The sequence below is a fragment of the Salmonella sp. 741265073_HBA genome, assembly GCF_046569105.1.
In the GTDB taxonomy this organism is placed as follows: domain Bacteria; phylum Pseudomonadota; class Gammaproteobacteria; order Enterobacterales; family Enterobacteriaceae; genus Salmonella; species Salmonella enterica.
Genome location: NZ_JBKFRY010000003.1, coordinates 344,756 through 457,325, shown reverse-complemented (window position 1 = coordinate 457,325; position 112,570 = coordinate 344,756). Strand labels below are relative to the sequence as shown.

Annotated in this window: 116 protein-coding genes, 10 pseudogenes and 1 riboswitch (2 of these 127 cut by a window edge); of the genes and pseudogenes, 72 read left to right on the top strand and 54 right to left on the bottom strand. The window is 51.3% G+C overall.

All coding sequences use genetic code 11. The features are described from left to right. The 11 genes from cheA to ACLD3P_RS07110 form a co-directional block, all read left to right on the top strand. Nucleotides 1–1,208 carry the 3' portion of a chemotaxis protein CheA gene (gene cheA, locus ACLD3P_RS07160; protein ID WP_023137485.1) on the top strand. The gene continues 808 nt to the left of window position 1, outside the view, so only the last 1,208 of its 2,016 coding nucleotides appear in the window; the start codon falls outside the window, past its left edge; its stop codon occupies nt 1,206–1,208. Between the two features lie 20 nt (nt 1,209–1,228). Then, on the top strand, nt 1,229–1,732 hold the full coding sequence (cheW, locus tag ACLD3P_RS07155; protein ID WP_000147295.1) for a chemotaxis protein CheW: 504 nt from the start codon (nt 1,229–1,231) through the stop codon (nt 1,730–1,732). Between the two features lie 236 nt (nt 1,733–1,968). Continuing rightward, nucleotides 1,969–3,630, top strand: a complete 1,662-nt coding sequence (gene tar / locus ACLD3P_RS07150; RefSeq protein ID WP_131046109.1) for a methyl-accepting chemotaxis protein II — start codon at nt 1,969–1,971, stop codon at nt 3,628–3,630. A gap of 153 nt (nt 3,631–3,783) precedes the next feature. Next, nucleotides 3,784–4,650: a protein-glutamate O-methyltransferase CheR gene (gene cheR, locus ACLD3P_RS07145; protein WP_000204370.1), complete on the top strand. Its 867-nt coding sequence runs from the start codon at nt 3,784–3,786 to the stop codon at nt 4,648–4,650. Further along, nucleotides 4,647–5,696, top strand: coding sequence for a protein-glutamate methylesterase/protein glutamine deamidase (gene cheB, locus ACLD3P_RS07140; RefSeq protein ID WP_000036389.1), 1,050 nt, complete (start codon nt 4,647–4,649; stop codon nt 5,694–5,696). The genes cheR and cheB overlap by 4 nt, the downstream gene beginning before the upstream one ends. A gap of 17 nt (nt 5,697–5,713) precedes the next feature. Beyond that, nucleotides 5,714–6,103, top strand: coding sequence for a chemotaxis response regulator CheY (cheY, locus tag ACLD3P_RS07135; protein WP_000763861.1), 390 nt, complete (start codon nt 5,714–5,716; stop codon nt 6,101–6,103). A 10-nt stretch (nt 6,104–6,113) separates the two neighbouring features. Then, complete coding sequence (gene cheZ, locus ACLD3P_RS07130) at nt 6,114–6,758, top strand: protein phosphatase CheZ (RefSeq protein WP_000983585.1); 645 nt, start codon at nt 6,114–6,116, stop codon at nt 6,756–6,758. A 193-nt stretch (nt 6,759–6,951) separates the two neighbouring features. Beyond that, entirely contained in the window at nt 6,952–8,103 is a 1,152-nt protein-coding gene (gene flhB / locus ACLD3P_RS07125; protein WP_131046107.1) for a flagellar biosynthesis protein FlhB, read from the top strand. Continuing rightward, nucleotides 8,096–10,174, top strand: coding sequence for a flagellar biosynthesis protein FlhA (gene flhA / locus ACLD3P_RS07120; RefSeq protein WP_000002386.1), 2,079 nt, complete (start codon nt 8,096–8,098; stop codon nt 10,172–10,174). The genes flhB and flhA overlap by 8 nt, the downstream gene beginning before the upstream one ends. Beyond that, nucleotides 10,174–10,566, top strand: coding sequence for a flagellar protein FlhE (flhe, locus tag ACLD3P_RS07115; RefSeq protein ID WP_001233619.1), 393 nt, complete (start codon nt 10,174–10,176; stop codon nt 10,564–10,566). The genes flhA and flhe overlap by 1 nt, the downstream gene beginning before the upstream one ends. A gap of 236 nt (nt 10,567–10,802) precedes the next feature. Beyond that, complete coding sequence (locus ACLD3P_RS07110) at nt 10,803–11,942, top strand: glycoside hydrolase family 105 protein (RefSeq protein ID WP_024798340.1); 1,140 nt, start codon at nt 10,803–10,805, stop codon at nt 11,940–11,942. Nucleotides 11,943–11,995: 53 nt separating this feature from the next. Here ACLD3P_RS07110 and mrdA read toward each other — a convergent pair whose 3' ends face one another. Together mrdA and argS are read right to left on the bottom strand one after the other, a co-directional pair. Further along, nucleotides 11,996–13,867: a penicillin-binding protein 2 gene (gene mrdA / locus ACLD3P_RS07105; RefSeq protein ID WP_052944134.1), complete on the bottom strand. Its 1,872-nt coding sequence runs from the start codon at nt 13,865–13,867 to the stop codon at nt 11,996–11,998. A gap of 188 nt (nt 13,868–14,055) precedes the next feature. Then, nucleotides 14,056–15,789, bottom strand: coding sequence for an arginine--tRNA ligase (gene argS / locus ACLD3P_RS07100; protein WP_411006455.1), 1,734 nt, complete (start codon nt 15,787–15,789; stop codon nt 14,056–14,058). A 236-nt stretch (nt 15,790–16,025) separates the two neighbouring features. On the opposite strand from argS, the gene ACLD3P_RS07095 reads away from it, so the two are divergent. Both ACLD3P_RS07095 and cutC read left to right on the top strand, forming a co-directional pair. After that, nucleotides 16,026–16,595 (top strand): VOC family protein, encoded by a 570-nt coding sequence (locus tag ACLD3P_RS07095; RefSeq protein ID WP_000024796.1) that lies wholly within the window; start codon nt 16,026–16,028, stop codon nt 16,593–16,595. A gap of 19 nt (nt 16,596–16,614) precedes the next feature. Next, complete coding sequence (gene cutC / locus ACLD3P_RS07090; protein WP_131046104.1) at nt 16,615–17,361, top strand: copper homeostasis protein CutC; 747 nt, start codon at nt 16,615–16,617, stop codon at nt 17,359–17,361. A 235-nt stretch (nt 17,362–17,596) separates the two neighbouring features. Here the strand turns inward: cutC and cmoB are convergent, their stop codons facing one another. The 5 genes from cmoB to ACLD3P_RS07065 are packed head-to-tail and all read right to left on the bottom strand — an operon-like array spanning nt 17,597 to nt 21,178. Then, the gene (gene cmoB, locus ACLD3P_RS07085; protein ID WP_000569026.1) at nt 17,597–18,568 is read right to left on the bottom strand and encodes a tRNA 5-methoxyuridine(34)/uridine 5-oxyacetic acid(34) synthase CmoB; all 972 of its coding nucleotides are present in this window, start codon (nt 18,566–18,568) and stop codon (nt 17,597–17,599) included. Next, the gene (gene cmoA, locus ACLD3P_RS07080; RefSeq protein WP_000019612.1) at nt 18,565–19,308 is read right to left on the bottom strand and encodes a carboxy-S-adenosyl-L-methionine synthase CmoA; all 744 of its coding nucleotides are present in this window, start codon (nt 19,306–19,308) and stop codon (nt 18,565–18,567) included. The genes cmoB and cmoA overlap by 4 nt, the downstream gene beginning before the upstream one ends. A 40-nt stretch (nt 19,309–19,348) precedes the next feature. Continuing rightward, the gene (locus ACLD3P_RS07075) at nt 19,349–19,744 is read right to left on the bottom strand and encodes an MAPEG family protein (RefSeq protein WP_131046102.1); all 396 of its coding nucleotides are present in this window, start codon (nt 19,742–19,744) and stop codon (nt 19,349–19,351) included. Nucleotides 19,745–19,796: 52 nt separating this feature from the next. Further along, on the bottom strand, nt 19,797–20,615 hold the full coding sequence (locus ACLD3P_RS07070; RefSeq protein ID WP_000639226.1) for a DUF72 domain-containing protein: 819 nt from the start codon (nt 20,613–20,615) through the stop codon (nt 19,797–19,799). Continuing rightward, nucleotides 20,612–21,178, bottom strand: coding sequence for a hydrolase (locus ACLD3P_RS07065; RefSeq protein ID WP_000916144.1), 567 nt, complete (start codon nt 21,176–21,178; stop codon nt 20,612–20,614). Before ACLD3P_RS07065 ends, ACLD3P_RS07070 begins: the two co-directional genes overlap by 4 nt. Nucleotides 21,179–21,502: 324 nt before the next feature. Here ACLD3P_RS07065 and aspS point away from each other — a divergent pair, with 324 nt between their 5' ends. From aspS to ruvC, 4 genes are all read left to right on the top strand, one after another. After that, complete coding sequence (aspS, locus tag ACLD3P_RS07060) at nt 21,503–23,275, top strand: aspartate--tRNA ligase (RefSeq protein WP_001258629.1); 1,773 nt, start codon at nt 21,503–21,505, stop codon at nt 23,273–23,275. 93 nt (nt 23,276–23,368) lie between these two features. Continuing rightward, nucleotides 23,369–23,821: a dihydroneopterin triphosphate diphosphatase gene (nudB, locus tag ACLD3P_RS07055; protein WP_023181459.1), complete on the top strand. Its 453-nt coding sequence runs from the start codon at nt 23,369–23,371 to the stop codon at nt 23,819–23,821. 29 nt (nt 23,822–23,850) lie between these two features. After that, nucleotides 23,851–24,591 (top strand): YebC/PmpR family DNA-binding transcriptional regulator, encoded by a 741-nt coding sequence (locus ACLD3P_RS07050; RefSeq protein ID WP_000907242.1) that lies wholly within the window; start codon nt 23,851–23,853, stop codon nt 24,589–24,591. A gap of 36 nt (nt 24,592–24,627) precedes the next feature. Next, on the top strand, nt 24,628–25,149 hold the full coding sequence (gene ruvC, locus ACLD3P_RS07045; RefSeq protein WP_000022509.1) for a crossover junction endodeoxyribonuclease RuvC: 522 nt from the start codon (nt 24,628–24,630) through the stop codon (nt 25,147–25,149). A gap of 1 nt (nt 25,150) precedes the next feature. Here the strand turns inward: ruvC and ACLD3P_RS07040 are convergent, their stop codons facing one another. Beyond that, nucleotides 25,151–25,750, bottom strand: coding sequence for a YebB family permuted papain-like enzyme (locus ACLD3P_RS07040; protein ID WP_131046101.1), 600 nt, complete (start codon nt 25,748–25,750; stop codon nt 25,151–25,153). Nucleotides 25,751–25,958: 208 nt separating this feature from the next. Here ACLD3P_RS07040 and ACLD3P_RS07035 point away from each other — a divergent pair, with 208 nt between their 5' ends. From ACLD3P_RS07035 to ruvB, 3 genes are all read left to right on the top strand, one after another. Further along, nucleotides 25,959–26,651 carry a hypothetical protein gene (locus ACLD3P_RS07035; RefSeq protein ID WP_172957600.1) on the top strand — a complete coding sequence of 231 codons (693 nt, stop codon included), beginning with the start codon at nt 25,959–25,961 and terminating at the stop codon, nt 26,649–26,651. A gap of 360 nt (nt 26,652–27,011) precedes the next feature. Beyond that, nucleotides 27,012–27,623 (top strand): Holliday junction branch migration protein RuvA, encoded by a 612-nt coding sequence (ruvA, locus tag ACLD3P_RS07030; protein ID WP_000580335.1) that lies wholly within the window; start codon nt 27,012–27,014, stop codon nt 27,621–27,623. 8 nt (nt 27,624–27,631) lie between these two features. Then, nucleotides 27,632–28,642, top strand: a complete 1,011-nt coding sequence (ruvB, locus tag ACLD3P_RS07025; RefSeq protein ID WP_000568508.1) for a Holliday junction branch migration DNA helicase RuvB — start codon at nt 27,632–27,634, stop codon at nt 28,640–28,642. 78 nt (nt 28,643–28,720) lie between these two features. Here ruvB and znuB read toward each other — a convergent pair whose 3' ends face one another. Further along, a complete protein-coding gene (gene znuB / locus ACLD3P_RS07020) occupies nt 28,721–29,506 on the bottom strand; it encodes a zinc ABC transporter permease subunit ZnuB (protein WP_000571508.1) in 786 nt (261 codons plus the stop codon). After that, entirely contained in the window at nt 29,503–30,258 is a 756-nt protein-coding gene (gene znuC, locus ACLD3P_RS07015; RefSeq protein WP_000203023.1) for a zinc ABC transporter ATP-binding protein ZnuC, read from the bottom strand. The genes znuB and znuC overlap by 4 nt, the downstream gene beginning before the upstream one ends. A gap of 78 nt (nt 30,259–30,336) precedes the next feature. Here znuC and znuA point away from each other — a divergent pair, with 78 nt between their 5' ends. From znuA to lpxM, 3 genes are all read left to right on the top strand, one after another. Next, the gene (znuA, locus tag ACLD3P_RS07010) at nt 30,337–31,281 is read left to right on the top strand and encodes a zinc ABC transporter substrate-binding protein ZnuA (protein ID WP_000939597.1); all 945 of its coding nucleotides are present in this window, start codon (nt 30,337–30,339) and stop codon (nt 31,279–31,281) included. Between the two features lie 15 nt (nt 31,282–31,296). Beyond that, the gene (mepM, locus tag ACLD3P_RS07005) at nt 31,297–32,616 is read left to right on the top strand and encodes a murein DD-endopeptidase MepM (protein ID WP_001184030.1); all 1,320 of its coding nucleotides are present in this window, start codon (nt 31,297–31,299) and stop codon (nt 32,614–32,616) included. 116 nt (nt 32,617–32,732) lie between these two features. Next, a complete protein-coding gene (gene lpxM / locus ACLD3P_RS07000; protein WP_411006456.1) occupies nt 32,733–33,704 on the top strand; it encodes a lauroyl-Kdo(2)-lipid IV(A) myristoyltransferase in 972 nt (323 codons plus the stop codon). Nucleotides 33,705–33,776: 72 nt separating this feature from the next. Here the strand turns inward: lpxM and pyk are convergent, their stop codons facing one another. Together pyk and ACLD3P_RS06990 are read right to left on the bottom strand one after the other, a co-directional pair. Then, entirely contained in the window at nt 33,777–35,219 is a 1,443-nt protein-coding gene (gene pyk, locus ACLD3P_RS06995; protein ID WP_000091156.1) for a pyruvate kinase, read from the bottom strand. Nucleotides 35,220–35,342: 123 nt separating this feature from the next. Continuing rightward, on the bottom strand, nt 35,343–36,212 hold the full coding sequence (locus tag ACLD3P_RS06990) for a MurR/RpiR family transcriptional regulator (protein ID WP_001056719.1): 870 nt from the start codon (nt 36,210–36,212) through the stop codon (nt 35,343–35,345). A 341-nt stretch (nt 36,213–36,553) separates the two neighbouring features. Here ACLD3P_RS06990 and zwf point away from each other — a divergent pair, with 341 nt between their 5' ends. From zwf to kdgA, 3 genes are all read left to right on the top strand, one after another. Then, on the top strand, nt 36,554–38,029 hold the full coding sequence (zwf, locus tag ACLD3P_RS06985; RefSeq protein WP_000301711.1) for a glucose-6-phosphate dehydrogenase: 1,476 nt from the start codon (nt 36,554–36,556) through the stop codon (nt 38,027–38,029). A 234-nt stretch (nt 38,030–38,263) separates the two neighbouring features. Further along, nucleotides 38,264–40,075, top strand: a complete 1,812-nt coding sequence (gene edd / locus ACLD3P_RS06980) for a phosphogluconate dehydratase (protein WP_023196805.1) — start codon at nt 38,264–38,266, stop codon at nt 40,073–40,075. Between the two features lie 37 nt (nt 40,076–40,112). Further along, nucleotides 40,113–40,754 (top strand): bifunctional 4-hydroxy-2-oxoglutarate aldolase/2-dehydro-3-deoxy-phosphogluconate aldolase, encoded by a 642-nt coding sequence (gene kdgA / locus ACLD3P_RS06975; RefSeq protein WP_000800494.1) that lies wholly within the window; start codon nt 40,113–40,115, stop codon nt 40,752–40,754. A 99-nt stretch (nt 40,755–40,853) separates the two neighbouring features. Here kdgA and purT read toward each other — a convergent pair whose 3' ends face one another. Next, nucleotides 40,854–42,032, bottom strand: coding sequence for a formate-dependent phosphoribosylglycinamide formyltransferase (purT, locus tag ACLD3P_RS06970; RefSeq protein WP_131046100.1), 1,179 nt, complete (start codon nt 42,030–42,032; stop codon nt 40,854–40,856). 130 nt (nt 42,033–42,162) lie between these two features. Between purT and yebG the strand changes: the two genes are divergently transcribed. The 4 genes from yebG to ptrB all read left to right on the top strand — a co-directional run bounded on the left by yebG (nt 42,163) and on the right by ptrB (nt 45,891). Beyond that, nucleotides 42,163–42,453 (top strand): DNA damage-inducible protein YebG, encoded by a 291-nt coding sequence (gene yebG / locus ACLD3P_RS06965; RefSeq protein ID WP_131046098.1) that lies wholly within the window; start codon nt 42,163–42,165, stop codon nt 42,451–42,453. Between the two features lie 67 nt (nt 42,454–42,520). Continuing rightward, the gene (gene yebF / locus ACLD3P_RS06960; RefSeq protein WP_411006457.1) at nt 42,521–42,874 is read left to right on the top strand and encodes a protein YebF; all 354 of its coding nucleotides are present in this window, start codon (nt 42,521–42,523) and stop codon (nt 42,872–42,874) included. A gap of 93 nt (nt 42,875–42,967) precedes the next feature. Beyond that, complete coding sequence (locus tag ACLD3P_RS06955; RefSeq protein ID WP_000024703.1) at nt 42,968–43,627, top strand: tellurite resistance TerB family protein; 660 nt, start codon at nt 42,968–42,970, stop codon at nt 43,625–43,627. Nucleotides 43,628–43,839: 212 nt separating this feature from the next. Further along, complete coding sequence (gene ptrB / locus ACLD3P_RS06950; RefSeq protein ID WP_001604737.1) at nt 43,840–45,891, top strand: oligopeptidase B; 2,052 nt, start codon at nt 43,840–43,842, stop codon at nt 45,889–45,891. Nucleotides 45,892–45,925: 34 nt separating this feature from the next. Here the strand turns inward: ptrB and exoX are convergent, their stop codons facing one another. The 3 genes from exoX to ACLD3P_RS06935 all read right to left on the bottom strand — a co-directional run bounded on the left by exoX (nt 45,926) and on the right by ACLD3P_RS06935 (nt 47,642). Next, entirely contained in the window at nt 45,926–46,624 is a 699-nt protein-coding gene (exoX, locus tag ACLD3P_RS06945; protein WP_411006458.1) for an exodeoxyribonuclease X, read from the bottom strand. 23 nt (nt 46,625–46,647) lie between these two features. Then, the gene (locus ACLD3P_RS06940; RefSeq protein WP_000100257.1) at nt 46,648–47,304 is read right to left on the bottom strand and encodes a carbon-nitrogen hydrolase family protein; all 657 of its coding nucleotides are present in this window, start codon (nt 47,302–47,304) and stop codon (nt 46,648–46,650) included. Nucleotides 47,305–47,411: 107 nt separating this feature from the next. Beyond that, on the bottom strand, nt 47,412–47,642 hold the full coding sequence (locus tag ACLD3P_RS06935) for a DNA polymerase III subunit theta (protein WP_000856225.1): 231 nt from the start codon (nt 47,640–47,642) through the stop codon (nt 47,412–47,414). Nucleotides 47,643–47,779: 137 nt separating this feature from the next. Here ACLD3P_RS06935 and yobA point away from each other — a divergent pair, with 137 nt between their 5' ends. Genes yobA through ACLD3P_RS06920 form a run of 3 tightly spaced genes read left to right on the top strand, consistent with a single transcriptional unit; the run spans nt 47,780 to nt 49,400 of the window. After that, nucleotides 47,780–48,154, top strand: a complete 375-nt coding sequence (gene yobA, locus ACLD3P_RS06930; RefSeq protein ID WP_131046096.1) for a CopC domain-containing protein YobA — start codon at nt 47,780–47,782, stop codon at nt 48,152–48,154. Further along, the gene (gene copD / locus ACLD3P_RS06925) at nt 48,155–49,030 is read left to right on the top strand and encodes a copper homeostasis membrane protein CopD (protein WP_000979696.1); all 876 of its coding nucleotides are present in this window, start codon (nt 48,155–48,157) and stop codon (nt 49,028–49,030) included. 16 nt (nt 49,031–49,046) lie between these two features. Beyond that, nucleotides 49,047–49,400: a YebY family protein gene (locus ACLD3P_RS06920; protein WP_131046095.1), complete on the top strand. Its 354-nt coding sequence runs from the start codon at nt 49,047–49,049 to the stop codon at nt 49,398–49,400. Nucleotides 49,401–49,782: 382 nt separating this feature from the next. On the opposite strand, the pseudogene ACLD3P_RS06915 reads toward ACLD3P_RS06920, so the two are convergent. Beyond that, nucleotides 49,783–50,412 (bottom strand): annotated as a pseudogene (locus tag ACLD3P_RS06915) (tyrosine-type recombinase/integrase); the annotation flags it as partial. A gap of 1 nt (nt 50,413) precedes the next feature. Between ACLD3P_RS06915 and ACLD3P_RS06910 the strand changes: the two are divergent. From ACLD3P_RS06910 to ACLD3P_RS06895, 4 genes and pseudogenes are all read left to right on the top strand, one after another. Next, nucleotides 50,414–50,701: pseudogene (locus ACLD3P_RS06910) on the top strand (hypothetical protein); the annotation flags it as partial. Beyond that, nucleotides 50,673–51,332: a DUF4376 domain-containing protein gene (locus ACLD3P_RS06905; RefSeq protein ID WP_253777006.1), complete on the top strand. Its 660-nt coding sequence runs from the start codon at nt 50,673–50,675 to the stop codon at nt 51,330–51,332. The pseudogene ACLD3P_RS06910 and the gene ACLD3P_RS06905, both read left to right, overlap by 29 nt. Nucleotides 51,333–51,342: 10 nt before the next feature. Further along, nucleotides 51,343–51,675: a DUF1353 domain-containing protein gene (locus tag ACLD3P_RS06900; RefSeq protein WP_220569834.1), complete on the top strand. Its 333-nt coding sequence runs from the start codon at nt 51,343–51,345 to the stop codon at nt 51,673–51,675. A gap of 48 nt (nt 51,676–51,723) precedes the next feature. After that, nucleotides 51,724–51,833: pseudogene (locus ACLD3P_RS06895) on the top strand (tail fiber assembly protein); the annotation flags it as partial. Between the two features lie 90 nt (nt 51,834–51,923). On the opposite strand, the gene ACLD3P_RS06890 reads toward ACLD3P_RS06895, so the two are convergent. The 3 genes and pseudogenes from ACLD3P_RS06890 to ACLD3P_RS06880 all read right to left on the bottom strand — a co-directional run bounded on the left by ACLD3P_RS06890 (nt 51,924) and on the right by ACLD3P_RS06880 (nt 53,316). After that, nucleotides 51,924–52,109 carry a PagK family vesicle-borne virulence factor gene (locus ACLD3P_RS06890; protein ID WP_411006459.1) on the bottom strand — a complete coding sequence of 62 codons (186 nt, stop codon included), beginning with the start codon at nt 52,107–52,109 and terminating at the stop codon, nt 51,924–51,926. A 243-nt stretch (nt 52,110–52,352) separates the two neighbouring features. Then, a pseudogene (locus ACLD3P_RS06885) lies at nt 52,353–52,529 on the bottom strand (tail fiber assembly protein); the annotation flags it as partial. A gap of 16 nt (nt 52,530–52,545) precedes the next feature. Beyond that, the gene (locus tag ACLD3P_RS06880) at nt 52,546–53,316 is read right to left on the bottom strand and encodes a transporter substrate-binding domain-containing protein (protein WP_411006460.1); all 771 of its coding nucleotides are present in this window, start codon (nt 53,314–53,316) and stop codon (nt 52,546–52,548) included. A 476-nt stretch (nt 53,317–53,792) separates the two neighbouring features. On the opposite strand from ACLD3P_RS06880, the pseudogene ACLD3P_RS06875 reads away from it, so the two are divergent. Beyond that, nucleotides 53,793–53,935, top strand: a pseudogene (locus ACLD3P_RS06875) (helix-turn-helix domain-containing protein); the annotation flags it as partial. Between the two features lie 28 nt (nt 53,936–53,963). Here ACLD3P_RS06875 and ACLD3P_RS06870 read toward each other — a convergent pair. Then, nucleotides 53,964–54,764 carry a hypothetical protein gene (locus ACLD3P_RS06870; RefSeq protein WP_001536069.1) on the bottom strand — a complete coding sequence of 267 codons (801 nt, stop codon included), beginning with the start codon at nt 54,762–54,764 and terminating at the stop codon, nt 53,964–53,966. Nucleotides 54,765–55,051: 287 nt separating this feature from the next. Next, nucleotides 55,052–55,237: pseudogene (locus tag ACLD3P_RS06865) on the bottom strand (recombinase RecT); the annotation flags it as partial. Here ACLD3P_RS06865 and ACLD3P_RS06860 point away from each other — a divergent pair. Further along, nucleotides 55,234–55,344, top strand: a pseudogene (locus tag ACLD3P_RS06860) (replication protein); the annotation flags it as partial. The pseudogenes ACLD3P_RS06865 and ACLD3P_RS06860 sit on opposite strands and share 4 nt — an antisense overlap. A gap of 13 nt (nt 55,345–55,357) precedes the next feature. Then, nucleotides 55,358–55,753 carry a DUF977 family protein gene (locus tag ACLD3P_RS06855; protein ID WP_023258701.1) on the top strand — a complete coding sequence of 132 codons (396 nt, stop codon included), beginning with the start codon at nt 55,358–55,360 and terminating at the stop codon, nt 55,751–55,753. Between the two features lie 286 nt (nt 55,754–56,039). On the opposite strand, the gene ACLD3P_RS06850 is transcribed toward ACLD3P_RS06855, so the two are convergent. Beyond that, the gene (locus ACLD3P_RS06850) at nt 56,040–57,170 is read right to left on the bottom strand and encodes a GGDEF domain-containing protein (protein WP_131046093.1); all 1,131 of its coding nucleotides are present in this window, start codon (nt 57,168–57,170) and stop codon (nt 56,040–56,042) included. A 395-nt stretch (nt 57,171–57,565) separates the two neighbouring features. On the opposite strand from ACLD3P_RS06850, the gene ACLD3P_RS06845 reads away from it, so the two are divergent. Further along, the gene (locus ACLD3P_RS06845) at nt 57,566–59,545 is read left to right on the top strand and encodes an alkyl/aryl-sulfatase (RefSeq protein ID WP_115285945.1); all 1,980 of its coding nucleotides are present in this window, start codon (nt 57,566–57,568) and stop codon (nt 59,543–59,545) included. A 408-nt stretch (nt 59,546–59,953) separates the two neighbouring features. Here ACLD3P_RS06845 and ACLD3P_RS06840 read toward each other — a convergent pair whose 3' ends face one another. The 4 genes and pseudogenes from ACLD3P_RS06840 to ACLD3P_RS06825 form a co-directional block, all read right to left on the bottom strand. Beyond that, entirely contained in the window at nt 59,954–60,568 is a 615-nt protein-coding gene (locus tag ACLD3P_RS06840) for a disulfide bond formation protein B (protein ID WP_076935331.1), read from the bottom strand. A gap of 9 nt (nt 60,569–60,577) precedes the next feature. Further along, the gene (locus ACLD3P_RS06835; RefSeq protein WP_000480735.1) at nt 60,578–60,736 is read right to left on the bottom strand and encodes a DUF5993 family protein; all 159 of its coding nucleotides are present in this window, start codon (nt 60,734–60,736) and stop codon (nt 60,578–60,580) included. Nucleotides 60,737–60,868: 132 nt separating this feature from the next. Then, nucleotides 60,869–61,783 carry a DMT family transporter gene (locus tag ACLD3P_RS06830; protein WP_131046091.1) on the bottom strand — a complete coding sequence of 305 codons (915 nt, stop codon included), beginning with the start codon at nt 61,781–61,783 and terminating at the stop codon, nt 60,869–60,871. A 791-nt stretch (nt 61,784–62,574) separates the two neighbouring features. Continuing rightward, a pseudogene (locus ACLD3P_RS06825) lies at nt 62,575–63,141 on the bottom strand (fimbrial protein); the annotation flags it as partial. On the opposite strand from ACLD3P_RS06825, the pseudogene ACLD3P_RS06820 reads away from it, so the two are divergent. After that, nucleotides 63,128–63,199: pseudogene (locus ACLD3P_RS06820) on the top strand (DNA polymerase V); the annotation flags it as partial. The pseudogenes ACLD3P_RS06825 and ACLD3P_RS06820 sit on opposite strands and share 14 nt — an antisense overlap. A gap of 90 nt (nt 63,200–63,289) precedes the next feature. Further along, nucleotides 63,290–63,649 (top strand): annotated as a pseudogene (locus tag ACLD3P_RS06815) (transposase); the annotation flags it as partial. 145 nt (nt 63,650–63,794) lie between these two features. Here the strand turns inward: ACLD3P_RS06815 and ACLD3P_RS06810 are convergent. Together ACLD3P_RS06810 and ACLD3P_RS06805 are read right to left on the bottom strand one after the other, a co-directional pair. Further along, complete coding sequence (locus ACLD3P_RS06810; RefSeq protein ID WP_031607419.1) at nt 63,795–63,935, bottom strand: hypothetical protein; 141 nt, start codon at nt 63,933–63,935, stop codon at nt 63,795–63,797. Nucleotides 63,936–64,103: 168 nt separating this feature from the next. Next, a complete protein-coding gene (locus ACLD3P_RS06805) occupies nt 64,104–64,370 on the bottom strand; it encodes a hypothetical protein (RefSeq protein ID WP_131046089.1) in 267 nt (88 codons plus the stop codon). Nucleotides 64,371–64,739: 369 nt separating this feature from the next. Here ACLD3P_RS06805 and ACLD3P_RS06800 point away from each other — a divergent pair, with 369 nt between their 5' ends. Then, the gene (locus ACLD3P_RS06800) at nt 64,740–65,159 is read left to right on the top strand and encodes a GNAT family N-acetyltransferase (RefSeq protein WP_000354410.1); all 420 of its coding nucleotides are present in this window, start codon (nt 64,740–64,742) and stop codon (nt 65,157–65,159) included. A 128-nt stretch (nt 65,160–65,287) separates the two neighbouring features. On the opposite strand, the gene ACLD3P_RS06795 is transcribed toward ACLD3P_RS06800, so the two are convergent. Continuing rightward, on the bottom strand, nt 65,288–65,764 hold the full coding sequence (locus ACLD3P_RS06795; RefSeq protein WP_000030946.1) for a hypothetical protein: 477 nt from the start codon (nt 65,762–65,764) through the stop codon (nt 65,288–65,290). Between the two features lie 328 nt (nt 65,765–66,092). Further along, the gene (locus ACLD3P_RS06790) at nt 66,093–66,488 is read right to left on the bottom strand and encodes a DUF1398 domain-containing protein (protein WP_079898341.1); all 396 of its coding nucleotides are present in this window, start codon (nt 66,486–66,488) and stop codon (nt 66,093–66,095) included. 683 nt (nt 66,489–67,171) lie between these two features. On the opposite strand from ACLD3P_RS06790, the gene sopE2 reads away from it, so the two are divergent. The 4 genes from sopE2 to pphA all read left to right on the top strand — a co-directional run bounded on the left by sopE2 (nt 67,172) and on the right by pphA (nt 69,216). After that, nucleotides 67,172–67,894 carry an SPI-1 type III secretion system guanine nucleotide exchange factor SopE2 gene (gene sopE2 / locus ACLD3P_RS06785; protein ID WP_020839289.1) on the top strand — a complete coding sequence of 241 codons (723 nt, stop codon included), beginning with the start codon at nt 67,172–67,174 and terminating at the stop codon, nt 67,892–67,894. A 283-nt stretch (nt 67,895–68,177) separates the two neighbouring features. Continuing rightward, entirely contained in the window at nt 68,178–68,342 is a 165-nt protein-coding gene (locus ACLD3P_RS06780) for a hypothetical protein (RefSeq protein ID WP_001134853.1), read from the top strand. Further along, entirely contained in the window at nt 68,333–68,548 is a 216-nt protein-coding gene (locus ACLD3P_RS06775) for a serine/threonine protein phosphatase (RefSeq protein ID WP_313905068.1), read from the top strand. The genes ACLD3P_RS06780 and ACLD3P_RS06775 overlap by 10 nt, the downstream gene beginning before the upstream one ends. A 17-nt stretch (nt 68,549–68,565) precedes the next feature. Continuing rightward, entirely contained in the window at nt 68,566–69,216 is a 651-nt protein-coding gene (pphA, locus tag ACLD3P_RS06770; protein ID WP_079828484.1) for a protein-serine/threonine phosphatase, read from the top strand. Between the two features lie 18 nt (nt 69,217–69,234). Here pphA and ACLD3P_RS06765 read toward each other — a convergent pair whose 3' ends face one another. From ACLD3P_RS06765 to yebS, 5 genes are all read right to left on the bottom strand, one after another. Next, entirely contained in the window at nt 69,235–69,426 is a 192-nt protein-coding gene (locus ACLD3P_RS06765; RefSeq protein ID WP_000457838.1) for a YebW family protein, read from the bottom strand. Between the two features lie 110 nt (nt 69,427–69,536). Then, on the bottom strand, nt 69,537–69,773 hold the full coding sequence (locus tag ACLD3P_RS06760; RefSeq protein ID WP_024131167.1) for a YebV family protein: 237 nt from the start codon (nt 69,771–69,773) through the stop codon (nt 69,537–69,539). Nucleotides 69,774–69,890: 117 nt separating this feature from the next. Further along, nucleotides 69,891–71,330: a 16S rRNA (cytosine(1407)-C(5))-methyltransferase RsmF gene (gene rsmF / locus ACLD3P_RS06755; RefSeq protein WP_411006461.1), complete on the bottom strand. Its 1,440-nt coding sequence runs from the start codon at nt 71,328–71,330 to the stop codon at nt 69,891–69,893. Between the two features lie 77 nt (nt 71,331–71,407). After that, a complete protein-coding gene (locus ACLD3P_RS06750) occupies nt 71,408–74,041 on the bottom strand; it encodes a PqiB family protein (RefSeq protein ID WP_001529852.1) in 2,634 nt (877 codons plus the stop codon). Beyond that, the gene (gene yebS / locus ACLD3P_RS06745; protein ID WP_001207293.1) at nt 74,010–75,293 is read right to left on the bottom strand and encodes a membrane integrity lipid transport subunit YebS; all 1,284 of its coding nucleotides are present in this window, start codon (nt 75,291–75,293) and stop codon (nt 74,010–74,012) included. Before yebS ends, ACLD3P_RS06750 begins: the two co-directional genes overlap by 32 nt. A 128-nt stretch (nt 75,294–75,421) precedes the next feature. Between yebS and ACLD3P_RS06740 the strand changes: the two genes are divergently transcribed. From ACLD3P_RS06740 to htpX, 4 genes are all read left to right on the top strand, one after another. Then, nucleotides 75,422–75,919 carry a GAF domain-containing protein gene (locus ACLD3P_RS06740; protein WP_001518229.1) on the top strand — a complete coding sequence of 166 codons (498 nt, stop codon included), beginning with the start codon at nt 75,422–75,424 and terminating at the stop codon, nt 75,917–75,919. A 97-nt stretch (nt 75,920–76,016) separates the two neighbouring features. Beyond that, nucleotides 76,017–76,703, top strand: a complete 687-nt coding sequence (gene proQ / locus ACLD3P_RS06735) for an RNA chaperone ProQ (protein ID WP_000431401.1) — start codon at nt 76,017–76,019, stop codon at nt 76,701–76,703. A gap of 19 nt (nt 76,704–76,722) precedes the next feature. Then, nucleotides 76,723–78,771, top strand: a complete 2,049-nt coding sequence (gene prc / locus ACLD3P_RS06730; protein WP_001091241.1) for a carboxy terminal-processing peptidase — start codon at nt 76,723–76,725, stop codon at nt 78,769–78,771. A 192-nt stretch (nt 78,772–78,963) separates the two neighbouring features. After that, nucleotides 78,964–79,845 carry a protease HtpX gene (gene htpX / locus ACLD3P_RS06725; protein WP_000984498.1) on the top strand — a complete coding sequence of 294 codons (882 nt, stop codon included), beginning with the start codon at nt 78,964–78,966 and terminating at the stop codon, nt 79,843–79,845. Nucleotides 79,846–79,892: 47 nt separating this feature from the next. Here the strand turns inward: htpX and ACLD3P_RS06720 are convergent, their stop codons facing one another. Then, nucleotides 79,893–81,266 carry an MFS transporter gene (locus ACLD3P_RS06720; RefSeq protein WP_411006462.1) on the bottom strand — a complete coding sequence of 458 codons (1,374 nt, stop codon included), beginning with the start codon at nt 81,264–81,266 and terminating at the stop codon, nt 79,893–79,895. Between the two features lie 175 nt (nt 81,267–81,441). On the opposite strand from ACLD3P_RS06720, the gene kdgR reads away from it, so the two are divergent. Continuing rightward, complete coding sequence (gene kdgR, locus ACLD3P_RS06715) at nt 81,442–82,233, top strand: DNA-binding transcriptional regulator KdgR (RefSeq protein ID WP_001262195.1); 792 nt, start codon at nt 81,442–81,444, stop codon at nt 82,231–82,233. A gap of 211 nt (nt 82,234–82,444) precedes the next feature. On the opposite strand, the gene yobH is transcribed toward kdgR, so the two are convergent. Beyond that, nucleotides 82,445–82,684, bottom strand: a complete 240-nt coding sequence (gene yobH / locus ACLD3P_RS06710; RefSeq protein ID WP_001236780.1) for an invasion protein YobH — start codon at nt 82,682–82,684, stop codon at nt 82,445–82,447. 157 nt (nt 82,685–82,841) lie between these two features. Between yobH and mgrB the strand changes: the two genes are divergently transcribed. The 6 genes from mgrB to rlmA all read left to right on the top strand — a co-directional run bounded on the left by mgrB (nt 82,842) and on the right by rlmA (nt 87,197). Then, nucleotides 82,842–82,985 carry a PhoP/PhoQ regulator MgrB gene (mgrB, locus tag ACLD3P_RS06705; protein WP_000714547.1) on the top strand — a complete coding sequence of 48 codons (144 nt, stop codon included), beginning with the start codon at nt 82,842–82,844 and terminating at the stop codon, nt 82,983–82,985. 70 nt (nt 82,986–83,055) lie between these two features. Then, complete coding sequence (locus ACLD3P_RS06700) at nt 83,056–83,343, top strand: YebO family protein (RefSeq protein ID WP_001667129.1); 288 nt, start codon at nt 83,056–83,058, stop codon at nt 83,341–83,343. Nucleotides 83,344–83,991: 648 nt separating this feature from the next. Further along, nucleotides 83,992–84,135 (top strand): DUF2627 domain-containing protein, encoded by a 144-nt coding sequence (locus tag ACLD3P_RS06695; RefSeq protein ID WP_001537930.1) that lies wholly within the window; start codon nt 83,992–83,994, stop codon nt 84,133–84,135. A 12-nt stretch (nt 84,136–84,147) separates the two neighbouring features. Beyond that, nucleotides 84,148–84,357: a transcription antiterminator/RNA stability regulator CspE gene (cspE, locus tag ACLD3P_RS06690; RefSeq protein ID WP_001062678.1), complete on the top strand. Its 210-nt coding sequence runs from the start codon at nt 84,148–84,150 to the stop codon at nt 84,355–84,357. Between the two features lie 219 nt (nt 84,358–84,576). Beyond that, nucleotides 84,577–86,322, top strand: coding sequence for a peptidoglycan glycosyltransferase FtsI (gene ftsI / locus ACLD3P_RS06685; protein WP_000730322.1), 1,746 nt, complete (start codon nt 84,577–84,579; stop codon nt 86,320–86,322). A gap of 65 nt (nt 86,323–86,387) precedes the next feature. Continuing rightward, nucleotides 86,388–87,197 (top strand): 23S rRNA (guanine(745)-N(1))-methyltransferase, encoded by an 810-nt coding sequence (gene rlmA, locus ACLD3P_RS06680; RefSeq protein ID WP_000010925.1) that lies wholly within the window; start codon nt 86,388–86,390, stop codon nt 87,195–87,197. Here rlmA and mntP read toward each other — a convergent pair. From mntP to manX, 5 genes are all read right to left on the bottom strand, one after another. Next, nucleotides 87,194–87,760, bottom strand: coding sequence for a manganese efflux pump MntP (gene mntP, locus ACLD3P_RS06675; protein WP_001518359.1), 567 nt, complete (start codon nt 87,758–87,760; stop codon nt 87,194–87,196). The two genes, rlmA and mntP, sit on opposite strands and share 4 nt — an antisense overlap. A 111-nt stretch (nt 87,761–87,871) precedes the next feature. After that, nucleotides 87,872–87,973, bottom strand: a riboswitch (yybP-ykoY riboswitch). A 196-nt stretch (nt 87,974–88,169) separates the two neighbouring features. Further along, the gene (locus ACLD3P_RS06670) at nt 88,170–88,628 is read right to left on the bottom strand and encodes a DUF986 family protein (RefSeq protein ID WP_000156280.1); all 459 of its coding nucleotides are present in this window, start codon (nt 88,626–88,628) and stop codon (nt 88,170–88,172) included. Between the two features lie 58 nt (nt 88,629–88,686). Continuing rightward, nucleotides 88,687–89,538, bottom strand: a complete 852-nt coding sequence (locus ACLD3P_RS06665) for a PTS mannose transporter subunit IID (protein WP_001518647.1) — start codon at nt 89,536–89,538, stop codon at nt 88,687–88,689. A 12-nt stretch (nt 89,539–89,550) separates the two neighbouring features. After that, nucleotides 89,551–90,351 carry a PTS mannose transporter subunit IIC gene (manY, locus tag ACLD3P_RS06660; protein WP_000406918.1) on the bottom strand — a complete coding sequence of 267 codons (801 nt, stop codon included), beginning with the start codon at nt 90,349–90,351 and terminating at the stop codon, nt 89,551–89,553. Nucleotides 90,352–90,403: 52 nt separating this feature from the next. Further along, nucleotides 90,404–91,372, bottom strand: coding sequence for a PTS mannose transporter subunit IIAB (gene manX, locus ACLD3P_RS06655; RefSeq protein WP_000150523.1), 969 nt, complete (start codon nt 91,370–91,372; stop codon nt 90,404–90,406). Nucleotides 91,373–91,524: 152 nt separating this feature from the next. Here manX and ACLD3P_RS06650 point away from each other — a divergent pair, with 152 nt between their 5' ends. Together ACLD3P_RS06650 and yoaE are read left to right on the top strand one after the other, a co-directional pair. Beyond that, nucleotides 91,525–91,857, top strand: coding sequence for a protein YoaL (locus ACLD3P_RS06650; RefSeq protein WP_011233029.1), 333 nt, complete (start codon nt 91,525–91,527; stop codon nt 91,855–91,857). Then, the gene (gene yoaE / locus ACLD3P_RS06645; RefSeq protein ID WP_000421815.1) at nt 91,845–93,404 is read left to right on the top strand and encodes a CNNM family cation transport protein YoaE; all 1,560 of its coding nucleotides are present in this window, start codon (nt 91,845–91,847) and stop codon (nt 93,402–93,404) included. The genes ACLD3P_RS06650 and yoaE overlap by 13 nt, the downstream gene beginning before the upstream one ends. A gap of 21 nt (nt 93,405–93,425) precedes the next feature. Here the strand turns inward: yoaE and ACLD3P_RS06640 are convergent, their stop codons facing one another. From ACLD3P_RS06640 to pabB, 4 genes are all read right to left on the bottom strand, one after another. Further along, nucleotides 93,426–95,027, bottom strand: a complete 1,602-nt coding sequence (locus ACLD3P_RS06640; protein ID WP_001192516.1) for an EAL domain-containing protein — start codon at nt 95,025–95,027, stop codon at nt 93,426–93,428. Nucleotides 95,028–95,164: 137 nt separating this feature from the next. Beyond that, on the bottom strand, nt 95,165–96,529 hold the full coding sequence (gene sdaA / locus ACLD3P_RS06635; protein WP_000624274.1) for an L-serine ammonia-lyase: 1,365 nt from the start codon (nt 96,527–96,529) through the stop codon (nt 95,165–95,167). Nucleotides 96,530–96,792: 263 nt separating this feature from the next. Further along, nucleotides 96,793–97,371, bottom strand: a complete 579-nt coding sequence (locus tag ACLD3P_RS06630; RefSeq protein ID WP_000381543.1) for a CoA pyrophosphatase — start codon at nt 97,369–97,371, stop codon at nt 96,793–96,795. 3 nt (nt 97,372–97,374) lie between these two features. Continuing rightward, nucleotides 97,375–98,739 carry an aminodeoxychorismate synthase component 1 gene (gene pabB, locus ACLD3P_RS06625; protein WP_131046086.1) on the bottom strand — a complete coding sequence of 455 codons (1,365 nt, stop codon included), beginning with the start codon at nt 98,737–98,739 and terminating at the stop codon, nt 97,375–97,377. Between the two features lie 80 nt (nt 98,740–98,819). Between pabB and ACLD3P_RS06620 the strand changes: the two genes are divergently transcribed. Then, the gene (locus ACLD3P_RS06620) at nt 98,820–98,999 is read left to right on the top strand and encodes a YoaH family protein (protein WP_000457328.1); all 180 of its coding nucleotides are present in this window, start codon (nt 98,820–98,822) and stop codon (nt 98,997–98,999) included. A 5-nt stretch (nt 99,000–99,004) separates the two neighbouring features. Here the strand turns inward: ACLD3P_RS06620 and ACLD3P_RS06615 are convergent, their stop codons facing one another. Further along, complete coding sequence (locus ACLD3P_RS06615) at nt 99,005–99,349, bottom strand: RidA family protein (protein WP_131046085.1); 345 nt, start codon at nt 99,347–99,349, stop codon at nt 99,005–99,007. A gap of 130 nt (nt 99,350–99,479) precedes the next feature. Between ACLD3P_RS06615 and ACLD3P_RS06610 the strand changes: the two genes are divergently transcribed. The 5 genes from ACLD3P_RS06610 to rnd all read left to right on the top strand — a co-directional run bounded on the left by ACLD3P_RS06610 (nt 99,480) and on the right by rnd (nt 105,886). Beyond that, nucleotides 99,480–101,390 (top strand): ATP-dependent DNA helicase, encoded by a 1,911-nt coding sequence (locus ACLD3P_RS06610; RefSeq protein ID WP_131046084.1) that lies wholly within the window; start codon nt 99,480–99,482, stop codon nt 101,388–101,390. 57 nt (nt 101,391–101,447) lie between these two features. After that, nucleotides 101,448–102,143: a tRNA (adenosine(37)-N6)-threonylcarbamoyltransferase complex dimerization subunit type 1 TsaB gene (tsaB, locus tag ACLD3P_RS06605; RefSeq protein ID WP_001221017.1), complete on the top strand. Its 696-nt coding sequence runs from the start codon at nt 101,448–101,450 to the stop codon at nt 102,141–102,143. Between the two features lie 71 nt (nt 102,144–102,214). Next, nucleotides 102,215–102,796: a Slp family lipoprotein gene (locus ACLD3P_RS06600; RefSeq protein WP_000290594.1), complete on the top strand. Its 582-nt coding sequence runs from the start codon at nt 102,215–102,217 to the stop codon at nt 102,794–102,796. 204 nt (nt 102,797–103,000) lie between these two features. Continuing rightward, complete coding sequence (gene fadD / locus ACLD3P_RS06595; protein ID WP_080177726.1) at nt 103,001–104,686, top strand: long-chain-fatty-acid--CoA ligase FadD; 1,686 nt, start codon at nt 103,001–103,003, stop codon at nt 104,684–104,686. Between the two features lie 72 nt (nt 104,687–104,758). Further along, nucleotides 104,759–105,886 (top strand): ribonuclease D, encoded by a 1,128-nt coding sequence (rnd, locus tag ACLD3P_RS06590; RefSeq protein ID WP_131046082.1) that lies wholly within the window; start codon nt 104,759–104,761, stop codon nt 105,884–105,886. A 121-nt stretch (nt 105,887–106,007) separates the two neighbouring features. Here the strand turns inward: rnd and minE are convergent, their stop codons facing one another. Genes minE through minC form a run of 3 tightly spaced genes read right to left on the bottom strand, consistent with a single transcriptional unit; the run spans nt 106,008 to nt 107,821 of the window. Further along, nucleotides 106,008–106,274 (bottom strand): cell division topological specificity factor MinE, encoded by a 267-nt coding sequence (minE, locus tag ACLD3P_RS06585; protein ID WP_001185666.1) that lies wholly within the window; start codon nt 106,272–106,274, stop codon nt 106,008–106,010. A gap of 3 nt (nt 106,275–106,277) precedes the next feature. Further along, complete coding sequence (gene minD / locus ACLD3P_RS06580; protein ID WP_000101047.1) at nt 106,278–107,090, bottom strand: septum site-determining protein MinD; 813 nt, start codon at nt 107,088–107,090, stop codon at nt 106,278–106,280. A 23-nt stretch (nt 107,091–107,113) separates the two neighbouring features. Continuing rightward, nucleotides 107,114–107,821 carry a septum site-determining protein MinC gene (gene minC, locus ACLD3P_RS06575; protein ID WP_000072527.1) on the bottom strand — a complete coding sequence of 236 codons (708 nt, stop codon included), beginning with the start codon at nt 107,819–107,821 and terminating at the stop codon, nt 107,114–107,116. A 125-nt stretch (nt 107,822–107,946) separates the two neighbouring features. On the opposite strand from minC, the gene ACLD3P_RS06570 reads away from it, so the two are divergent. From ACLD3P_RS06570 to ACLD3P_RS06550, 5 genes are all read left to right on the top strand, one after another. Beyond that, nucleotides 107,947–108,240, top strand: a complete 294-nt coding sequence (locus ACLD3P_RS06570; protein WP_023201420.1) for a YcgL domain-containing protein — start codon at nt 107,947–107,949, stop codon at nt 108,238–108,240. Nucleotides 108,241–108,289: 49 nt separating this feature from the next. Further along, nucleotides 108,290–108,949: a fumarylacetoacetate hydrolase family protein gene (locus tag ACLD3P_RS06565; RefSeq protein WP_023196939.1), complete on the top strand. Its 660-nt coding sequence runs from the start codon at nt 108,290–108,292 to the stop codon at nt 108,947–108,949. Between the two features lie 92 nt (nt 108,950–109,041). Continuing rightward, nucleotides 109,042–109,488, top strand: coding sequence for a YcgN family cysteine cluster protein (locus tag ACLD3P_RS06560; RefSeq protein ID WP_001285703.1), 447 nt, complete (start codon nt 109,042–109,044; stop codon nt 109,486–109,488). A 351-nt stretch (nt 109,489–109,839) separates the two neighbouring features. Beyond that, entirely contained in the window at nt 109,840–109,977 is a 138-nt protein-coding gene (locus tag ACLD3P_RS06555; protein WP_001519337.1) for a hypothetical protein, read from the top strand. 193 nt (nt 109,978–110,170) lie between these two features. Next, the gene (locus tag ACLD3P_RS06550) at nt 110,171–110,344 is read left to right on the top strand and encodes a GnsA/GnsB family addiction module toxin (protein WP_001083582.1); all 174 of its coding nucleotides are present in this window, start codon (nt 110,171–110,173) and stop codon (nt 110,342–110,344) included. A gap of 71 nt (nt 110,345–110,415) precedes the next feature. On the opposite strand, the gene ACLD3P_RS06545 is transcribed toward ACLD3P_RS06550, so the two are convergent. The 3 genes from ACLD3P_RS06545 to nhaB form a co-directional block, all read right to left on the bottom strand. After that, nucleotides 110,416–110,757, bottom strand: a complete 342-nt coding sequence (locus tag ACLD3P_RS06545) for a DUF1971 domain-containing protein (protein WP_000018967.1) — start codon at nt 110,755–110,757, stop codon at nt 110,416–110,418. A gap of 109 nt (nt 110,758–110,866) precedes the next feature. Then, complete coding sequence (gene dsbB, locus ACLD3P_RS06540; protein WP_411006463.1) at nt 110,867–111,397, bottom strand: disulfide bond formation protein DsbB; 531 nt, start codon at nt 111,395–111,397, stop codon at nt 110,867–110,869. A 141-nt stretch (nt 111,398–111,538) separates the two neighbouring features. Further along, nucleotides 111,539–112,570 carry the 3' portion of a Na(+)/H(+) antiporter NhaB gene (gene nhaB / locus ACLD3P_RS06535; protein WP_000406446.1) on the bottom strand. It continues 513 nt past the right edge of the window, so only the last 1,032 of its 1,545 coding nucleotides appear in the window; its start codon lies off the right edge, out of view; its stop codon occupies nt 111,539–111,541.

Here is a 112,570-nt window from a genome sequence, read left to right as displayed (position 1 = left end):
AAAAACCTGCGCGTGAACGCGAGTCCACCAGCATTCGCGTGGCGGTAGAGAAAGTGGATCAGCTCATAAACCTGGTCGGCGAGTTAGTGATTACCCAGTCAATGTTGGCCCAGCGTTCTAACGAGCTGGACCCGGTAAACCACGGCGATCTCATTACCAGTATGGGGCAGTTACAACGTAACGCCCGCGACTTACAAGAGTCGGTGATGTCGATTCGCATGATGCCTATGGAGTACGTCTTCAGCCGTTTCCCGCGTCTGGTACGCGATTTAGCGGGCAAACTGGGCAAGCAGGTAGAGCTGACGCTGGTGGGGAGCTCCACTGAACTTGATAAAAGCCTGATCGAACGCATTATCGACCCGCTGACGCACCTGGTGCGCAACAGTCTCGACCACGGGATTGAAATGCCGGAAAAACGCCTTGAGGCGGGGAAAAATGTTGTCGGCAATCTGATTCTTTCCGCAGAACATCAGGGCGGGAATATTTGTATTGAAGTGACCGATGACGGCGCGGGGCTTAACCGTGAGCGTATCCTGGCGAAGGCCATGTCGCAGGGGATGGCGGTGAATGAAAACATGACCGACGATGAAGTAGGCATGTTGATCTTCGCGCCGGGATTCTCAACTGCGGAACAGGTCACGGATGTCTCCGGTCGCGGCGTTGGCATGGATGTGGTGAAACGTAACATTCAGGAGATGGGCGGTCACGTTGAGATCCAGTCAAAACAAGGCTCCGGCACCACGATTCGTATTCTGCTGCCGCTGACGCTGGCCATCCTCGATGGGATGTCGGTTCGCGTGGCGGGGGAAGTTTTTATCCTGCCGTTGAATGCGGTGATGGAGTCGCTGCAACCGCGTGAAGAGGATCTTCATCCGCTGGCGGGCGGCGAACGGGTTCTGGAAGTTCGCGGCGAGTATTTGCCGCTGGTCGAATTGTGGAAAGTGTTTGACGTGGACGGGGCGAAAACCGAAGCCACGCAGGGCATTGTTGTGATCCTGCAAAGCGCGGGACGCCGTTACGCGCTGCTGGTCGATCAGCTCATCGGTCAGCACCAGGTGGTGGTCAAAAATCTGGAAAGCAATTATCGCAAGGTACCGGGGATTTCCGCCGCGACGATCCTGGGCGACGGCAGCGTCGCGCTGATTGTTGATGTTTCCGCATTGCAGGGTTTAAACCGCGAACAACGTATGGCGATCACAGCCGCCTGATTGAGTGAGAAGGGAATAATATGACCGGTATGAGTAATGTAAGCAAACTGGCCGGCGAGCCGTCAGGTCAGGAATTCCTGGTGTTTACACTGGGAAATGAAGAGTACGGCATCGATATCCTGAAAGTGCAGGAGATCCGTGGCTATGACCAGGTGACGCGCATCGCCAATACTCCGGCCTTTATAAAAGGGGTGACTAACCTGCGCGGCGTGATTGTCCCCATTGTCGATCTGCGCGTGAAATTCTGCGAAGGCGACGTAGAGTACGATGACAATACGGTAGTGATCGTACTGAATCTGGGGCAACGCGTCGTCGGGATAGTGGTAGACGGCGTGTCTGACGTACTGTCGTTAACGGCGGAACAAATCCGTCCGGCGCCAGAATTTGCCGTGACCTTGTCAACAGAATATTTGACGGGATTGGGCGCGCTCGGCGAGCGTATGCTGATTCTGGTGAATATCGAAAAACTGCTTAACAGCGAAGAGATGGCGCTGCTGGATATCGCAGCATCACACGTCGCGTAATAACGTTGCCGGATGGCGTCGCGCCATCCGGCAATATTCACCGTTATGCTTCCGCCAGCGGTGAGAGTGCCTCTTCATCGCCCGCGCCCAGCCCCTGCATTTTGCGCCGACATCGCCGCTGCGTCACTGTTATTGTCAATGTCGTCTTCCGGAACAGCGTATTTCCTTTTTGCAAAAGTAAAGTTATCACCGCAGGTGCCGATAACGTTGATAACTCGTTATCAGGAAGGTGCCTTATGTTTAACCGTATCCGCGTTGTCACAATGCTGATGATGGTGCTGGGGGTTTTCGCACTGCTACAGCTTGTTTCCGGTGGTTTGCTGTTTTCTTCATTACAGCATAACCAGCAAGGTTTTGTTATTTCTAACGAATTACGCCAGCAACAAAGCGAACTCACGTCGACATGGGACTTAATGCTGCAAACGCGCATTAACCTGAGCCGCTCCGCCGCACGCATGATGATGGACGCTTCTAACCAGCAGAGCAGCGCCAAAACGGATTTACTCCAGAATGCAAAAACGACCCTCGTACAGGCGGCGGCGCACTACGCCAATTTCAAAAACATGACGCCATTGCCAGCGATGGCGGAGGCCAGCGCGAACGTCGATGAAAAATATCAGCGCTATCAGGCCGCATTAACCGAACTTATTCAGTTTCTGGACAATGGCAATATGGATGCCTACTTCGCCCAGCCAACCCAGGGAATGCAAAACGCGTTGGGCGAGGCGCTGGGCAATTACGCCCGGGTGAGCGAAAACCTGTACCGCCAGACATTTGATCAAAGCGCTCATGACTACCGTTTTGCGCAATGGCAACTGGGGGTTCTTGCGGTCGTGCTGGTGCTGATTTTGATGGTGGTTTGGTTCGGCATTCGTCATGCCCTGCTTAACCCATTAGCGCGAGTGATTACTCATATCCGTGAAATTGCCAGCGGCGACCTGACGAAAACGCTCACCGTCTCAGGGCGTAATGAAATTGGCGAACTGGCGGGAACGGTTGAACATATGCAACGCTCGCTGATTGACACCGTGACGCAGGTTCGCGAAGGTTCGGATGCGATTTATTCCGGCACCAGTGAAATTGCCGCCGGTAATACCGACCTCTCTTCCCGTACCGAACAGCAGGCCTCCGCTCTGGAGGAGACGGCTGCCAGCATGGAACAACTGACGGCCACCGTGAAGCAAAACGCCGATAACGCCCGTCAGGCTTCGCAACTGGCGCAAAGCGCCTCCGAGACCGCGCGTCATGGCGGCAAAGTGGTCGACGGCGTGGTAAACACCATGCACGAAATTGCCGACAGTTCGAAAAAAATCGCTGACATTATCAGCGTTATCGACGGTATTGCTTTCCAGACTAACATTCTGGCGCTGAACGCGGCGGTAGAAGCGGCGCGCGCGGGAGAGCAGGGGCGCGGTTTTGCGGTCGTGGCAGGCGAGGTGCGTAATCTGGCCAGCCGCAGCGCCCAGGCGGCGAAAGAAATAAAAGCGTTGATTGAAGATTCCGTCTCGCGTGTCGATACCGGTTCAGTGTTGGTGGAAAGCGCCGGAGAAACCATGACTGACATCGTCAATGCCGTTACGCGCGTCACGGATATCATGGGCGAAATCGCCTCCGCTTCGGATGAGCAAAGCCGGGGTATCGATCAGGTCGCTTTGGCCGTTTCCGAAATGGATCGCGTAACGCAACAGAACGCCTCGCTGGTTCAGGAGTCCGCAGCGGCCGCCGCCGCGCTGGAAGAGCAGGCCAGCCGTCTGACCCAGGCGGTATCGGCTTTCCGCCTGGCATCGCGACCGCTGGCGGTAAATAAGCCTGAGATGCGTTTGTCAGCGGACGCTCAGTCCGGCAATACGCCGCGGCCATTAGCCGCCGGGGATGATGCGAACTGGGAAACCTTTTGATCGACGTGTGCTGTCGGTTATCGATTAATTTGCGAACCCGCCGATCCCTTTCGTCTGGTTCGCATAGATAAAAGCAAAAAATGTGTAATACGGGAAGCATGGCGCTGCCGCAGGGCGCGCCCGTTGTATTTTGAATGTGATTAAGAAGGCGCTATGACATCATCTCTGCCCTCCGGGCAAACGTCAGTATTGTTACAGATGACACAGCGCCTCGCGCTGTCCGACGCGCATTTTCGTCGGATATGTCAATTAATCTACCAGCGCGCAGGGATCGTGCTGGCCGACCATAAGCGGGATATGGTTTATAACCGCCTGGTCCGTCGGCTGCGTACCCTGGGACTGGATGATTTTGGCCGTTATCTCAGTATGCTGGAGGCTAATCAAAACAGCGCTGAGTGGCAGGCTTTTATCAACGCTCTGACTACCAACCTGACCGCTTTTTTTCGCGAGGCGCACCATTTTCCCATCCTTGCGGAACATGCGCGTCGCCGCCACGGCGAGTACCGCGTCTGGAGTGCGGCGGCATCGACAGGAGAAGAACCTTACAGTATCGCCATTACGCTGGCGGATGCGTTGGGGATGGCCCCCGGTCGCTGGAAAGTATTCGCCAGCGATATTGATACTGAAGTGCTGGAAAAAGCGAGAAGCGGTATTTATCGCCTCAGCGAACTGAAAACGTTATCGCCGCAGCAGCTACAACGTTATTTCATGCGCGGTACGGGGCCGCATGAAGGACTGGTGCGCGTGCGTCAGGAACTGGCCAATTATGTTGAATTTTCCTCCGTTAATTTGTTGGAAAAGCAGTACAACGTACCCGGTCCCTTTGACGCGATTTTTTGCCGTAACGTCATGATCTATTTTGATAAAACGACTCAGGAGGACATTCTGCGCCGTTTTGTTCCACTCCTTAAACCTGACGGACTGTTGTTTGCCGGTCACTCAGAAAACTTTAGCAACCTCGTGCGCGAGTTTAGCCTGCGCGGACAGACGGTGTATGCGCTAAGTAAGGATAAAGCATGAGTAAAATCAGGGTATTGTCAGTTGATGATTCCGCGCTAATGCGCCAAATCATGACTGAAATTATTAATAGCCATAGCGATATGGAGATGGTGGCGACTGCGCCGGATCCGTTGGTCGCCAGGGATCTCATCAAAAAATTTAATCCGGACGTATTGACCCTGGACGTTGAGATGCCGCGTATGGACGGCCTCGATTTTCTGGAAAAACTGATGCGCCTGCGACCGATGCCGGTGGTGATGGTCTCTTCGCTGACCGGGAAAGGTTCCGAAGTGACGCTACGGGCGCTGGAGTTGGGGGCCATCGATTTTGTCACTAAACCGCAGCTTGGCATTCGTGAAGGTATGCTGGCGTATAGCGAGATGATCGCCGAAAAAGTGCGTACCGCCGCGCGGGCCCGCATCGCCGCACATAAACCGATGGCGGCCCCGGCAACCTTAAAAGCCGGTCCGCTGCTCAGTTCGGAAAAACTGATTGCTATCGGCGCTTCAACGGGCGGTACTGAAGCTATCCGACATGTGCTGCAACCGCTGCCGCTTTCCAGTCCGGCAGTGATTATTACGCAGCATATGCCGCCTGGCTTTACCCGCTCGTTTGCCGAGCGTCTGAATAAACTCTGTCAAATCAGCGTGAAGGAGGCGGAGGACGGCGAACGCGTATTGCCAGGTCATGCCTACATTGCGCCCGGCGACAAGCATATGGAGCTGGCGCGTAGCGGGGCGAATTATCAAATCAAAATTCATGATGGCCCGCCGGTAAACCGGCATCGGCCTTCCGTGGATGTGCTGTTTCATTCGGTGGCGAAACACGCGGGGCGCAACGCCGTAGGCGTCATTCTTACGGGGATGGGCAACGATGGCGCCGCTGGAATGTTAGCGATGTACCAGGCTGGCGCCTGGACCATTGCGCAAAACGAAGCAAGTTGTGTGGTGTTCGGCATGCCGCGCGAGGCCATCAATATGGGTGGCGTAAGCGAAGTGGTCGATCTTAGCCAGGTAAGCCAGCAGATGCTGGCGAAAATCAGTGCCGGACAGGCGATACGTATTTGAACCAGGAGTAGTATTTTATGGCGGATAAAGAGCTTAAATTTTTGGTTGTGGATGACTTTTCGACCATGCGTCGTATCGTGCGCAACCTCTTAAAAGAGCTTGGATTTAACAATGTGGAAGAGGCCGAAGACGGCGTCGATGCACTGAACAAGCTCCAGGCGGGCGGCTTTGGTTTTATTATCTCCGACTGGAACATGCCGAATATGGATGGCCTAGAGCTGCTGAAAACCATTCGCGCCGATAGCGCCATGTCGGCGTTACCCGTGTTGATGGTCACGGCGGAAGCCAAAAAAGAGAATATTATCGCCGCCGCACAGGCTGGCGCCAGCGGTTATGTCGTAAAACCGTTCACCGCAGCGACTCTGGAAGAGAAGCTCAACAAAATCTTTGAGAAACTGGGCATGTGAGGATGCGATGATGATGCAACCATCTATCAAGCCTGCTGATGAAGGCTCAGCAGGAGACATCATTGCGCGCATCGGTAGTCTGACCCGAATGCTGCGCGACAGCCTGCGTGAACTGGGGCTGGACCAGGCGATTGCCGAAGCGGCGGAGGCGATCCCTGATGCGCGCGACCGTCTGGATTACGTCGTCCAGATGACGGCGCAGGCGGCGGAACGCGCGCTAAACAGTGTCGAAGCCTCGCAGCCGCATCAGGATGCGATGGAGAAAGAGGCGAAAGCGCTAACCCAACGTTGGGACGAGTGGTTTGACAATCCGATCGAGCTTGCCGACGCCCGTGAACTGGTGACGGATACGCGCCAGTTTCTCAGGGATGTCCCGGGCCATACCAGCTTTACTAACGCGCAACTGCTGGACATCATGATGGCGCAGGATTTCCAGGATCTGACGGGTCAGGTGATCAAACGCATGATGGACGTGATTCAGGAGATTGAGCGCCAGTTATTAATGGTACTGCTGGAAAACATCCCGGAACAGAGCGCACGACCAAAACGCGAGAACGAAAGCTTACTCAACGGCCCGCAGGTGGATACCTCGAAAGCTGGCGTCGTCGCCAGTCAGGATCAGGTGGACGACCTGCTGGACAGTCTTGGGTTTTAAGCTTTTTTGACCTGATGGCGCTGCGCTTATCGGGTTCGAATCCGTCAACCCGGCCGGATACGATACTTTCTTATCGTATCCGGCTATCTCTATTAACGCCATAAACCCCGCCTTTTTTACCGCTTACTCTGCCCATTGGCGTAAAGCGGTTCTGGCATCATTCTCGCTTATCAATCTATCCAGGGTTTGCTGCGTGGCAGAAGAGAGCGACGACAACAAAACAGAAGCCCCCACACCCCACCGACTTGAAAAAGCGCGGGAAGAAGGGCAGATCCCCCGTTCCAGAGAACTGACCTCACTGCTGATATTGCTGGTGGGCGTTTGTATTATTTGGTTCGGCGGCGAGTCGTTAGCGCGGCAGCTGGCGGGAATGCTCTCAGCAGGCCTGCACTTCGATCACCGTATGGTGAACGATCCTAACCTGATCCTGGGGCAGATAATTTTGCTGATTAAAGCGGCGATGATGGCACTGCTACCGCTTATCGCGGGCGTGGTGCTGGTGGCGCTTATCTCGCCGGTTATGCTTGGCGGCCTGATTTTTAGCGGTAAGTCGCTACAGCCAAAATTTTCTAAATTAAACCCGCTGCCGGGAATTAAGCGCATGTTTTCGGCGCAGACCGGCGCGGAACTGCTAAAAGCGGTGTTGAAATCCACGCTGGTCGGCTGCGTTACCGGCTTTTATCTCTGGCATCACTGGCCGCAAATGATGCGCCTGATGGCGGAGTCGCCGATCGTCGCAATGGGGAATGCGCTGGATCTGGTTGGACTCTGCGCGTTACTGGTGGTACTGGGCGTGATTCCGATGGTGGGATTTGACGTGTTTTTCCAGATCTTTAGCCACCTGAAAAAATTACGCATGTCGCGGCAGGACATTCGCGACGAATTTAAAGAGAGCGAAGGCGATCCGCATGTTAAGGGCAAAATTCGCCAGATGCAACGCGCCGCCGCGCAGCGCCGCATGATGGAAGATGTGCCGAAAGCGGACGTCATTGTCACTAACCCGACGCACTATTCCGTGGCGCTGCAGTATGACGAAAACAAAATGAGCGCGCCGAAAGTGGTCGCGAAGGGGGCTGGATTAATAGCGCTGCGCATTCGCGAGATCGGCGCTGAACATCGGGTTCCCACTTTAGAAGCGCCGCCGCTGGCGCGGGCATTATATCGCCACGCCGAAATCGGTCAGCAAATTCCCGGGCAGTTATATGCTGCCGTTGCGGAAGTGTTGGCCTGGGTCTGGCAGCTTAAACGCTGGCGGCTTGCGGGCGGGCAACGTCCTCCACAACCTGAGAACCTTCCGGTGCCAGAAGCGCTGGATTTTATGAACGAGAAGAATACTGATGGCTAATCTGGTCGCGATGCTGCGCCTGCCCAGCAACCTGAAATCGACGCAATGGCAAATTCTTGCCGGGCCGATCCTCATTCTGCTGATTTTGTCGATGATGGTGCTGCCGCTACCTGCTTTTATCCTCGACTTATTGTTTACCTTTAATATTGCGCTATCGATTATGGTGCTGCTGGTGGCGATGTTTACCCAGCGTACTCTGGATTTTGCCGCGTTTCCGACCATTCTGCTGTTTACCACGCTACTGCGTCTGGCGCTTAACGTAGCCTCAACGCGCATTATTTTGATGGAAGGGCATACCGGCGCGGCGGCGGCGGGAAAGGTGGTGGAGGCGTTTGGTCATTTCCTGGTCGGCGGTAACTTCGCGATCGGGATTGTGGTTTTTATCATCCTCGTCATTATCAACTTCATGGTCATCACCAAAGGCGCCGGACGTATTGCCGAAGTCGGCGCGCGCTTTGTGCTGGACGGTATGCCCGGCAAGCAAATGGCGATTGACGCCGATCTTAATGCCGGTCTGATTGGTGAAGACGAGGCCAAAAAACGGCGTTCGGAAGTCACTCAGGAAGCCGATTTCTACGGCTCGATGGACGGGGCAAGTAAATTTGTGCGCGGCGACGCCATCGCCGGTATTCTCATCATGGTCATTAACGTGGTAGGCGGGCTGCTGGTCGGCGTATTGCAGCACGGAATGAGCATAGGCAGCGCGGCGGAAAGCTACACCCTGCTGACCATTGGCGACGGCCTGGTCGCCCAGATCCCGGCGCTGGTTATCTCCACGGCGGCGGGCGTCATTGTGACCCGCGTCAGTACCGATCAGGATGTAGGCGAGCAGATGGTTGGCCAACTGTTCAGTAATCCAAGGGTGATGCTGCTGGCGGCGGCGGTGCTGGGGCTGCTTGGCATGGTGCCAGGAATGCCTAACCTGGTATTTTTACTCTTTACCGCCGCTTTGCTCGGCCTGGCATGGTGGCTGCGCGGGCGTGAAGAAAAAGCGCCGGAGGAGCCGCAGCCGGTAAAAATGCCGGAAAATAACTCGGTGGTCGAAGCCACCTGGAATGACGTACAGCTTGAGGATTCACTGGGGATGGAAGTGGGCTACCGCCTGATCCCGATGGTGGATTTTCAACAGGATGGCGAATTGCTCGGACGTATTCGCAGTATTCGTAAAAAATTCGCTCAGGATATGGGGTTCCTGCCGCCGGTTGTCCATATTCGCGACAATATGGATTTACAGCCTGCGCGCTACCGTATTTTGATGAAAGGGGTAGAGATTGGCAGCGGGGACGCCTATCCGGGACGCTGGCTGGCTATTAACCCCGGCACGGCGGCGGGAACGCTACCGGGTGAGAAAACCGTCGATCCAGCTTTTGGCCTTGATGCCATCTGGATTGAAAGCGCCCTGAAAGAGCAGGCGCAAATTCAGGGCTTTACCGTTGTTGAAGCCAGTACCGTTGTGGCGACGCACCTTAACCACTTGATTGGCCAATTCTCCGCCGAACTGTTTGGCCGCCAGGAAGCGCAGCAACTGTTGGATCGTGTCTCTCAGGAGATGCCTAAACTCACGGAAGATCTGGTCCCCGGCGTCGTGACCCTCACGACTTTACACAAAGTCCTGCAAAACTTATTGGCGGAAAAAGTCCCGATTCGCGATATGCGCACCATTCTGGAAACGCTGGCGGAACATGCGCCGTTACAAAGCGATCCGCATGAATTAACCGCCGTGGTACGCGTGGCATTAGGACGAGCGATTACGCAACAGTGGTTCCCCGGTAATGAAGAAGTGCAGGTGATTGGCCTGGATACCGCGCTGGAGCGTTTGCTGCTTCAGGCATTGCAGGGCGGCGGTGGACTTGAGCCTGGGTTGGCGGATCGCCTGCTGGCGCAGACGCAAGAGGCGCTTTCTCGCCAGGAAATGCTTGGCGCGCCGCCGGTATTGCTGGTTAACCATGCGCTACGTCCATTATTGTCCCGCTTTTTGCGGCGCAGTTTACCGCAGCTGGTGGTGTTGTCGAACCTTGAGCTTTCCGATAACCGTCATATCCGCATGACGGCGACCATTGGAGGAAAATAATGCGTAAATGGCTGGCGTTGTTGCTCTTTCCCCTGACGGTTCAGGCCGCAGGCGAAGGCGCGTGGCAGGATAGCGGTATGGGCGTAACCTTAAATTACCGGGGCGTTTCCGCATCGTCTTCGCCATTGTCGGCGCGTCAGCCGGTTTCCGGTGTGATGACGCTGGTCGCCTGGCGTTATGAACTGAATGGCCCGACCCCCGCGGGCTTACGGGTACGTTTATGTTCCCAGTCCCGTTGCGTAGAACTTGATGGTCAGAGTGGCACGACCCACGGTTTTGCCCATGTTCCCGCAGTCGAGCCGCTCCGCTTTGTCTGGGAAGTCCCCGGCGGCGGCCGGCTTATCCCGGCGTTAAAAGTGCGGAGCAACCAGGTGATTGTGAACTACCGCTAACCGCCCCTTTCTTTGCCAGGTAGCAGACCTGACTCTCTTTTTGAATAAATAGAAACGCCGTTTTATAAAATGGTGAGATAGGTTGCCGGACTCTTTGCGTTTTTGCCATTTACGCTCTGGCAATGGCAGAAACAAAAAGGTTTCCGCCCAGCTTAGCTTTTACTGTAGCGAATCGACTGCGTCGGCGGTAAAACTGCACGCAGCACTGAATTCGACATTACACAGAGGTTAAGCAAATGATGGTTTATCCAGTCAAACACAGTCCGCTATTGCGTCAGCCTGAGCATTTTATCACCAGAGATGAACTAAAAGCCCTGGTGCAAAAGGTGACGCATAACCTGGTCAATATTAAAGATGAGACAGGCGAATTTTTATTGCGACTGGACGACGGACGCGTGATCGATACTAAAGGCTGGGCCGGATGGGAGTGGACGCACGGCGTGGGCCTGTACGGAATGTATCACTATTACCAACAGACCGGTGACCAGACGATGCGTAAGATCATTGATGACTGGTTTGCCGATCGCTTTGCGGAAGGCGCGACGACGAAAAACGTTAATACGATGGCGCCGTTTTTAACGTTGGCGTATCGCTATGAAGAGACGCGTAATCCAGCGTATTTACCGTGGCTGGAAACGTGGGCCGAATGGGCGATGAATGAAATGCCCCGTACCGATCACGGCGGAATGCAGCACATCACGCTGGCGGAGGAAAATCATCAGCAGATGTGGGACGACACGCTAATGATGACGGTGCTGCCGCTGGCGAAAATCGGTAAGCTGTTGAACCGGCCGGAATATGTGGAAGAGGCAACCTATCAGTTCCTGCTACACGTGCAGAATTTGATGGATAAAGAGACGGGGCTGTGGTTCCACGGCTGGAGCTATGACGGTCATCATAACTTCGCTAACGCTCGCTGGGCGCGCGGCAACAGTTGGCTGACCATTGTGATCCCGGATTTTCTTGAACTGCTGGACTTGCCGGAAAACAATGCCGTGCGCCGTTACCTGGTCCAGGTACTGAATGCGCAGATCGCCGCGCTGGCGAAATGTCAGGATGAAAGCGGTTTGTGGCATACGCTGCTTGACGATCCGCACTCTTATCTTGAGGCGTCGGCGACGGCGGGTTTTGCCTACGGTATTCTTAAAGCGGTGCGCAAACGCTATGTCGAACGGCACTATGCGCAGGTGGCGGAAAAAGCTATTCGGGGGATAGTGAAACATATCTCGCCGGAAGGCGAACTGCTGCAAACGTCATTTGGTACTGGCATGGGCCACGATCTCGATTTTTACCGTCACATTCCGTTGACCTCTATGCCTTACGGGCAGGCGATGGCAATGCTGTGTTTGACGGAATATCTGCGTAACTATTTCTGATGTATGCGGATATTCCGGCCGTATCCTTGTCTGATGACGCTTTGCTTATTTGACTATGGCGCCTGATCCGGCTGTGTGGTATCAGCCTGTGGATCAAACAGGTGGTCAAGGATTTTTCGCATGATGGGCGCGGCGGTAACGCCGTCGCTTCCGCCGTTTTCCAGAATCAAGGCAATAGCGACCTTAGGGTTTTTATACGGTGCAAAAGCGGTATAAAACACATGATCGCGCAGGCGAATGGGGATCATTTTCGCGTTGTAGGTCTGATTTTCTTTCAGGCTAAATACCTGCGACGTGCCGCTTTTGGCCGCAATGCCGTAGGGCGCGGTGTGAAAGAACTTATAGCCCGTTCCGTTGGGTGCATTCGCCATGCCATACATCGCCTGACGCACCAGTCCCCAGTATGGTGACGCCGGATCGGCTATCTGTGCCGGTGTTCCTGAAGGACGATACGGAACCACCGTTTTGCCGCTCTCTTCATTGAGTAACAGGTGAGGGGCAATCACCTTACCGTTGTTGATGAGCGCCACCATCGCTTTTACCATCTGGATGGGGGTGGCAATCCAGTAACCCTGGCCGATGCCGACAGAGATGGTATCGCCCTGATACCAGGCTTTTTTATGGACCCGCTGTTTCCATGCGCGGCTGGGAAGCAGCCCGTCATACTCTTCATTAAGGTCGATACCCGTCGGTTTGCCATAGCCGAACTGAGACAACATCGTGTCGATACGGTCAATACCCATCATATAAGCGACCTGATAGAAAAAGGTATCCGCAGATTCCTCAATCGCTTTAGTGACATCCAGCATACCGTGTCCGGTTTTTTTCCAGTCCCGGTAATGACGCTGCGTGCCGGGAAGCGTCCAGGTTGGCGCGCCAAAGAAGGTGGTTTGCGGCGTAATAATCCCGCATAACAGCGCGGACATCGCCATATAGGGTTTAACCGTTGACGCCGGGGGATAAAGCCCTTGCGTCACGCGGTTGATCAGCGGCAGATTTTTATCGTGCAGCAGTTTGCCGTAATCCTGATAGCTAATGCCTTTTACAAAGGGATTCGGGTCGTAGCTGGGCATAGATACCATCGCCAGCACTGAACCATCGTGCGGATCTTCAACCAGTACGGCAGCACGCTGCCCGGCCAGCAAACTTTCAATGTACTCTTGTAAATGGAGATCCAGCGTCAGGTGAATGTTCTTACCCGCGATGGGAGGAACGTCTTTCAGCAGGCGGACAATACGCCCGTGATTATCCACCTCGACCTCCTGATAACCGGTTTTGCCATGAAGATCGTTTTCGTAGTAACGCTCAATCCCCTGTTTACCGATGTTATGGTCCGCCGCGTAATTCTCTGCCAGCCCTTTTTTATCCAGCGCTTTAAGGTCGTTATCGTTTATCTTTGACACGTAACCGAGAACATGCGCCAGCTCCGCGCCGTAAGGATACTGCCGATCCTGATAGCTATTGATCGTGACGCCGTTGAAATGAAACTGATTGACCGCAAAGCGTGCGATTTCAACATCCGTTAGCGCGTTTTTGAGCACTACCGGACGATAGCGGCTACTGGATTTTAGCGCATGGCGAAAGTCGGCGATATCATCGGGGGAGAGATCAACAATAGGGGTGAGCTGTTTTAGCAGCGCATCCATATCGGCAATTTTATAGGGCGTAACCGCGATATCATACCAGGTTACGTTACGCACCAGCGGAATGCCGTTGCGATCGTAAATGATGCCGCGCGTGGGCGCGACGGGTAGCATCTTGATATCGTTCTCATTCGAACGGGTGGTGTAGTAGTGGTGCTGGCGGATTTGCAAGTTATAGAGGTTGAAGATCAGGATACCAAAGCAGACAACCACTACACCAAACGCCACAATCACACGTCTCAGGAAGAGTTTCTCTTCCGCATCAAAGTCTTTAAAAGTCATTACCTGTACCTGAACAATCCGCCGCCTAATGATACGGGGCGGTCAGCGCCAGCACAGGTAAAAGATGTTCCATCTCTCTATAGAAATGTGTCATTCCTTGTGATTTGTTACAGATATACCGCTGTGGCAATAAAAAGGCCTGAGTCCGTTCCCCGGAATCAGGCCTGATGATGTTAACGACGGCGCGTTTACATGCGTTCTACGGTTTCGATACCCAACGTATCCAGACCCAGTTTCAGCGTCTTCGCCGTCAGTTGCGCCAGTTTTAGGCGGCTATTGCGAACCGCGTCATTCTCGGCGCTGAGAATAGGGCAGTGCTCGTAGAAGCCGGAGAACAGCCCGGCGACGTCATACAGATACGCGCACATGACGTGCGGCGTACCTTCACGCGCGACCACCGTCAGGGTTTCTTCAAACTGCAGCAGACGGGCAGCGAGCTGCGCTTCGCGATCTTCGCTAATGATAACCGACGCGCTCGCCAGCGCCTGCTCGTCGATGTCCGCTTTACGGAAAACAGACAGCACACGCGTATAGGCATACTGCATATAAGGTGCGGTATTGCCTTCGAAAGCCAACATATTATCCCAGTCGAAGATATAGTCAGTGGTGCGGTTTTTTGACAAATCGGCGTATTTCACCGCGCCAATACCGACGGCGTTAGCCAGTTTTTCCAGCTCGTCAGCCGGCATATCCGGGTTCTTCTCCGCCACCAGACGACGCGCGCGCTCCAGCGCCTCATCCAGCAGGTCCGCCAGTTTCACCGTACCGCCCGCGCGAGTTTTAAACGGTTTACCGTCTTTACCCAACATCATGCCGAACATGTGGTGTTCCAGCGGAACGGAATCCGGTACATAACCGGCTTTGCGCACAATGGTCCAGGCTTGCATCAGGTGCTGGTGCTGACGGGAGTCAATGTAGTAGAGCACGCGGTCGGCGTGCAGCGTTTCGTAACGGTATTTGGCGCAGGCGATATCGGTAGTGGTATACAGATAACCGCCATCTTTCTTCTGAATAATGACGCCCATCGGGTCGCCTTCCTTGTTTTTAAACTCATCAAGGAAAACCACCGTTGCGCCTTCGCTTTCAACCGCCAGGCCTTTGGCTTTCAGATCGGCGACAATGCCCGGCAGCATCGGATTATACAGACTTTCGCCCATCACATCGTCACGCGTCAGAGTGACGTTCAGGCGATCATAGGTGATCTGGTTTTGCGTCATCGTGATATCAACCAGCTTACGCCACATCTCACGGAAATAGGTATCACCGCTCTGCAATTTGACGACGTAGTTACGCGCGCGCTCGGCAAACGCTTCATCTTCGTCATAATGCTTTTTCGCATCGCGGTAAAATCCTTCGAGATCCGCCAGCGCCATATCGCCCGCGTTTTCCTGCTGCTGTTTTTCCAGCCAGGCGATAAGCATACCGAACTGGGTGCCCCAGTCGCCGACGTGGTTAGCGCGAATAACATGATGGCCCAGAAACTCCAGCGTGCGTACTGCCGCATCGCCGATAATCGTGGAGCGTAGATGACCAACGTGCATCTCTTTCGCGACGTTGGGCGCGGAGTAGTCGACGACAATCGTCTGACGAGTCGGCTGAGAAACGCCCAGACGTTCGGAGGCCAGCGCCTGTTGCACCTGTTCAGCGAGAAAAGCCGGTTCGAGGAAAATATTGATAAAGCCAGGGCCGGCGATTTCAACCTTGCTGGCGATGCCGCTGAGATCCAGATGAGTCAGCACCTGCTCTGCAAGTTGTCGGGGGGCCATACCCAGTTTTTTCGCAACTGCCATCATGCCGTTGGCCTGATAGTCGCCGAACTGAACTTTGGCTGACTGACGAACCTGGGGCTCGCAATCTGCAGGCGCGCCTGCAGCAATCATGGCCTGACTAACTTTTTCTGAGAGAAGAGCCTGAATATTCACCGGAATACCTTACGTTTATGAAGCGGACTGTATTGCCCGCGCCAGTTTAAGAATTAGGGCGGGAGTATACTGCAAATGCCCGTTGGCGTCAGCATTGCGCGCGCGGCGCGTCGCCTGAAATATACGCAACAATAATCTGCATAAGCATTCAATAAACGCCCAATCAAATCAAAGGTTGGTTGCCGGGGCGCAACAGCGTAAATTAGCGGTTTTCACAGCAAGAAGAGCGTCCTGATATGGCGAACTGGCAACACATTGATGAACTGCATGATATTTCCGCAGATTTACCGCGATTCACTCTGGCGTTCAGAGAACTTTCCACTCGCCTTGGTCTGCAGATTAGCGCCCTTGAGGCCGATCACATTTCATTGCGCTGTCACCAGAATACGACGGCGGAGCGTTGGCGTCGCGGTTTTGAACAATGCGGCGAGCTACTGTCGGAAAATATCATCAACGGCAGGCCGATTTGTCTGTTTAAACTGCATGAACCGGTATGTGTGGAACACTGGCGGTTTTCTGTTATTGAATTACCGTGGCCGGGAGAAAAACGCTATCCACACGAAGGGTGGGAGCATATTGAAATCGTGCTGCCCGGCGAGCCGGAGACCTTGAACGCGAGGGCTCTGGCGTTGTTGTCGGATGAGGGGCTTAGTCAGCCGGGGATCGTGGTTAAAACCAGTTCGCCACAGGGCGAGCATGAACGTTTGCCAAACCCTACGCTGGCTGTGACCGATGGCCGCGTCACGGTAAAATTTCATCCATGGTCGATTGAAGCGATTGTCGCCAGCGAACAGGCGGCCCATTAACCTGCCGAGCGGAGTGAATATGGCGTTACTTGAGATCTGTTGTTACAGCATGGAATGTGCGCTCACCGCGCAGCGAAACGGCGCGGATCGTATCGAACTGTGCGCCGCGCCGAAAGAAGGCGGGCTTACGCCTTCTTTCGGCGTCTTACGCAGCGTGCGCGAGCATATTACGATTCCCGTACATCCGATTATTCGTCCTCGCAGCGGGGATTTTTATTACACTGACGGCGAATTTGCCGCCATGCTGGAAGATATCCGCCTCGTCAGAGAGTTGGGTTTTCCTGGGCTGGTTACTGGCGTGTTGACCGTTGATGGGGATGTCGATATGTCGCGAATGGAAAAAATAATGGCGGCGGCCGGGCCGCTGGCGGTGACATTCCACCGCGCCTTCGATATGTGCGCTAATCCCTTCAATGCGCTAAAGAATCTGGCTGACGCAGGCGTAGCAAGAGTACTGACTTCCGGACAAAAAGCCGATGCGGCGCAAGGTTTATCAATAATTATGGAACTTATTGCCCAGGGGGATGCTCCAACCATTATGGCTGGTGCGGGGGTTCGTGCAAATAACCTGCAGAATTTCCTCGATGCCGGAGTACGGGAAGTACACAGTTCCGCCGGAGTCTTACTGCCTTCGCCGATGCGCTATCGCAATCAGGGGTTATCGATGTCTGCCGATATACAGGCGGACGAGTATTCTCGCTATAGAGTAGAGGGTGCGGCGGTCGCTGAAATGAAAGGAATCATTGTTCGCCATCAGGCCAAATGATTTTTACCGTTGCATCATGTCGCCCAATATGATGCTTGCTCGTACCAGGCCCCTGCCAATTCAACAGGGGCCTTTTTTTCTCCTTCATATTTCAAGCCGCAGCAGCGTTGGCCGCCTCGCGCACCCCGGTCACGTAACTACCTACGTTCCCGGGGATTTGCTGCGTTGCCGCCTTGCTGCAACTTGAACTATTTTGGAGAAACGGTGCTATACGTAACGGTCATTCGGCAATCCATCACGGTTTACGCGCAATCAGCACCGCGCGCTGCGGGGCGGGATAGCCTTCCACCGTCTTGCTGCGATCGTTCGGGTCAAGAAAATCGGCTAGCGACTCGGTAACCATCCATTCGGTACGGCGCTGCTCTTCGGTGGTAGTGACGCAGACATCGGCGATACGCACGTCAATAAAGCCGCATTTTTCCAGCCATTTTTTTAATGCCGGCGCGGAAGGAATAAAATAGACGTTACGCATCTGCGCGTAGCGGTCACCCGGCACCAGTACGGTATTTTCGTCGCCGTCAACGACCAGCGTTTCCAGTACCAGTTCACCCTCGTTGACCAACTGATCTTTTAACTGCCACAGATGCTCCAGCGGCGAGCGACGGTGATAAAGCACCCCCATCGAGAAGACGGTATCAAATGCTTTCAGCGCCGGGAGTTGTTCAATGCCCAACGGCAGCAGATGCGCGCGCTGATCGTTACCCAACAGTTTACGCACCGCCTCAAACTGGCAGAGGAAAAGCTGCGTAGGATCGATGCCGACCGCCAGATGTGCGCCCGCGCCAATCATCCGCCACAGGTGATAGCCGCTGCCGCAGCCGACATCAAGGATCGTCCGGCCGGTTAAATCTGACAGATGCGGCAGTACGCGATCCCACTTCCAGTCGGAGCGCCATTCGGTATCAATATCTACGCCATAAAGCGAGAACGGGCCTTTACGCCACGGCATCAGATTACGCAGCAACGTATCGATACGCTTTAGCTGACCTTCGCTGAGCGGCGTTTCGCTTTCCGCCGTGACACTGTGCAGTAAATCCAGCCGCCAGGGCGTAATTTCCGGTAAAAATTCTACCGCGTTCGACCACTGTTTAAACAAGCCATGCTGCTGCTCGCGTTGCCAGGCGGCAATCTGCGCGGGCAATGTTTCCAGCCAGTGGGAGAGATGATTTTTAGCAATGAGCTGATAAAAGTTACCAAACTCGATCATGCGGCAACTCCGGCTTTTAACGCGACAAGCGACCCGAAATTAAAGCACTGGAACCACAGTTCACTGTGTTCGAAACCCGCCTTACGCAGGCGCGCTTTATGTGTTTCCACCGAGTCGGTGAGCATCACGTTTTCCAGCATACTGCGCTTCTGGCTGATCTCCAGTTCGCTGTACCCATTCGCGCGTTTAAAATCGTGGTGCATGTTGAATAACAGCTCGCCCACTTTCGCGTCTTCAAAGCTAAATTTTTCCGACAGTACCAGCGCGCCGCCGGGATTCAACCCCTGGTAAATCTTATCCAGCAATGCCTGGCGTTCGGCAGGTTCAAGGAATTGCAGGGTAAAATTCAGCACCACCATCGAGGCGTTTTCAATAGTGATATCGCGGATATCGCCTTCAACAACTTCAACCGGCGTTGGCGCTTTATATGCATCAATATGGCGGCGGCAGCGTTCTATCATGGCCGGGGAGTTATCGACGGCGATAATGCGACAATGCTCATGGCGGATATTACGCCGAACAGACAGCGTCGCGGCGCCCAGCGAGCAGCCCAGATCGTAGACCTGCGTGTTCGGCTGCACAAAGCGTTCAGCTAACATGCCGATCATGGAGATGATGTTGGAGTAGCCTGGTACCGAACGCTGAATCATGTCGGGGAAAACTTCGGCTACTCGTTCATCAAAAGTCCAGTCGCCGAGACGGGCGATAGGCGCAGAAAAAAGCGTGTCGCGGTGAGACATAACGTATACATCCGGGAAAAATAAAGGCGCATATTGTGCGCTAATACAGGGAGAAAACCAACTCCCAGGGCATATACCACAGGTTTGCCAGCACCATCAGCAACAATGCGCACCAGGTCGCGCTCATCCCCGCCCGCCGCCAGCGGAACAGGCGGTGGTGAAAACCGTAATAATGCATCAGCCGACCGGCGATTAAAATGATGCCGCAGATATGCACCATCCACGTTTCGGCGCCGTTCATTTCCATAAACAGCAGCAGCACCAGCGCGACAGGAATATATTCCACCGCGTTGCCATGAATACGGATGGCGCTTTGCAATTCGCTAAAACCGCCGTCGCCATAGGCGACACGGTACTGCATTCGCAAGCGAACGACATTAAAAGAGAACTTCATTAATAATAACGCACCCAAAATGGCATACAGCGCGCTTACCATACAAACTCCCTTTTAAAATGGCTGATGGCACTGTCTATGATAGGGGGCATTTTCAGAAAAGAGAAGATTGCTGTGGAATGGACGGAGCAGTGCCGATTTCCGGTAAGACGCTGCGTAAATCATGCCAAAGCGTATTCACCAGTTCCGGCGCCTGTGCGATATCCGGAGTATGTAAAAACAGAAAAGGCGTGGTGGTCTGCCGCCACTGCGGGAGTTTCTGCAACCAGGCGGCGAAAAACTCACGGTTTTGCGCCATATTATCGCTACCGATAAAACGCACCATCGGATGGCTGGCCGTCACGACCGCATGTACCGGGACTTTGGGTTTTTTTCGCTGCGCGTCGCGGACGGCCTCGCTGTGGGGATGGGCGGCATGTACCGGACGACTATCCAGGATCACGCGGTTTACGCCGCGCGCGTGTAACCCGCGATTGAGCCGCTGTTCATCCTCACCTTTGTCAAAAAAACACGGATGACGAACTTCTACGCCGTAGGTAAACGTGGCGGGGAGCGCATCAAGAAACTGCCATAAGGCGGGGAGATCGCGCGGTCCAAAGGCGGCGGGCAACTGCAGCCAGTATTGGCCAATACGCGTTTCCAGCGGTGCCAGCCGGGTAAAAAACGCCTGTACCAGATCGTCGCAATGGCGCAGCGCGGCCTGGTGAGAAATGGTGGCGGGAAATTTAAAGCAAAAACGGAAATCGTCCGTAGTTTGCGCATACCAGCGATCGACAATTTCCGCTTTCGGCAGCGCGTAAAGCGTGGTGTTGCCCTCCACGCAATTAAAGTGGCGGGCATACTCTTCCAGACTGGTGATGCCGAGCCGCGCCCATTTCGGGTGCGACCATTGCGGCAAGCCAATGTAGATCATAAGGCGTTTAAAATATCCTCTACGCTGCGTACCCGGCCAATGCGCGGGAAAATATGCGTCATACTGCTCTGATGCTGCTCACTGCTGGCGGCGCTACAGGCATCTTCGGCAATAATAAGGTTAAATCCCAACTCCCAGGCGTTGCGCGCTGTGGATTCGACGCCGATATTGGTTGAGATCCCGCACAATATGATGGTGTCGATACCCCGGCGGCGAAGCTGTAATTCCAGGTCGGTGCCGTAAAACGCGCCCCACTGGCGTTTAGTCACTTCCAGATCGCTGTCCTTTTTACCCAATGCCGTAGGCCAGGTCCACCAGTTTTCCGGCAACGCGTGCGCAGGCGTTGCGGCATCCACCGGCTGTTTTAACGCTTCGGCATAATCATCAGACCATCCGACGCGTACCATAACCACGGGCGAGCCGTTGGCACGACACTTTTCCGCCAGCCGCGCGGCGCGGGCGACCACCTCATTTGCCGTATACGGGCCGCCGGCAAACGGAAGAATTCCTTCCTGTAAATCAATAACCACCAGGGCGGTTGTGGTCGCGTTGAGTTTCAACATGATAATCACTCTCCTAAAAATAGCGGATTTCACTACACCTTAAGCGCGATTAAAGAGGAAAGCGGCGACAAATATTGTTAATTTTTGTGAGCATACGCAATACCCGCGTGAAAAACCCGGGTACAGTCAGTATGAACCAGGCGTCGATACCGCATGAAACGGGCAAGTTATCGCTCCCATGCTGGATTGACTCTTATCGTGCGGCAGAATTTCCAGTATAATAGCCGCCTTTTTTCATCCAGTTGTGACATACAGCTAAAGCTGCGACTTCGTCGCCTGCATGGCAGGCAACAATCCGCCTGCGGCTAAGTTAAGGGATATCTCATGCGTACAGAATATTGCGGACAGCTACGTCTGTCCCACGTGGGGCAGCAGGTGACTCTGTGTGGTTGGGTCAACCGTCGTCGTGATCTTGGCAGCCTGATCTTTATCGATATGCGCGACCGCGAAGGTATTGTGCAGGTGTTCTTCGATCCGGATCGTGCGGACGCGTTAAAGCTGGCCTCTGAACTGCGTAATGAGTTCTGCATTCAGGTTACGGGCACCGTGCGTGCGCGTGACGCGAAAAACGTCAATGCGGATATGGCGACCGGCGAAATTGAAGTGCTGGCGTCCTCTCTCACTATCATCAACCGCGCAGACTCACTGCCGCTTGACGCTAACCACGTTAATACCGAAGAGGCGCGTCTCAAGTACCGCTATCTGGATTTGCGTCGTCCGGAAATGGCGCAGCGCCTGAAAACTCGCGCCAAAATTACCAGCCTGGTGCGTCGTTTTATGGACGATCACGGTTTCCTTGATATTGAAACGCCGATGCTGACCAAAGCCACGCCGGAAGGCGCGCGCGACTATCTGGTGCCTTCGCGCGTGCACAAAGGTAAATTCTACGCGTTGCCGCAGTCGCCGCAGCTGTTCAAACAGCTCCTGATGATGTCCGGTTTCGACCGTTACTATCAGATAGTCAAATGCTTCCGTGATGAAGACTTACGTGCTGACCGTCAGCCGGAGTTTACTCAGATCGACGTCGAGACCTCCTTCATGACCGCGCCACAGGTGCGCGAAGTGATGGAAGCGCTGGTGCGCCATTTGTGGCTAGAAGTGAAAGGCGTGGATCTGGGGGATTTCCCGGTCATGACGTTTGCCGAAGCGGAACGTCGTTACGGTTCCGACAAACCAGACCTGCGTAACCCGATGGAACTGGTGGATGTCGCTGACCTGCTGAAATCGGTAGAGTTCGCGGTCTTCGCGGGCCCGGCTAACGATCCGAAAGGCCGCGTGGCAGCGCTGCGTGTGCCTGGCGGCGCACAGCTTAGCCGTAAGCAGATCGACGATTACGGTAACTTTGTTAAGATCTACGGCGCGAAAGGCCTGGCATATATCAAAGTTAACGAGCGCGCGAAAGGTCTGGACGGGATTAACAGTCCGGTGGCCAAGTTCCTGACCGCCGACATCGTCGACGCTATCCTTGAACGTACCGGCGCGCAGGACGGCGACATGATCTTCTTCGGCGCAGATAACAAAAAAGTGGTTGCCGATGCGCTGGGCGCGCTGCGTCTGAAACTGGGCAAAGACCTGAGCCTGACCGACGAAGACAAATGGGCGCCGCTGTGGGTGATTGACTTCCCGATGTTCGAAGACGACGGCGAAGGCGGTCTGACCGCGATGCACCATCCGTTCACCGCCCCGCGTGACATGACGGCGTCTGAACTGAAAACTGCGCCGGAAGAAGCCGTCGCTAACGCTTACGATATGGTGATTAACGGCTATGAAGTGGGCGGCGGTTCGGTGCGTATTCACAACGGTGAAATGCAGCAAACCGTATTTGGTATTCTCGGTATCAATGAGCAGGAGCAGCGCGAGAAGTTCGGCTTCCTGTTGGATGCGTTGAAATACGGTACGCCGCCGCATGCGGGCCTGGCGTTTGGTCTGGACCGTCTGACCATGCTGTTGACCGGCACCGACAATATTCGTGATGTTATCGCCTTCCCGAAAACGACCGCCGCCGCGTGTTTGATGACCGAAGCGCCGAGTTTCGCCAACCAGGCAGCGTTGACGGAGTTGGGTATTCAGGTTGTGAAGAAAGCCGAGAATAACTGATATGAACAATGTACACGACATCATTCGCGTGATATCACGGCGGCCCGCAAGGGCGAGTCTCATCCGTCACCCAACAGCCAACAACGAGGTCGCGTGAAGGATAAAGTGTACAAGCGCCCCGTTTCGGTCCTGGTGGTTATTTTCGCGCAGGATACGAAACGGGTGCTAATGTTGCAGCGACGCGATGACCCGGATTTTTGGCAGTCAGTGACTGGCAGCATAGAAGAAGGGGAGACCGCGTTGCAGGCCGCCGTACGTGAAGTCAAAGAAGAGGTCACGATTGATGTTGCGGCAGAGCAACTGACCTTAATCGACTGCCAACGTACGGTGGAGTTTGAAATTTTTTCACATTTACGTCATCGCTATGCGCCGGGCGTCATGCACAATACAGAATTCTGGTTCTGCCTTGCGTTACCGCATGAGCGGCAGGTGATATTCACTGAACATCTGACGTACCAGTGGCTTGATGCGCCTGACGCGGCGACGCTTACCAAGTCCTGGAGTAACCGGCAAGCGATTGAAGAGTTTGTCATTAACGTCGCCTGAAAAGGCGCGCTTTTTTTGAGGAAATATTTATGGCAGGTCATAGTAAATGGGCCAACACCAGACATCGTAAAGCTGCGCAGGATGCCAAGCGCGGTAAAATCTTCACTAAAATTATTCGTGAACTGGTAACGGCAGCTAAATTGGGCGGCGGCGATCCGGATGCCAACCCGCGTCTGCGCGCGGCTGTAGATAAAGCGCTGGCCAACAACATGACCCGCGACACTCTGAACCGTGCCATCGCTCGCGGTGTGGGTGGTGATGAAGACTCAAACATGGAAACCATCATCTATGAAGGTTATGGTCCTGGCGGCACGGCCATTATGATTGAGTGTCTGAGTGACAACCGTAACCGTACCGTAGCGGAAGTGCGTCATGCTTTCAGCAAGTGCGGCGGTAATCTGGGTACCGATGGTTCAGTGGCGTACCTGTTCAGTAAGAAAGGGGTCATCTCCTTTGAGAAAGGCGATGAAGACACCATCATGGAAGCCGCTCTGGAAGCTGGCGCGGAAGATGTTGTGACCTATGATGATGGCGCGATTGATGTTTACACTGCCTGGGAAGAGATGGGCAAAGTGCGTGACGCGCTGGAAGCGGCGGGTCTGAAAGCGGACAGCGCCGAAGTGTCCATGATCCCGTCAACCAAAGCGGATATGGATGCGGAAACCGCGCCGAAACTGCTACGTCTGATCGATATGCTGGAAGACTGTGACGATGTTCAGGAAGTCTACCATAACGGTGAGATCTCTGATGAGGTGGCGGCGACCCTGTAATGGTGCTGTTAAACGCCGGCGGGCAAGGGGTATAGCGTGTCGATTATTCTCGGTATTGACCCCGGCTCGCGCATTACCGGTTATGGCGTTATCCGCCAGGTAGGTAGACAACTGACCTATCTGGGCAGCGGATGTATTCGTACCAAAGTCGATGATTTGCCGTCTCGTTTGAAGCTCATATACGCAGGCGTGACGGAAATCATCACGCAGTTCCAGCCGGACTATTTTGCTATCGAACAGGTGTTTATGGCGAAGAACGCCGATTCAGCCCTCAAGCTGGGACAGGCGCGCGGCGTCGCGATTGTCGCCGCGGTCAACCAGGAACTGCCTGTGTTTGAATACGCGGCGCGTCAGGTGAAGCAAACCGTCGTCGGTATTGGTAGCGCGGAAAAAAGCCAGGTTCAGCATATGGTGCGCACGTTGCTCAAACTGCCCGCTAACCCGCAGGCCGATGCCGCAGATGCGCTGGCTATCGCCATTACGCATTGCCACGTTAGCCAGAACGCGATGCAAATGAGCGAGAGCCGACTCAATCTGGCGCGGGGAAGGTTGCGCTAAATCATTCTCCCTCAGCCTCGCGTTGAGGGGTTTCAATTCCACAGGCGCTAATTAATTCTAAATTGGAATGTTGCCACAGGCTGGCTGGCGTCACCGTCTTACGATCCCACGGGATTGAACCTAAAAACCAGAACTTCCAGAAGGCGAGTTTCGCATCAGGATTGCTGTGAAGTAATTCTTCGAATGTCTCAATATCGCCTACCGGAATACACAATGCTTCTTTATAGATATCAAACACAAATTTCGAGCAGAACTGGCGCGATGACTCGTATTTAAACCCCGTGTGATAAAACTTATTCAGCCGGGCGGGAACCTGCTCCATGATGGCGAGTTTCTGCTCGACCGTCAGGCCGCCGCACAGGCGACGAACCGCGTAACGTTGTCCGGCTGAACGTTGTATAAACAGTGACAGCGTGGTGACGGTTGAGAGGGGGACGCGACTTTCCGCCACCAGATAGTCATCACCATTATGACCAATAATAATCCCAACATGGTTGCTCCAGCACTGTGAAGCGGTGGATATCTGGCCGAAAAGCGCGGCACCTATACAGGTAAAGACGATATCCCCGGTTTCATATTGGACAGGATAATGTTTTTTCATCTCTGCATTCCATTATTTGAAATAAATTCCTTTTATTTATTCTACAGGGTAGTTAGCATTATACCAGATAAATGACATGCCTTAGTGTCATCGAAATATGTATGGTGAATATTTCATTTATTGGAATTAATGTCGCAAATATATCTGAGGGGAATTAAGGTGGTAAATTTCTCATCATCTGATCTCTCATATTGACAGGGAGTATGACGTGGTTGATGATAGACCAATGAGAATAGGTTGGATGTTTTATTTTTCTTATGTTTTTGTTGCTATTATCTTTCATCTGTTTATTAGTTTTTGTTATTGTTTGAGTATTGATATGGCAGAGGCTAATACCGTTGTTTTTTTATTAAAGCCAGGGACGATTTCATTATTATTTTTACTTCTCCCTGCCAGGCGGTTCAGAACCAGACTGTTGGCAACATTGAGTTCAGTTTTCATTACCTTAGTATTTAACCAGTGGCATTTGGTTGCAGGGAATAAAGAACTGGTTTTGTGCCTGCAGGCAGCGTGCTTTATGGCTTTCCTGGCTATGACATCGGTAAAAAAATCCGGGTGGATGATTAGCGCATCATTATTTTTGGTTTGTGCGGCCGGAACGATTCGCCAGTGCTGGCTGGAACAGCTGTTTAACGCTGCCGATATATATATTGTTGATGATGGGCGGAGCTGTGGCGCCAGCGGCCACTGCTTCCAGTATATTGCAGCAAAAGGCCGTGGGTTAGCAGCAAAACGACAGGCACTTTTTAGTAGCGAAGAGTATGTGAATATTTATTATAATTATTCAGAAGGGATACCTGCCGTGAATTTCGATGGCATGAAAAATGAGTTTGCACAATATTTATTGTGTCATGGTGAATTAAAATCTGTTGTGCGCGAAGATAAAACAACATGCGATTAAATTCAGCGCTAGTAGTTAATATTATTACATCTATTCTCGGGTCTGTTTTTTTGGGGCCCCGATGTTCCGCTGTTGGCATTCGTACTGGATACATTATTAGTGTTATCAGGATACTCATTATTGAAGACGTACCGAACGTGCGCCACGGCATGTTGGCAAAAAGTTGTTCGCGTAGGACGCAAAAAGTTGTCAATGAGTGTACGACTTATTTTGTACGCAGCGGGGAGCGTACCCGTCGTTAGCTATCGCGGGTTGTCGGAGTAGAGAAATATCGGGATACGTGTTTTTCATCTGGATAAACATCCAGTCTTTTTTTATGATAGTGCATTATCTTTTCAGCCCTTTACGCAGGAGCGTCATGTGATAGGCAGACTCAGAGGCATTATTCTCGAAAAACAACCCCCGATCGTGCTGCTGGAGACAGGGGGCGTAGGCTATGAAGTACATATGCCTATGACCTGCTTTTACGAGCTGCCGGAGGCCGGGCAGGAGGCAATCGTCTTCACCCACTTTGTGGTGCGTGAAGATGCGCAGTTGTTGTACGGATTCAACAATAAGCAAGAGCGCACGCTGTTTAAAGAGCTAATTAAAACGAATGGCGTCGGGCCTAAGCTGGCGCTGGCGATTCTCTCCGGCATGTCGGCGCAGCAGTTTGTGAATGCGGTTGAGCGCGAAGAGCTTGGCGCACTGGTGAAGTTGCCGGGTATCGGCAAGAAAACCGCCGAAAGGCTGATTGTCGAAATGAAAGACCGCTTTAAAGGGCTACATGGCGATCTCTTTACGCCAGCGGTCGATCTGGTATTGACGTCGCCGGCCAGCCCAACCTCGGAAGATGCTGAGCAAGAAGCAGTTGCTGCGCTGGTGGCGCTGGGTTATAAACCGCAAGAAGCCAGTCGGATGGTAAGCAAGATCGCCCGTCCGGATGCAAGCAGTGAAACACTGATTCGCGACGCGTTACGCGCCGCGTTATGAGGTAAAGGATGATAGAAGCAGATCGCCTGATTTCAGCAGGCGCCACGATCGCAGAAGACGTCGCCGATCGCGCCATTCGCCCAAAGTTATTGGCGGAATATGTCGGCCAACCGCAGGTGCGCTCCCAGATGGAGATCTTTATTCAGGCGGCAAAACGGCGTGGCGACGCACTAGATCACTTGCTGATTTTCGGCCCGCCAGGGTTAGGTAAGACGACTCTGGCGAATATCGTTGCCAATGAAATGGGCGTCAATCTCCGAACCACGTCCGGCCCGGTGCTGGAAAAAGCAGGCGATCTGGCGGCTATGCTCACCAATCTTGAACCGCATGATGTGCTGTTTATTGATGAGATTCACCGGCTTTCACCGGTGGTGGAAGAGGTACTCTATCCGGCGATGGAAGATTACCAGTTGGATATTATGATTGGCGAAGGGCCTGCTGCACGTTCAATTAAAATCGATCTGCCGCCGTTTACGCTCATTGGCGCGACGACGCGAGCAGGTTCGCTGACCTCGCCGCTACGTGACCGTTTTGGTATTGTGCAGCGCCTGGAGTTCTACCAGGTGCCCGATCTGCAGCACATCGTCGGGCGCAGCGCAAGGCACATGGGGCTTGAGATGAGCGATGACGGCGCGCTGGAAGTGGCGCGTCGGGCGCGCGGTACGCCGCGTATAGCCAACCGCCTGCTCAGACGTGTGCGTGATTTCGCCGAGGTGAAGCATGACGGGGCTATTTCAGCGGAAATTGCCGCGCAGGCGCTGGATATGCTGAACGTCGATGCGGAAGGGTTTGACTATATGGATCGCAAGCTGCTGCTGGCGGTTATTGATAAATTCTTCGGTGGTCCGGTGGGACTGGATAACCTGGCGGCGGCGATTGGCGAAGAGCGTGAAACCATTGAGGATGTGCTGGAGCCGTATCTGATTCAGCAAGGCTTTTTGCAGCGCACGCCGCGTGGGCGTATGGCAACGGTGCGCGCCTGGAACCATTTCGGGATCACGCCGCCAGAGATGCCTTAGCGCCTGAAGTCGCTGCGCTCATCAGACCTGGGCGATTTTGTAGGCCCGGTAAGCGCAGCGCCACCGGGCAACACACGCTTAGCTTGCCTGCTTTTTCATCATACTGAAGATAAACAGCAGCGCGGCACACAGCACTACGGATGGCCCTGCCGGGGTATCATAAAAGGCTGAGAAGGTCAGTCCACCTGTAACCGCTATCATACCTACACCAACGGCGACGCCCGCCATCTGCTCTGGCGTACGGGCAAAGCGACGCGCGGTTGCGGCGGGGATAATCAGTAGCGACGTAATGATCAGCGCTCCGACAAACTTCATCGCTACGCCGATAGTTAACGCCGTTACCAGCATCAATAGCAGCTTCACGCGCTGTAACTTCACGCCATCGACAAAGGCAAGATCCGGACTGATAGTCATTGACAGCAAGTTGCGCCACTGCCAGAAGAGAATGGCCAGCACAATAACGACCCCAATAGCGATCGAGATAAGATCTTCCGGCGTGACGGCCAGCAAATCGCCAAACAGATAAGCCATTAAATCAACGCGAACGTTGGACATCAGGCTGACCACGACCAGTCCTAAAGATAAGGCGCTGTGCGCCATAATGCCCAGTAAGGTATCAATCGCGAGGTGAGGGCGTTTCTCCAGCCATACCAGACCGGCGGCCAGCAGCAGCGTAACGGCGATTACCGCATAAAAGGGGTTAACGTCCAGCAACAGGCCAAAAGCCACGCCCAGAAGCGACGCGTGAGCCAGCGTATCGCCAAAATAGGACATCCGACGCCAGACCACAAATGAGCCCAAAGGACCAGCGGCGCACGCCAGCATCATCCCGGCCAGCCAGCCGGGCAGTAATAATTCAATCATGAGTGACCATTTCCCCGGCGCAGTACAATACGACCCTGTAAATCGTGGCGATGATTATGATGATGGCGATAAATCCCTAATTGCTCCGCGCCTCGCGGGCCAAACATAGAGATAAATTCCGGATGCATAGACACCACTTCCGGCGCGCCGGAACAGCAAATATGATGGTTCAGGCATAACACTTCATCCGTCTTTGCCATGACCAGATGTAGGTCATGCGACACCATCAGCACGGCGCAATCGAGTTCACGGCGCAGCTGATCGATAAGGTCGTATAACGCGACCTGGCCGTTGACATCCACGCCTTGCGTCGGCTCATCAAGTACCAGCAACTGCGGCCTGTTAAGCAGAGCACGCGCCAGCAGTACGCGCTGTGTCTCACCGCCGGAGAGTTTTTGCATGGGCGCGTCAATCAAATGTCCGGCCTGAACGCGTTTAAGCGCCGGGAGAATATCCGTTTTTTGCGTGCCGGGACGTAAGCGTAAAAATCGGTTTACCGTCAGCGGAAGCGTGGTATCGAGATAGAGCTTTTGCGGGACATAGCCGATACGGAGTTGCCCGTTGCGCTTGATCACCCCTTCATCAGGGGCTACCAGTCCTAAAACCACGCGTACAAGCGTTGACTTCCCCGCGCCGTTAGGACCGAGGAGCGTTAAAATTTTTCCGGGGCTCAATTCAAGCGACACGTCAGAGAGGACGCGGCGTTGACCAAATGAGACCGAGACGTTTTCCAGTGAAACTAAACTTGTCATGTTAATTTTAGGCTTGCAGAAGTGATAGAATGTTATAATATCACATTTCACACATTCATTACGATGATTAGTCGCATTATGTTACAGAAAAATACGCTTCTTTTCGCAGCATTATCCGCCGCGCTTTGGGGGAGTGCAACCCAGGCTGCCGACGCCGCCGTTGTCGCTTCGCTTAAACCGCTTGGGTTTATCGCTTCCGCCATTGCTGATGGCGTTACGGATACGCAAGTATTACTTCCGGATGGGGCTTCCGAGCATGATTATTCATTGCGTCCATCAGACGTAAAACGCTTACAGGGCGCGGACTTAGTCGTCTGGGTTGGCCCGGAAATGGAAGCCTTTATGGAGAAGTCGGTCAGGAATATTCCTGATAATAAGCAGGTTACCATTGCGCAACTTGCCGATGTGAAACCGTTACTCATGAAGGGCGCGGATGATGATGAGGATGAACATGCGCATACGGGTGCCGATGAGGAAAAAGGTGACGTACATCACCATCACGGCGAATATAACATGCATCTTTGGCTCTCCCCAGAGATAGCGCGGGCTACAGCGGTTGCAATCCATGAAAAATTAGTGGAACTTATGCCGCAAAGTCGAGCCAAACTCGACGCCAACCTGAAGGATTTTGAGGCACAATTAGCCGCAACCGATAAACAGGTCGGTAACGAGCTCGCGCCGCTCAAGGGGAAAGGGTATTTCGTTTTTCATGACGCCTACGGTTACTACGAAAAACACTACGGACTCACCCCGCTCGGTCACTTTACCGTGAACCCTGAGATACAACCTGGCGCGCAGCGTTTACATGAAATAAGAACACAGTTGGTTGAGCAAAAAGCAACCTGCGTTTTTGCTGAGCCACAATTCAGGCCAGCGGTCGTGGAAGCCGTGGCGAGAGGGACATCCGTTCGAATGGGAACACTGGACCCCCTCGGGACGAACATTAAACTGGGTAAAACAAGCTATTCAGCGTTTTTAAGCCAATTAGCCAACCAGTATGCGAGCTGCCTGAAAGGAGATTAACGAGGAAGTGAATACGTGCAACAGATAGCCCGCTCTGTCGCCCTGGCATTTAATAATCTGCCCCGACCCCACCGCGTTATGCTGGGGTCACTTACCGTTCTGACACTGGCCGTCGCCGTATGGCGGCCCTATGTTTACCACCCAGAATCCGCGCCAATCGTTAAAACTATTGAACTGGAGAAAAGCGAGACTCGTTCCCTCTTACCGGAGGCCAGCGAACCCATTGATCAGGCCGCGCAGGAAGATGAAGCTATTCCTCAGGATGAGCTGGACGATAAAACCGCAGGCGAAGTCGGCGTCCATGAATACGTCGTCTCCACAGGCGATACGTTAAGCAGCATTCTGAATCAGTACGGCATCGATATGAGCGATATTAGCCGACTTGCCGCTTCTGATAAGGAGCTGCGCAATCTGAAAATTGGCCAACAGCTTTCCTGGACACTGACCGCCGATGGCGATTTACAGCGTCTGACATGGGAAGTCTCCCGCCGTGAAACGCGTACCTACGATCGCACTGCCAACGGTTTTAAAATGAGCAGTGAAATGCAGCAGGGGGACTGGGTCAACAGTCTGCTGAAAGGTACGGTAGGGGGTAGCTTTGTCGCCAGCGCGAAAGAGGCCGGTTTAACCAGCAGCGAAATCAGCGCAGTGATAAAAGCCATGCAGTGGCAGATGGATTTTCGCAAGCTGAAAAAGGGCGATGAATTTTCGGTTCTGATGTCGCGCGAGATGCTGGATGGCAAGCGTGAACAGAGTCAGTTGTTGGGCGTGCGGATGCGTTCCGATGGTAAAGATTACTACGCCATTCGCGCCGCTGACGGTAAATTCTATGACCGTAACGGTGTTGGCCTGGCGAAAGGCTTTTTACGCTTCCCGACCGCCAAACAGTTCCGCATCTCCTCCAACTTCAATCCGCGCCGTCTGAACCCGGTTACCGGACGCGTTGCGCCGCATCGTGGCGTTGACTTTGCGATGCCGCAGGGTACGCCAGTGCTGTCGGTGGGGGATGGCGAGGTCGTGGTCGCTAAACGTAGCGGCGCTGCCGGTTACTACATTGCGATTCGTCATGGACGCACCTACACCACACGTTACATGCACTTGCGTAAGCTGCTGGTAAAACCGGGGCAAAAAGTGAAACGTGGCGATCGCATTGCGCTTTCTGGTAACACCGGGCGTTCCACAGGGCCGCATCTGCATTATGAGGTATGGATAAACCAGCAAGCCGTTAACCCTCTGACAGCAAAATTGCCGCGCACGGAAGGTCTGACGGGGTCAGATCGTCGTGAATACCTGGCACAGGTGAAAGAGGTTCTGCCACAACTGCGCTTCGATTAACAAATGCGCTGACAGAGCCGGTACGCGATGTGTGCCGGCTTTTTTGTTTTGTGTGAGACGCAGACGTCGCTACACTATTCACAATTCCTTTTCGCGTCAGCAGACCCTGGAAAAGCATGGAAACCAAAAAAAATAATAGTGAGTATATCCCTGAGTTCGAAAAATCCTTTCGCTATCCGCAGTATTGGGGCGCCTGGTTGGGCGCGGCGGCAATGGTGGGGATCGCATTAACACCGGCATCATTCCGCGACCCTTTGCTGGCGACGCTGGGGCGTTTTGCCGGACGGCTGGGGAAGAGTTCTCGTCGACGGGCGCTAATTAATCTGTCGTTGTGCTTTCCGCAGCGTAGCGAAGCTGAGCGCGAAGCGATTGTCGATGAGATGTTCGCCACCGCGCCACAGGCAATGGCGATGATGGCTGAGTTGGCGATGCGCGGTCCGAAAAAAATTCAACAGCGTGTTGACTGGGAAGGTCTGGAAATCATTGAGGAGATGCGTCGTAACGACGAAAAAGTCATTTTTCTCGTTCCGCATGGCTGGGGCGTCGACATTCCGGCCATGCTGATGGCCTCTCAGGGGCAAAAAATGGCGGCGATGTTTCATAATCAGGGTAATCCGGTTTTTGATTATATCTGGAACACCGTGCGTCGGCGTTTCGGCGGACGTTTGCATGCGCGTAATGACGGGATTAAACCCTTTATTCAGTCTGTTCGTCAGGGCTACTGGGGCTACTACCTGCCGGACCAGGATCACGGCCCGGAGCATAGTGAATTCGTTGATTTCTTTGCGACATACAAAGCGACGCTGCCTGCGATTGGTCGGCTGATGAAAGTGTGCCGCGCACGCGTGATACCGCTTTTCCCGGTGTATAATGGTAAAACGCATCGCCTGACTATCCAGATTCGCCCGCCGATGGACGATCTGCTCACGGCTGACGACCACACTATCGCCAGACGGATGAACGAAGAGGTCGAAATTTTTGTCGGCCCGCATCCGGAACAGTACACCTGGATCCTGAAGCTGCTCAAAACCCGCAAGCCAGGCGAGATTCAGCCGTATAAGCGTAAAGATCTTTATCCCATCAAATAAATAAAGCCTCTCGTAAGAGAGGCTTTATGCTGACAAACCCTGTACTACCTGATGAACAGGTGTGGGGGAGTTTTACTCAACGGTCAAAATACGCGTGGTATTGGTTGAGCCGACGGTGCTCATGACATCGCCCTGAGTCACGATAACCAGGTCACCGGAAACCAGATACCCTTTATCGCGCAGCAGATTAACAGCTTCATGCGCCGCGACAACGCCATCAGCCGCGCTATCAAAATGCACCGGCGTTACTCCGCGGTAGAGCGCGGTCAGGTTCAGCGTGCGTTCATGGCGCGACATGGCGAAAATCGGCAGGCCGGAGCTGATACGGGAAGTCATTAGCGCGGTACGACCGGATTCCGTCATGGTGATGATCGCGGTAACGCCTTTCAGATGGTTTGCCGCATACATCGCAGACATGGCAATGGCTTCTTCAACGTTGTCAAACTGCACGTCGAGACGGTGTTTAGACACATTGATGCTGGGGATTTTTTCTGCGCCCAGGCAGACGCGCGCCATTGCGGCAACGGTTTCAGAAGGATACTGACCGGCTGCGGTTTCGGCAGACAGCATAACCGCATCCGTGCCATCCAGGACGGCGTTCGCCACGTCCATCACTTCCGCACGGGTCGGCATCGGGTTGGTGATCATCGACTCCATCATCTGCGTTGCGGTGATGACTGCGCGGTTTAGCTGACGCGCACGGCGAATCAGCGCCTTCTGGATACCAACCAGCTCCGGATCGCCGATTTCAACGCCCAGGTCGCCACGTGCGACCATCACAACGTCAGAGGCCAGAATGATATCGTCCATGGCGTTTTGATCGCATACCGCTTCGGCGCGTTCGACCTTAGCCACAATTTTCGCGTCGCAGCCGGCGTCGCGCGCCAGGCGGCGTGCATAGTTCAGATCTTCGCCGCAGCGCGGGAAGGAGACAGCCAGATAGTCAACGCCTATCAGCGCAGCGGTTTGAATATCGGCTTTGTCTTTTTCGGTCAGCGCTTCAGCAGAAAGCCCGCCGCCGAGCTTGTTAATGCCTTTATTGTTAGACAGCGGACCGCCGACGGTGACCTCGGTAAAGACTTTCATGCCCTGGACTTCAAGCACTTTCAACTGCACTCGACCATCGTCAAGCAGCAGGATATCGCCAGGAACGACATCTGCCGGCAACCCTTTGTAATCAATGCCGACTTTTTCTTTGTCGCCTTCACCTTTACCCAGGTTAGCGTCTAACAGAAATTTGTCCCCGATATTGAGGAACACTTTGCCTTCTTTAAAAGTGGAAACGCGAATTTTTGGCCCTTGCAGGTCGCCTAAAATAGCCACATGACGCCCCAGTTTGGCGGCAATCTCACGGACTTTATCAGCACGCATTTTATGATCTTCCGGCGAGCCGTGAGAGAAGTTCATACGTACTACGTTTGCGCCCGCGGCGATAACCTTCTCAAGGTTGTTATCGCGGTCAGTTGCCGGGCCTAACGTGGTAACGATTTTGGTTCTGCGAAGCCTTCTGGACATGTAATACTCCGTTGACTAAAACAACTTGGTGTTGCGTGAACATTGATCCGGTCGTTCTGAAACCTTAACGGTATAAAATGAACGTCCCCGGATGACGAAAAGGGTAGAACATTGTTATTGCTTTTAGCGGTCATCACTCCTGATGAGTAATTCTTTATCAAAACGCGATTCCTTGAGCGCTTCCTTGACACGCTTCAAGTTATCTCTGAATTTTGCCCCGCGACGCAAAGTAAATCCCGTTGCCAGCACATCTATCACGGTCAGCTGAGCAAGTCGAGAGACCATGGGCATATAAATGTCTGTATCTTCCGGTACGTCGAGGGTAATGGCCAGCGTGGCTTCGCGCGCCAGCGGCGTTCCAGCGGAGGTCAGGGCGATCACCATCGCATCGTTTTCCCGCGCCAACTGCGCCAGTTCCACCAGGCTCTTGGTTCTGCCAGTATGCGAAATGAGCACCACGACGTCATCATCGTTACAATTCATACAGCTCATCCGTTGCAGCACGATATCGTCGGAGTAAATCACCGGCACATTGAAGCGAAAAAACTTATTCATGGCGTCATGCGCGACCGCGGCGGAGGAACCAAGACCAAAAAAGGCGATTTTTTTTGCCTGGGTCAGTAAATCGACGGCGCGGTTGACGGCCGATTTATCCAGCGACTGACGAACATGGTCGAGACTGGCCATGGCGGACTCGAAGATTTTTCCTGTATAGGCCTCAACGCTGTCATCTTCATCCACATTGCGATTAACATAGGGGGTGCCATTTGCCAGACTTTGCGCCAGATGCAGTTTAAAATCAGGAAAGCCGCGGGTATTCATGCTGCGACAGAAACGGTTCACCGTTGGCTCGCTAACGTTAGCTTCCTGGGCCAGCATGGCAATGCTTAAGTGAATCGATCTGCCTGGGGCGGCCAGAATAACATCGGCGACTTTTCGTTCAGATTTGCTTAAATGTTCCAGTTGAGACTGGACTTTTTCCAGCATATTCATGATTAGCAAGGCTCATGGGTATTAGCGATTTCAATGATGCGCGAAACCGAGCGCGTTTTGTTAGATATTACTCCTGGCGGCTGTCAAAGGGGGCAAAATGGCTAAAAAAGGTGTCGTTTTTTTTCATTACATGACCGACGTCGGATTTTAAGTTCCAGCTTGTGTGGAAAAGCGACAATTTTATTAGGCGTTTTGCCGATTATATTGCCAATCAAACGCCGGTTCACCTATGAAAAGGCGTTTACGGTTTCCGTAATCTCGTAAAAGCAGTACAGTGCTGTGTAATAAAATTACAACGATATCCTGGCTAAAGTACCAGGAGATTAACTGAGGAGAATGACATGGCGGTAACGCAAACAGCCCAGGCATGTGACCTGGTCATTTTCGGCGCGAAAGGCGACCTGGCGCGCCGGAAACTGCTGCCTTCCCTGTATCAGCTTGAGAAAGCCGGCCAGATCCATCCGGATACCCGGATCATTGGGGTGGGGCGCGCGGACTGGGATAAAGAAGCTTATACCCACGTCGTGCGTGAGGCGCTGGAAACCTTCATGAAGGAAAAAATTGATGAAGGCTTGTGGGATACGCTGAGCGGCCGTCTGGATTTTTGTAATCTTGACGTTAACGATACGCCTGCGTTCAGTCGCCTGGGCGATATGCTGGATCAAAAAAACCGTACCACCATTAACTATTTTGCGATGCCGCCCAGCACGTTTGGCGCTATTTGCAAAGGGTTAGGGGAGGCTAAACTCAACGCCAAACCGGCGCGTGTCGTGATGGAGAAACCGTTGGGTACTTCGCTGGCGACCTCGCGTGAGATTAACGATCGGGTCGGCGAATACTTTGAAGAGTGCCAGGTATATCGTATCGACCACTATCTGGGCAAAGAAACGGTTCTCAACCTGCTGGCGCTGCGTTTTGCCAACTCGTTATTCGTTAATAACTGGGATAACCGCACTATCGATCACGTTGAGATTACCGTAGCGGAAGAGGTGGGGATTGAAGGGCGCTGGGGATACTTTGACCAGGCCGGTCAGATGCGCGATATGATCCAGAACCACTTGCTGCAAATTCTCTGCATGATTGCCATGTCACCGCCGTCTGACCTGAGCGCCGACAGTATTCGCGATGAAAAAGTCAAAGTGTTGAAATCGCTGCGCCGGATTGATCGCTCCAACGTGCGTGAAAAAACGGTTCGTGGTCAATACACCGCGGGCTTTGCGCAGGGGCAAAAGGTGCCGGGCTATCTGGAAGAAGAGGGCGCGAATAAAAGCAGCAACACCGAAACTTTCGTCGCGATCCGCGTCGACATCGATAACTGGCGTTGGGCGGGCGTGCCATTCTATCTGCGCACCGGCAAGCGTCTGCCAACCAAGTGCTCTGAAGTCGTGGTTTATTTCAAGACGCCTGAACTGAACCTCTTTAAAGAGTCCTGGCAAGACCTGCCGCAGAACAAATTGACGATTCGCCTGCAGCCGGATGAAGGCGTAGATATTCAGGTGCTTAACAAAGTACCGGGGCTGGATCATAAGCATAATCTGCAGATCACGAAGCTTGATCTGAGCTACTCCGAGACCTTTAATCAGACGCACCTGGCGGATGCATATGAGCGCCTGCTGCTGGAAACGATGCGTGGCATTCAGGCGCTGTTTGTCCGCCGTGACGAAGTGGAAGAAGCCTGGAAGTGGGTGGACTCCATTACCGAAGCATGGGCGATGGACAACGACGCGCCGAAGCCGTATCAGGCGGGCACCTGGGGACCGGTAGCGTCCGTGGCGATGATTACCCGTGACGGTCGTTCGTGGAATGAGTTTGAGTAAATTTACCACTCACTCTTAGGTGGTATTTTACCGGTAACATGATCTAACACAGATTGTAGAATCATTTTTGCACTTTTAAGCCTCGTGTGGATTCACCTGCGAGGCTTTTTTTATTACACTGCCTGAAACGATTTTGCCCCATTATCACCGGACATCATGTATTTCACTGTCTTTCCACATTGATGAAACGCATGGTAAACCCGGTAGCCGGACAGATAAATTTCAGGAGCCTCTATGAATCCTAATTTGTTACGCGTAACACAGCGCATTGTCGAACGCTCGCAGCAGACCCGAAAAGCCTATCTTGCCCGCATTGAGCAGGCGAAAACCGCCACGGTCCACCGATCTCAACTGGCCTGCGGCAACCTGGCGCATGGCTTCGCCGCCTGTCAGCCAGAGGACAAAGCCTCGCTGAAAAGTATGTTGCGCAATAATATCGCCATCATCACCTCCTACAATGACATGCTCTCTGCGCATCAACCGTATGAACATTATCCGGAAATTATTCGTCAGGCCCTGCATTCCGTGAATGCGGTAGGTCAGGTCGCAGGCGGCGTACCGGCAATGTGCGATGGCGTTACGCAAGGGCAGGATGGCATGGAGTTGTCATTACTCAGCCGCGAAGTGATAGCGATGTCGGCAGCAGTAGGCCTCTCTCACAATATGTTTGACGGCACGTTATTCCTCGGCGTATGCGACAAAATCGTTCCGGGGCTGGCGATGGCCGCGCTCTCTTTTGGTCATTTACCCGCGATTTTTGTTCCGTCAGGCCCGATGGCGAGCGGCCTGCCGAATAAAGAAAAAGTCCGTATTCGTCAGCTATATGCGGAAGGAAAAGTAGACAGAATGGCGCTGCTGGAGTCAGAAGCCGCCTCTTACCATGCGCCGGGCACCTGTACATTTTACGGCACCGCCAACACCAACCAGATGGTGGTGGAGTTTATGGGAATGCAGTTGCCGGGTTCCTCGTTTGTGCATCCGGATGCGCCGCTGCGCGAGGCATTGACTGCCGCTGCCGCACGTCAGGTAACACGTCTTACCGGCAACGGCAATACGTGGATGCCGCTCGGTAAAATGATCGACGAAAAAGTCGTGGTGAACGGCATTGTCGCGCTGCTGGCTACCGGCGGTTCCACCAACCACACCATGCATCTGGTTGCAATGGCGCGCGCGGCGGGCATTCTGATCAACTGGGATGACTTCTCGGATTTGTCGGAAGTGGTTCCGTTGATGGCGCGTCTGTACCCGAACGGTCCGGCGGACATTAACCACTTCCAGGCGGCGGGCGGCGTACCGGTATTGATGCGTGAGCTGCTCAATGCCGGATTGTTGCACGAAGACGTTAACACTGTCGCAGGCTTCGGCCTGAAACGCTATACGCTGGAGCCCTGGCTCAACAACGGCGAGCTGGACTGGCGTGAAGGCGCGGAAAGGTCACTGGATAACGATGTCATTGCCTCTTTTGATAAGCCGTTCTCTCCTCACGGCGGTACTAAGGTGCTAAGCGGTAATCTGGGGCGCGCAGTAATGAAGACGTCTGCGGTACCGGTTGAAAACCAGATCATTGAAGCGCCTGCCATGGTATTTGAAAGTCAGCATGATGTGCTGCCTGCGTTTGACGCGGGCCTGCTTGACCGGGATTGTGTCGTTGTCGTGCGTCATCAGGGACCAAAAGCGAATGGAATGCCAGAATTACATAAACTCATGCCGCCACTTGGTGTATTATTGGACCGCCGTTTCAAAATCGCGTTAGTTACTGATGGACGACTTTCAGGCGCTTCGGGTAAAGTGCCTTCAGCTATCCACGTAACGCCGGAAGCCTACGATGGCGGCTTACTGGCAAAAGTGCGCGATGGCGACATCATTCGCGTGAATGGGCAGACAGGTGAGTTAACTCTGCTGGTCGACGAGGCGGAACTTGCCGCTCGTCAGCCTCATATTCCGGACCTGAGCGCGTCGCGCGTCGGAACGGGGCGTGAGTTGTTTGGCGCGCTGCGCGAAAAGCTGTCGGGTGCGGAGCAGGGCGCAACCTGTATCACTTTTTAAGATGACACACTAGTAATCAGGCGAGAGAAGAATTCCGATGAAAAACTGGAAAACAAGTGCAGAAGCAATCCTGACCACCGGCCCGGTTGTCCCGGTCATTGTAGTCAATAAACTGGAGCACGCGGTGCCGATGGCTAAAGCGCTGGTGGCCGGGGGCGTTCGCGTTCTGGAAGTGACTTTACGTACGGCCTGCGCGATGGATGCTATTCGCGCTATCGCTAAAGACGTGCCGGAAGCGATTGTCGGCGCCGGAACCGTTCTCAATCCGCAGCAGTTGGCGGAGGTGACGGAAGCGGGCGCGCAGTTTGCGATTAGCCCGGGACTGACTGAGCCACTGCTGAAAGCCGCGACGGCAGGCACTATCCCATTGATTCCCGGTATTAGCACCGTTTCTGAGCTGATGTTGGGCATGGACTATGGTCTGAAAGAGTTCAAATTCTTCCCGGCGGAAGCGAATGGCGGCACTAAAGCGTTGCAGGCGATTGCCGGTCCGTTCTCTCAGGTGCGTTTCTGCCCAACTGGCGGCATCTCTCCGGCAAACTATCGTGACTATCTGGCGCTGAAAAGCGTATTGTGCATCGGCGGTTCCTGGCTGGTGCCGGCCGACGCGCTGGAAGCGGGTGATTACGATCGCATCACCAAACTGGCGCGCGAAGCGGTAGAAGGCGCGAAGCAGTAAGCCGTTAAATGCCCGATGGCGCTTGCTTATCGGGCTTACGAGTGGCGATCTGGCAGGCCTGATAAAAATGCGCTAACGTCGCCATCAGGCGATGACGCATTAGCCTTTTACCGTCACGCGGCTGGCGGCCTTTTTCGCTCTTATCACCGCTTCTTCAACGTTTTCACCTGTCGCTAACGCTACACCAAGACGACGGGTGCCGTCGATCTCAGGCTTACCAAACAGCCGTACCTGTACTCCGGCTCCTACCGCCGCGTGTACATTATCAAACGTCACATTTCGACTGGTAAGCTGCGGCAGAATCACGGCCGAGGCAGCAGGACCATACTGGCGAATAGCGCCTACGGGCATTCCCAGAAAGGTGCGCACATGCAGCGCAAACTCAGAGAGATCCTGAGAAATCAACGTGACCATTCCGGTATCGTGCGGGCGAGGGGAGACTTCGCTGAAAATGACTTCATCGCCACAGACGAAGAGTTCAACGCCGAACAGACCATGACCGCCTAACGCCAGTACCACATGACGGGCAATCTCTTGCGCCCGCTTCAGCGCCAGTTCACTCATCTGCTGTGGCTGCCAGGATTCGCGATAGTCGCCATCTTGCTGACGATGACCGACCGGCGCGCAGAAATGCACGCCATCGACGGCGCTAACGGTGAGCAGCGTAATTTCAAAATCAAATTTAACCACGCCTTCCACAATCACGCGACCCGCGCCAGCGCGTCCGCCCTGTTGAGCATACTCCCATGCCTGCGCGAGCTGTTCGGCCGAGCGGATAAAGCTCTGGCCTTTGCCGGAAGAGCTCATGACCGGTTTGACGATGCAAGGAAAACCCACTGCGGCTACCGCATCATGAAAACTGGCCTCACTGTCGGCAAAGCGATACGTCGATGTCGGCAGACCTAATTCTTCTGCGGCCAGGCGACGGATCCCTTCGCGGTTCATCGTGAGCTGCGTTGCACGAGCGCAAGGCACGACATTCAGTCCTTCGCCCTCCAGTTCACGCAGCGTATCGGTGGCGATCGCTTCTATTTCCGGCACGATATAATGCGGTTTTTCCACTGTAATCACATGACGTAGCGCCTCGCCGTCCAGCATATTAATGACGTGTGAACGGTGAGCCACATGCATGGCGGGAGCATCAGGATAGCGATCGACGGCGATAACCTCGATCCCCAGGCGTTGGCATTCAATCGCCACCTCTTTTCCCAATTCTCCTGCCCCTAATAACATCACCCGCGTTGCTGCCGGACGCAGCGCAGTGCCTAATAGCGTCATATTTCTGTCCCCTTATTTACCTGCGCGCAGTATATACGAAAACGTTTGCGTATGTCTTTTCGAATAGATTGCTTTTCTTGCTGCCTTGTAATATACTGTATATAAATACAGGTAAATAAGGGGCTGCAAAATGGCGGTTGAAGTTAAATACGTAGTCATTCGCGAGGGTGAGGAGAAGATGTCATTTACCAGTAAAAAGGAAGCCGACGCCTGGGATAAAATGCTCGATACTGCCGATCTTCTTGATACCTGGCTTGGGCAGTCGCCAGTCGTGCTGGAAGATGGGCAGCGCGAAGCGTTGTCGCTGTGGCTGGCGGAACATAAAGAGGTGTTAAGCACTATCCTCAAAACCGGTAAGTTGCCTTCTCCGCAGGCGGTTGAAAAGGACGCCGTGAGTAAAACGAAAAAGCAAGCCGCCTGAACCCACACTTGCGCTCCCGGCGTTTTGTACCATGCTTTTCCTGAATCATTGTGCTAAGGAGAAAAGTATGAATAAAAGAGGAGCGTTGTTGAGCCTGCTGTTGTTATCCGCCAGCGTATCGGCATTTGCGGCATCCACCGAGAGTAAATCGGTTAAGTTTCCGCAGTGCGAAGGGCTGGATGCCGCCGGGATTGCGGCAAGCGTGAAGCGCGACTACCAGCAAAATCGTATCGTGCGGTGGGCAGACGACCAAAAAAAGGTCGGGCAGGCTGACCCGGTCGCGTGGGTTAATGTGCAGGACGTTGTAGGTCAAAATGATAAATGGACAGTTCCGCTAACTGTTCGCGGTAAAAGCGCCGATATTCATTATCAGGTCATCGTTGATTGCAAAGTCGGCAAGGCGGAATATAAGCCCCGCTAGCAGCGTAATTTGCGCTTCTTTTGCCGGAACAGACAATTCCTGACATCCCCTCAGGTACGCTTGACCATTATTGGTCTGTATTTGAGGGGTACTATGGCTAACTGGTTGAACCAATTACAATCACTTCTTGGGCAAAAAGGCGCTTCCGCATCGCCTTCCGGTGAACATGGGTTAAATAAACTGCTGGTTCCCGGCGCGCTGGGCGGTCTGGCTGGACTGTTGGTCGCCAATAAGTCTTCGCGCAAATTATTAACCAAATACGGTACTGGCGCTTTGCTGGTGGGCGGCGGCGCGGTGGCGGGTTCCGTATTGTGGAATAAGTACAAAGATAAAGTACGCGCTGCGCATCAGGGGGAGCCGCAATTCGGCAGCCAAAGTACGCCGCTGGATGTTCGCACTGAGCGACTGATCCTGGCGCTGGTTTTTGCTGCAAAAAGCGATGGGCATATTGATGCCAAAGAACGCGCGGCGATTGAGCACCAACTGCGAGAATCAGGTGTAGAAGAGCAAGGGCGTGTGTTTATCGAGAAAGCTATTGAGCAGCCGCTTGATCCACAACGTCTGGCACAGGGCGTTCGCAATGAAGAAGAAGCCCTGGAAATCTACTTCCTGAGCTGCGCCGCCATTGATATTGACCACTTTATGGAACGTAGCTATCTGAATGCGTTAGGAGACGCGCTAAAAATTCCTCAGGAGGTTCGGGACGGTATCGAGCAGGACTTGCAGCAGCAAAAACAGGCGCTACCAGGCTGATAACCTGCCATTAAGTAACATGTTTCGCTTGCATCATGCGTGTCTTTTGCCACCCTTATAGGATGGATAGTTTACGTCATTCATGTTGCAGGATAGCGGCGAAGCAGTGACATCTCAGGCGCTTACCGAGGTGAGCGACCGGGACTACCATGCTACGCCGCTGTGTTTGCCGCGTGATATATAACAAATATTAACGCAAAAGAAAAAACGACATGTTGCCAAAAGCCAATCGAATTCCCTATGCCATGACCGTACATGGCGATACGCGCATTGATAATTATTACTGGCTGCGAGATGACACTCGCTCGCAGCCGGAAGTCCTTGATTACCTGCATCAGGAAAATGAGTATGGCCGGAAGGTCATGTCCTCTCAGCAGGCGTTACAGGACCGCATTCTAAAAGAAATTATCGATCGCATCCCGCCCAGAGAAGTTTCCGCTCCGTATGTGAAAAACGGCTATCGCTACCGTTATATCTATGAACCCGGCTGCGAATATGCCATCTATCAACGACAATCGGCGTTAAGCGAAGAGTGGGATGTGTGGGAAACCTTGCTCGATGCGAACCAGCGGGCCGCGCACAGCGAATTTTATACGCTCGGCGGACTTGCCATTACGCCGGATAATACCATCATGGCGCTGGCGGAAGATTATTTATCCCGTCGTCAGTATGGGTTGCGTTTTCGTAACCTCGAAAGCGGTAACTGGTATCCGGAACTGCTGGATAACGTTGCGCCTGAATTTGTCTGGGCCAATGATTCCCTGACTCTTTACTATGTGCGTAAGCATAAGAAGACGCTGCTGCCCTATCAGGTTTGGCGGCACACGATTGGCACTCCGTCATCGCAAGATGAACTGGTATATGAGGAGAAAGACGATACCTTTTATGTCAGCCTGCATAAAACCACTTCGCAGCATTATGTGGTGATTCATCTTGCCAGCGCCACCACTAGCGAAGTGCTATTACTTGACGCGGAACTGGCCGATGCCGAGCCGTTTTCATTTTTACCGCGCCGCAAAGACCATGAATATAGTCTCGATCACTATCAACATAAGTTTTACCTGCGTTCTAACCGGAACGGTAAAAACTTTGGGTTGTACCGTACCCGCGTGCGCAATGAAAACGCCTGGGAAGAGCTGATCCCTCCGCGCGAGCATATTATGCTGGAAGGGTTTACCCTGTTTACCGACTGGTTAGTGGTCGAAGAGCGTCAACGGGGGCTAACCAGCCTGCGGCAAATTAACCGTAAAACCCGTGAGGTGATAGGCATTGCCTTTGACGATCCGGCTTACGTGACGTGGCTTGCCTATAATCCCGAACCTGAGACCTCCCGGCTGCGTTACGGCTATTCTTCAATGACGACGCCAGATACCTTGTTTGAACTGGATATGGATACCGGAGAACGACGGGTACTTAAACAGACGGAAGTGCCTGGGTTTGATTCTGGCTGTTATCAGAGCGAACACCTGTGGATCACCGCACGCGACGGCGTCGAAGTGCCGGTATCGCTGGTTTATCATCAGAAGTATTTTCGTAAAGGGCAAAATCCGCTTCTGGTTTACGGCTACGGATCTTACGGTTCCAGTATTGACGCCGACTTCAGCAGCAGCCGACTGAGCTTGCTGGATCGTGGCTTTGTTTACGCAATCGTACACGTTCGCGGCGGCGGTGAGCTGGGGCAGCAGTGGTATGAAGATGGTAAATTCCTCAAAAAGCGGAATACTTTTAATGACTATCTTGATGCCTGCGATGCCTTATTAAAACTGGGTTACGGTTCACCGTCGCTGTGTTATGGGATGGGCGGGAGCGCGGGCGGAATGCTAATGGGCGTCGCTATCAACGAACGCCCCGAGCTTTTCCACGGCGTTATTGCCCAGGTACCCTTTGTTGATGTATTAACCACGATGCTGGATGAGTCGATCCCACTAACGACAGGAGAGTTTGAAGAGTGGGGGAACCCGCAGGATAGTGAGTATTATGACTATATGAAAAGCTATAGTCCTTATGACAATGTCAAAGCGCAGGACTATCCGCACCTGCTGGTGACGACAGGATTGCACGATTCCCAGGTGCAATACTGGGAACCGGCGAAGTGGGTGGCAAAATTACGCGAGCTAAAAACGGACCAACGTCTGCTGCTGTTATGTACGGATATGGACTCCGGGCACGGTGGTAAGTCGGGGCGGTTTAAATCCTACGAAGGCGTCGCGCTGGAGTTCGCCTTTTTAATTGGCCTGGCGCAGGGAACCTTACATAGCGCATAGACGCGCGCCCGCAATGGCTTGTCAGCGTTGCGGGTTATTGTGGTGTTCCATTGCTGCGTTGCTCGCCAGCCTGAACATCTTCCAGGTAGTGTTTAAGCGTCAGGCGAAGTTCCGGGCTCATATTATCAAGGTTATTAAAAAGCCAGCGTAAATAGCCCGGATCGCGTTTTGCGACTTCAGATACCGCCTTACCGCGGTATTTACCGAACGGGAAAGTGGTTAACAGCGCAGGACGGCCCGTGATATTGACCATTTCTTCCGCGGTCCAGCCGGTGGTTTGCATAATATCAATAAGCAAGGCGGCGGTGATATAGCAATCATAAAGCGCCCGGTGATGGTGCAGCCCCGGCGGCGTTTGTACGCTTAGTTTGCGCGATTTATAGAGCGCCATATTGCTGTATTTTATTCCCGGCCACAGGCGTCGCGACAACTTCATGGTACAGATCCACTCACCCGGCAATTCAGGTAATACGCGTCTGTCGAAACTGGCATTGTGAGCGACATACCACTCACTACCGTAATAAAGCGGTATGACATCTTGAATCCACGGCTTATCGGCAACCATGGCTTCGGTAATACGGTGTATCGCCATCGCCTGCGGCGTAATAGGGCGATCGGGGCGTATCAGGTGACTCATGGGATTGACAATGTTGCCATCAATGACATCAACAGAGGCTATCTCTACGATCCCGCCCTGCAGCCCGCAGGTTTCCGTGTCTATAATCCGCAACATGATTCATTCCTCACCGAAAGACCTTAGCGTAATGGAATGATATCGCCTTGCCAACCCTCCGTTGTGCGCAGACCCGTCAGTAATAGCGAACCGCAATCGGCACGAACAATAAGTTGCCCGCTTTCATCCCACAGCGCGCTACTGCCACAGGCATTGGCCATCAGTACGGCCAGCGCATATTTATGCGAAAAACGTTGTAAGCGTGAGGTAGAAGCATGGAGTTCAGGCTCGTTAAGACATTGACTGGTTGTGAATAACGTAAATGAGGGATCTATATCACCACCTTCTGGCTGCTCATCCACCACGTTGATAGCGCTTCGCTGCCTGGCAATACAGGCGCCATGACTTTTGTGAAACATGAGCGGCGACGTTAGCCATGGGGCAAAAATAGCGATGCCTTTTACGAAGCGGCAGTTATGCTCAACAGGCATACCCACAATGATAGTCATATGGTGGGTATCGGCCGCATGAGTGAGCGGCTGTAAAAGCGCCTCGTCAGGCGGGGCGGGCAACGATTTATTTCTTTCGTCGCAGCCTAATAGCGACAGCGACGGAAAGACCAGCAGTTCGCACTGTTGACGAGCCGCAAGCTCAATATATTCCAGATGATGGGCGACATGCTCCGCCGGCGAGGCGTTCAGGGGCGCATACTGCGCAGCAGCAATTTTCCAGGAGGACATAATGACTTCCTTTTCATAGTCTCTACAGCCATTCTAAAAAGCATAGGTTAAGAATCGCCTTATAATGTAGTCGTCTGCATGTAAGGAAGTGTAACGTTATATAATTTTTATTTAACTTTGGGTTCGTAAGGGAGTCGGGATAGTGATACGGAAGCCAGACGATGGGCAATCAGCCGCTCGCGAAACCAGGCGCGTAGATGCTCTGGCTGCTCACGTTCGACCACCTCCGCGACAACTGGCATATTGTAGCGCTCTTTAAATGCCACCCCGGCTGCCGCCAGGTCCACATTGACTTTATCCATTTCCGCTTGTTCAAGCTGAGCCAGATTCGTTTTCATACGCGTCTCCTTTTTTGTTGCCGCCAGAAGGTACTAAGAGTCCGCGGTAATGGCAAGATGGAAATGATGATCCTCGACTCATTGATTGTTGAAGGTTATTCTTTGTAACGTAGGTATAACAAAAAGGAATAGTGAATATGGCTTCTTCTGCACCATCGCGACGTTTAGCTTTACTGCTGCTGGCATCGACATTTGCGCCGCCAGCGGCCTGGGCACATGCGCACCTGACGCATCAGTATCCAGCGGCGAATGCTGCCGTTACGGCCTCGCCACAGGCGCTGACCCTGAACTTTTCTGAAGGGATTGAGCCAGGGTTCAGCGGCGCAACCATTACTGGCCCTCAGCAAGAGCTCATCAAAACGCGCCCGGCAAAGCGAAATGAACAGGATAAAACGCAGTTGATTATCCCGCCTGAGCAGCCGTTAAAATCTGGCGCTTACACGGTAGACTGGCACGTTGTGTCGGTGGATGGACATAAAACAAAAGGGAAATACACCTTCAGCGTGAAATAAATGATGCTGACATTCGTCTGGATAACTCTCCGATTTATTCATTTTGCTAGTTTGATGCTGGTCTACGGCTGCGCGCTTTACGGCGCCTGGCTGGCACCCGCATCAATTCGTCGTTTAATGACGCGTCGATTTTTACATCTGCAACGACATGCCGCCGCCTGGAGCGTTATTAGCGCGGCTTTTATGCTGGCGATTCAGGGCGGACTGATGGGCGGCGGCTGGCCCGATGTTTTTTCCGTCTCGGTGTGGGGCGCGGTACTGCAAACCCGCTTTGGCGCGGTCTGGATATGGCAAATTATCCTCGCGCTGGTCACGCTGGTGGTGGTAGTCATTGCGCCGGTAAAAATGCAACGACGGCTTCTTATTCTAACCGTTGCTCAGTTTATCCTGCTGGCAGGCGTTGGACATGCGACGATGCGCGACGGTGTAGCGGGAACATTACAGCAGATTAACCATGCTCTGCATTTGCTCTGTGCCGCAGCCTGGTTTGGCGGGCTGTTACCAGTGGTTTATTGTATGCGCATGGCTCAGGGACGCTGGCGTCAACATGCTATTAGCGCCATGATGCGTTTTTCTCGTTATGGTCACTTTTTTGTGGCGGGCGTATTGCTCACAGGCATTGGCAACACGCTATTTATCACGGGATTTACCGCTATCTGGCAGACCACCTATGGACAGTTGCTTTTGTTAAAATGTGCGCTGGTGGTGCTTATGGTAGCAATTGCGCTGACGAATCGGTATGTTCTCGTACCACGTATGCGACAGGAAAATCCCCGGACTGACCTATGGTTTGTCAGGATGACGCAAATTGAATGGGGAGTTGGAGGCATAGTTCTGGCGATCGTCAGCCTGTTTGCAACCCTCGAACCTTTCTGATGGACTGGCATAACGAATGAAAAAAATACTCCTTCCGGCGCTTCTGCTGGCCACTTCGGGCGTAGCGTTGGCGGCGCCGCAGGTGATTACCGTAAGTCGTTTTGAAGTAGGAAAAGACAAGTGGGCGTTTAATCGGGAAGAGGTCATGTTGACCTGTCGGCCTGGCCAGGCGCTCTATGTGATCAACCCCAGTACGCTGGTGCAGTATCCCTTGAATGTCATTGCCGAACAGCAAGTAGCGGAGGGTAAAACGCGCGCTCAGCCTATTGTCGTCATTCAAATCGATAACCCGGCGAAGCCCGGTGAGAAAATGAGTCTGGCACCGTTTATCGAACGTGCGCAAAAGCTTTGTGATCCATCCAATAGCTGACTGATTTTTAATAAAAAACCGTAAACCTTCACGAAAAGACTTACGGTTTTTTTATCTCTGATGACAGACAAAACGCCAGGTTTTTTCAATCACCTTCGTCACAAACTGGAAAACCTGGCGTCGTCATCTATTCTTAAAGGGCAAGGCGATTTAGCCTGCATTAATGCCAACTTTTAGCGCACGGCTCTCTCCCAAGAGCCATTTCCCTGGACCGAATACAGGAATCGTATTCGGTCTCTTTTTATTTTTCTTATAAATCAAACAATTAAAAACGCTTGTCCGAAAATATCCGAAATTTGTCCGAATTTCTGTATTCCGGTCTTTTTGGTTATATCACAATCAAATTAAATTTAACATTTATTTCACAACGAAAATTGGAGTATTAGAGCATCATATAAGTTTTATCATCACGCTCATCGAGATAGAGTTTCGTGGTGTTCGCTGATGTGTGGCCCAGGAGTTTTTGGGCGAACACCTCGCCGTGCTCGTTTTTGTACAGCCGCCCGGCCAGACTTCGGATCTCGTGAAATGTCGGTGGATTATTGCTGAAGTTAACACCGGAGGCTTTTCTTGCTTTTACAAATGTCTTTGTCAATCCATCCGGATGAATATTCCCGGTTGGGCTATTTTTCCTGATTCCGGCACTGATCATGAAATCAGTGCGGCTTACCAGTCGGCAGCGATCGATTACCGTTCCCAGGCGTAACCCCGTCGCCCGAAGTGTCAGGGAGAGGGGAATGGCTATTTTCATTCCGGTTTTGATCTGAGTTACGTATAAGCGGTTGTCAAAAACATCACTAAATTTCATATTTACGATATCCTCCCTACGTTGACCAGTAACGAGCGCTAAATCCATCGCGAGAGGGAACCATGCAGGCATATGCTCTGCTGCCGCTCGTGTGGCGTTATACGTTTCCAGTTGCAAGCGTTCCCTGGCAACCTTAATTTCAGGTGCTCGGGTTGGCTCAACCGGATTCGTTGTTATTCTTCCTTCCACAATTGCCTCACGAAAATCATTCATCGGTAACCGTAAACCGGATGGGTTGCTGAATGCTGTGGAGCGGTATTTCAGGGAGAGGGCCATCACAGCCAGTGTTAACGACCAGAACACAGGGATTATCGCCGGTACCGGGGATGATCCGGAACTGAGTTCGTTGTATCTGGACTGTTCACTGTGACCGCAGACACAAAATATCCAGGAGCATTACCGTATCGTCGCGCAGGTCTGGAGTGCCGGTGAAGGCAGTAATGTTTCGGTAATGGTGACAGGCACTGCCGGACAGGATATTGCCGACGGTAGCGCCACATACCGGATTACCGTCAAACTGTACCGATATTGCCCCTCCTGATATTCCAGCCAGTCATATTGCTGTATTTGACTCTGAAACCGAAACGTGGAGTCTGAACGAAGACCATCGCGGCGAAACAGTGTGCGACACGCAAACCGGCAATCCGATTTATATTTCAAAACCCGGCCCGTTACCGGAGAACACCACCACACAGGCCCCCACATCACCAATAGATAAATTTGAAAACGGTCAGTGGGTGGCTGACCTTGCGACCGCACTCGGTCAGAAATACGCTGAGATTAATGCGTGGCGTAATGCGCAGGAAAACGGTAACTATCCGTTCACACTGAATGATCACCACTGGGACTGCGGTAAAGCGTCGCAGGACCGACTGTCGCCAGTAACGGCGGTGGCAAAACAGGGAGCGCTACCGCCAGGATTCTTCTGGACGGATGCAGATAACATCGATGTGCCAATGAGCGCAGACGAACTGATTAAACTCGAAGCCGCTATGCAACAAAACATGGTACTGGTGGGTTTTAAAATCCACGAACGCCAGCGGCAGATGAAGGACGAAGTGAACAGTCTCACCAACGCACAGGCTGTACTGGATTACGTGGTTGGCTGGCCGGAAAACCGTTAAGGAATGTATTATGAGCTGCTTCACAACCCCGGCCATTCTTGAAATGCCTGGCCACTACCTTTGGCGTGTACATGAACCTTTTGAATTTTACCTCAGCGACGACAACAGCGACGTAATCAGCGTACCAGCCGGATTTGTAACTGATCTCGCCACCGTTCCACGCATCTTCTGGTCAGTCATGCCGCCAGACGGCAAATACGCTAAAGCGGCAATAATCCACGACTACCTTTACGACAATGCGCTGCGCACGAAAAAAGAAGCCAATTTGATATTCCTGGACGGAATGACCGTGCCTGGCGCGCCGAAGTGGAAACGGATTGAGATGTATCTGGCGGTCAGGTGATTTGGCAGGGGAATGTATGGGAAAGAACGTAAATACTGTGAATGATTTGCCACAGATGACGAGATTAAACGGCTGGAAGCATGGGAACTCTACAGCGTAATGGTAAACAGGGTGCATACATCTGCCTCTCCTGGCCGGATAAACCAGCCAGTCTGTAGTCGTTACTGTGGTATTTTAATTATCCATGTATCACAAATTACTTGTTTACACGGTAATTAATCACCCCGGTTAATAAAAGGTTGTTTCGTTTACCAGCATATTTTACCCTCTGGTAGTGCTGGGATTGATATACCTGCTGGCCAGATTTTACACCACGGAAACGAAATGCCCGGGAATCCTTTATTACCGCTTTCAGTGGCCATTGCAGATGAAGAAAATGTTATGGCTGATATAGCAAAAACCAGCGCTAACAATACACTGTTAAATTTATTCATAATATTATCCACATAGTTGAGAGTTATGCTGCCTTCTTAACTTTTACCGCAATCCTTTTACCAGGATAAAGCAGAGGCGAAAATTTTTCTTGTCTGTCTACTGATTGTTAAGCAAGTATTTACTTTGAAATGGAATAATAAGTGTAGTAATTTCATTCTCTACAGAAAATTTACTTGTATCTGAATGAACTCGTGTAGATACCAGAACCAAACTAACGCCTAAAAAACTGCAAGTTAGTAGTATTACTGTGATAATGCAGACCATCTGATTGCTGTGAAGGTGGCCTCATCTGAAACGCCTGTTAAGTCCAGCGTTTTAAGCTTCCTGATATAAGCCATCCATTTAGCCTGGCTGGCTTTATCGTCGTCACTGCTTTCACCCCGCGCCAGTTCTGTTCGTCAGTCGGCAATGGTGCTTGTCAAAACTTTGTGGCGGCTACTCTGGATTTATCTGCCACTTTCTGGCAAGTATGATTCTGTTTTCATCAGATAACCAGCTATTTACAGCATCAAGAAGATACTGATTATCCTTCGCCATCATATAGACTTTATTACCGGCAGTGTCGGGGAGGATACTCCTGGTTGATACGCAGAAGACGCCTGGCTCTTTGTTCTGGTAATAAGTACCTTCGAGCAAGTCGGTAAACATGACATCAGCGCTGCGTTCACGAATCCTCTGCAGAGTGGCATCATTATCTTTTTCGCGAATAACATCTGCATACCTGATATGCTTGTCAACATAGTCCAGATTTGTACCACCTGGATTAACAACAATCCGCACGCCCTTACGGTCAATATCTTCAAGAGATTTGAAGTCATTAATCCTGTTACATTGCGTCAGCGCTATTTTCCCATTTTTAAGTACCGGAGCAGAAAGTGCGAACTGTTTTCTTCTGCCGGGAGTTTCTGTAATCCCTCCCATTGCAATATCAAATTTGTCTGCTGCCAGGTCAGTTGACAGTGTAGGCCAACTGCCAGGTACAAACAGGATATTCAGGTGCAGAGCTTTGCCCAGTGAATATGCCATATCAATATCAAAACCGATTAATTTATTTTGTTTGTTGTGAAATGCGAGGGGAGCATAGTCACCAGGCACCCCCACACGTAACTCTTTGCTTTCTTTAATCTCCTGCCAGGGTTTTGCCATCGCGGAATGAATACCTGAAAGTGACAACAAGATAACAAACATAAAATATACTTTTTTCATTACTCTTACCCTAATGTTTGATCAGTAGACTACAGATGAGATTGTCTTCTCTCCATTGCACCGGTAACCTATACTGGGCAGGGAATCCAATAATAGTGGTATATTAAACGGGAGATCCTCTCGCCACGATATACTATCCGCTATGAAGACCTGCTTCGGGTTAAGTGACAGCTTCAATTAAATTTTCACCCTGATTTTTCACATTTCTGATGTGATGGATTACCGCAGTCACGTTGTTTGCAAGAGCGTGCCTTGGTAGGCTGCCTGCTGTTTAGTCAGAACTGACTGTAATCGTGTTTATAGGTCGTACAGTTCACTATTGTGATGTAACGTCGTATGTTGATCAGCAGATCGTATGCTGACGATTTCAAAAGTACATAATTAAGTACATTTTTATATGTCACTTTTGTTTAATTCTATTTAATTCAGTTAGTTGAGTTTTTGCTTTCGTAATCGTTATTAAATAATAATCACAGGAACAATGGGCGCAGCCGGGCGCCTCATTAGGGCCGGAGTACCGTGACAGCAGGTAGCGATTATTTATGATGTTGGCGTTTCGACGTTGTACAGAAAATTTCCGGCGAGTAACATGCCTTTGATGCCATTCATGGGAAAATAACACTCCTTTAATCAGCCATAAGAGTTAATTATATAAACTTAAATGGATTTGTTAATTGAATTTCATCAAGATTAACTCTATATAAAAGATTTATTGTCTTTGTTATGGCGTCTATATATTCTGCGCTATTCATTATGGCAGTGTATTTATCGTATGCTTCGAAGCAATGATTTTCATTGATATATTCACTGCTATTGTTTTTATAAATTTCATATGACTCTTCCTTTTTGAAAATGCGCGCATCCAGCCAAGGGTCAAGTATATATTCCGATATTCCTTTTGAATCAGTAAAAGTCAAAAAAACGACCACATGATTCCCTCCTGACGCGCTATTATACATAAGGGATGTGCTTATTCTGGCATCAAATACATTATTTTTCGAAAATCCTATTCCGGTTAGTCTTTGTGGTATATATTTTGCAATAATCGCACCTAAAATTAGCGACATATCAGCACAGTTCCCTGTGTTATATTTTATTGAATCAATGGAAGAATATATTAGACTCAGAGATATTGGGTTTTCTGGTCTTTCAGCCATAGCTCTGTCAAAAGAGTTTGCTTTTATAGTTTGCAGAAATTTCTTGTGATGTTCTCTTTGTAAATTAAGAGCGTCGTATTTTTCCTGCGTATCAATTTTAAGCCTGTCAATTTGCATAGCATCATAACTGTCCGATTTCTTTATTATTGTTCTGACAAAAACGGTACATTCTGAAGCAGCATTAATAATACAGGAGGATAAATCAACTGAAGTACTCTGTTGGTTGTTACAGGCGCTCACTCCAGTTGTGTCGAATTTTTCTGTAGCTACATGTCCAACATTTATAATCAATTACATTTCCCTGTATTCAAAATTAAGCGATATTCTTATGTCACGACAACCTAACAGGGACTGACTACAAAGATCTTTAAAGAAACGTTCATTATTGTATCTATTGATGAACTCCCTTCAGATTTAGAGGTTGTGCCCATGGTCGAAAAGCTCCTCTACGCTCATATACTTAACTTATCGGGGACATGGTAGGTTAGGATGTGAAAACACAGGGACAGTTACTGTCACTGCGAAGGCAGCAATAAGGAGGCCTATCCTGTACGAACTGTGGAAAACTATATCTTGTTCACGATCACCTGCATCGTTGACGATGCGCGATCCCGGAGGTTTGACGACTGCCCGGTATGATAGGCATGACCGAGCGCGCCGCCGGGTTCCAGCCCAAGCTGGGTACACTGAACGATGGCGCTGACAAAACTCATGGTGTCACAGTCACCCAGCGCCAGAACTTTTCGGATTTCCGTTGTGGCTACCGCCGGTACGCCGTCAACTTACAGCGCCGCGCCATCCGGCAGGGCCAACCCCGGCACAACTGATGATGGAAGAATTCAGACGGCGTAAGGCGGCGGGAAGGCTTTAACAGGGGGGGACTTATGAGCAGAAATTACACACCGGCGCAGAAAGCTGAAATACAGAAGCGCCTGACGGAACTGATACGAACACACGGTCGGATGACGTTTGGAGAGCTGCGGAAGATAACAGGGTTAACCATTTTTACAGCCCGCCACTACCTGGAAAAGGCGGAAAGTTGTGGGGATCTGTATCAGGCCGGGAGAAGCGGTATTTTTCCTTCGGAACAGGCTTTCCTGCTTTGGAAGCAGAAACGTGAGGATGCCAGGATTACCCGCTTTCTGAAAACGCCGGAAGGTGTCGTGAGTTCCTACGACCGGACCAGAAACGTTATCTGTACGGAGTGCCGGAACAGCGTGACGATGCAAAGGGTACTGGCATTTTATCCGGGACATTACCGGGAGGCGAAATCTGCATGAAAATCGAATAATATAACTTTGCAGAGGTAGTGAATATCGTAATCACCCGTTCGGCATTTGAATTCCGTGAGCACAGTCGTGTTGTGAATGTCGCCTTGTTCACAACACCAGGAATATTCCACTGTCAACTGGTTGTCTGCGGCTGGACATAATTTTATCTGATATTCAGGCTGTACCAGCGCAAAGGTTCCGTGAGTCCGACTCTCTTTTTTGCTTCCAAATATTCAGTTTTAATTATCTGAGTATGGCAAGGTGATCATCTGTATCAAACACCGGGCAACTGGTTTTACTTTACCCAACGATTACGTCCCTGTTGTTTAGCCCGATAAAGGGCCTCGTCCGCTCTGGCAATAATGCCGGTAACAGTGTCACCGGCTGTGGAAAGGGTGATGCCCATGCTGACGGTGACCGTTTCGCTAACCGCAGATGCTGCATGCGGCAGTGCGGTTTCACGCAGGTTTGTCTGAATACGTTGAGCAACCAGTGCTGCTTCATTCAGCGACGAAGAAGGCAGCACAACGACAAACTCCTCGCCCCCGTAACGTGCCACCAGGTCTGCCGGAGTACGAATCGACCTCTTCACTACACAGGCCACCTTTGCCAGACAGGCATCGCCAGCCTGGTGACCATAATGGTCGTTATAGTTTTTGAAATAGTCCACATCGAGCATGATCAGTGCAAACGGCTCCGTCTGGCGGAGAGCATCCCCAAGAAAACTTTCCATTGAACGTCGATTAGCGGTCCCGGTCAGTGCATCCTGGTGAGCCATAACGTCGAGACGCGCGATAAGCATCCGGTTTTCCTGGTAACGCAACCAGGCTTCATCAAACCAGCGCTGCAGGATAAAGCGACCATAAATGAGTATGGCGGTAAGAGTAAGCCAGACTAATAAAAACCGGATATTCACATACTGGTTAAGCTGCACACTGGCCAGTAGGGCGGTCAGCCATAACGGGACGATGAAAAGTAGCAACGCTAGCAGATGGTAATAAAGCGCAGCCAGCGCGGTAAGCATAAGGATGACACTGAGAGGCCAGGCAAAAGGCAGCTGCCACCAGACAATAAAACAGTAGCTACAATAGCTCCACATCAGACTGAGAATCAGCAGCATCACCAGACAAAGAGGAGTAAATCTGGTCGGAAGGCGGTAAATGAAAAGGAGTATCAGGAACGAAAAAACAATAATACTGCCCATAATATCGTCTATTAAAGGCAGTATTCCAGTCTGTGCACTGATCGACTTGTCAAAGTCACTGATGAGTATGTGGCGAAATAAAATGATAAGCGCAAAGCTGATATTCACAAATGTGAACCACGGAATACTTACACGTAGCGCTTGCCTGACCATATCTTTATGATCCTGCCATACCCTTCCAGCACTGGAGGTACGGCGCCAGTCGTCCGAATCCTGCCCCATCCTTAATCGCCTCATATTATGAATAATTACTATCCAGTGTAGTGCGGAGATACTTCACGGTGAAAAATGGAAAAGCTATCAGGCCAGGCTGCATTTTTGGCTGATGAGATGATTTTTGCTCCACAGTGACGAACTTATAGTCACAATTCCTGTAGTAGGGGGGAGAATTATAGTGTCTCCCGGAAACTGGAAGCGAGCTTACCCCACTTACTAAAAGAGGATGTAACTGGCAGACGTAAAACACGATTTATTTGTATCCATAAATAGCGAAATGTAACGTTTTGGTTATATTTAAAAGAGAGAAAATGGTCAGCAATAACTTTAATTGTTTGAATTAACAGATAATTAATCGACCAGACTGAGTGATACAGAATATTTTTACATGAGGGGTACAAATGAGGCTTAAGTTGATCGTTAAAAGTTTTGCGCTGGCGGGGCTACTCTCTTCCACTGCGCTGACACCTTTATTTGCACAGGAAGCCCCAAAAGGTGCCACTGCTTCAACCAAGCAAGCTAACAATGCGCTTTATAACCAACTTCCTTTCTCTGATAACACCGATTTCACGAATGCCCATAAAGGCTTTATCGCTGGTTTACCTGAAGAGGTGATTAAGGGAGAGCAAGGGAATGTCATCTGGAATCCACAGCAGTACGCTTTCATAAAAGAAGGGGAAAAATCTCCTGACACTGTTAACCCTAGTCTGTGGCGTCAGTCCCAACTAATCAATATCAGTGGCTTGTTTGAAGTAACAGACGGCGTCTACCAGATTCGTAACCTTGATTTATCCAATATGACGATTATCGAAGGTAAAGAGGGGATTACGGTTGTCGATCCGCTGGTTTCTGCGGAAACAGCCAAAGCCGGTATGGATTTGTATTTCAAAAACCGTGGCAATAAGCCTGTTGTCGCCATCATTTATACTCATAGCCATGTTGACCACTATGGCGGTGTGCGTGGCGTTGTCGATGAAGCGGACGTGAAATCCGGCAAGGTGAAAGTGTATGCGCCTGCTGGCTTTATGGAGGCAGCAGTAGCCGAGAATATTATGGCCGGCAACGTGATGAGCCGCCGTGCCAGCTATATGTATGGCAACCTCCTGAAACCAGATGCCTCCGGCCAGGTTGGCGCCGGACTGGGGACGACCACCTCTGCGGGGACGGTGACACTGATTGCGCCCACTAATATCATCGATAAAGACGGCCAGAAAGAAGTGATTGATGGCCTGACTTACGACTTTATGCTGGCCCCTGGTTCGGAAGCCCCTTCGGAAATGCTGTGGTTCATCGAAGAGAAGAAACTCATCGAAGCCGCAGAGGACGTCACTCACACCCTGCATAACACTTACTCGCTACGCGGCGCAAAAATTCGTGAGCCGTTGCCGTGGTCGAAATATATCAACGAAGCTATAGTGCGTTGGGGTGACAAAGCTGAAATTATTATGGCCCAGCACCACTGGCCGACCTGGGGTAACGAGAATGTTGTTGGTCTGCTGAAAAGCCAGCGAGACCTGTATCGTTATATCAATGACCAGACTCTGCGTATGGCCAATGAAGGTCTGACTCGCGACGAAATAGCGGCCAACTTCAAACTACCGGATAGCCTGGCAAAAACCTGGGCCAACCGCGGCTATTACGGCTCCATCAGCCATGACGTAAAAGCAACGTATGTGCTGTATCTCGGTTGGTTCGATGGCAATCCGGCAACCCTTGATGAGCTGCCACCCGAAGAAGCGGCTAAGAAATTTGTTGAATACATGGGCGGTGCCGATGCGATTCTTCAGAAAGCCAAAGCAGACTTTGACCAGGGGAACTACCGTTGGGTTGCTCAGGTGGTGAGTAAGGTCGTGTTTGCCGATCCAAATAACCAGAATGCACGTAACCTTGAAGCCGATGCGCTGGAACAATTGGGGTATCAGGCTGAATCTGGTCCATGGCGTAACTTCTACCTGACCGGTGCGCAGGAGCTGCGTAACGGTGTGGTTAAAGGTCCGACGCCAAATACAGCAAGTCCGGATACCGTTCGGGCAATGACCCCTGAAATGTTCTTCGATTTCCTGGCTGTACATATCAACGGTGAAAAAGCGGGTAATGCCCGGGCGGTGTTTAATATTGACCTTGGCAGCGACGGCGGAAAGTACAAGCTTGAGCTGGAAAATGGCGTGCTGAACCACACGGCTAATGCTGAAGCGAAAGACGCTGATGCCACGATTACTCTGAACCGTGACACGCTGAATAAAATTATCCTGAAGGAAGAAACCCTGAAGCAGGCTCAAGATAAAGGAGAAGTCAACGTTACCGGTAATGCTGCGAAACTGGATGAGATGCTGGGCTATATGGACAAGTTTGAGTTCTGGTTCAATATAGTTACACCATAAATAGATTCCCTGCGGCGTCAATGCTGCAGGGAAGTTACTTCAGACAATTCTGTACGTTTTTCATACTCGATTTTTCCTTCATTCTTTATATCTTGCTTCATTTTATGTATTTGCTGCTGAAGCACATGACCCTGATGCCAGTCAGTCCTGATTCTGTTATGCACAGCCTTTTTCATCAGATGACAGTAACTGGTTGTGGCGTGATTCAATGGTCTGCGAGTCTGGTCAACATGCTTTTAGTTAGTTAAATGTGATTCTACTAATTCGTAATGCGAAGGTTGTAAGTTTGATTCCTATTATTGCACCATTTCAACGTTACTGTAACTTCCGTGTTAGCCCATAACCACTCCAATTTCTACAAGACAGGTGCTTGCTATATATTTACCAATCCGTCATTTTAAAAGTGCGTCATAACCGGAGAACTGTCCTCGTCAGGAGGCCTGTTTTCAGAAAGGCAATATCCTGTTTCGACAGTAGCTTATATGTGACCGGGTTAGCAGCACATTCCCCTCCGCCACATTCCAGTACAGTTGAAATAAGGTTGGCAGTAATCAGTAACAGAAATACCCAACCGACAATACTGAACAGGTCCGGATTAATATTCAATGAACGAAATGCAACATTCATGCTACTGATTGCCAGAGTTACCGCAACAGCAATAATAATCAGAATTGACGTAATCAGAGCCCAGGTATAAAAGTGTAATCCAAAAAATGCAGAACCATATCCTGTGTCACCGGGCATGATATGCAAACATATTTGCCGGGATGCCATAACTCCGGTCAGGATACTGCCAATAATTACCATCCCGTAATGTATACCTCGTAGACCAAAGCAGAGGTTAAATAAAAAGCCAAAACCGGCGATGATAAGGCCAGCCCGCTGTAATAAGCAAATTGGACAAGGCAGCTCATGCCTAACGAGTTGATAATAAAAGGCTACAACCAGAGCAACGCATATCCCAAGGAGTCCCATCTGATTAATCAGATGAACAAATGTTGTTGGATGATGATGCGTTTTCATACACACTCCTTAAAATGACAAAGTCAGCGAATTGGTCATATGATGGATGAATGATAAAATAGTGACGATGAGTAAAACGGCCCACAGAATGTAGCTGACTTTATCCTTTCTGTTTATGGCCCCCATTGCCACGCTCAGTGCAAGCAAGAATGGCAGAAACATGAACATAAAAAACTCCTTTATTACATTGCTTGTTAATATAATCGCTGTGTATTACCGGGTCTGTATTCCAGCTTATCCACCCCGCATTAGCCGGAGCTCAGTAAGGCTTCAGGAATTATTTGCGTTATTATAAATCGATTATTCCTGTGATGAATTATCCCGGCATCTGCTGGTTACAGGGATATTTCTGGCGACAAGAGTAAGAAATATCCCGATAGCTAATGGTATAATAAGCAGCATTGAGTGTGTTGAAATAGCATATCCATAAATATAGTCTTCCAGACTTACCGCAATCAGCGGAAAGATAAGAAATACAAGCGAAGCCTGGAAGGCATTAGCCTTTTGCTGAAGCGCAAAGTAGCACAGGATACCAAAAACTCCGGCAAAAGCCCCGAGATACAGGGTAGCTAATATTGAGTGTACTGAGAAGGTTGATACTTGTGGTCTTTCAAAAAACCATCCTGTCGCAGAAAGTATCAACCCAGCTAAAAGGCACGGGAGCGCATTAAATGTGATAACAGAGACAGTACAACTTCTTTTCTTACATTGTGTATATATTATGGCATGGATTAACACAGCAGAAATAAGCGCAGTGATACCCTGCCAGTGACTCTCTGTACTTGTATTCGTTTCTTCAAGAAGTATCCCCGTCAATGCAGTGATTGCGATAGTTAAGCCCGCGATCTGCATTAGTTTCGCTTTTTCATTTAGAAACAAAACCGATGCTATCAAAACGGCCACAGGCATATTCGCAAAGATAATGGCGGCAAGCCCAGAGTTGACATAGGTTTCACCATAAATCATTAGTGAGAAAGGAATAGAAAAATAAAAGATGCAAATCACAAGCTGGAATAATCGTTGTCCGGGAGGAAACAACAGTGTTTTTTTTCTTAACCATGCAATGATGATTAAAAAAGGTGCTGCAAACATAAACCTCATTCCGGTTGCAAACACTGGAGGGATAGTTTCAACGGCAATTCGCATAGCCAACCATGTAGTCCCCCAGGTCAGTGAAACTAGCATGAATAATATAGATATCGACACCTTGCGCATAAGATCCTCTCCATAAAAAAATTAATTTAGCTTTTTAGCTAGAAAAAAGTAGCGTTTTCTTCACTGTGTTTTTTATATGTTTAGATAAAAATTTCTCTATCAGAAGACGCAGTTATGCTGAATGAGAAAAATAAGAAATGACTCAGGCTGTTACCACACGATTGTCCACTGCGCCTGCAAGACGTGGCAGCAGTTGTCGATTTAATATCTATTCTTGCTGGAAGGCATAAAACGCCTTGAAGATGAAGAGCTCATCATTAGTCGGGTTCCCTTGTTGAGCCAGGGCAAGTTTAACTTATCGCTTTCAACCCTTACGATGATAAATGATCTTATCCACCCATAATGGACATACGGCTAAATGAGTAAATTCTCAAGTAAGAGGCAGGATCTGTATCAACCAGTAAGAAGCCCCGGAAACAGCACCGGCGGAATTCCGTCAGGAAGCTCTGAAACTCGCTGAATGTACGTTGCCCGCGAACGATTGTTAATCAGCGCCATAGCAAGAATAATTGTTTGTTTCACAAGGAGATAGAAAAAACTATAGCTTTGCGCCGGGGCGGAGGCAGGAGGAGATAACTCGTTGTAATAGAATGTTTTTATATGGCGACCTTAATACTGGCGCCATTTGGGATAAAATCTAATCAATTAACAAAATTGTGATCCGCTTCTAAATTACTTCTCCTGGCCTTACGGCTACCTGGAAGAATTTGTTCTGAGTCAGATTCATCACGAGAGCTTGTAAAACCCATTACGTAGCCGCAGAACATAATGGGTTACCAGAGCAAAATAGTTTATAACATAGCATAGATGCCAGACACACTACGACGCGATGCCTGTAATTGCGCATTAACGCTTCCTGCTGTTACTGTTTGTCCGCCGATCGCCTCAAGTGAGGCAGTAAAATCATCGCTGTAGGTTTCTACTGAACCGGATGATACCCGTGTGGTTAAATCTTTATAGCCATACCAGCCTCGGGCGTTGCCGATGCCCGTCCTGATACGATCGGGCAACAGATTAATCGGTGTACCGGCATCGTTATAGATGCGAATTCCCACTCCGGAAGCTACGCCGGGTTCGCCATAATGGGTGTCCAGTAGCCACGACAGACCGCCTGCGGATGCGGTTATCCCCAGGCGACGAGCCACCGCCACGGCGGTTGGTTGATTAACGACAAACCCCATCGCGACATTGGCGGCACTAATGGTTGGACGGGGGCTGGATACGGCGCCGGACTCACATTCCAGGCTGACATGGAAAGGTACCTGGCTACTCCCCGCGGCGGCTAATACGCCGACGGCGACAGGGGGAATTTTCACGATCGCAGGATAATCTGTGATTTTACATAACGCGCCGCGCGCCGGTAGTGCCAAGCTGATGGAAGTACTGGACCATCTTAACGCAAAAGACGGGAAGGGAAAGTGATAGCTAATTGAATCTATTAGAATCAAAAATAACGTATTCTAATCGTTAAAATCACTTAATTAATATGTAACAGCGGCCTCAGGCCCGACCGAAGAGGCGGCTCTGATGGCGCTAGATACGTTCGTGAAAGTCCGGGACGATAAATATCCGCAAATCAGCAAAAGCTGGCGTGCGCACCGGGAAAACCTCAATACGCTCTTCAGTTATCCGCCGGATATCCGCAAGGCCATCTATACGACAAACGCAATCGAATCCCTGAACTGCGTGATCCGTGCCGCGATTAAGAAACGCAAGGTGTTCCCAACGGATGACTCAATACGAAAAGTTATTTATCTGGCGATCGAGGATGCGTCAAAAAAATGGAGTAGGCCGATCCAGAACTGGCGGCTGGCGATGAGCCGTTTTATTATCGAGTTCGGTGACCGCCTGAGCGATCACCTTTAATAACTGGACAGTTACACAGAATTACTGACAGGCTCATTCTTTTGTGTTGCGCCTCTCTGTTTCTATTGTTTTAGATAGCCATGAGAGCTCCGTTGCTGAGAATTTTAGTCGTGAGGTTCTTTCTTCTGCACCGGGTGGGCGCATTTCATAACTGCAGGACCATCTGCTGAATACTGTATAGCTCTGTATATCGCATGTTGTTGAGGTCAGTGTGCAATTCCTCGGTACTGGCTTGTTCTGTATAGGTCCGGAGATTTCTGGGTAGTGTCCTTTTGGGCCTGAACATATGTGTTTGATTGAAAATGGCATCGTGTTTTATCCTTTACGCTGTGAAATGTTGTTTTGTGCTCTTCTGTTGTGATTGGTGATGTGACGGGATCGTCCATGCACCCTTCCTTTTATTGACGGCGTATCAGTCCATTGATGCCATGCTCGCTTAATTTGTCCAGCATCATCAAGCCGTCGTTTTCTTTCTGCTGCAATTCAAGCAACTTAAAGCGTATTTCGTTAAGTAAAGGTTTAATAACTCCGCGCTTGCGAACCACCTTTCTGATAACGTCTTTTTCGAAGTATAAACGGCAGAAGTGATTTTCATAATTCGCATACACTCTTCACCCAGCGCTGGCAAATCTTCAACGCTGAAAGGCTGGGGAGAAGGGCGTCCAGTTGCTGAACGGAGAGCGAACCATACGCCCTGATTCCACGTGTTATCAAACTTCATACCGTGGTTATCATCCAGACAAGGCGCTTGAGGTTGCTCATATGTTTTGGGGAAAGAGGTTCGGCGGTGGGTACTGGATATCCTGGATCGGGAAGTGGGTTCCACTGGTGCCAAATACAGGGGGCTGGTAAACCGGGTGGATACCTCAAATCCTGACAGGCCAGAGCACCAGCCTGATAAAATCGTATTATTGATTTCTAACCAGTGGCACATTAATTGTACCAGCTCAGACTCCAACTGACAGTTTGCTTGAAGTGAGTAGCGGACGTGACCTGCCCCCAGGAGTAAAAATAAACTTTCTATTGATACATTTAATTAACTTATTTATAACGTTATATTCCAAATGCAAACTTGTTCAATTGGATATGTATGGACATTCAAATCACACATCAAGTTACTGAATTTGATAAAGAAGAACTATTAACCGGGTTAAGAAGCTACAATGCTCAGTTCGTCGATTTTAGTAAAAATGGGCAGCTTGGAGTCTACTGCAGAAACGAAAGCGGCGAAATGGTAGGCGGATTAATTGCTGACAGAAAAGGTCCGTGGCTCTGCATCGACTATCTTTGGGTAAGTGAATCTGCAAGGAGCAACGGCCTGGGGAGCAAACTTATGGAGATGGCCGAAAAAGAAGGTTTGCGGAAAGGCTGTGTTCATGGACTTGTAGATACCTTTAGCTTCCAGGCTCTCCCTTTTTATGAAAAACAGGGTTATATACTTCAAATGTCGCTACCGGACTTTCCTAAAGTAGGTTCGCAAAGGCATTATTTAATTAAGCCTGGTTTATAGCTTTGCTGCATTTGAATACCCATAGTTTTATGAAAGCTGCAATCAGGTGGCTTTATAATATATCGTACTGGTGGCCTGTAAACACCATGATCAGCGTCCGCTTCTGGCACAGACGTTTAGAAGACAGTTCAATTGCGATCTGCTGGCTGGGATTTCGTCGCGCCACTCAAAAATGCACAGAGTTTTTCACCCGCCGTCAATGGCTCAATGGGCGTTTTTCCGAGGGCGGTCTCAGTCATGACGATGGCAGGACCAATAAGCATGGACCATACTTCGCTCGCGTCTTGCTCAAGCGATGTGAAGGCAAGGAACAGTGTCTTATCTGAAGGAAAGCGGTGCTGAGTATTAAAAAGTTTCAGCCAGGCGCGGGACTGCCGATCGGCCTGTGCTGATCGCGTGCCGAAGCGGAGTACTCTTTTTAGTATGGCGATACCCACAATGCCTGGCCCCAGAATAAAGGGACTCCCGACGTTTATGGTGACGCCGACCCCGAGAAAAACGAGGGCGAATGACAGCACGTTATCTACTCTTCTGGTAAGAGTACTGTACAGCTTTTCCAGAGAGTACCGGTAAAGAATTTGATAACTGATTTCATCCTTGCTCATACATCTCCAGATGGTTTTTCGATTACGCTCCGGCATGCTCCCGGAATCCTGACAGATTCTGCAATTATGCCACACTTCCTGGAGGGTATTAATTAGATAGAATATAAATAGCATGCAAATATTTTGAGCTTTTAGTCGATATCGCTTTGAAAATCATTTCTCCTGCACCAGGAGATGCTGTTGTCGGGAATCGCGTCAAACGTTGCTGCGTCGGTCGGACTGTATAGGGTAACTCTCGCAGTCAGACTCTCATTATGGTCTCTAAATGGATAACCCGCAGTCGTAACACGCCGAATGTCACGACTGACGCTATTATTACCCTGGCTTGTTAAAGCGGCATGACCACATTTTCTATATATAATAATTGGTTGTCTTTCGACCAGTATTGTCGAGTTTTTTGGTTTAATTCAACAATCCATTTAAAAACGCCTGCCGTTGCCAGATCGGTACAGTATGTTTCATAGGAATGCTCCCCCGAAAAGTGTTTGGCTGAAGTCAATTTTATTAATTGCGTATTTGGTGTTGAATTGACTTTAATCAGCTTTCTATTGCTTTTAATAGAAATGAAGTGGCCTGCATGAGTGATAATTTTCACATTACCGGTAGCAACAAAATAGATGTAATAAGCGATATTATTATATTCCAGATCGATTAGAAATGCGTTGAAATTTGCATCCTTTCTGACGCGCTCGAAAAAGTGGTTAAGCATAAGCTGTAATTCCATTTGTTAACCTATTGTAAGTTATAATGTTATATGTTGTGTTAGAGTATTGTTGCTTAAAAGAAGCTATACAAAGATGTCACCTAAAAGCAATAATAATCGCCTGGTATCATATAGTTTACGTTATGATTGGAATAGTGTTGCAATTGTTACTGATTATTTCTCGTAGCGCGTTTTTTTGACCACTAATAGATGAGTCAATTCATTTCATTTGTAGTTTTTCTGAACGCCATGAAAAGTCATAATATATAAAAATCAGTTAATTAATTGATGTTTAGATAAGGATTACAGTGGCGGAGAGGTTTGGCGTGGCGACTTTATAGGTTTTGAAAAAGCGGCTAACTCGCTGGCAGGATAATTGGTGGCCAGCCTGCGAATGGGGGCAAAATCGTAACAACATCAGCATAAATAATAATATTCATGAATGTTTAGTGTGACGCAGCAGTTGAATTGAAGTGATGTTTTGCCTGTTCAGGATTGTCCCGATAAAAATGTTCCTCGATAAAAGTCGATCACCTTGCGCCGAAAAAAAACAGGCTAAGTGACAGAAGAACAAAATTCATTAGAAAAATAAAATTTATAAAGATCAATGAGTAAAAATGGTTGTGGAGAAGGTGGCTATTTTTTGAAAGCAAGAAATATAAATAAAGTGTAGCTATGCATAGTTATCTAAAAGGAGAACTACCGTGACTAACATAACACTATCCACCCAGCACTACAGAATCCATAGAAGTGACGTTGAACCAGTAAAAGAAAAAACAACGGAGAAGGACATTTTTGCAAAAAGTATTACTGCCGTTAGAAATAGCTTTATCAGCCTGTCGACGAGTCTGTCAGATCGTTTTAGCCTGCATCAACAAACAGACATACCGACTACCCATTTTCATCGTGGGAACGCTTCTGAGGGTAGGGCAGTATTAACCAGTAAAACTGTTAAAGATTTTATGCTGCAAAAGCTCAATAGTCTGGATATCAAAGGTAATGCGAGTAAAGATCCGGCCTATGCTCGTCAGACATGCGAAGCCATATTATCAGCCGTGTACAGTAATAATAAAGATCACTGTTGTAAATTACTCATCAGTAAAGGGGTCAGTATTACCCCCTTTCTGAAAGAGATAGGAGAGGCTGCGCAGAATGCGGGGCTACCTGGGGAGATAAAAAATGGTGTATTTACTCCAGGTGGGGCAGGGGCGAATCCTTTTGTCGTCCCCCTCATTGCTTCCGCGAGTATTAAATATCCGCATATGTTTATAAATCATAATCAGCAGGTGTCTTTTAAAGCGTATGCTGAGAAAATCGTTATGAAAGAGGTTACGCCGCTGTTTAATAAGGGGACGATGCCGACGCCACAACAATTTCAGTTAACTATAGAAAATATTGCAAATAAGTATCTTCAGAATGCCTCCTGAAGATAGCAAACACAATACTGCTATTAACCATATGAATTAATAGCAGATTTTTGAAACTATATATTCATTTTTATGGCGACGCTTTTAACAAAACGTCGTCATCTTTATTTTAATATAAAAATCAAATGGCTATCCTTAAAACTTAAAATAATTGTTATTACTCTAAATACCGGTATAACCAGACAGCTTTTTTTGTAACGCTGCGTGTTGTTAAGTCTATGATACCCGCGCACGGATGATGTCTCGATAAGGATTAATGGTCTGTTAACTGTCAGGAGAGGTTATGCCGCCTTTAAAAAAAATTATGCTGCTCCTGTTTGTGGGGGTGATGGTCGCCACGGTAACGACACCTGCATTGGCGCTGGTTTGCCTTGCATCTCACTCAGCTAAAGAGTGTGCTGAAGCCTGTGGTGTCGATATGTGGTTTATGTTTTTGGCATGCTTTTAAGGAGGGAGAATATTGAACGTGAACAGGCGATAGTGAGTAGCTCGCTGCGCCAGGGGATAACACTCCCCTGGCGCAGCCAGTTATATTTTATTGCGATAATAACAAAGTATTTACTCGCTACTGATGAAATTCGCTATTTACAACAGCGCACGCTTACTAAGCAAAAAAATCTGCACACGCTATCTTTTTATATCTGTCCTGGGTAATGAACGACAGGAAAAACATGATGCGGCCTGAAGAGATTTATCAGCGAATAGAGGCAAAGAATTGGCGGCATGTCTGGGTGGTTGGCGATATTCACGGCTGTTTTTCAATGTTAATGAAAAGGTTACGTGAGTGTCGATTTGATCCGCAACAAGACTTGTTAGTTTCTGTGGGCGATCTCATTGATAGAGGCCCGGACAGCCTGGGTTGCCTGGCTTTACTGCGTGAGTCCTGGATGATGGCGGTTCGCGGCAATCATGAACAAATGGCGCTGGATGCGCGGGCCTCATTGCAGTCGACGCTGTGGTTGATGAATGGTGGCGACTGGTTTACCCGCCTGACCGCTGAACACGCTGCGCAAGCTGAAGCGCTTTTTATCCTTTGTCAGCGGCTGCCCTGGATACTGGAAGTTCGCTGCCGCCATAGCACGCATGTGATCGCTCATGCAGATTATCCAGCGTCAACCTATCAATGGCAAAAAAAGGTCGACTTACATCAGGTTCTCTGGAGCCGCGAACGGCTCATAAATAAGCGTGGCGGGATTAGCGGAGCCGATCATTTTTGGTTTGGCCATACGCCGTTGCGCCGGCGCATGGATTTTGCCAACGTACACTATATTGATACAGGCGCGGTATTTGGCGGGCAATTGACGTTAGCGCGGATACAATAGCGGTATCAGCGACCAGGGTTAAAAATCGCTATATTGCTGCGCAGGTCGCCAGAAGCCGTCGATAAAATCCTCTACCGGAAAACAGCCGCCATGGCGAATCCGTTGATCGTCCATCGAATAAAGACATTGCTGCTCGGTATCGTAGATGTCCACGACAATATCCTCGCATCCTCCATCCAGGTAACATACAAAAAGTACCAGCGCGAACATTACATCCTCAATGTTAACTACTTTACACGATAGTGTAGGAGAGGTTAGCGCAGGGGGGAAATGAGAAAAGGAAGAATAAATAACCCGCCTGGCGACGGGTTCTTTTTGAGTCAGGCAAGACGCATGACCCAGGCATCAGATTTAGGATCGTAATGATTACGGAACAAAACGGAATGTTCCCCGTTGAGAATGGCGGGAACGCTGGTTTCGGCATCCCAGGCGTCCAGTTGCATACATAAATCCGGATCGGATTTACAGGGGATAGTTAACGTTCGCTCCCCCGGTGATTCGCCATGTAATTCGGCATCGTCGATTTCAAAAGCGCCAATGCGCACACTGGTTTTCATCATCGTGCTCTCCGTTAATACGCTAATTGTGGTACGACCAGTTTAGCCGTCCATTTTTCAGCGTAGTCAACGTACGCAAAAGCGCCAGTCAAAAAGTGCGGTTTTTTTGTGCGCCTTTTAACTATTACCAGTAAAGAGTTTGCCATCACGTACCAGTTCACGCGGGTAACTGTTCTTTATTCTGGCGCCGATACGTTTTGCCAGACCAAGCGGCTGATGCTGGAACGTCACCAGGACATCATCAGCGGCAGGAGGTGTTTGCGGATAAATATCCCGACCGCGATACCACTCCTCCGCCTCTTGCGCAGAAAGTTCGAACGCGTGAGCATGAGCCGGACAGGCAAGGGCTATCGTCGCCTCATGTTGCCAGCGATAGCCTTTATTATGACTTTCGGCCAGCTTAATGCCGAGCCGGGAAAAACGGACTTTTCCGATCAGTGATTCAATCTCTGCCGGGAACAGCCAGACCTCTTTATCACGCTGCCAAAGATGGAGATTTTCATCCCATAGCAGTCCGACGGCGTTGGCCGCCTGGGTAACGTGTAATGCTTCGCGGCCTTTGAGGGGGGTAAAAGGAAATGCCCCCACTTTATACCCCGGCGCGGGCATGGCTGGAAGGGATGACATTTTACGCAGACGTGCGACAAAGAATCCTTCGCAGTCGTAAATTTGCGGGAAGACGTGCAGGAAGCCTTCCGGGGTGAGGGCGCGGTCAGCGTCAGGAAACAGATCACCCAGCGGCAAAAATTCAACGGCGTCGGCGTAGGTCTCTTGCAGCCAGAGGCAGACCTCTTCGTTTTCCTGGCGATTTAACGTGCAGGTGGAGTAGACCAGCGTGCCGCCGGGTCGTAAAGCATGAAAAGCGCTGTCGAGCAATTCCCGCTGTGTCGCAGCGATATCCAGATTGCTTTCTGGCGACCAGTTTTTTAGCGCATCAGGATCTTTACGTACTACGCCTTCGCCAGAGCAGGGCGCATCCAGCAGGATAGCGTCAAACATCTCCGGTAACGCAGCGCCAAATACGCGGCCATCGAAATGCGTCAGTGCGGTATTGGCGATTCCACATCGGCTGATATTAGCGTGCAGAACTTTGACGCGGCTGGCCGAAAATTCGTTGGCCAGAATGGCGCCGCGGTTCCCCATGCGGGCAGCGATCTGCGTGGTTTTGGAGCCAGGCGCCGCTGCCATATCCATGACCCGCTGCGGATGATTATCATCGGCGAACAGGGCCGCGACCGGCAGCATCGAACTGGCCTCCTGAATGTAAAACAGGCCGCTTAAATGCTCAGCGGTACTGCCAAGCGGCAATGCATCTTCATCATCGCGCTCGATCCAGAATCCTTCATGACACCACGGAATTGGCGTGAGCGACCAGCCGTAGGGCGCGATTAGGGCAAGGAAATCAGCCACGGATATTTTAAGCGTATTGATGCGTATACTACGGCGCAACGGGCGTTGGCAGGCCGAAATAAATTCATCAAAAGAGAGCGTGGAAGGCATTGCTTCACGCATTTGCGTCAGAAAAGCGTCAGGAAAATAGACAGCGTGTTGAGCCACAGGTGTATCGCCGGCAAAAAAACAGGCGCGCAGTGTAGCATAAAACGCTCCGGCGCGAGTACGCCGGAGCCGGGTGTTTAACGTGGCAGAGCGGTGCCCCATTCACGCCACTCTTTCGGTTCGCTCTCTTGTAACAGGAAATGCTTACCGGCTTGCGCTTTTGGCGCCAGCGGCGTACCTGGTGGAGTAGCGAAGGCGATACCGCCACGGATGAACTGATTAAATGTCCCCGTTTTCACCACGCCGCCTGTCAGACCAAAGTCGAGACTATAGCCGGAGGCAAGCCAGAATACGGAGTTATTACGCACCAGATATTGGTAACGCTTACTGATGCGCAAGGTGATCATCACGCGATCGGAGAGCGACCCCAGGGACATTCCGGTGACGGTTCCCACTTCGATACCGCGGAACAGGACGGGGGTGCCAATATTAAGCGAGCCTGCTTCTGGCGCCTCCACGACGATGCTTAACCCATCCAGATAGCGTGAGTCGGTAATCGTGGCTTCCTGCAGTTCAAAGTCGCGCCGCGCCGCGCCGCGTCCTGGCTCAACGTTAATATAGGGTTGGAGAATTGTATCCAGATGCTCGACACCCGCCGCGGAAATTTGTGGCGTAATAACGGAAAAACGTGTCCCGGCGCGGGCAAATGTCTGTACGTACTCCGGATAAAGTACGGCTTTTGCCTGCACTTCATTACGTGCGGTGATCAATTCCAGCGTCTGGATCTGACCGATATCAATACCGAGGTAACGAATGGGCATCCCTTCCGCCAGCTTTCCGGCGTCGAACGCGTGCAGCGTAATTTGTCCGCCTACCGCGCGGGCGGAAGTTTCTGAAGCATAAAGAATGCGTTTATCGCCTTTGCGCCGACTGGCGCTGGCGCCGCTCAGGTTATCAAAACTAATGGCCCCTTTCAGCGCGCGGGAGAGTGGCGAGGCCTGTACCGTTAGGCCGCTGCCGTTAAGTTGCACCTTCGCGCCGCCTTCCGCCCAGAACACGCTATTGCTGGTTAACAGGTGGCGATACTCCGGCTTAATATGCAGGTCGATGTCAAAGGTATTGGCGCGTGGGCGAACGGTGATGACTTCGCCTACTTCAAATTTTCGATACAGCACGACGGAACCTGCCTGGACATCCGGCAACGTTTCGGCCGTCAGCGTCAGGGTGGTAGTCGGTAAGTCACTAAGGCTATTTTCCAGCGCTTTTTCCAGGTTAGCATAGAGCGGGTAGGTGGATTTCATCTTCCCGCTCGTACCGGGTAAAATACGAATTCCGCCGTCAATCCACTCGCTGGCGCTGGCGCCGAGGAACTCTACGCCGTCAAGGCCGACTTTGACATCCACCCGGCTGTTGACCACGAATTTACTGTCGCCCTGTACCAAATCCCGGTGCTGCGGTTCAATCGCGACGGTGAATGACACGCCTTTACTGGATAAGTTGCGCTCAATGACCTGGCCAATTTTTACACCATGTAAAATTAACGGCTGGCCCGGTTCGATGCCGTAACTTTCCGGGGCCGTCAGCGTCAGGGTTAAGGCATTCGCCTCATGCAGCAGGGCCTTTTCACCCGGCACCACCACAAATTCACTGCGCGGTTCGCCGTCGCCCGGCACCAGCTCGAAGGTTTTTCCGGTTAACAACGAACTGATATTCGCGTCGCTCAGCGACAGTTTGGGATTGCGTAACTCAATACGCGTATTTTCCCGCATCAGCGGAACAACGCTGGGATCGACGGTCATCTCTCCGGTGACTTTACCGCCAGGGTTGAGCGTCAGTTTAGAAAGCTCACCCACCTCCAGTCCCTGGTACATGAGCGGCGTAGATTCCGCCTTCAGACCGTCTCCGCTGGGCAGCTCAAGTTTAACGATTACCCCTCGTTGGCTGTGGGCTAAATCTTTATATAAGCCGAACGTGTCATCCTGGGCGGCGGGTTTGGAATTGTCCGGCGAGTCAAACGCAATCGCGCCATTGACCAGGGCCGCGAGGCTTTCCAGTTTCACCTTCGCGCCGCTCAGGCTTAGATCGGCGTCAATGCCGGAGACATTCCAGAAACGGCTGCCTTTTTTCACCAGATCGGTAAACCGTCGCTCAATTAGAACGTCAATCGTCACGCCTTGTTTGTTAGGGTTAATCGAATAGTCATACACCCGTCCGACAGGGATTTTACGGAAATAGACCAGTGAACCGCTATTAAGCGAACCGAGATCCGGCGCATTGAGATGAATCATCAGATCGCCGTTGCTAAGCCGGTATTTAGGCTGAGTATCCAGGGCGACGAAATGATCTCTGGGCTTGCCTTTACCTGGCATCATACCGATGTAATTCCCGCCGACCAACGCATCCAGGCCGGAAACGCCCGCCAGCGAGGCTTTGGGCGTCACCAGCCAGAATTGCGTCTCTTCGCGCAACGCATCTTCCATATCTGATTTGATACTGACGCGAACTTCAATTTTGCGCAGATCTTTGCTCAGGCTGACATCTTCCACGGTGCCGACTTCTACTCCCTGATAACGAACGGGAGTCCGGCCTGGTACGATACCGTCCGCCGACATAAAATCGATAGTCACGCTATTGCCGCGATCCTGGTAGCTATCCCATACTAGCCACCCTGCGATCATTAGCGCGATAAGCGGTAGCAGCCAGAAAGGTGAAATACGGCGTTTGGTTTTAATTTGCGCTTCAGTCTTCGAAGCGGGCGTTTCCTGACTCATGTGCATCCCAAAGTAAGCGGCTATCCAGCCATTCCACTGCAAGAATAGTCAAAATTACCGCTGCGCCGAAATAAAACGCAGCCGGTCCCATAGTAAAAGCCAGAATCTGATCGCGATTAATCAGAGACATGGTTAACGAGATAACGAAAAGATCCAGCATCGACCAGCGGCCTATCCATGTCACCAGACGCAGCAACAGAATTCGCGTCCGCAGTCCCTGTTCGCATTTAAAATGGATACTCAACAGTAGCGTAAACATCACGATGACTTTGGTAAACGGCACCAAAATACTGGCGATAAAAACGACGGCGGCGACGGCGATATTGCTGCTGGCAAGCGACATAATGCCAGACAGGATAGTATCTTCCTGACGCCCGCCATTAATGTAGATTACCGAGATAGGCAGCAGGTTTGCCGGCAGCAAAAAGACAATAGACGCCAGCAAGGCCGCCCAACACTTTTGTATGCTCTGTTTTCTGCGTAGCCGTAGCGGAATATGACAACGCGGGCAGCGTCCTTTCGCATCCGGATAACCGCTAAAGTGGCAGCCAAGACAGACGCGCAATCTTTCGTCCGCACGTTGAGCAGGGCGCTGCGGATAAAATCGTTCCCATAGTTGCTCCACATTCAGATGAATCATAGTCAGAATGCTAAGAACCACCAACGAGACGAATGCTAAAAGCCCGATGCCCGGCTGCAGAAAGGCATAGTCCTGCACTTTGATAGAGGCAACGCCAATACCGACCAGATAGATGTCCAGCATCACCCACTCTTTCAGTTTTTCCAGCATCAGCAGGACTGGACGCAGATTCATGCCGAGAAGGCTGCCAAACCACAGATAAGCAATTGAAAAAACCAGAATAAGCGGCGCGCCCACCACGCAAAAGAGCACCATTGCGGCGGTTAACGGATCGCCCTGCTGCGTCATTTGCCAGATGCCGTGCATCACATTGGCATCAATGCGTACGCCCAACAGGTAGATATGGAGTAACGGTTCGCTCCAGGCAAACGGCATCAATAGCAGCATGGTTACCGCCATCGCGGTCAGCCGCGTCAGCGACCAGTCGCGCCCATCGCGAATTTTGGCCTGGCAACGAGGACAATAAGCGCTTTGATGAGCGCTCATCTCCGGCAAGCTGAACAGCATGTCGCATTCAGGGCAGCGCTGATAGTGGCTGCGCGGCAGCGCTTCGCTAATTGACCTGATCGTTAGCTTTTTTGTTGGCGTGACGTGTGAGGTGTTCAGAGCCATGTATCGTGAATCAAAGTGTTAGAATAATGTAATCTTAACTCATGACAGGAATAATCTTGAGCAAGAACGCATTTAATGCTTATTTTAATAGCCTGTGTTTAGGAGTAAGACCACGAAGTGATTATATAATGAGCAAAACAGAACTATACGCGGCGTTAAACCGCGATTTTCAGTCGTTAATGGCAGGTGAAACCAGCTTTCTGGCCACGCTGGCGAATACCAGCGCGTTACTGTTCGAACGTCTTACCGAGGTGAACTGGGCAGGATTTTATCTCCTCGAAGGCGATACGCTGGTGTTGGGGCCGTTTCAGGGGCGAATCGCCTGTGTGCGGATTCCGGTTGGTCGCGGCGTGTGCGGCGCAGCGGTAGCGCAGAATAAGGTTCAACGTATTGATGATGTTCATGCGTTTGACGGCCATATTGCCTGTGATGCCGCCAGCAACGCCGAAATTGTGCTGCCTGTCACGGTTGGTGAACGGATTATCGGTGTGCTGGATATAGATAGCACGGCGTTTGGCCGTTTTACCGAAGAAGATGAACACGGCCTGCGTACGCTGGTCGCACAGCTTGAAACCGTGCTTGCAACGACGGATTACAAAAAATTCTTTGCGAGCGTCGCAGGATAATCAACGGATAACGTAGCAATTACTGATGGCGTCATTATAATGACGCCTGTTCATGCCTGCTGCTTGTTGGCTACGTCCGTTGTAATCAGGAAATTTCATGGAAAATCAACCTAAGTTGAATAGCAGTAAAGAAGTTATCGCGTTTCTGGCCGAGCGTTTTCCTCACTGTTTTAGTGCGGAAGGCGAAGCTCGCCCGCTGAAAATTGGTATTTTTCAGGATCTGGTAGAGCGAGTTGGGGGCGAAATGAACCTCAGCAAAACGCAACTTCGTTCCGCTTTACGTCTTTATACTTCAAGCTGGCGTTACCTGTACGGCGTTAAGCCGGGCGCAACGCGCGTCGACCTTGATGGCAATCCGTGCGGCGAGCTGGAAGAACAGCATGTCGAACATGCGCGTAAGCAGCTTGAAGAAGCCAAAGCCCGTGTTCAGGCGCAGCGCGCAGAGCAGCAAGCGAAAAAACGCGAAGCTGCCGCGGCGGCTGGCGAAAAAGAAGACGCGCCGCGACGCGAGCGTAAACCTCGCCCGGTAGCGCGTCGTAAAGAAGGCGCTGAACGTAAACCTCGCGCTGATAAACCGACGACGAAAGCGCCGCGTGCGCCTCGCGAAGAGAAGCACACGCCGGTTTCTGATATTTCAGTATTGACCGTAGGGCAGTCCCTCAAGGTGAAAGCGGGTAATAATGCGATGGATGCCACCGTATTAGAAATCACCAAAGATGGTGTCCGTGTACAGCTGAATTCGGGTATGTCTTTGATTGTACGCGCAGAACACCTGGTGTTCTGAAACGGAGGCCAGGCCTGGCATGAACACTTTTTTTAGGCTTACCGCGTTAGCTGGCCTGCTTGCATTAGCAGGCCAGTCCTTCGCCGTGGAAGATATTACGCGTGCCGATCAAATTCCCGTACTAAAGGAAGAGACGCAACATGCGACGGTGAGCGAGCGAGTAACGTCGCGTTTTACCCGCTCCCACTATCGCCAGTTCGATCTGGATGAGGCATTTTCGGCAAAGATTTTTGATCGCTATCTGAATCTTCTCGACTATAGCCACAACGTTTTGTTGGCGAGCGATGTCGAGCAGTTTGCGAAAAAGAAAACCGTGTTGGGCGATGAGCTGCGCACGGGTAAGCTGGATGTTTTTTACGATCTTTATAACCTGGCGCAAAAGCGCCGGTTTGAACGTTACCAGTACGCGCTAAAAGTGCTGGAGCGGCCAATGGATTTCACCGGAAACGATACGTTTAACCTGGACCGCAGTAAAGCGCCCTGGCCGAAAGATGAGGCTGAGCTAAATGCGCTGTGGGATGGTAAAGTGAAATTCGATGAGCTCAGTCTGAAACTCACCGGCAAGAGCGACAAAGAAATTCGCGAAACGCTGACGCGTCGCTACAAATTCGCTATTCGTCGCCTGGCGCAGACCAACAGTGAAGATGTGTTCTCGCTGGCGATGACCGCTTTTGCGCGTGAAATCGACCCGCATACGAATTATCTTTCTCCCCGCAATACCGAGCAGTTTAATACCGAAATGAGCCTGTCTCTGGAAGGTATCGGCGCGGTGCTGCAAATGGATGACGATTATACTGTCATTAACTCATTGGTCGCCGGCGGCCCGGCAGCGAAGAGTAAGTCAATTAGCGTCGGCGATCGTATCGTTGGCGTAGGGCAGGCCGGAAAACCGATGGTCGACGTCATTGGCTGGCGTCTTGACGATGTGGTGGCGCTGATCAAAGGGCCAAAAGGCAGCAAGGTCCGACTGGAAATACTGCCGGCTGGTAAAGGGACGAAAACGCGTATTATCACGCTGACGCGTGAACGGATTCGTCTTGAAGATCGCGCGGTTAAAATGTCGGTGAAAACCGTCGGCAAGGAAAAAGTTGGCGTACTGGATATTCCAGGCTTCTATGTTGGCTTGACCGATGATGTCAAAGTTCAGCTTCAGAAGCTGGAAAAACAGAACGTTAGCAGCATCGTTATCGATCTGCGTTCAAACGGCGGCGGGGCGCTGACGGAAGCCGTTTCGCTTTCCGGTCTGTTTATCCCTTCTGGTCCGATAGTTCAGGTGCGCGACAATAACGGCAAAGTGCGTGAGGATAGCGACACCGACGGCGTGGTCTACTACAAAGGCCCGCTGGTGGTGCTGGTCGATCGTTTCAGTGCCTCGGCATCGGAAATCTTTGCTGCCGCGATGCAGGATTATGGGCGCGCGCTGATTGTCGGTGAGCCGACCTTCGGTAAAGGGACGGTACAACAATATCGTTCGCTAAACCGAATTTACGATCAGATGCTTCGCCCGGAATGGCCTGCGCTGGGTTCGGTGCAGTACACCATTCAGAAGTTTTACCGTGTCAACGGCGGTAGTACGCAGCGTAAAGGGGTCACGCCGGATATCATCATGCCGACTGGCAATGAAGAGACGGAAACCGGAGAAAAATTTGAAGATAACGCCTTGCCGTGGGATAGCATTGATGCGGCGAAGTACGTGAAATCGGATGATTTGGCCCCGTTTGGCCCGGAATTATTGAAAGAACACAACGCGCGTATCGCCAAAGATCCTGAGTTCCAGTACATCATGAAGGATATCGCACGTTTCAATGCCATGAAGGATAAGCGCAACATTGTCTCTCTGAATTATGCGCAGCGTGAGAAAGAGAACAATGAAGAAGACGCTCTGCGTCTGGCGCGTATTAACGATCGGTTTAAACGTGAGGGTAAACCGTTGCTGAAGAAACTGGACGATCTGCCAAAGGATTACCAGGAGCCGGACCCGTACCTCGATGAAACGGTGAAGATTGCTCTGGATCTGGCGCATCTTGAAAAAGAAAAACCAGCGGAGCAGGCGGCTGCCAATAAGTAACGCTAAACAGGCACAAAAAATTGTGCCTGTTTTTTTTAACAAGCGCAGAAGTCGTCAGGATAATGCTACAAAATGTAAAGTTGTGTTTTTCTCGTGACTTACCGCCTGGTGATGCTTGAAAATAGCCATAAGACCCATACGATGTGGGTAATCGCATAGTGCGCTTTGTTAAATTGAGGTTAAAAGAAAATTATGATGCGAATCGCGCTCTTCCTGCTGACGAACCTGGCCGTGATGGTCGTTTTCGGGCTGGTTCTGAGCCTGACAGGGATACAGTCGAGCAGCGTGCAAGGCTTGCTGATCATGGCGCTGCTGTTTGGTTTTGGCGGTTCTTTTATTTCATTGCTGATGTCCAAATGGATGGCGTTAAAATCCGTAGGAGGGGAAGTTATTGAACAGCCTCGCAATGAAAGAGAACGCTGGTTGATGAACACCGTAGCAACGCAAGCGCGCCAGGCCGGTATCGCCATGCCGCAGGTTGCTATCTACCATGCGCCGGACATTAACGCGTTTGCGACGGGCGCACGCCGTGACGCCTCATTGGTCGCTGTGAGCACCGGTTTGTTGCAAAACATGAGCCCTGACGAAGCGGAAGCCGTCATTGCGCATGAAATCAGCCATATTGCCAATGGCGATATGGTGACGATGACGTTGATTCAGGGGGTGGTTAACACCTTCGTTATCTTTATTTCGCGCATTATCGCGCAAATTGCCGCTGGTTTTCTGGGCGGCAACCGTGATGAGGGCGAAGGAAGTAACGGTAATCCGCTAATCTATTTCGCCGTTGCGACGGTGCTGGAACTGGTCTTCGGTATTCTGGCGAGCATTATCACCATGTGGTTCTCCCGTTACCGTGAGTTTCATGCCGATGCGGGATCGGCGAAGCTGGTTGGCCGTGAAAAAATGATTGCCGCGTTGCAGCGCCTGAAAACCAGCTACGAGCCGCAAGAAGCGACCAGCATGATGGCGTTTTGTATTAACGGTAAATCGAAATCGTTAAGCGAGCTGTTTATGACGCACCCACCGCTGGATAAACGCATTGAAGCGCTGCGTAGCGGCGAGTACCTGAAATAATAAGCCCACTGGCAAGTATGAAAAGCGCGTCGAATGACGCGCTTTTTTTACGCCTGAACGCGTGGTTGCGTAATACGTAAACCGCTCACTACCGCCGCGAGAGTCGCCAGGATCGCCGCTGCGAGCAGCGAAAGATGCGTACCGCTATCGCCAAACTGGTTCAACATCAGCGCTACCAGCGCGGCGCCAGTACTTTGGCCTAACAGTCGCGCCGTGCCCAGCATCCCGCTGGCGCCACCGCTGCGCTCACGCGGCGCGGAAGTGATAATGGTGTGATTATTCGGCGACTGGAACAGGCCAAACCCTGCGCCGCAAAGGATCATCGGCCAGATAATATTCAGATCGGAGGGGGAGGCTGGCAACATGACCAGCGCAAACAACCCGGCTGCCATTATCACCATTCCCAGCGCCCCCAGCAAACCGGCATGAAGACGTTCTATCAGGTGTCCCGCCAGCGGCGCCATCACCATCGTTGCCAGCGGCCAGGGCGTCAATAACAGGCCGGTTTCTACTTCGCTACGGCCCAGCACGGTTTGCAGATAAAAAGGTAGCGAGACCATGGCTAACATTTGCGCGCAGAACGAGCAAATTGACGTGCCGATCGAGAGTGAAAAAAGCGGAATGCGTAACAAGTCGATGGGTAACAAGGGGACGGGCAAAGAAAGCTGGCGGCGCACGAAGAAAAACCCGACCACGACCAGAACGAGCAGCTCTGCGCCAATCAACGTTAGCGACTGTCCCTGGGCAAAGCCGCTCAATGCGGTAATCAGCAGGCCAAATGTGAGCGCATTCATTACCGCGCTCGGTAAGTCAAAGCGCGGCTTAGTGTCATGGGCGATGTTTGCTGGTAAAAAGCGTATGGCCAGAATTAACGCGATGATACCTAACGGGACATTAATCAGAAACAGCCATTTCCATGATGAGATGGACAAAATCGCCGCGGCGATCGTCGGACCCGCGGCGGAAGAGACTGCGACGATAAAAGAGTTAATTCCCATGCCTCGTCCCAGATGACGCTGGGGGTAGATAAGACGAATCAGCGCCGTGTTTACGCTCATTAGCGCCGCGCCGCCAAATCCCTGCGCGATGCGCGCCAGCGTCAGCATCTGCAGCGAGTCTGAAAGCGCGCAAAACAATGATGAAAGCAGAAATACCACTAAACCACATTTATAGATCCGGCGATAACCAAACATGTCGCCTAAAAAAGACAGGGAAAGTAGTGAGACGACAATGGCGATTTGGTACGCATTGACAATCCAGATAGAGCTGGCAGGGGAGGCATGTAAATCAGTCGCAATGGTTGGCAGCGCGACATTAGCGATTGCGCCATCCAGAACCGCCATCGAAATACCGATAATAATCGTCAGGATAGCGCCGTATCTCTGCGGGAGGGGCAGGCCATCGGCCCGTGTTTTTTCCATAAGTATTTTGTAATAAGGGGAATTATGAGCTGAATAATAATGTTAGCATTAATACTGAGTTGTTATGTCGCAGATTTGTAACGAAGTAAGCAAAGATGGATTGCGGGCGACCTGGCGTGAAATTATAATAAAAACTCGTTCTGAATTTTATAAAACGCTCGTAATGAGGTGATAAATGGCAAACGCAGATCTGGATAAGCAGCCTGATTCTGTATCTTCTGTGCTGAAAGTTTTCGGCATTCTGCAGGCGCTGGGTGAAGAGCGTGAAATAGGGATTACCGAGCTATCGCAGCGCGTCATGATGTCGAAAAGCACCGTTTATCGCTTTTTGCAAACCATGAAAACGCTGGGCTACGTGGCTCAGGAGGGGGAGTCTGAAAAATACTCTCTGACGCTAAAGCTGTTTGAGTTGGGCGCGCGAGCGTTGCAAAATGTTGATCTCATCCGCAGTGCGGACATTCAGATGCGCGAACTGTCTCGTCTGACAAAAGAAACTATCCATCTTGGCGCGCTGGATGAAGACAGCATTGTCTATATCCATAAAATTGACTCTATGTACAATCTGCGGATGTACTCACGTATTGGGCGTCGTAATCCGCTGTACAGTACGGCCATCGGTAAAGTGCTTCTGGCCTGGCGCGACCGTGATGAGGTTAAGCAGATTCTCGACGGCGTAGAGTATAAGCAAAGCACTGGACGCACGATTACCAGCACTGAAGCGTTGTTGCCGCTGTTGGATGAAGTGCGTGCGCAAGGCTACGGTGAAGATAACGAAGAACAGGAAGAAGGGTTACGTTGTATCGGCGTACCGGTATTTGACCGTTTTGGCGTAGTCATCGCAGGGTTAAGCATTTCGTTCCCGACGCTGCGTTTTTCAGAAGAACGCCTACAGGAATATGTGGCTATGTTACACGCCGCCGCGCGTAAAATTTCTGAACAAATGGGTTACAACGATTATCCCTTCTAAGCAACGTTATTAGCATGACGTTAAAAAAAAGCAGCTACGAAAAATGTAGCTGCTTTTTTTATAACATCGGGTGGGATGAAATCGTAAAAGTAGATAATATCTGTCGGCTTATTTAACGGTTATTAAAATATTATTTAACAGTACTTATGAACAACAGCCAATATAGGGGAATTATTGGCGATAGTTTCACTGTGAAATTATTTATTGCCGCTTAGCCATTATCCACCACGGTGGCGATTTTTCTGAAAATGGGACAGTCGGAAAAGCCAATAATGCCGCTGTTGGTATGGAGATATTGCGCCGTGCTGGTGCCGCGTGCGGTCAGGTAATGGCACTGTAAACCCAGCCCCGCAGCGTTCACTTTACTTCCCACCAGGACGCCATAGCCGCTCATCAGCAGGCCTATCCACACCAGGGCAAACAATACAATTGCGCGAATGATCAAACGCATTACTACCTCTTTTCTTTTTTAGTTAGAATAAGAGTAGCGTGTACATTGATTGAAACAAGTGAATCATTCCTAAAAACATATAATGCCGCTACAGTTACTCCTGGTTTAAGTAACTCATGATAATTTAGCGACATAAGATGTAAGATCGGAGAGTGGAGTGAAAAAATTTCGATGGGTCGTTCTCGGCATCGTGGTGGTAGTATGCCTGTTGCTGTGGGCGCAGGTGTTTAATATCATGTGCGATCAGGATGTACAATTTTTCAGCGGTATTTGCGCCATCAATAAATTTATTCCCTGGTAAACGTTTTACACCAGAGATTTCCTTCCCGTGTAGCAGTGGTAGAATGACGTCTCTACATTGAGGTGGTGAAATGAACGACGTTTTAAACTCTGGTGCGTTTTCTCTTGCATCTTTAATAGTATCAATGGTGGTTCTGGTGGTGGGGCTGGTGCTCTGGTTCTTTGTCAACCGGGCAAGTTCCCGTGCCAACGAGCAGATAGAACTGCTCGAAGCGTTATTGGATCAACAGAAGCGGCAAAACGCGTTGTTACGTCGCCTTTGCGAAGCAAACGAACCAGAAAAAGAAGCGGAACCCGCAACAGCGGCAAGCGAACCAAAAGAGGATGAGGACATCATTCGTCTGGTTGCAGAACGATAATGCTTACCGGGGCGCAAATGGCGCCAGTGCCATACGCCCCATTTCCCCGTCGGATCTCTCCGCGTTGCCGTTTGCAACTGATACTACGGCATCAACGCCTTACATAATATATGGCTTTATATGCAACATAGTTTTATATGTATAACAAAAGGACATATGGCATTTTTGTGATACCGCTCATTCTCTATTAAAAGCGAAACGTTTCTCTCTCTTTATGGATTGTCATTGTTTGTTCATTATTTTAAGGCATTCTGTAAAGACGCAGAACATCACAAAAAGCGGTGTCGAAAATCGCTTTTTTTTTCTATTATTTTGATTAAAAGGTGTTTTTTATCATTGTGACAATTTATGCATAACTCAGCATAGAAAGTGATATGAAAAATACAGCTTTTAAATGTGATTTGATGCACTGGAAGAAGCGAAGTTATTGAGCTATGGTAGAAAAATGGCTTTTCAGCAGTGACGTTGTCAGGAGTCCGTCAGCGCGTGAGGATATATCTTTCGCAACTTTGTTGCATAAACGTGCTGTCAATTTGTGAAGGTTCTCGTAATTTGTGCGACGGATCGAGACACGTTTAAAAATGGCTTGCCATAATTAACGTTGTATGTGATAACAGGCTTTGGGTTAAACGAGGTACAGTTCTGTTTATGTGTGGCATTTTCAGTAAAGAAGTCCTGAGTAAACACGTTGACGTTGAATACCGCTTCTCTGCCGAACCTTATATTAGTGCCTCAAGCAGTAATGTCTCAGTTTTATCTATGTTATGCCTACGGGCAAAGAAAACACTCTAAGGAATTTTGCAAATGGCAAAGATTAAAGGTCAAGTTAAGTGGTTCAACGAATCCAAAGGTTTTGGCTTCATTACTCCGGCTGACGGCAGCAAAGATGTGTTCGTACACTTCTCCGCTATCCAGGGCAATGGTTTCAAAACTCTGGCTGAAGGCCAGAACGTTGAGTTCGAAATTCAGGACGGCCAGAAAGGTCCGGCTGCTGTTAACGTAACAGCTATCTGATTGACACCACTGATTTGATGCGTTTGTCGCGTCAGCCTCAGATATAAAGCCTCGCTAAAAGCGGGGCTTTTTAATTCAATATCCTTCAAAATGTGTCTGGATGCGCTCTCGTTAGCGATTTGTTGCAAAGGCGCGATGTTATTAGCATTGTTTTTTCTGGTTTTTCCGTCCGTTTCCCGTTAAATCAATCACCTGAAAAATGATTCGGCTGGAGATCAGGTGAAAAAGAAAAGCGACGGCGATACCCGTAATTTTACGCCCATACGTTTTGCACTACTTTGCACTGCCATTCTGCTCAGTATGGCATTGTTGTTAGGGCGGGTGGCATGGCTGCAAATTGTTACGCCGTCGAAACTGGTGAAACAAGAAGATATGCGCTCGCTTCGTGAAGTGACCACAGCCTCTCCACGCGGCATGATCACCGACAGAGAAGGGCGACCCTTAGCGGTGAGCGTTCCGGTTAATGCTGTCTGGGCCGATCCGAAGACTATCATAAGCAAAGGCGGCGTTGGCTACAATGAGCGCTGGCAGGCGCTGGCCAGCGCCTTACATCTGTCGCTCAGTACGCTTGCGGAACGGGTAAACAGTAACCCGGCAGGCCGTTTTATCTACCTTGCGCGCCAGGTTTCACCCCAGCAAGCCGAATGGATAGATAAACTGAATCTACCGGGTATTAACCTGCGGGAAGAGTCGCGCCGTTTTTACCCTGCCGGACACGTAGCGGCCAATTTGATCGGCTTTACCAATATCGACGGGCAGGGAATAGAAGGTATTGAAAAAAGCTTTAACGCGCAACTGACGGGAAAACCGGGCTCCCGACTGGTGCGTAAAGATAAATTTGGTCACGTTATTGAGAACATTACGGAAGTGAATCCGGTTCCTGCTCATGAACTTCAGCTTAGCATTGATGAACGTCTGCAAACGGTTACCGAAGATGCGCTGGATAACGCCGTCATCTGGAACAAAGCGGAATCCGGCGCTGCCGTATTGATTAACATCCCAACGGGTGAAATTCTCTCGATGGCGAGCTACCCGGATTTCAACCCGAACAATCGTGAAGGCGCGCAGTTGGACGATTTTCGTAACCGCGCGATTAGCGACACTTTCGAACCCGGTTCTACTGTGAAGCCATTGGTCATTATGACTGCGTTACAGCAGGGCATCGTGCAGCCGGACAGCGTTATCGATACCCATCCTTTTACTCTCGATGGACACCGTATCCGCGACGTCGGTTACTATCCGGAACTGACATTAACCGGCATTTTGCAAAAATCCAGCGATACCGGCGTTTCTCACCTTTCTCTGGCGATGCCGGTGCAGAAATTAATGGATACTTATAAAAGCTTTGGTTTCGGCGTGCCTACCGGACTGGGTCTCACCGGAGAGAGCAGCGGGTTATTACCGAAACGCCGTTACTGGAGTGATTTAGATCGCGCTACCTTCGCTTTTGGCTATGGATTAATGGTGACGCCGCTGCAACTGGCGCATGTTTATGCCACGATTGGCAGCTTTGGTATCTACCGTCCGTTATCGATCACCAAAGTTGATCCGCCCGTGATCGGCACGCGGGTAATGCCGGAAGAACTGGTGCACGAGGTGGAACATATGATGGAGAGCGTCGCGTTGCCTGGCGGCGGCGGAACAAAAGCCGCAGTAAGAGACTACCGTATTGCGGTCAAAACCGGGACGGCGAAAAAAATTGGCGATGATGGTAAATACGTCGATAAGTATGTGGCATATACCGCAGGCGTCGCGCCGGCAAGTAACCCCAGGTTTGCACTGGTGGTGGTGATTAATAATCCACAAAATGGGGCTTATTATGGCGGCGCGGTATCTGCGCCCGTATTCAGCCAGATCATGGGCGATGTGCTGCGGCTGGAAAATGTTGAGCCAGACGGTATGCCAGCCGATTCAGATCACCTTCTGGTGATGCATGGCAGCCACGTTGCGGTTCCGGGCTCGTAAAGGATTTTCCCGGGGCGCAATTCGCGTTACACTTGCGCCCTTTAGCGCCTCAGTCCGGAGTTGTCATGTCGTTTACCTGTCCGCTTTGCCATCAGCCGCTTACGCAGATTAATAACAGCGTTATATGCCCACAGCGCCATCAGTTTGATGTGGCGAAAGAGGGCTACATCAATCTGCTGCCGGTACAGCATAAACGTTCGCGCGATCCGGGCGACAGCGCCGAAATGATGCAGGCGAGGAGAGCGTTTCTTGATGCGGGCCATTATCAGCCGCTGCGCGATGCGGTGATTAACCTGTTGCGCGAGCGGCTGGATCAGTCGGCCACGGCGATTCTGGATATCGGCTGCGGCGAGGGGTATTACACTCATGCTTTTGCCGAGGCGTTGCCGGGAGTCACCACGTTTGGACTGGACGTTGCTAAAACGGCGATCAAAGCGGCGGCGAAGCGCTATTCGCAGGTGAAGTTTTGTGTGGCGTCAAGCCATCGACTGCCCTTTGCCGATGCGTCAATGGATGCGGTGATCAGAATCTACGCCCCGTGTAAGGCGCAGGAATTGGCGCGCGTGGTGAAACCTGGTGGTTGGGTCGTTACCGCCACGCCTGGACCGCATCATCTGATGGAACTAAAAGGGCTCATTTATGATGAGGTGCGTTTACATGCGCCGTATACCGAGCAGCTCGACGGATTCACATTGCAACAGAGTACCCGCCTTGCTTATCACATGCAGCTCACCGCCGAAGCGGCTGTAGCACTGTTGCAAATGACGCCATTTGCCTGGCGCGCCAGGCCAGAAGTGTGGGAACAACTGGCCGCCAGCACCGGACTTAGCTGCCAGACGGATTTCAACCTTCATCTCTGGCAGCGTAACCGTTAACCGTGAAAATGCGTCCAGAGGATCTGGACGCCAATTCCTATCAGTACGACCCCGCCGAGAATTTCAGCACGCTTACCCAGCATTGGGCCGATAAAGCGACCGATCATCATTCCGAGGGTGGACATGATAAGCGTGGCGCAACCGATAGCTAATGCGGTTGCGATGATGTTTACCTGCAAAAACGCCAGACCGACGCCAACCGCCATCGCATCAAGGCTGGTCGCGATAGCCGTCGTGACTAATAGCCAAAAGCTGTGGCGGCGTAACGGTGTTTCATCTTCATCACTACCGCCGCGGATACCTTCGATGATCATGCGTCCGCCCAGAAAGATCAGCAGAACAAAGGCTATCCAGTGGTTCCATTCCAGAACGAATTTACTCGCCAATATCCCCAGCCCCCAGCCGATTAACGGGGTCAGCGTTTCAACCGCGCCAAAGATAAGGCCGGTACGCAACGCTTCTGAGAATTTGGGTTTATGTAGGGTGGCGCCTTTGCCAATTGATGCCGCGAAAGCATCCATCGACATGCCGAAAGCGAGAAGAACAGTAGCAGTAAAGTGCATGACAACGTCCTGACCGGGGTATCCATTAAACACATCACTGCCCCCAGCAAACATGCATGTCGCCATTCTGTGACGAAATACACAGCAGTTGATGCGCCTATGGTCTCGCCTGACCAGCGGCGGCTGGTCCGTACGCGCCACGTTTTGCAACGAGTATGTTGACGCGTACATTTCCGGAGTCTGGAAATCGGCTACTCCCCAATTGACGGCGCAACATTAACATATTTTTAGAATATAAAACAACAGAGATAAAATATTATTTGCCTTCTAATTGAAAACGATTTTCATTTAGATTTTTTCATCAATAAAACGTTAAATTAAATAACAATTGGTCAATAGAAAATATAGCCTTAGCTATATTATGATTCGAAATAAAATTCGAAAAACATAGTTGAGGCTATATCTTAGGTTATTGATTTTCAATAAGAAGCTTATATATTTTTTCCAGATCGTCGATATTGCGTACACGGATAAGCAAGCGTCGTTGTTCTAATTGCATCACCAGTACGCCGTCCTCCGATAAATTCATCTCTTTAATACGGTTATATTCTATCCAGACATTGGCGAAGAAAAAGCCACGTTGTTTAAAGATGATCCGTGGCGTGCGGATCCAGAATATATAAAACCCCATTAACGCCAGCGCACTTAATAACCATGTGGTCATCTGCGCTCCGTGGCTGGTTACGTTGTTATAAATAAGGATGGCGACCAGCCCAACGAAGATAACACTGTCTACGCGACCACGGCGGAGCAGGGCTATAGAAAGCAGAGTGGGGCCATTGCGACGGGGCATGATGAACTGATCGTAGAGAGCGTAAGCCAATAATGCGGCAATAAAGAGAATCAGCACCAGGTCCGTGATAGTCATTTATCCTCCAGAGAAATAAAAAAACGGGGCCGTTTGGCCCCGGTAGTGTACAACAGCCTTATTGGCCCAGCAGTCCCACGGAGTAGCCGGCGATACCGATGACGAAGAAGCCCACGATAATCCACAGCGGGTTAACTTTCTTACGCAGCAGCCACATACAGGCAAAGGTCAACAGTAGCGGAACCAGCCCCGGCATCAGCTGGTCGAGAATGGTTTGCACGGTGGTAACGCGTGTCTGACCATCCTGACCGGTGATGGTAGAGACCACCAGCGGGATATTCACATGCGTCCACTTGTTAACCAATGCCCCCATGACAAACAGGCCGAGGATTGACGCCCCCTCAGTCAGTTTTTGCAGGAAGCCGCCGCCCATATCTTTAACGATATCGACGCCTTTGCGGTAGCCATAAGCCACGCCATAATAACGGGTCGCCAGACGCACCAGGTTAAACAGGATGAAAAACAGCAGCGGACCAAGCAGGCTGCCGCTCATCGCAATACCTGCGCCCAGCGCCGCGAATACCGGACGGACGGTACCCCAGAAGATAGGGTCGCCGACGCCTGCCAGCGGTCCCATCAGACCGACTTTGATACCGTTGATAGCGCCATCGTCAATCTCTGCGCCGTTCGCACGCTTTTCTTCCATTGCCAGGGTCACGCCCAGTACCGGCGCCGCAACGTAAGGATGAGTGTTAAAGAACTCCAGGTGACGTTTAATCGCCTGTTTACGCGCGTCATTATTCTCCGGATACAGGCGACGAATCGCTGGCACCATAGAGAAGCAGAAGCCCAGCGCTTGCATACGTTCGAAGTTCCATGACCCCTGGAACAGGTTAGAACGAAGAAATACGCCGCGAATATCGCTCGGAGTGAGTTTTTTCTCGGTGGTAGTTTTAGTCATATCAACCATTTCGCTCACCTGTTAGTCCAGTTCGTTGTCGAGATCGTTATTGCCAGCAGCCGCTGCAGGCGCGCCTGCTACACGGTTGTATTTCGGGCTCAGCTGGATGTAAAGAATAGCCATCACTGCGCCGATGACACCCAGTGCGACCAGGTTGAAGTTTGTGAAAGCCGCGGTGACGAAACCGAGGTAGAAGAACGGCATCAGGTAGCCTGCGCGCATCATGTTGATAACCATCGCATAACCAACCACGACGATCATGCCGCCAGCGATGTTCAGACCGCCTGTGACGACTTCAGGAATCGCATTCAGCATTCCCTGTACTTCGCTGGTGCCTACGGAGATGGCAACGATAACCGCCGGGATAGCGATACGCATTGCCTGCAGGAACAGAGAAGAAACGTGCAGCCAGGAGAGCGCCGTCAGGTTGCCGTTTTCAGCCGCCTTGTCCGCTGCGTGCTGGAATGCCACGGTGATGGTACGAACGATAATGGTCAGTACCTGGCCTGCCGCCGCCAGCGGAATCGCCAGCGCGATACCGGCGCCAATGCTTTGATGCCCGGCGATGACCAGAACGGTAGAGATGATGGACGCCAGTGCGGCATCAGGCGCAACGGCAGCACCGATGTTCATCCAGCCCAGAGCGATCATTTCCAGAGTACCGCCGATGATAATACCGGTTTTCATGTCCCCCAGAACGGCGCCGATTAAGGTACAGGCGATCAGCGGACGGTGGAACTGAAATTCATCAAGTACCGACTCCATACCTGCGATACATGCGACGATGAACACCAGCACAATCTGAAGAGTGGTAATCTCCATTGTACTTCTCCTATTGCTATCTTAAGTGTGAAAGCTAATTAAATGCCGGCGGTTATTTCGCCACTTTGGCAATTAAATCCATCATTTTCAGTTTCGGATCGGTGGAAACTTTACGCACCTCAAGCTCGATGCCGCGCTCGTTGAGCTTTTTAAAGGCTTCGATATCCTTTTCATCGACGGAAACGGCGTTGTTCACCTGCGTTTTACCTTGACGATAGGCCATACCGCCAATGTTCACGGAAGTGACTTTCACGCCGCCCTCAACGATGCGCTCGACGTCGGTAGGATTGGTAAACAGAAGCATCACGCGTTCACCGGCGTATTTCGGGTTATTGTAGACGCGAATCATCTTCGCGACGTCAACCACATGCGCCGTAACGCCCGGCGGCGCAACTTGCGTCAGCAGCGTTTTACGTACGGTATCCGCCGCGACTTCATCGCTCACAACAATAATACGGCTGACATTGGTCTCTTTGGTCCAGCGGGTAGCGACCTGACCGTGAATGAGGCGGTCATCAATACGGGCAAGCCCGATAACCATATAATCATTCGGGCCCATCGGTTTTGCCGGCGTGGCCGCTTTTGGCGCGGCGGCGACTGGCGCTGGCGCGGCTTTTTCTACCGGTTTCGCTTTCAGCGCTTTTACGCCTTCACGACCGGTTTCTACCGCCAGTGCGACCAGCTCGTCAAAGCTCGGATCGTCGTCACGAGCCATAAACGTTTCGACCAGCATCGGGATGTTGACGCCGGCAATAACTTCATAGCGCTCTTTATCGACGACAATGCGGCTGGCAGCATTAAACGGACTGCCTCCCCATGTATCAACGAGAAATAGCACGCCTTTACTGGTATCGAGTTTAGCCAACTGAGCGTTGTACTTTTCGATCAGCGTTTCGGCATTTTCGCCTGGAACGAAATCGATCCAGCCGACGTTTTCCTGCTCGCCTAACAGCATTTCGGCTGTTTTAAGTAACTGCTCTGCAGCCCAACCATGTGTGCCTATAACAATAGCAATGGTCACTTGCTACCTCCTTTATTATTGTCAACACATCAATTTGACAGATGTATTTTTTGAATCGCCGTCCGCAAGCGAATCGATTCAGATGAGGGTTACAACGAAAAACGCATGATTTTCGTGAATTATTTTAGATATCGAAAAAAATATTTTGTGTGATGGAGATCCGTAATTTTGTTTTCGATAATGAGAAATTTCGAAGTGTAAAATATCCTGGTTACATCTCTTTGCAAAGGAAGGTAAATCTTTGCCAAAAACCAGTTGTCTCTGTTATGTTTAGCTTCCGTTTAATTAGAATGGGGTATAGGGCAGCAGCCCGTTGTATGGATCGTCACCGACGTCATTTCACTCTTTGGCCGTTTTGCGCCTGTCAATCTGGCATATCTTGCCATAGCCTTACTTTGTTTATTGCGTTACCGCCTGCATCCTTTGAGATGTTGTGGGCGCCGTTTAGTCATTCCTTAAGCAGGAGCTTGTCATGGAATTATTAATGGATCCCTCAATTTGGGTGGGTTTACTCACGCTCGTCGTCCTGGAAATTGTTCTGGGTATCGATAACCTGGTCTTTATCGCGATCCTCGCCGATAAATTGCCGCCAAAGCAGCGTGACAAAGCGCGTCTTATCGGGCTCTCGCTGGCGCTGATTATGCGTCTGGCGCTGCTGTCCATTATTTCGTGGCTGGTGACCTTAACAAAGCCGCTCTTTACCGTCTGGGATTTTACCTTCTCCGGCCGCGATTTAATTATGCTGCTGGGCGGTATATTCCTGCTGTTTAAAGCGACCACCGAGCTGCATGAACGTCTGGAAAACCGCGAGCATGACACCGGACACGGTAAAGGCTATGCGAGCTTCTGGGTGGTAGTCACGCAGATTGTCATCCTGGATGCGGTCTTCTCGCTGGACGCCGTGATTACGGCGGTAGGTATGGTAAACCATCTGCCGGTTATGATGGCGGCGGTGGTGATTGCGATGGCGGTGATGCTACTGGCGTCAAAACCGCTGACCCGTTTTGTCAACCAGCATCCGACGGTGGTGGTGCTCTGTCTGAGTTTCCTGCTGATGATCGGCTTGAGCCTGGTGGCGGAAGGGTTTGGTTTCCATATTCCGAAAGGCTACCTGTACGCGGCAATTGGTTTCTCGATCGTTATCGAGGTGTTTAACCAGATTGCGCGCCGCAACTTTATTCGTCATCAGTCCACGTTGCCGCTGCGCGCGCGTACTGCGGACGCTATCCTGCGTCTGATGGGCGGTAAACGCCAGGCGAGTACGCAACATGAGACGGATAGCCCGGCCGCGATATCGGTGTCGGAAGGCGCCTTCGCCGAAGAAGAACGCTACATGATTAACGGCGTACTGACTCTGGCGTCGCGCTCCCTGCGCGGCATTATGACGCCGCGAGGCGAAATTAGTTGGGTGGATGCGAATCTCAGCGTAGCTGAAATCCGTCAGCAGTTACTCTCTTCTCCGCATAGCCTGTTCCCGGTATGTCGGGGCGAGCTGGATGAAATTATCGGTATCGTTCGGGCGAAAGAGTTGCTGGTGGCGCTGGAAGAGGGCGCGGACGTTGCGGCTATCGCCGCGTCTTCCCCGGCGATAGTGGTGCCGGAAACGCTTGATCCTATCAATCTGTTAGGCGTTTTGCGTCGCGCGCGCGGCAGTTTCGTTATCGTCACTAACGAGTTCGGCGTGGTGCAGGGGCTGGTTACGCCGCTGGATGTGCTGGAAGCGATTGCCGGTGAGTTCCCGGATGCCGATGAAACGCCGGAAATCGTTGCCGATGCCGAGGGCTGGATAGTGAAGGGCGGCACCGATCTCCATGCGCTACAGCAGGCGCTGGAAGTTGACCATCTGGTGAACGAAGAGGGCGATATTGCGACGGTCGCGGGGTTAGTGATCGCCGCTAATGGCCATATTCCTCGTGTTGGCGATGTCATTGATGTTCCGCCCCTGCGGATCACCATTGTCGAGGCCAACGACTACCGTGTCGATCTGGTGCGGATTGTTAAAGAACAGCCTGCCCACGACGAAGAGGAATAACGTCACACGCAGGAATCAAGTCTATAGATGCGGCATCGCGGACATAATCTGTCCGTTATGCCGGGCGGGCGGCGGCGCGCTGCCCGCCAGCCACTGTGGAAATTCGCTAATGGGCATCGGCTTCGCATAGAGATAGCCCTGTAACATTTGCACGCCATGCTGGCGCAAATGCTGTGCCTGCGTCTGGTTTTCGACCCCTTCCGCCACCAGTTCAATATTCAGTCTCTGCCCCAGCGCGATAATAATATCGGTCACCGTTGAATTGACCGCATCGGTACCGATGGCGGCGGTGAAGGATTTATCGATTTTCAAAATATCCGGCCGCAGTTTTTCCAACCAGGAGAGCGAGCTGTTTCCTGTGCCAAAATCATCGATGGCTAACTTGACACCTTTACGATGCAGCTCGCGCATCAGGCGGTAATCAACGTCAAGCAACGCGTCGCGTTCCGTGAGCTCCAGCACCAGTTGCTGAACAGGTTCCGCACTAAACCAGTACTGATTAAGATCTTTGAGAAGCACGCCGTGTCGGAAATGGCTTGCCGCCACATTGATGCCGATATGAAACTGATGGTTGATGGGGAAGTAGTGCCGCTGCCGAATGGTTTCCGCAATCACATAGCGGGTCAGCGGCGCTATCAGGTTATGCTCCTCGGCGATAGGAATAAAAACATCCGGTGAGATCCAGCCCTGGCGCGGGTTATTCCAGCGTAACAGGATCTCAACGCCGGTACACTGCTGCGTGCGGGCATTAAGCAACGGCTGACAAAATAGCTCAAACTCCCGTTCGGCAAGGGCCAGATTAATCTCCCAGGAAAAGCTCATTCTGCTGGCCGTCGCCAGCCAGGCGATATAACCGATCAACAGGCTAAGCAATACGGCCAGCGGTAACTGTGTCGGGAGATGTTTGAACGCCAGTACGCCTGCCGACGGCCCGCTGACGCTGATAGTAAAAGGGAAATGCCGCGATGAAAGCTGGTAACGCTCTTCATCTTTTTTTAATTCTGGAAGAGTATCGACCACGCCCCGACCATATAACAGGTGCCGTTTGCCGACCGTCAGGCTGGCGCTGGTAATTTGCGGCTGCTGCGGCTCAAGTAGCATGGTCGTCAGCAAGCCAATATTCACAATTTCCATCACGCCATCCTGACCATCGGCAGAGGCGGGATACCACTGAATGAGGATCGGGCTTCCCTTGAGTAACGAGTGATCCGTGGAAAGTAGCAGCAGATCGCCGGCTGCGGGAAGATCAGGCTGAAGCTGGCGTATGGGAGTATTACGGGCGCCAAAAATGCTTGAGCAGTAGAGAATTCCTTCTTTCACCAGTCCGATAGAACGAATGGTTTGCAGGCGGGCGGCTTGCTTACGCAACGGCAAATGCGCGGTCGCGCACGGAAGCTCAAGCAAGGGTAGCAGTATGTTTCGTCCGACCAGGAGAGGATGCAGCACATTATCCAGCGCATCAACGGCATGATTCGCGAATGCAACCGTGCGATGGTGATTTAAGTTCCGCTCCGAAATAAATCGGATGCTCAGCGTAAGAATGAGCGTGACCAGTGCACAAATCGTGCAAACAATGAAACGATTACGGCGATAATGATTGATGATCCGTTGTGCTGTTTGCATGCGGGCCGCCCAATAAGCGTTGGCGACAAAAGCCAACCGCGACACAGCAAGTGTAGTGGGGAAACGTGGAGTCGACGAGGAAGAGATAAAAATTTCGCCCATCCGTAGCAGATGGGCGAAGGGAGAGGAAACGGCGTTTAATCACACTGGACTTTAATGGCCAGCCCGCCGCGCGACGTTTCGCGGTATTTTGCGTTCATGTCTTTTCCGGTCTCGTACATCGTTTCAATGACTTTATCCAACGAGACGCGCGGCGCGCTGGTTCGGCGCATGGCCATACGCGCAGCGTTGATCGCTTTAACCGAAGCAATGGCGTTACGCTCGATACACGGCACCTGCACCTGACCGGCAACCGGGTCGCAGGTCAGCCCCAGGTTATGCTCCATGCCGATTTCAGCGGCAACGCAAACCTGTTCCGGGCTGGCGCCCAACAGTTCAGCAAGGCCTGCCGCCGCCATCGAACAGGCGACCCCGACTTCGCCCTGACAGCCGACTTCCGCGCCGGAAATAGACGCGTTCATCTTATACAGCGCGCCAATAGCGCCTGCCGCCAGGAAGTAGCGGGTGTAAATATCCGGGCTGACAGACTCAATAAAATGGTCGTAGTAAGCCAGTACCGCAGGAACGATGCCGCACGCGCCGTTGGTTGGCGCCGTCACGACGCGGCCGCCTGCGGCGTTCTCTTCGTTCACCGCCAGAGCAAACATGTTCACCCAGTCAATGACGTTCATCGGATCGCTGGAAAGCTTATCGCTGGAAACCAGCATACGACGCAGCGCAGAGGCGCGACGCGGTACGCGCAGCGGCCCCGGCAGCACGCCTTCGGTATTCATACCGCGATCAATACAGGCCTGCATGGTCTGCCAGACGTGACCGAAATACTCTTCAATCTCTTTCTTGCTATGCAGCGCCAGTTCGTTTTGCATCACCATGCCGGAGAGTGAAAGGCCGGTACTGTTGCAATACTCCAGCATTTCTTTCGCCGATTTAAACGGATAAGGTACAGTAACCTCATTCGTCGCTTCCTGGCCGAAATGCGCTTCATCAACGATAAAGCCGCCGCCGATGGAATAGTACGTCTTGCTATAAATGACAGTGTCGTCATGCCAGGCGTGGATCTGCATCCCGTTTTCATGCAGCGGCAAATTGCCGTTGTGAAAACGCATTCCGTCATCTTTCGGGAAGTCGACTTCGTGACGTCCCTGGGCCAGTAACAGACGCTCGCGCGTTTCGACGTCGCGAATAAAACCGGGGATACTATCAATATCCACGGTAGCGGGTTCATTACCCGCCAGACCCATAATAATGGCGATATCGGTATGGTGACCTTTCCCCGTCAGCGACAGCGAGCCGTAGACATCGACAGCGACGCGGGTAACGTTATCCAGTAATCCTTTTTCGACCAGGTCATCGACGAACTGTTTACCGGCCTTCATCGGGCCAACAGTGTGGGAAGAGGAGGGACCAATCCCTACCTTAAACATGTCGAATAGGCTAATCACGATAATACTCCTGACAGGGCAACCGGGGCTTCCGGTTACGATGTTATAACTGCGCATAGTGTAAGAGGGAACGCTGGCATCAGCTTAACTATTCACATGAATTAAACTAATGAATAACCGCGTTTTTACTAATATTGCGACAGTAATCTCAAGTCGTGTCTTGCGCGCGTAAAGTTAAGTATATACACGTTGCCCTTCAGGCTGCCTCTTTGGGGGAGGCGATTGTTACCACCTTGAGGCAACGTGAATGGCGTTGTGTACAGTCAGGGCTTTACGCCGATTTGCAGCGCCAGCTCACGAAGAATGTTTGCGGTCATGCCCCAGACGAAATAATGCTCATACCAGGAGAGCCATACGCGGTGCGAATTGCCGCGACGGTAAATATCAAGCGGATGATATCGACCCAGTTGCAACGCTTGCGCCAGCGGCATTTCAAACACCGCAGACACTTCGTCTTCACTGGCGCGCCAGGGGAGATTTGGCGGAATAATGCCGACCACCGGGGTGACCTGAAAACCAGTCACGCTGTCTACCGGCGGTAAAACGCCAATCACTTCCACGGCTTGCGGCGGGATGGCGACTTCCTCCTGCGCTTCGCGAAGCGCTGCGGCGATAAGCGAAGCATCGGTACTGTCCACGGCCCCGCCGGGAAAGGCGACCTGTCCGGCGTGTTTGCGCAAATGAATAGCCCGCTGGGTCAACAGCAGCCCCGGCTGGGGGCGGCGAACCACAGGGATCAGTACGGCGGCCTGACGTTGGTTCAACGTTTCATGAGTCATCTGCGGGCGCAAAAGCTGAAAGCGCGATAAGAAATGATCGAGCGTCAGACGGCTGGTATCCACGTATTAGTTCTCCAGTGGGGGCAGGATACGATTAACTTTATCAAAAGTTTCCTGATATTCCGCTTCTTCGTTGCTATCGGCCACGATACCGCCGCCGGCTGAGCAATAGAGTTGGCCCTGCGTTGCCGTGACGGTGCGGATAGTAATACTGGTATCCATCTTGCCGCAGAAACTCAGATAACCGATGCTACCGCACCAGGCGTTGCGTCGCTGCGGCTCCAGTTCGTCGATAATTTCCATTGCCCGCACTTTAGGCGCGCCGGTAATGGAGCCGCCGGGGAAAGCCGCGCGCAGCAGGTCGGTGGCATGAAGCGAGTCCGGTAAACGGGCAGTAATGGTGCTAACCAGATGGTGAACGGCAGGAAATGGTTCGACGACGAACAGTTCCGGCACTTTCACCGAACCCGGCACGGCGACCCGGCCAATGTCGTTACGCATCAAATCGACGATCATCAAATTTTCAGCGCGATCTTTCATTGAATTAGCCAGTTTCTGCGCCTGCTGACGATCCGCCTGCGGATCGTTAAGCCGTGGGAGCGTACCTTTGATCGGGCGCGTCTGAATATGACCGTTCTCCAGTTGGATAAAACGCTCGGGAGAAAGGCTCAATATGGCGCCGTCATGTAAACGAAGAAAGGCGCTGAACGGGGCGCGATTTGCGCGGTTAAGGCGTTCGAAAGCCTGCCACTCATCACCCTCGTAGCTCGCCTGAAAACGCTGGGAAAGATTGACCTGATAGCAGTCCCCGCTGTGCAGCCAGGCCTGCACCTGACGAAACTTCTCGCCATACTCGCAACGCGTCATATTGGATTGCCAGGCCGAGGTAAGCCTGAAGGGCGTGCGGGTCGGCGCGCGCTGGCTGGTGAGCCAGCGATATCGGGCGTCTGCATCGTGATAGCTTATCAGCGACACTACCTGTTTATGGTGATCGACAATCAGCGCCCAGTCGTAAAGGCCAATCGCCATATCGGGTAAAACGATATCGCGCGCGGCAGTATCGGGCAGAATTTCGAAACGCCGCCCTAAATCATAACCAAACAGACCCAGCGCGCCGCCCTGAAAGGGTAAGTCAGGGTCAGGCTGAGGATGAAAAGGCAGCGCCTCCAGTTGAGTCTGCAAAACGTGTAACGGATCGTCGAGAGTGACGGTGGACGTGCGCGCAGTACATACCGTGGTTTCCTGCGCGCGCGTGGTCAGTGTGGTGACAGGATCGGCGACCAAAATATCAAAGCGGTTATAGGGATGAATAGCATCACCTGAATGCAGCAGCATCGCCCAGGGCAAATGGTTTACGGGCGCAAAATAGTGTTCAGCGGCGTCCGGACGCCAGGGTAAGGTGATAACAGTGGGAGATAACGTCTTCATCATTCCTGACTCGTTACAACACTACTGGCTTACCGCCGGGTAGCGTGAAATAATTAGCGCTAACAATTTAGCAGGAGTTAATCATGTTTGCAGGTTTACCTTCACTCAGTCATGAACAACAGCAAAAAGCCGTAGAACGTATCCAGGAATTGATGTCGCAAGGTATGAGCAGCGGAGAAGCGATTGCCCAGGTGGCGGGCGAACTTCGCGCCAACCATACCGGCGAACGGATAGTGGCGCGTTTTGAGGATGAAGACGAATAACCGGCTTATACCGCCGCGACAATCTTAATCTCAACTTTATATTTCGGGTTCATCAACCCGGCCTGTACGGTACAGCGTACCGGCGCATGGCCTGCGACGACCCACGCATCCCACGCCTTATTCATGGCGGCAAAATCCGCTTTATCAATCAGGAAAATAGTGGCATCCAGAATACGTGACTTACTGGAGCCCTGTTTTTCCAGCACCGCATCAATTTGCGCCAGAGTATTCGCCGTTTGCTCAAAAGCATCGGCGTCCAGGTTTTCCGGCACGCCGGTATACCACAGCGTATTATTGTAGATCACCACGTCTGACCAACGATCTTCGGCATCAATACGCACGATAGACATTACTTATTCCTCATTTGCTTTTCATTTGAATGGTTCAAGACTGCCACAATGTGGCGCCGCCGTCACCTCTGTAACTGGCGTAAGCCTTTCTACCCTGACATAATCCCTGTGCAAATTAACAGGGGGCAGTGTGACGGACGATTTTGCAGCAGATGGCCAACTGGCCAAAGCGATAACCGGCTTTAAACCGCGCGAACCACAGCGACAAATGGCGGTTGCCGTGACACAAGCGATTGAAAATGCGCAGCCTTTGGTTGTTGAAGCCGGCACCGGAACCGGGAAGACCTATGCTTACCTCGCTCCGGCGTTGCGCGCCGGGAAAAAAGTCATTATTTCGACCGGGTCGAAAGCGTTGCAGGATCAACTCTACAGCCGCGATCTGCCGACGGTAGCAAAAGCGTTGGCGTTTACCGGTAAGACGGCCCTGTTGAAAGGACGTTCAAACTACCTCTGCCTGGAGCGTCTGGAACAACAAGCGCTGGCGGGCGGCGATTTACCGGTACAAACGTTAAGCGACGTGATATTGCTGCGCTCCTGGTCAAATCAGACGCGGGATGGCGATATCAGCACCTGCGTCAGCGTGGCAGAAGATTCCCAGGCCTGGCCGCTGGTCACCAGTACCAACGACAACTGCCTTGGCAGCGATTGCCCGCTCTACAAAGAGTGCTTTGTGGTGAAAGCGCGTAAAAAGGCGATGGACGCGGATGTGGTGATTGTAAACCACCACCTTTTTCTTGCGGATATGGTGGTTAAAGAGAGCGGGTTTGGCGAACTTATCCCTCAGGCTGAAGTAATGATCTTCGATGAAGCCCACCAACTGCCTGATATCGCCAGCCAGTATTTCGGACAATCGCTCTCCAGCCGTCAGTTACTGGATTTAGCAAAAGACATCACCATCGCCTACCGGACGGAACTGAAAGACACTCAGCAGTTGCAAAAATGCGCCGATCGCCTTGCCCAGATCGCACAGGATTTTCGTCTGCAACTGGGGGAGCCCGGCTACCGGGGAAATTTGCGTGAACTGTTAGCCGACTCACATATCCAACGGGCATTTTTACTGCTGGATGATACGCTGGAGCTTTGTTACGACGTGGCGAAACTGTCGCTGGGCCGTTCGGCGTTGCTGGATGCGGCTTTTGAACGCGCCACGCTATACCGTTCACGGCTGAAACGCTTAAAAGAGATCAATCAGCGGGGATACAGCTACTGGTATGAGTGCACCTCGCGCCATTTCACCCTGGCGCTGACGCCGCTCACCGTGGCGGACAAATTCAAAGAAGTGATGGAACAGAAGCCCGGTAGCTGGATTTTTACCTCGGCCACGTTGTCGGTAAATGATGATCTTCACCACTTTACCGCCCGTCTGGGAATTGAGCAGGCAGAATCCATGCTACTGCCCAGCCCATTCGACTATACGCGCCAGGCGTTACTCTGCGTACCGCGTAACCTACCGCAAACCAACCAGCCCGGCGCGGCGCGACAGTTGGCGGCTATGCTCAGGCCGATTATTGAAGCCAATAACGGGCGATGTTTTATGCTGTGCACCTCACACGCCATGATGCGCGATCTGGCGGAGCAGTTTCGCGCCACCATGACGCTGCCGGTATTGTTGCAAGGGGAAACCAGTAAAGGCCAACTGTTACAGCAATTTGTTAGCGCCGGCAACGCGCTGCTCGTCGCCACCAGCAGCTTCTGGGAAGGGGTGGACGTGCGCGGCGATACGTTATCTTTGGTGATTATCGACAAATTGCCGTTTACTTCCCCGGACGACCCGTTGTTAAAAGCGCGAATGGAAGACTGTCGTTTGCGCGGCGGCGATCCGTTTGATGAGGTTCAACTGCCCGACGCGGTGATTACGCTGAAGCAGGGAGTAGGGCGGCTGATTCGCGATGCGGACGATCGCGGGGTGTTAGTGATTTGTGATAACCGGCTGGTTATGCGGCCCTATGGCGCCACGTTTCTCGCCAGCCTGCCTCCTGCGCCGCGCACGCGTGATATCGCCCGTGCCGTTCGCTTTCTTGCGATTCCATCCGCCGAGTAATTTGTTACGGAGTATGGTAAGATGCGCGCTATTTTATTGATCTAAGCACGAAACCTCATGCGAATTCTGGCTATCGATACCGCCACAGAGGCCTGTTCTGTCGCCCTGTGGAACAACGGTACTATCAATGCTCACTTTGAGCTTTGTCCACGAGAACACACTCAACGTATCCTGCCCATGGTGCAGGAGATTCTGGCCGCCAGCGGCGTCTCGCTCAATGAGATAGATGCGCTGGCGTTTGGGCGCGGTCCGGGCAGCTTTACCGGCGTGCGTATCGGCATTGGTATTGCGCAAGGGCTGGCGTTAGGGGCAAATCTGCCGATGATCGGTGTTTCGACGCTTGCCACGATGGCGCAGGGCGCGTGGCGTAAAACCGGCGCGACCCGCGTACTCGCTGCGATTGACGCGCGGATGGGCGAAGTGTACTGGGCGGAATACCAGCGTGATGCGCAGGGCGTCTGGCAGGGCGAAGAGACGGAAGCGGTGCTGAAACCGGAACGGGTCGGCGAGCGGTTGAAACAGCTTTCCGGCGAGTGGGCGACCGTAGGAACGGGTTGGTCCGCCTGGCCCGATCTGGCGAAGGAGTGCGGCCTGACGCTTCATGATGGGGAAGTGTCGCTCCCGGCAGCGGAAGATATGTTGCCCATCGCCAGTCAAAAGCTGGCGGCAGGAGAGACCGTTGCCGTGGAACATGCCGAGCCGGTTTATTTGCGTAACGAAGTGGCGTGGAAGAAACTTCCCGGCAAAGAATGACTCTCACTACTATTACCCCCCATACTTTATGCTGTGGGGTGGAATAGAGGTCGAGAAAAAGGAGTCGCATCATGGCGGTTCAAAAACGGTTAATAAAAGGGGCGCTGGCGTGCGCTTTTGCGCTTATGCTGAGCGGTTGCGTGACTATCCCGGATGCCATTAAAGGTTCGAGTCCGACGCCGCAGCAGGATTTGGTGCGGGTGATGAATGCGCCGCAGCTCTATATCGGGCAAGAGGCGCGTTTTGGCGGCAAAGTTGTGGCGGTACAAAATCAGCAGGGAAAAACCCGGCTTGAAATCGCGACCGTACCGCTCGATAGCGGCGCGCGTCCTGTTCTGGGCGAAGCCTCGCGCGGCAGAATTTTTGCCGATGTGAACGGTTTTCTGGACCCGGTGGACTTCCGTGGCCAGTTAGTTACCGTTGTCGGCCCGATAACCGGCACGGTTGACGGTAAAATCGGCAATACGCCGTATAAATTTATGCTGATGCAGGCTACCGGCTATAAACGCTGGCATCTTGTTCAGCAGGTCGTCATGCCTCCACAGCCGATCGATCCGTGGTTTTACGGCGGACGCGCCTGGCCTTATGGCTATGGCGGTTGGGGATGGTATAACCCTGGACCCGCAGAGGTTCAGACGATAGTAACAGAGTAACCCTTTGTTTTATCAATAAAAGAAACAGCGGCTGGTCCGCTGTTTCTGCATTCATAGAGACATAATAAAAATAAATAGTGACGCGCTTCGCAACCTTTCAGTTGTGTAATTAATAAACTGGTACGCTGAGTTAATATAATGTTAACGACTTGTTTATTAACTGGGGTTGTGATGACGACGAACACTCATTTTAGAGGTGATGCATTGAAGAAGGTTTGGCTTAACCGTTATCCTGCTGATGTTCCGGCGGAGATCAACCCTGACCGTTATCAATCCCTGGTTGAACTGTTTGAACATGCGGCGACGCGCTATGCCGATCAGCCTGCGTTCGTCAATATGGGGGAGGTAATGACCTTCCGCAAATTAGAAGAACGTAGTCGGGCATTTGCGGCTTATTTACAACAAGGGCTGGGACTCAAAAAAGGCGACCGTGTGGCGCTGATGATGCCAAACCTGTTGCAGTATCCTGTCGCGCTATTTGGTATTTTACGCGCCGGCATGATTGTGGTGAACGTTAACCCGCTTTACACGCCGCGCGAACTTGAGCATCAGCTTAACGATAGCGGCGCGGCGGCAATCATTATTGTTTCTAACTTTGCCCATACGCTGGAAAAAGTGGTCGAGAAAACGTCGGTACAGCACGTTATTCTGACGCGGATGGGCGACCAGCTTTCTACCGCCAAAGGTACGGTTGTTAACTTTGTCGTGAAATACATCAAGCGTCTGGTGCCAAAATACCACTTGCCAGATGCGATCTCGTTTCGCAGCGCGCTACAGCATGGCTACCGTATGCAGTATGTCAAACCCGAGGTTGTCGCTGGAGATCTGGCTTTCCTGCAATATACCGGCGGTACGACGGGCGTGGCGAAAGGCGCGATGTTGACCCACCGCAATATGCTGGCGAATCTGGAGCAGGTGAAAGCGACCTATGGGCCGCTGCTGCACCCGGGGAAAGAGCTGGTAGTGACCGCGCTGCCGCTGTATCACATTTTTGCCTTAACCATGAACTGTCTGCTTTTTATCGAGCTGGGTGGGCAAAACCTGCTGATTACCAATCCGCGTGATATCCCCGGCCTGGTCAAGGAGCTGGCGAAATATCCATTTACGGCGATGACTGGCGTTAATACGCTATTCAACGCCTTGCTCAATAATAAAGAGTTTCAACAGCTGGATTTTTCTTCGCTGCATCTGTCAGCCGGCGGCGGGATGCCGGTGCAAAACGTCGTTGCGGAACGTTGGGTAAAGCTGACCGGGCAATACCTGCTGGAAGGCTACGGGCTGACCGAGTGCGCCCCGCTGGTGAGCGTCAACCCGCATGATATTGATTATCACAGCGGCAGTATCGGCCTGCCAGTACCGTCAACAGAAGCCAAACTGGTGGATGACGATGACAATGAAGTCGCGCCGGGTGAGGCCGGAGAGCTTTGCGTGAAAGGCCCGCAGGTTATGCTGGGATACTGGCAGCGTCCTGACGCGACGGATGAAATCATTAAAGATGGCTGGCTGCATACGGGCGATATTGCGGTTATGGATGAAGACGGCTTTCTGCGGATTGTCGATCGTAAGAAAGATATGATTCTGGTTTCTGGTTTCAACGTTTATCCAAACGAAATTGAAGATGTGGTGATGCAGCATTCTGGCGTGCAGGAAGTCGCGGCGGTTGGCGTGCCTTCCGGTAGTAGCGGCGAAGCGGTGAAGCTTTTTGTGGTTAAGAAAGATCCGGCATTGACTGACGATGCGTTGATCACCTTCTGCCGTCGCCATCTGACCGGATATAAGGTGCCCAAACAGGTAGAGTTTCGCGAGGAATTACCAAAATCTAACGTTGGGAAAATTTTACGACGAGAACTGCGTGACGAAGCCCGTGGCAAAGTAGACAATAAAGCCTGAGCGTTAAGTCAGCTAACGAGAGACGCCGGTTAAGCCGGCGTTTTTTTTGGCGCGAACCAAAGAGAACACGATTTGAATTACCAAATGATTGAAACGGACGATGCGCTGGCGAGCCTGTGTGAGGCTGTCCGCGCATGTCCGGCTATTGCTTTAGATACGGAATTTGTCCGTACCCGCACCTATTACCCGCAGTTAGGATTGATCCAGTTATTTGACGGGGCAAATGTCGCCCTGATCGATCCGCTCGGCATCAGCGACTGGTCGCCGTTAAAAGCGGTGTTGCGCGATACGGGAATCACCAAATTTCTGCACGCGGGTAGCGAAGATCTGGAAGTATTTCTGAATGCGTTTGGCGAACTGCCGGAGCCCCTGATTGATACGCAAATTCTGGCGGCGTTTTGCGGGCGTCCGCTGTCGTGGGGGTTTGCGGCGATGGTAGAAGAGTATACGGGCGTGGCGCTGGATAAAAGCGAGTCTCGTACCGACTGGTTAGCCCGGCCTTTAAGCGAACGTCAGTGTGTATACGCGGCGGCGGATGTCTGGTATCTGTTACCGATCGCCAAAAAGCTGATGATTGAAACTGAAGCCGCAGGATGGCTGCCTGCCGCGCTTGATGAATGCCGATTGATGCAGCAGCGTCGTCAGGAGATTCAGGCGCCGGAAGAAGCATGGCGGGATATCACTAATGCCTGGCAACTGCGTACCCGCCAGTTAGCCTGTCTGCAACTTTTAGCTGACTGGCGGCTGCGTAAGGCGCGTGAGCGCGATATGGCGGTGAACTTTGTTGTGCGTGAAGAAAACCTGTGGGCGGTCGCGCGTTATATGCCGGGCAGTCTCGGTGAGCTGGATAGCCTGGGGCTTTCCGGCAGCGAGATTCGTTTTCACGGCAAGACGTTGATATCGCTGGTGGCGAAAGCACAGGCGTTACCGGAAGAGGCATTGCCGGAACCCCTGTTGAATCTGATGGACATGCCGGGCTATCGCAAAGCGTTTAAGGCCATCAAAGCGCTGGTGGCGGAGGTGAGCGCGTCGCATCACGTCAGCGGCGAGCTACTGGCATCGCGTCGGCAGATTAATCAGTTGCTTAACTGGCACTGGAAATTAAAACCGCAAAATGGGCAACCGGAATTGATTTCCGGCTGGCGCGCCGAACTGATGGCGGAGAAGTTAACTCTTCTGTTGCTGGAGTATCCGCGTTAACGACGGTAATTGCCGGGAAAACGGCCAGTGAAATAAATGTCCGTATTCGGAATAATGTAAAAAAATAAAAAAGGCAGATTCTTCTGCCTTTTTTAATCCAGGAATTTTCCCATAAAAGAGCTTATTTTGACTCTTCGGCTTCCGGCAGCGTTACGTTAAGTTCAAGGATGGAGATATCACCATCTTTTTGCTCAAGCTGGACGGTAACCATTTCCGGATCGATTTGTACGTATTTACAAATGACCTCAAGAATATCTTTACGTAACTGCGGTAAATAATGCGGTTCGGCATCGCTACGGCGACGTTCCGCGACAATGATTTGCAACCGCTCTTTTGCAATATTAGCGGTACTCTTTTTCCGCGAGAGAAAAAAATCCAGTAATGCCATAATTTATCCTCCGAACAGGCGTTTGAGGAAACCTTTCTTCTCTTCTTCAATGAAGCGGAAAGGACGTTCTTCTCCCAACAGACGATCTACGGTATCTGCATAGGCTTTACCCGCATCCGCAGTGGCGTCAAGAATCACCGGTTCGCCCTGGTTCGATGCGCGCAGTACGGATTGATCTTCCGGGATCACCCCGACGAGTTTAATACGCAGAATCTCCAGTACATCTTCCATGCTGAGCATGTCGCCTTTATTGACGCGGCCTGGATTGTAGCGCGTCAACAGGAGATGTTCTTTAATCGGTTCTTCGCCATTTTCTGCGCGACGAGATTTCGATGCCAGAATACCCAGAATACGGTCCGAGTCACGGACAGAAGAGACTTCCGGGTTGGTCGTAATGATCGCTTCATCGGCAAAATAGAGCGCCATCAGCGCCCCGGTTTCGATACCCGCCGGCGAGTCGCAAACGATGAACTCAAAGTCCATTGCTTTCAGTGAGTCCAGTACCTTAGCGACGCCTTCGCGCGTTAGCGCGTCTTTATCCCGGGTCTGCGACGCCGGAAGAATGAAGAGATTTTCAGTACGCTTATCTTTGATCAGCGCCTGATTCAGTGTCGCATCGCCCTGAATGACGTTTACAAAATCGTAAACGACACGACGTTCGCACCCCATAATCAGATCGAGGTTACGCAGTCCGATATCAAAATCAATGACGACAGTTTTCTTTCCCTTCTGGGCCAAACCTGTAGCGATGGCCGCGCTGGAGGTGGTCTTGCCAACGCCCCCTTTACCCGAAGTAACAACAATAATGCGTGCCATAAAAATTCCTTGTTAAAAAGGGATCAATTCAACGGTTGAACTGTCAAAGCGTTGTCTGCTAAACGCAGGCGCGCCGCTTTGCCATAAAATTCTGCCGGGATTTTATCACTCAGCCAGTAAACACCTGCGATAGAGACCAGTTCTGCCGTCAGATGGGTACAAAAAATTTGCGCTTCCCGATCGCCGCTCGCCCCTGCCAGCGCGCGACCTCTCATCATGCCATAGACATGGATATTGCCGTCAGCGATAAGTTCTGCGCCAGCGCTGACGTGACTTGTAACAATCAGATCACATTGTGGAGCATAAATGCGCTGACCGGAACGAACCGGAACATCAATTAATCGCGTTTTTGTGATGGGATTAGCGTTTTGCGGCGGCTCGCTGGGCGTTGCCGGCTCAACGGGCGCAGGCCGAACCGCTTTCTCTTTACCTTCAGTCAGTAAAGGAAGACCCATCCGATCGATTTCTACTTTCAGGCTGGCGTCTTTACAGCCGCTCACGCCGATAATGCGTAAGCCGGTTGAGGTCACGATCTTATGCAGTTCCGGCCAGTTTACCGGGCTTTCAAGACCGCTAACGTTAATAACGACAGGGGCGTGTTTTAAAAACGCAGGAGCCTGCGCTATTTTGTCTTCTAACGCCTGACGAATAACCTCTGGTTCCGCTTCATGCAAATGAACCACTGATAAGGTGAAGCTACTGCCTTTAAGCTCGATTGGCGTGTTTGACATCCTGGCCTTACTCAATTTGCTATTTATCATCTCCGATACGGAGTGATATTCCGAAGTCCAGAAGGCATGTTATAGTCAGTATTATATTGAGGCAAGTCACCATCCCGTTAATTCAGAGTAAAAGTATGTTTTGTGTGATCTATAGAAGTAGCAAGCGCGATCAAACCTATTTGTATGTCGAAAAAAAAGACGATTTTTCGCGGGTGCCTGAAGCGTTGATGAAAGGATTCGGTCAGCCGCAGTTAGCGATGATGCTGCCGCTTGATGGACGTAAAAAATTAGTCAATGCCGAGCTCGAAAAAGTAAAACAGGCGTTAAGCGAGCAGGGCTATTATTTACAATTGCCGCCGCCGCCGGAAGATTTGCTGAAACAACATCTTTCTTCGCTGGGACAAAATACGTCGCCCGCTGACCGTTAAACGGTATTCGGCGCCGCGCCTGAATTCCATCATGATCTTAGGGGAAAATATGTATCAACATCGTAACTGGCAAGGCGCCTTGCTTGATTACCCGGTAAGTAAAGTGGTCTGCGTGGGCAGTAATTACGCAAATCACATCAAGGAGATGGGCAGCGCGACGCCGGAAGAACCCGTGCTTTTTATCAAGCCGGAAACCGCATTGTGTGATATTCGCCAGCCGCTGGCGATTCCGGCGGATATGGGCGCTGTTCATCATGAAGTTGAGCTTGCTGTGCTGATTGGCGCAACGCTCCGCCAGGCGACCGAAGATCATGTACGTAAAGCGATAGCCGGTTATGGCGTGGCGCTTGATTTAACCCTGCGCGATATTCAAGGGAAAATGAAAAAGGCCGGACAGCCCTGGGAAAAAGCCAAAGGTTTTGATAACGCATGTCCGATTTCAGGCTTCATCCCTGTCGCGGCCTTCTGCGGCGATCCGCAAAATACGCTTATCGGACTTAACGTTAATGGCGAGGTTCGCCAGCAAGGGTCGACCGCGGATATGATTCATCCTATTGTGCCTCTTATCGCCTATATGAGCCGCTATTTTACGCTCAAAGCCGGGGACGTGGTGCTAACCGGTACGCCGGCAGGCGTGGGGCCATTATTAAGCGGCGATGAGCTGGACATTCGTTTTAATGGCGAAACGTTGTCTACCCGCGTTCTGTAAAATCTGCTTGCCGCCTTCAGCGGCGGTAAAACTTGCATCTGCAGGCCAGACTGGTTATAAGGTGCAGCTTTAGTGCAATGGCGGATACTTTAATGAGCGATACACCTTTCTGGCAACGTAAAACCCTGGATGAAATGACCGATGCCGAGTGGGAGTCGTTGTGCGATGGCTGCGGTCAATGCTGCCTGCATAAGCTGATGGATGAAGATACAGATGAAATCTACTTCACCAACGTGGCGTGCAGGCAATTAAATATCAAAACGTGCCAGTGCCGCCATTATGAGCGCCGTTTTGAATTTGAACCCGACTGTATCAAACTCACTCGCGAAAATTTGCCAGACTTTGAATGGTTGCCGATGACCTGCGCCTACCGTTTGTTGGCGGAAGGTAAGCCCTTGCCGACGTGGCATCCGCTGCTGACTGGATCGAAAGCCGCTATGCATGGCGAGCGAATTTCTGTCCGTCATATCGCGGTTAAAGAATCTGAAGTACGGGACTGGCAGGATCATATTTTAAATAAACCGTCGTGGGCAGAATAAGTCTTCGGCAAAACGGCTGATTGTTTACAATTCTTTAATTTACGCCGGGCGACCCCTGAAATCAGGAATTGCGTGCAAATTCCGTCACCTGGCGTTATCACCGCCTTCTATTCTTCCCTGACGCGCCTTGTCGCTGCGCTCGCGCACGTATGGCGGCGACTCTATACTTTCAAAGCAGTATATCGCTGCCTATCCTGAGGAGTTACCCCATGAATAACCAACCGTTGCGCGTTTCAAAGGATCAGCCCAGGAAGCCTGATAAGACACCCGAAGACGAAGGAAAAAATCCAAAGAAAAACCAAAAGTAGTGCTGTAGGGTATCTTTAATAACTATGGTTCGTTGGAGGCTTTATGTCTGAACGTCCTGATTTAGTCGATCCATTACCAGAGGATGAGCCGCTTCCTGGTGAAAATATTCCGGATACGCCAGAGGGAGACGATCCTCTCGACCCGGATACCCAGAATGAGGTTGAAGATCCTCGTAGATAGCGACTTGTGCTATTAACCAACCGCCTGATGCAGCTCCTGTGCCAGGCGGTTTTTTTGCATCTTTCAAAGTGAAACATCCTGATAACTCTCAGAAAGATAGCCTATAATTTTTTGTACGTTAAAATAGTAGCGCGTCCATGACGACACTGTCTTATTTGCGCTTAGCCGTTTGCGAGTTCAAAGGAGAAAATCAATGAACAGCGAAGAGTTGACACATAAAGCAGAAGAGGAAATCGCGGCACTCATTAGCAAAAAGGTTGCCGAACTACGGAAGAAAACCGGGCAAGAGGTTTCCGAAATAGAGTTCGCGCCGCGAGAAACGATGAAAGGGCTTGAGGGATACCACGTTAAAATTAAACTACTCTAGCGTTTAATTAGCGCCATTAATCACCTGGCTACTGGGCGGGACGCCGCCCAGTGGTGACTGGTTTACCGATGTCAGGCTTTTTTCTGTTGATACATTTCCTCGCCCTGATGGTCTTCCTCTACCCAAAAATGAATGTTGAACCGCGCATCATCGCTCAGCTCTACCCGATGCCAGTATTGCGGCGGACTGGTGGCGAATTGCCCGGCATTAATCACCACTTTCACTTCTGGTTCTGTCGCGGTTTCATTCGCAAAACCATAGTAGGTCACGGTGCCTTCCATCACGCAGAGTTGTCCGAAAACACCTGCCGCTGTGTTGTGATGAGAGAGCAGTGCCGCCGGAACATTCTCTTTGGTGAAAAAGGGGGTAGAGCGTTTAACTTTCCAGTTTGCCGGGATGCGTAAGTGGGACATAAGACATCTCCCTGATGTGGTGATTAAAAGATGCATTTAATATACATCTTTTAATCACTGGCAAACAACGCTTCGGGCAAAAAAAAACGCTCCCGAAGGAGCGTGTGTATCAACGACCGAACAGGTCGCGTTTTTTAGGCTTAAATGCCTGGGCTATGACGACGGCTATCGCCACTACAAGATAAGCGGCAAAGATCCCCAACAGCCATTGCGGCATCTCCAGCGTTAAAAACGACCACTGGCGCTCGGCGCAATCACCGGATGCCACAAACACCTGCGGCAGCAATTTACCCAACGGCAACCAGTCTGGAAAGCGCGCCATAAAGTCACAGGTCATGAACGGCGAGGGATGCAACTGAATCATCGTATGTTCATACGCCAGTTGTAGACCCCGCCAGGCGCTGTAAATCCAGATAACCATTGCCACGTATCGCAGCGGCGTTTTCGGCGCTATTGTGCCAACCAGACCCGCGCCCATCACGCCAAACAGGGCGCAACGTTCGTAAATACATAGCACGCAAGGTTTAAGTAACATGACGTGCTGGAACCACAGCGCCACCATTTCCAGCGCCAGGGCGGTAAACGCCATCAGTAACCATGCGCCCCGACCCCGTGAGCACTGGTTTAAAAATCGCAACATAATAATTTCCCTGCAACATGCGTAGAGACCGCAGTGTAAACCAATTCAATTCGTGCGCCACTAGCGGGAAATGAAATAATGTGTAATTGGATAATTATCAGGCAAAAATCGGAGCCGGGCGGTGTATTGCCCGGCCAAACGTTACGAAAGCGTTGCTAACCATCCTGCCTGAGTCATCCATTCGGTGGCCGGCGCAAGAGTGAATTCGACGCACAGTAGCCCTATCAGGGTCAGTACGATAGTGTACGGTAACGCCATCCAGACCATACGGCCATAGGAGAGACGGATTAACGGCGCCAGCGCGGAGGTCAGCAGGAATAAGAATGCCGCCTGACCATTTGGCGTCGCTACCGATGGCAGGTTAGTACCGGTATTGATGGCCACAGCTAGCAGCTCAAACTGTTTTAAGCTGATTGCGCCGTTTTCCATTGCCGCCTTCGCTTCGTTGATATAAATGGTGCCGACAAAGACGTTATCTGAGATGGAAGACAACAGGCCGTTAAAGAGATAGAACAGCGTTAGCTGCGCGTGTTCAGAGGCTTGCAAGACGAACTGAATAATCGGCGCGAAAAGATGTTGATCGATAATAACCGCCACAATGGAGAAGAAAACGGTTAACAGCGCAGTAAACGGCAGCGACTCGGTAAACGCTTTGCCGATGGCGTGTTCATCGGTTACACCCGTTAACGCGGTGGCCAGAATAATGACCGACAGACCAATCAGTCCCACCTCCGCGAGATGGAGGGCGAGGGCGGTAACCAGCCAGACGCCAATAACCGCCTGGACTATTAGTTTAATTTTATCCTGGCGGGTGCGCTTCTTACGGCTTTGATCGTCGAATTGCTGCAAGACGTCACGGACTTTTTCGGGCAACGTTTCGCCATAGCCAAACCAGCGCATTTTCTCGACCAGCATACAGGTTAACAGTCCACATACCAGTACCGGGACGGTGACAGGCGACATCCGCAAAAAGAAGTCGCCGAAATGCCAGCCAGCCGCTTTAGCGATGATCAGGTTTTGCGGCTCCCCGACCATGGTCATGACGCCGCCCAGCGCCGTCCCCACGCCTGCATGCATCATCAGACTACGCAAGAATCCGCGGAATTGCTCCAGCACCGTTTTGTAATGCGGATCGATATGGCTGTCGTCCAGCATATCGTTCTCTTCGCCGCG

Bases quoted from the DNA above. Each gene is read 5' to 3' on its own strand.
- cheW (WP_000147295.1), top strand. From the start codon at position 1,229: ATGACCGGTATGAGTAATGTAAGCAAACTGGCCGGCGAGCCGTCAGGT.
- tar (WP_131046109.1), top strand. From the start codon at position 1,969: ATGTTTAACCGTATCCGCGTTGTCACAATGCTGATGATGGTGCTGGGG.
- cheR (WP_000204370.1), top strand. From the start codon at position 3,784: ATGACATCATCTCTGCCCTCCGGGCAAACGTCAGTATTGTTACAGATG.
- cheB (WP_000036389.1), top strand. From the start codon at position 4,647: ATGAGTAAAATCAGGGTATTGTCAGTTGATGATTCCGCGCTAATGCGC.
- cheY (WP_000763861.1), top strand. From the start codon at position 5,714: ATGGCGGATAAAGAGCTTAAATTTTTGGTTGTGGATGACTTTTCGACC.
- cheZ (WP_000983585.1), top strand. From the start codon at position 6,114: ATGATGCAACCATCTATCAAGCCTGCTGATGAAGGCTCAGCAGGAGAC.
- flhA (WP_000002386.1), top strand. From the start codon at position 8,096: ATGGCTAATCTGGTCGCGATGCTGCGCCTGCCCAGCAACCTGAAATCG.
- flhe (WP_001233619.1), top strand. From the start codon at position 10,174: ATGCGTAAATGGCTGGCGTTGTTGCTCTTTCCCCTGACGGTTCAGGCC.
- ACLD3P_RS07110 (WP_024798340.1), top strand. From the start codon at position 10,803: ATGATGGTTTATCCAGTCAAACACAGTCCGCTATTGCGTCAGCCTGAG.
- mrdA (WP_052944134.1), bottom strand. From the start codon at position 13,867: ATGACTTTTAAAGACTTTGATGCGGAAGAGAAACTCTTCCTGAGACGT.
- ACLD3P_RS07095 (WP_000024796.1), top strand. From the start codon at position 16,026: ATGGCGAACTGGCAACACATTGATGAACTGCATGATATTTCCGCAGAT.
- cutC (WP_131046104.1), top strand. From the start codon at position 16,615: ATGGCGTTACTTGAGATCTGTTGTTACAGCATGGAATGTGCGCTCACC.
- cmoB (WP_000569026.1), bottom strand. From the start codon at position 18,568: ATGATCGAGTTTGGTAACTTTTATCAGCTCATTGCTAAAAATCATCTC.
- cmoA (WP_000019612.1), bottom strand. From the start codon at position 19,308: ATGTCTCACCGCGACACGCTTTTTTCTGCGCCTATCGCCCGTCTCGGC.
- ACLD3P_RS07075 (WP_131046102.1), bottom strand. From the start codon at position 19,744: ATGGTAAGCGCGCTGTATGCCATTTTGGGTGCGTTATTATTAATGAAG.
- ACLD3P_RS07070 (WP_000639226.1), bottom strand. From the start codon at position 20,615: ATGATCTACATTGGCTTGCCGCAATGGTCGCACCCGAAATGGGCGCGG.
- ACLD3P_RS07065 (WP_000916144.1), bottom strand. From the start codon at position 21,178: ATGTTGAAACTCAACGCGACCACAACCGCCCTGGTGGTTATTGATTTA.
- aspS (WP_001258629.1), top strand. From the start codon at position 21,503: ATGCGTACAGAATATTGCGGACAGCTACGTCTGTCCCACGTGGGGCAG.
- ACLD3P_RS07050 (WP_000907242.1), top strand. From the start codon at position 23,851: ATGGCAGGTCATAGTAAATGGGCCAACACCAGACATCGTAAAGCTGCG.
- ACLD3P_RS07040 (WP_131046101.1), bottom strand. From the start codon at position 25,750: ATGAAAAAACATTATCCTGTCCAATATGAAACCGGGGATATCGTCTTT.
- ruvB (WP_000568508.1), top strand. From the start codon at position 27,632: ATGATAGAAGCAGATCGCCTGATTTCAGCAGGCGCCACGATCGCAGAA.
- znuB (WP_000571508.1), bottom strand. From the start codon at position 29,506: ATGATTGAATTATTACTGCCCGGCTGGCTGGCCGGGATGATGCTGGCG.
- znuC (WP_000203023.1), bottom strand. From the start codon at position 30,258: ATGACAAGTTTAGTTTCACTGGAAAACGTCTCGGTCTCATTTGGTCAA.
- znuA (WP_000939597.1), top strand. From the start codon at position 30,337: ATGTTACAGAAAAATACGCTTCTTTTCGCAGCATTATCCGCCGCGCTT.
- lpxM (WP_411006456.1), top strand. From the start codon at position 32,733: ATGGAAACCAAAAAAAATAATAGTGAGTATATCCCTGAGTTCGAAAAA.
- pyk (WP_000091156.1), bottom strand. From the start codon at position 35,219: ATGTCCAGAAGGCTTCGCAGAACCAAAATCGTTACCACGTTAGGCCCG.
- ACLD3P_RS06990 (WP_001056719.1), bottom strand. From the start codon at position 36,212: ATGAATATGCTGGAAAAAGTCCAGTCTCAACTGGAACATTTAAGCAAA.
- zwf (WP_000301711.1), top strand. From the start codon at position 36,554: ATGGCGGTAACGCAAACAGCCCAGGCATGTGACCTGGTCATTTTCGGC.
- edd (WP_023196805.1), top strand. From the start codon at position 38,264: ATGAATCCTAATTTGTTACGCGTAACACAGCGCATTGTCGAACGCTCG.
- kdgA (WP_000800494.1), top strand. From the start codon at position 40,113: ATGAAAAACTGGAAAACAAGTGCAGAAGCAATCCTGACCACCGGCCCG.
- purT (WP_131046100.1), bottom strand. From the start codon at position 42,032: ATGACGCTATTAGGCACTGCGCTGCGTCCGGCAGCAACGCGGGTGATG.
- yebG (WP_131046098.1), top strand. From the start codon at position 42,163: ATGGCGGTTGAAGTTAAATACGTAGTCATTCGCGAGGGTGAGGAGAAG.
- yebF (WP_411006457.1), top strand. From the start codon at position 42,521: ATGAATAAAAGAGGAGCGTTGTTGAGCCTGCTGTTGTTATCCGCCAGC.
- ACLD3P_RS06955 (WP_000024703.1), top strand. From the start codon at position 42,968: ATGGCTAACTGGTTGAACCAATTACAATCACTTCTTGGGCAAAAAGGC.
- ptrB (WP_001604737.1), top strand. From the start codon at position 43,840: ATGTTGCCAAAAGCCAATCGAATTCCCTATGCCATGACCGTACATGGC.
- exoX (WP_411006458.1), bottom strand. From the start codon at position 46,624: ATGTTGCGGATTATAGACACGGAAACCTGCGGGCTGCAGGGCGGGATC.
- ACLD3P_RS06940 (WP_000100257.1), bottom strand. From the start codon at position 47,304: ATGTCCTCCTGGAAAATTGCTGCTGCGCAGTATGCGCCCCTGAACGCC.
- ACLD3P_RS06935 (WP_000856225.1), bottom strand. From the start codon at position 47,642: ATGAAAACGAATCTGGCTCAGCTTGAACAAGCGGAAATGGATAAAGTC.
- yobA (WP_131046096.1), top strand. From the start codon at position 47,780: ATGGCTTCTTCTGCACCATCGCGACGTTTAGCTTTACTGCTGCTGGCA.
- copD (WP_000979696.1), top strand. From the start codon at position 48,155: ATGATGCTGACATTCGTCTGGATAACTCTCCGATTTATTCATTTTGCT.
- ACLD3P_RS06920 (WP_131046095.1), top strand. From the start codon at position 49,047: ATGAAAAAAATACTCCTTCCGGCGCTTCTGCTGGCCACTTCGGGCGTA.
- ACLD3P_RS06900 (WP_220569834.1), top strand. From the start codon at position 51,343: ATGAGCTGCTTCACAACCCCGGCCATTCTTGAAATGCCTGGCCACTAC.
- ACLD3P_RS06890 (WP_411006459.1), bottom strand. From the start codon at position 52,109: ATGAATAAATTTAACAGTGTATTGTTAGCGCTGGTTTTTGCTATATCA.
- ACLD3P_RS06880 (WP_411006460.1), bottom strand. From the start codon at position 53,316: ATGAAAAAAGTATATTTTATGTTTGTTATCTTGTTGTCACTTTCAGGT.
- ACLD3P_RS06855 (WP_023258701.1), top strand. From the start codon at position 55,358: ATGAGCAGAAATTACACACCGGCGCAGAAAGCTGAAATACAGAAGCGC.
- ACLD3P_RS06850 (WP_131046093.1), bottom strand. From the start codon at position 57,170: ATGGGGCAGGATTCGGACGACTGGCGCCGTACCTCCAGTGCTGGAAGG.
- ACLD3P_RS06845 (WP_115285945.1), top strand. From the start codon at position 57,566: ATGAGGCTTAAGTTGATCGTTAAAAGTTTTGCGCTGGCGGGGCTACTC.
- ACLD3P_RS06840 (WP_076935331.1), bottom strand. From the start codon at position 60,568: ATGAAAACGCATCATCATCCAACAACATTTGTTCATCTGATTAATCAG.
- ACLD3P_RS06835 (WP_000480735.1), bottom strand. From the start codon at position 60,736: ATGTTCATGTTTCTGCCATTCTTGCTTGCACTGAGCGTGGCAATGGGG.
- ACLD3P_RS06830 (WP_131046091.1), bottom strand. From the start codon at position 61,783: ATGCGCAAGGTGTCGATATCTATATTATTCATGCTAGTTTCACTGACC.
- ACLD3P_RS06810 (WP_031607419.1), bottom strand. From the start codon at position 63,935: ATGTTCAGGCCCAAAAGGACACTACCCAGAAATCTCCGGACCTATACA.
- ACLD3P_RS06805 (WP_131046089.1), bottom strand. From the start codon at position 64,370: ATGAAGTTTGATAACACGTGGAATCAGGGCGTATGGTTCGCTCTCCGT.
- ACLD3P_RS06800 (WP_000354410.1), top strand. From the start codon at position 64,740: ATGGACATTCAAATCACACATCAAGTTACTGAATTTGATAAAGAAGAA.
- ACLD3P_RS06795 (WP_000030946.1), bottom strand. From the start codon at position 65,764: ATGAGCAAGGATGAAATCAGTTATCAAATTCTTTACCGGTACTCTCTG.
- ACLD3P_RS06790 (WP_079898341.1), bottom strand. From the start codon at position 66,488: ATGGAATTACAGCTTATGCTTAACCACTTTTTCGAGCGCGTCAGAAAG.
- ACLD3P_RS06780 (WP_001134853.1), top strand. From the start codon at position 68,178: ATGCCGCCTTTAAAAAAAATTATGCTGCTCCTGTTTGTGGGGGTGATG.
- ACLD3P_RS06775 (WP_313905068.1), top strand. From the start codon at position 68,333: ATGCTTTTAAGGAGGGAGAATATTGAACGTGAACAGGCGATAGTGAGT.
- pphA (WP_079828484.1), top strand. From the start codon at position 68,566: ATGATGCGGCCTGAAGAGATTTATCAGCGAATAGAGGCAAAGAATTGG.
- ACLD3P_RS06765 (WP_000457838.1), bottom strand. From the start codon at position 69,426: ATGTTCGCGCTGGTACTTTTTGTATGTTACCTGGATGGAGGATGCGAG.
- ACLD3P_RS06760 (WP_024131167.1), bottom strand. From the start codon at position 69,773: ATGAAAACCAGTGTGCGCATTGGCGCTTTTGAAATCGACGATGCCGAA.
- ACLD3P_RS06750 (WP_001529852.1), bottom strand. From the start codon at position 74,041: ATGAGTCAGGAAACGCCCGCTTCGAAGACTGAAGCGCAAATTAAAACC.
- yebS (WP_001207293.1), bottom strand. From the start codon at position 75,293: ATGGCTCTGAACACCTCACACGTCACGCCAACAAAAAAGCTAACGATC.
- ACLD3P_RS06740 (WP_001518229.1), top strand. From the start codon at position 75,422: ATGAGCAAAACAGAACTATACGCGGCGTTAAACCGCGATTTTCAGTCG.
- proQ (WP_000431401.1), top strand. From the start codon at position 76,017: ATGGAAAATCAACCTAAGTTGAATAGCAGTAAAGAAGTTATCGCGTTT.
- prc (WP_001091241.1), top strand. From the start codon at position 76,723: ATGAACACTTTTTTTAGGCTTACCGCGTTAGCTGGCCTGCTTGCATTA.
- htpX (WP_000984498.1), top strand. From the start codon at position 78,964: ATGATGCGAATCGCGCTCTTCCTGCTGACGAACCTGGCCGTGATGGTC.
- ACLD3P_RS06720 (WP_411006462.1), bottom strand. From the start codon at position 81,266: ATGGAAAAAACACGGGCCGATGGCCTGCCCCTCCCGCAGAGATACGGC.
- kdgR (WP_001262195.1), top strand. From the start codon at position 81,442: ATGGCAAACGCAGATCTGGATAAGCAGCCTGATTCTGTATCTTCTGTG.
- yobH (WP_001236780.1), bottom strand. From the start codon at position 82,684: ATGCGTTTGATCATTCGCGCAATTGTATTGTTTGCCCTGGTGTGGATA.
- ACLD3P_RS06700 (WP_001667129.1), top strand. From the start codon at position 83,056: ATGAACGACGTTTTAAACTCTGGTGCGTTTTCTCTTGCATCTTTAATA.
- ACLD3P_RS06695 (WP_001537930.1), top strand. From the start codon at position 83,992: ATGTGTGGCATTTTCAGTAAAGAAGTCCTGAGTAAACACGTTGACGTT.
- cspE (WP_001062678.1), top strand. From the start codon at position 84,148: ATGGCAAAGATTAAAGGTCAAGTTAAGTGGTTCAACGAATCCAAAGGT.
- rlmA (WP_000010925.1), top strand. From the start codon at position 86,388: ATGTCGTTTACCTGTCCGCTTTGCCATCAGCCGCTTACGCAGATTAAT.
- mntP (WP_001518359.1), bottom strand. From the start codon at position 87,760: ATGCACTTTACTGCTACTGTTCTTCTCGCTTTCGGCATGTCGATGGAT.
- ACLD3P_RS06670 (WP_000156280.1), bottom strand. From the start codon at position 88,628: ATGACTATCACGGACCTGGTGCTGATTCTCTTTATTGCCGCATTATTG.
- ACLD3P_RS06665 (WP_001518647.1), bottom strand. From the start codon at position 89,538: ATGGTTGATATGACTAAAACTACCACCGAGAAAAAACTCACTCCGAGC.
- manY (WP_000406918.1), bottom strand. From the start codon at position 90,351: ATGGAGATTACCACTCTTCAGATTGTGCTGGTGTTCATCGTCGCATGT.
- ACLD3P_RS06650 (WP_011233029.1), top strand. From the start codon at position 91,525: ATGGAGATCCGTAATTTTGTTTTCGATAATGAGAAATTTCGAAGTGTA.
- yoaE (WP_000421815.1), top strand. From the start codon at position 91,845: ATGGAATTATTAATGGATCCCTCAATTTGGGTGGGTTTACTCACGCTC.
- ACLD3P_RS06640 (WP_001192516.1), bottom strand. From the start codon at position 95,027: ATGCAAACAGCACAACGGATCATCAATCATTATCGCCGTAATCGTTTC.
- pabB (WP_131046086.1), bottom strand. From the start codon at position 98,739: ATGATGAAGACGTTATCTCCCACTGTTATCACCTTACCCTGGCGTCCG.
- ACLD3P_RS06620 (WP_000457328.1), top strand. From the start codon at position 98,820: ATGTTTGCAGGTTTACCTTCACTCAGTCATGAACAACAGCAAAAAGCC.
- ACLD3P_RS06615 (WP_131046085.1), bottom strand. From the start codon at position 99,349: ATGTCTATCGTGCGTATTGATGCCGAAGATCGTTGGTCAGACGTGGTG.
- tsaB (WP_001221017.1), top strand. From the start codon at position 101,448: ATGCGAATTCTGGCTATCGATACCGCCACAGAGGCCTGTTCTGTCGCC.
- ACLD3P_RS06600 (WP_000290594.1), top strand. From the start codon at position 102,215: ATGGCGGTTCAAAAACGGTTAATAAAAGGGGCGCTGGCGTGCGCTTTT.
- minE (WP_001185666.1), bottom strand. From the start codon at position 106,274: ATGGCATTACTGGATTTTTTTCTCTCGCGGAAAAAGAGTACCGCTAAT.
- minD (WP_000101047.1), bottom strand. From the start codon at position 107,090: ATGGCACGCATTATTGTTGTTACTTCGGGTAAAGGGGGCGTTGGCAAG.
- minC (WP_000072527.1), bottom strand. From the start codon at position 107,821: ATGTCAAACACGCCAATCGAGCTTAAAGGCAGTAGCTTCACCTTATCA.
- ACLD3P_RS06570 (WP_023201420.1), top strand. From the start codon at position 107,947: ATGTTTTGTGTGATCTATAGAAGTAGCAAGCGCGATCAAACCTATTTG.
- ACLD3P_RS06565 (WP_023196939.1), top strand. From the start codon at position 108,290: ATGTATCAACATCGTAACTGGCAAGGCGCCTTGCTTGATTACCCGGTA.
- ACLD3P_RS06560 (WP_001285703.1), top strand. From the start codon at position 109,042: ATGAGCGATACACCTTTCTGGCAACGTAAAACCCTGGATGAAATGACC.
- ACLD3P_RS06555 (WP_001519337.1), top strand. From the start codon at position 109,840: ATGTCTGAACGTCCTGATTTAGTCGATCCATTACCAGAGGATGAGCCG.
- ACLD3P_RS06550 (WP_001083582.1), top strand. From the start codon at position 110,171: ATGAACAGCGAAGAGTTGACACATAAAGCAGAAGAGGAAATCGCGGCA.
- ACLD3P_RS06545 (WP_000018967.1), bottom strand. From the start codon at position 110,757: ATGTCCCACTTACGCATCCCGGCAAACTGGAAAGTTAAACGCTCTACC.
- dsbB (WP_411006463.1), bottom strand. From the start codon at position 111,397: ATGTTGCGATTTTTAAACCAGTGCTCACGGGGTCGGGGCGCATGGTTA.